117 protein-coding genes and 1 tRNA gene (2 of these 118 cut by a window edge) are annotated in these 115,343 nt (G+C 34.8%); 89 read left to right on the plus strand and 29 right to left on the minus strand.

The genetic code is table 11. From position 1 onward, the window contains the following. From rpsB to rplM, 3 genes are all read right to left on the minus strand, one after another. Nucleotides 1–112 carry the start of a 30S ribosomal protein S2 gene (rpsB, locus tag K5R64_RS00285; RefSeq protein ID WP_220759661.1) on the minus strand. It extends 653 nt beyond the left edge of the window, so only the first 112 of its 765 coding nucleotides appear in the window; the start codon lies at nt 110–112; its stop codon lies beyond the left edge, outside the window. Nucleotides 113–282: 170 nt separating this feature from the next. Next, the gene (rpsI, locus tag K5R64_RS00290) at nt 283–669 is read right to left on the minus strand and encodes a 30S ribosomal protein S9 (RefSeq protein WP_220759663.1); all 387 of its coding nucleotides are present in this window, start codon (nt 667–669) and stop codon (nt 283–285) included. Continuing rightward, nucleotides 669–1,124, minus strand: a complete 456-nt coding sequence (gene rplM / locus K5R64_RS00295) for a 50S ribosomal protein L13 (RefSeq protein WP_220759665.1) — start codon at nt 1,122–1,124, stop codon at nt 669–671. Before rplM ends, rpsI begins: the two co-directional genes overlap by 1 nt. A gap of 341 nt (nt 1,125–1,465) precedes the next feature. On the opposite strand from rplM, the gene K5R64_RS00300 reads away from it, so the two are divergent. Next, the gene (locus K5R64_RS00300) at nt 1,466–2,512 is read left to right on the plus strand and encodes a LacI family DNA-binding transcriptional regulator (RefSeq protein ID WP_220759667.1); all 1,047 of its coding nucleotides are present in this window, start codon (nt 1,466–1,468) and stop codon (nt 2,510–2,512) included. Nucleotides 2,513–2,583: 71 nt separating this feature from the next. Here the strand turns inward: K5R64_RS00300 and polA are convergent, their stop codons facing one another. Both polA and K5R64_RS00310 read right to left on the minus strand, forming a co-directional pair. After that, complete coding sequence (gene polA / locus K5R64_RS00305) at nt 2,584–5,436, minus strand: DNA polymerase I (protein ID WP_220759669.1); 2,853 nt, start codon at nt 5,434–5,436, stop codon at nt 2,584–2,586. Nucleotides 5,437–5,888: 452 nt separating this feature from the next. After that, complete coding sequence (locus K5R64_RS00310) at nt 5,889–6,293, minus strand: hypothetical protein (RefSeq protein WP_220759672.1); 405 nt, start codon at nt 6,291–6,293, stop codon at nt 5,889–5,891. Nucleotides 6,294–6,609: 316 nt separating this feature from the next. On the opposite strand from K5R64_RS00310, the gene K5R64_RS00315 reads away from it, so the two are divergent. Beyond that, nucleotides 6,610–7,842 (plus strand): metallophosphoesterase, encoded by a 1,233-nt coding sequence (locus K5R64_RS00315; protein WP_220759674.1) that lies wholly within the window; start codon nt 6,610–6,612, stop codon nt 7,840–7,842. A 74-nt stretch (nt 7,843–7,916) separates the two neighbouring features. Further along, nucleotides 7,917–8,213: a co-chaperone YbbN gene (locus K5R64_RS00320; protein WP_220759676.1), complete on the plus strand. Its 297-nt coding sequence runs from the start codon at nt 7,917–7,919 to the stop codon at nt 8,211–8,213. A gap of 158 nt (nt 8,214–8,371) precedes the next feature. Here the strand turns inward: K5R64_RS00320 and K5R64_RS00325 are convergent, their stop codons facing one another. Together K5R64_RS00325 and K5R64_RS00330 are read right to left on the minus strand one after the other, a co-directional pair. Next, the gene (locus K5R64_RS00325; protein WP_220759678.1) at nt 8,372–9,013 is read right to left on the minus strand and encodes a polysaccharide deacetylase family protein; all 642 of its coding nucleotides are present in this window, start codon (nt 9,011–9,013) and stop codon (nt 8,372–8,374) included. Between the two features lie 239 nt (nt 9,014–9,252). Next, complete coding sequence (locus K5R64_RS00330) at nt 9,253–12,540, minus strand: DUF2723 domain-containing protein (protein WP_220759681.1); 3,288 nt, start codon at nt 12,538–12,540, stop codon at nt 9,253–9,255. A 240-nt stretch (nt 12,541–12,780) separates the two neighbouring features. On the opposite strand from K5R64_RS00330, the gene K5R64_RS00335 reads away from it, so the two are divergent. After that, a tRNA-Gln gene (locus K5R64_RS00335) sits at nt 12,781–12,851 on the plus strand. A gap of 51 nt (nt 12,852–12,902) precedes the next feature. Here K5R64_RS00335 and K5R64_RS00340 read toward each other — a convergent pair. Further along, nucleotides 12,903–13,727 (minus strand): universal stress protein, encoded by an 825-nt coding sequence (locus K5R64_RS00340; RefSeq protein ID WP_220759683.1) that lies wholly within the window; start codon nt 13,725–13,727, stop codon nt 12,903–12,905. A 174-nt stretch (nt 13,728–13,901) separates the two neighbouring features. Between K5R64_RS00340 and rimP the strand changes: the two genes are divergently transcribed. The 7 genes from rimP (at nt 13,902) to K5R64_RS00375 (ending at nt 22,537) form a co-directional block, all read left to right on the plus strand. Next, nucleotides 13,902–14,366, plus strand: coding sequence for a ribosome assembly cofactor RimP (gene rimP, locus K5R64_RS00345; protein ID WP_220759685.1), 465 nt, complete (start codon nt 13,902–13,904; stop codon nt 14,364–14,366). 13 nt (nt 14,367–14,379) lie between these two features. Next, a complete protein-coding gene (gene nusA / locus K5R64_RS00350; protein WP_220759687.1) occupies nt 14,380–15,633 on the plus strand; it encodes a transcription termination factor NusA in 1,254 nt (417 codons plus the stop codon). Between the two features lie 51 nt (nt 15,634–15,684). Beyond that, nucleotides 15,685–18,528, plus strand: a complete 2,844-nt coding sequence (gene infB, locus K5R64_RS00355; protein ID WP_220759689.1) for a translation initiation factor IF-2 — start codon at nt 15,685–15,687, stop codon at nt 18,526–18,528. 436 nt (nt 18,529–18,964) lie between these two features. Then, the gene (locus tag K5R64_RS00360; protein ID WP_220759691.1) at nt 18,965–19,720 is read left to right on the plus strand and encodes a LuxR C-terminal-related transcriptional regulator; all 756 of its coding nucleotides are present in this window, start codon (nt 18,965–18,967) and stop codon (nt 19,718–19,720) included. A gap of 154 nt (nt 19,721–19,874) precedes the next feature. Beyond that, entirely contained in the window at nt 19,875–21,056 is a 1,182-nt protein-coding gene (locus K5R64_RS00365) for a T9SS type A sorting domain-containing protein (RefSeq protein ID WP_220759694.1), read from the plus strand. 93 nt (nt 21,057–21,149) lie between these two features. Then, nucleotides 21,150–21,827, plus strand: coding sequence for an SDR family oxidoreductase (locus K5R64_RS00370; RefSeq protein ID WP_220759696.1), 678 nt, complete (start codon nt 21,150–21,152; stop codon nt 21,825–21,827). A 110-nt stretch (nt 21,828–21,937) separates the two neighbouring features. Beyond that, on the plus strand, nt 21,938–22,537 hold the full coding sequence (locus K5R64_RS00375) for a SprT-like domain-containing protein (protein ID WP_220759698.1): 600 nt from the start codon (nt 21,938–21,940) through the stop codon (nt 22,535–22,537). 56 nt (nt 22,538–22,593) lie between these two features. On the opposite strand, the gene K5R64_RS00380 is transcribed toward K5R64_RS00375, so the two are convergent. The 6 genes from K5R64_RS00380 to gcvP form a co-directional block, all read right to left on the minus strand. Continuing rightward, entirely contained in the window at nt 22,594–23,355 is a 762-nt protein-coding gene (locus K5R64_RS00380) for an ABC transporter ATP-binding protein (RefSeq protein ID WP_220759700.1), read from the minus strand. After that, on the minus strand, nt 23,352–24,101 hold the full coding sequence (locus K5R64_RS00385) for an ABC transporter permease (protein WP_220759702.1): 750 nt from the start codon (nt 24,099–24,101) through the stop codon (nt 23,352–23,354). The genes K5R64_RS00380 and K5R64_RS00385 overlap by 4 nt, the downstream gene beginning before the upstream one ends. Nucleotides 24,102–24,179: 78 nt before the next feature. Further along, a complete protein-coding gene (locus K5R64_RS00390; RefSeq protein WP_220759704.1) occupies nt 24,180–25,031 on the minus strand; it encodes a glycosyltransferase family 2 protein in 852 nt (283 codons plus the stop codon). A 62-nt stretch (nt 25,032–25,093) separates the two neighbouring features. Beyond that, entirely contained in the window at nt 25,094–25,627 is a 534-nt protein-coding gene (locus tag K5R64_RS00395) for a methyltransferase (RefSeq protein WP_220759706.1), read from the minus strand. Nucleotides 25,628–25,803: 176 nt separating this feature from the next. Beyond that, nucleotides 25,804–26,862: a 3-oxoacyl-ACP synthase III family protein gene (locus K5R64_RS00400; RefSeq protein WP_220759709.1), complete on the minus strand. Its 1,059-nt coding sequence runs from the start codon at nt 26,860–26,862 to the stop codon at nt 25,804–25,806. Nucleotides 26,863–27,147: 285 nt separating this feature from the next. Further along, nucleotides 27,148–29,997, minus strand: coding sequence for an aminomethyl-transferring glycine dehydrogenase (gene gcvP, locus K5R64_RS00405; protein WP_220759711.1), 2,850 nt, complete (start codon nt 29,995–29,997; stop codon nt 27,148–27,150). 227 nt (nt 29,998–30,224) lie between these two features. On the opposite strand from gcvP, the gene K5R64_RS00410 reads away from it, so the two are divergent. Then, on the plus strand, nt 30,225–31,037 hold the full coding sequence (locus K5R64_RS00410) for a hypothetical protein (RefSeq protein ID WP_220759713.1): 813 nt from the start codon (nt 30,225–30,227) through the stop codon (nt 31,035–31,037). A 130-nt stretch (nt 31,038–31,167) separates the two neighbouring features. Here K5R64_RS00410 and K5R64_RS00415 read toward each other — a convergent pair whose 3' ends face one another. From K5R64_RS00415 to K5R64_RS00440, 6 genes are all read right to left on the minus strand, one after another. Then, nucleotides 31,168–33,195: a M3 family metallopeptidase gene (locus K5R64_RS00415; protein WP_220759715.1), complete on the minus strand. Its 2,028-nt coding sequence runs from the start codon at nt 33,193–33,195 to the stop codon at nt 31,168–31,170. Nucleotides 33,196–33,238: 43 nt separating this feature from the next. Beyond that, the gene (gene purE, locus K5R64_RS00420) at nt 33,239–33,721 is read right to left on the minus strand and encodes a 5-(carboxyamino)imidazole ribonucleotide mutase (RefSeq protein WP_220759716.1); all 483 of its coding nucleotides are present in this window, start codon (nt 33,719–33,721) and stop codon (nt 33,239–33,241) included. Between the two features lie 28 nt (nt 33,722–33,749). Beyond that, a complete protein-coding gene (locus tag K5R64_RS00425; RefSeq protein ID WP_220759718.1) occupies nt 33,750–34,091 on the minus strand; it encodes a type II toxin-antitoxin system PemK/MazF family toxin in 342 nt (113 codons plus the stop codon). Next, nucleotides 34,081–34,311, minus strand: a complete 231-nt coding sequence (locus K5R64_RS00430) for a ribbon-helix-helix domain-containing protein (RefSeq protein WP_220759720.1) — start codon at nt 34,309–34,311, stop codon at nt 34,081–34,083. Before K5R64_RS00430 ends, K5R64_RS00425 begins: the two co-directional genes overlap by 11 nt. Nucleotides 34,312–34,398: 87 nt before the next feature. Then, nucleotides 34,399–35,553, minus strand: coding sequence for a 5-(carboxyamino)imidazole ribonucleotide synthase (locus K5R64_RS00435; protein ID WP_220759722.1), 1,155 nt, complete (start codon nt 35,551–35,553; stop codon nt 34,399–34,401). Between the two features lie 109 nt (nt 35,554–35,662). Next, a complete protein-coding gene (locus K5R64_RS00440; RefSeq protein ID WP_220759724.1) occupies nt 35,663–36,205 on the minus strand; it encodes a hypothetical protein in 543 nt (180 codons plus the stop codon). A gap of 277 nt (nt 36,206–36,482) precedes the next feature. Here K5R64_RS00440 and hpt point away from each other — a divergent pair, with 277 nt between their 5' ends. The 4 genes from hpt to obgE all read left to right on the plus strand — a co-directional run bounded on the left by hpt (nt 36,483) and on the right by obgE (nt 40,127). Beyond that, nucleotides 36,483–37,013 carry a hypoxanthine phosphoribosyltransferase gene (gene hpt, locus K5R64_RS00445; RefSeq protein WP_220759726.1) on the plus strand — a complete coding sequence of 177 codons (531 nt, stop codon included), beginning with the start codon at nt 36,483–36,485 and terminating at the stop codon, nt 37,011–37,013. Nucleotides 37,014–37,058: 45 nt separating this feature from the next. Next, the gene (locus K5R64_RS00450) at nt 37,059–37,631 is read left to right on the plus strand and encodes an adenylate kinase (protein WP_220759729.1); all 573 of its coding nucleotides are present in this window, start codon (nt 37,059–37,061) and stop codon (nt 37,629–37,631) included. A 148-nt stretch (nt 37,632–37,779) separates the two neighbouring features. Beyond that, nucleotides 37,780–39,051 carry a hemolysin family protein gene (locus K5R64_RS00455; RefSeq protein WP_220759731.1) on the plus strand — a complete coding sequence of 424 codons (1,272 nt, stop codon included), beginning with the start codon at nt 37,780–37,782 and terminating at the stop codon, nt 39,049–39,051. Nucleotides 39,052–39,125: 74 nt separating this feature from the next. Then, nucleotides 39,126–40,127, plus strand: a complete 1,002-nt coding sequence (gene obgE / locus K5R64_RS00460) for a GTPase ObgE (RefSeq protein WP_220759733.1) — start codon at nt 39,126–39,128, stop codon at nt 40,125–40,127. Between the two features lie 68 nt (nt 40,128–40,195). Here the strand turns inward: obgE and K5R64_RS00465 are convergent, their stop codons facing one another. Further along, entirely contained in the window at nt 40,196–41,185 is a 990-nt protein-coding gene (locus tag K5R64_RS00465) for a glycosyltransferase family protein (RefSeq protein WP_220759735.1), read from the minus strand. 197 nt (nt 41,186–41,382) lie between these two features. On the opposite strand from K5R64_RS00465, the gene K5R64_RS00470 reads away from it, so the two are divergent. From K5R64_RS00470 to K5R64_RS00490, 5 genes are all read left to right on the plus strand, one after another. Beyond that, nucleotides 41,383–42,078 carry a lipopolysaccharide assembly protein LapB gene (locus tag K5R64_RS00470; protein ID WP_220759737.1) on the plus strand — a complete coding sequence of 232 codons (696 nt, stop codon included), beginning with the start codon at nt 41,383–41,385 and terminating at the stop codon, nt 42,076–42,078. A gap of 46 nt (nt 42,079–42,124) precedes the next feature. Further along, nucleotides 42,125–43,480: a UDP-N-acetylmuramate--L-alanine ligase gene (gene murC / locus K5R64_RS00475; RefSeq protein WP_220759739.1), complete on the plus strand. Its 1,356-nt coding sequence runs from the start codon at nt 42,125–42,127 to the stop codon at nt 43,478–43,480. 94 nt (nt 43,481–43,574) lie between these two features. Then, on the plus strand, nt 43,575–44,267 hold the full coding sequence (gene radC, locus K5R64_RS00480) for a DNA repair protein RadC (protein ID WP_220759741.1): 693 nt from the start codon (nt 43,575–43,577) through the stop codon (nt 44,265–44,267). A gap of 55 nt (nt 44,268–44,322) precedes the next feature. Continuing rightward, entirely contained in the window at nt 44,323–45,012 is a 690-nt protein-coding gene (locus K5R64_RS00485; RefSeq protein WP_220759743.1) for a YjjG family noncanonical pyrimidine nucleotidase, read from the plus strand. Nucleotides 45,013–45,071: 59 nt separating this feature from the next. Then, nucleotides 45,072–45,812, plus strand: a complete 741-nt coding sequence (locus K5R64_RS00490) for a hypothetical protein (protein WP_220759745.1) — start codon at nt 45,072–45,074, stop codon at nt 45,810–45,812. Between the two features lie 48 nt (nt 45,813–45,860). Here the strand turns inward: K5R64_RS00490 and K5R64_RS00495 are convergent, their stop codons facing one another. Further along, a complete protein-coding gene (locus K5R64_RS00495) occupies nt 45,861–47,138 on the minus strand; it encodes a replication-associated recombination protein A (protein WP_220759747.1) in 1,278 nt (425 codons plus the stop codon). Between the two features lie 278 nt (nt 47,139–47,416). Here K5R64_RS00495 and K5R64_RS00500 point away from each other — a divergent pair, with 278 nt between their 5' ends. Next, entirely contained in the window at nt 47,417–48,181 is a 765-nt protein-coding gene (locus tag K5R64_RS00500) for a rhomboid family intramembrane serine protease (RefSeq protein WP_220759749.1), read from the plus strand. Nucleotides 48,182–48,215: 34 nt separating this feature from the next. Here the strand turns inward: K5R64_RS00500 and rlmB are convergent, their stop codons facing one another. From rlmB to K5R64_RS00525, 5 genes are all read right to left on the minus strand, one after another. After that, entirely contained in the window at nt 48,216–48,950 is a 735-nt protein-coding gene (gene rlmB / locus K5R64_RS00505) for a 23S rRNA (guanosine(2251)-2'-O)-methyltransferase RlmB (protein WP_220759751.1), read from the minus strand. 64 nt (nt 48,951–49,014) lie between these two features. Beyond that, complete coding sequence (locus tag K5R64_RS00510; protein ID WP_220759753.1) at nt 49,015–49,911, minus strand: hypothetical protein; 897 nt, start codon at nt 49,909–49,911, stop codon at nt 49,015–49,017. Nucleotides 49,912–49,923: 12 nt separating this feature from the next. After that, nucleotides 49,924–51,591, minus strand: a complete 1,668-nt coding sequence (locus tag K5R64_RS00515; protein WP_255580254.1) for a SusD/RagB family nutrient-binding outer membrane lipoprotein — start codon at nt 51,589–51,591, stop codon at nt 49,924–49,926. A 54-nt stretch (nt 51,592–51,645) separates the two neighbouring features. Beyond that, the gene (locus tag K5R64_RS00520; protein ID WP_220759757.1) at nt 51,646–54,798 is read right to left on the minus strand and encodes a SusC/RagA family TonB-linked outer membrane protein; all 3,153 of its coding nucleotides are present in this window, start codon (nt 54,796–54,798) and stop codon (nt 51,646–51,648) included. A 79-nt stretch (nt 54,799–54,877) separates the two neighbouring features. Then, nucleotides 54,878–56,584, minus strand: a complete 1,707-nt coding sequence (locus tag K5R64_RS00525) for a hypothetical protein (protein ID WP_255580255.1) — start codon at nt 56,582–56,584, stop codon at nt 54,878–54,880. A gap of 178 nt (nt 56,585–56,762) precedes the next feature. Between K5R64_RS00525 and rpsL the strand changes: the two genes are divergently transcribed. From rpsL to K5R64_RS00745, 44 genes are all read left to right on the plus strand, one after another. Then, nucleotides 56,763–57,146 (plus strand): 30S ribosomal protein S12, encoded by a 384-nt coding sequence (gene rpsL, locus K5R64_RS00530; RefSeq protein ID WP_007136570.1) that lies wholly within the window; start codon nt 56,763–56,765, stop codon nt 57,144–57,146. 118 nt (nt 57,147–57,264) lie between these two features. Next, entirely contained in the window at nt 57,265–57,741 is a 477-nt protein-coding gene (gene rpsG, locus K5R64_RS00535) for a 30S ribosomal protein S7 (protein WP_220759759.1), read from the plus strand. 11 nt (nt 57,742–57,752) lie between these two features. Beyond that, nucleotides 57,753–59,909, plus strand: a complete 2,157-nt coding sequence (gene fusA / locus K5R64_RS00540; RefSeq protein WP_220759762.1) for an elongation factor G — start codon at nt 57,753–57,755, stop codon at nt 59,907–59,909. 10 nt (nt 59,910–59,919) lie between these two features. Further along, on the plus strand, nt 59,920–60,225 hold the full coding sequence (rpsJ, locus tag K5R64_RS00545) for a 30S ribosomal protein S10 (protein ID WP_007803605.1): 306 nt from the start codon (nt 59,920–59,922) through the stop codon (nt 60,223–60,225). Nucleotides 60,226–60,380: 155 nt separating this feature from the next. After that, the gene (rplC, locus tag K5R64_RS00550) at nt 60,381–60,998 is read left to right on the plus strand and encodes a 50S ribosomal protein L3 (protein WP_220759764.1); all 618 of its coding nucleotides are present in this window, start codon (nt 60,381–60,383) and stop codon (nt 60,996–60,998) included. Beyond that, nucleotides 60,998–61,627, plus strand: a complete 630-nt coding sequence (gene rplD / locus K5R64_RS00555) for a 50S ribosomal protein L4 (protein ID WP_220759766.1) — start codon at nt 60,998–61,000, stop codon at nt 61,625–61,627. Before rplC ends, rplD begins: the two co-directional genes overlap by 1 nt. Before the next feature lie 6 nt (nt 61,628–61,633). Further along, nucleotides 61,634–61,924: a 50S ribosomal protein L23 gene (gene rplW, locus K5R64_RS00560; protein WP_220759768.1), complete on the plus strand. Its 291-nt coding sequence runs from the start codon at nt 61,634–61,636 to the stop codon at nt 61,922–61,924. 6 nt (nt 61,925–61,930) lie between these two features. After that, on the plus strand, nt 61,931–62,755 hold the full coding sequence (gene rplB, locus K5R64_RS00565; protein ID WP_220759770.1) for a 50S ribosomal protein L2: 825 nt from the start codon (nt 61,931–61,933) through the stop codon (nt 62,753–62,755). Between the two features lie 6 nt (nt 62,756–62,761). Then, nucleotides 62,762–63,040 (plus strand): 30S ribosomal protein S19, encoded by a 279-nt coding sequence (rpsS, locus tag K5R64_RS00570; RefSeq protein ID WP_073583326.1) that lies wholly within the window; start codon nt 62,762–62,764, stop codon nt 63,038–63,040. 6 nt (nt 63,041–63,046) lie between these two features. Beyond that, the gene (rplV, locus tag K5R64_RS00575; RefSeq protein ID WP_220759772.1) at nt 63,047–63,457 is read left to right on the plus strand and encodes a 50S ribosomal protein L22; all 411 of its coding nucleotides are present in this window, start codon (nt 63,047–63,049) and stop codon (nt 63,455–63,457) included. Nucleotides 63,458–63,463: 6 nt separating this feature from the next. Continuing rightward, the gene (gene rpsC / locus K5R64_RS00580; RefSeq protein WP_220759774.1) at nt 63,464–64,213 is read left to right on the plus strand and encodes a 30S ribosomal protein S3; all 750 of its coding nucleotides are present in this window, start codon (nt 63,464–63,466) and stop codon (nt 64,211–64,213) included. A gap of 18 nt (nt 64,214–64,231) precedes the next feature. Beyond that, on the plus strand, nt 64,232–64,657 hold the full coding sequence (gene rplP / locus K5R64_RS00585; protein ID WP_220759777.1) for a 50S ribosomal protein L16: 426 nt from the start codon (nt 64,232–64,234) through the stop codon (nt 64,655–64,657). Nucleotides 64,658–64,669: 12 nt separating this feature from the next. Continuing rightward, entirely contained in the window at nt 64,670–64,861 is a 192-nt protein-coding gene (gene rpmC / locus K5R64_RS00590) for a 50S ribosomal protein L29 (protein WP_108740332.1), read from the plus strand. Between the two features lie 17 nt (nt 64,862–64,878). Continuing rightward, entirely contained in the window at nt 64,879–65,139 is a 261-nt protein-coding gene (gene rpsQ, locus K5R64_RS00595) for a 30S ribosomal protein S17 (protein WP_194639906.1), read from the plus strand. A gap of 2 nt (nt 65,140–65,141) precedes the next feature. Next, nucleotides 65,142–65,510, plus strand: coding sequence for a 50S ribosomal protein L14 (rplN, locus tag K5R64_RS00600; protein WP_007803649.1), 369 nt, complete (start codon nt 65,142–65,144; stop codon nt 65,508–65,510). A gap of 11 nt (nt 65,511–65,521) precedes the next feature. Next, nucleotides 65,522–65,836 (plus strand): 50S ribosomal protein L24, encoded by a 315-nt coding sequence (gene rplX / locus K5R64_RS00605; RefSeq protein ID WP_220759779.1) that lies wholly within the window; start codon nt 65,522–65,524, stop codon nt 65,834–65,836. A gap of 2 nt (nt 65,837–65,838) precedes the next feature. Continuing rightward, nucleotides 65,839–66,390 (plus strand): 50S ribosomal protein L5, encoded by a 552-nt coding sequence (gene rplE, locus K5R64_RS00610; protein WP_220759781.1) that lies wholly within the window; start codon nt 65,839–65,841, stop codon nt 66,388–66,390. Between the two features lie 3 nt (nt 66,391–66,393). After that, nucleotides 66,394–66,663: a 30S ribosomal protein S14 gene (gene rpsN, locus K5R64_RS00615; RefSeq protein ID WP_026707007.1), complete on the plus strand. Its 270-nt coding sequence runs from the start codon at nt 66,394–66,396 to the stop codon at nt 66,661–66,663. Between the two features lie 73 nt (nt 66,664–66,736). After that, the gene (rpsH, locus tag K5R64_RS00620) at nt 66,737–67,135 is read left to right on the plus strand and encodes a 30S ribosomal protein S8 (protein WP_220759784.1); all 399 of its coding nucleotides are present in this window, start codon (nt 66,737–66,739) and stop codon (nt 67,133–67,135) included. Between the two features lie 18 nt (nt 67,136–67,153). Next, nucleotides 67,154–67,696, plus strand: coding sequence for a 50S ribosomal protein L6 (gene rplF, locus K5R64_RS00625; protein ID WP_220759786.1), 543 nt, complete (start codon nt 67,154–67,156; stop codon nt 67,694–67,696). 11 nt (nt 67,697–67,707) lie between these two features. Further along, nucleotides 67,708–68,058 (plus strand): 50S ribosomal protein L18, encoded by a 351-nt coding sequence (rplR, locus tag K5R64_RS00630; protein ID WP_220759788.1) that lies wholly within the window; start codon nt 67,708–67,710, stop codon nt 68,056–68,058. Nucleotides 68,059–68,064: 6 nt separating this feature from the next. Further along, nucleotides 68,065–68,589, plus strand: a complete 525-nt coding sequence (rpsE, locus tag K5R64_RS00635) for a 30S ribosomal protein S5 (protein ID WP_220759790.1) — start codon at nt 68,065–68,067, stop codon at nt 68,587–68,589. A 12-nt stretch (nt 68,590–68,601) separates the two neighbouring features. After that, a complete protein-coding gene (rpmD, locus tag K5R64_RS00640; protein WP_017495010.1) occupies nt 68,602–68,784 on the plus strand; it encodes a 50S ribosomal protein L30 in 183 nt (60 codons plus the stop codon). An 11-nt stretch (nt 68,785–68,795) separates the two neighbouring features. Next, a complete protein-coding gene (rplO, locus tag K5R64_RS00645) occupies nt 68,796–69,248 on the plus strand; it encodes a 50S ribosomal protein L15 (protein WP_220759792.1) in 453 nt (150 codons plus the stop codon). A 14-nt stretch (nt 69,249–69,262) separates the two neighbouring features. After that, nucleotides 69,263–70,609 (plus strand): preprotein translocase subunit SecY, encoded by a 1,347-nt coding sequence (gene secY / locus K5R64_RS00650; protein WP_220759794.1) that lies wholly within the window; start codon nt 69,263–69,265, stop codon nt 70,607–70,609. A 4-nt stretch (nt 70,610–70,613) separates the two neighbouring features. Then, nucleotides 70,614–70,829 (plus strand): translation initiation factor IF-1, encoded by a 216-nt coding sequence (infA, locus tag K5R64_RS00655; protein WP_026714631.1) that lies wholly within the window; start codon nt 70,614–70,616, stop codon nt 70,827–70,829. Nucleotides 70,830–70,840: 11 nt separating this feature from the next. Continuing rightward, nucleotides 70,841–70,957, plus strand: a complete 117-nt coding sequence (gene ykgO / locus K5R64_RS00660) for a type B 50S ribosomal protein L36 (RefSeq protein ID WP_002987490.1) — start codon at nt 70,841–70,843, stop codon at nt 70,955–70,957. 2 nt (nt 70,958–70,959) lie between these two features. Continuing rightward, nucleotides 70,960–71,334, plus strand: a complete 375-nt coding sequence (gene rpsM / locus K5R64_RS00665; RefSeq protein WP_220759796.1) for a 30S ribosomal protein S13 — start codon at nt 70,960–70,962, stop codon at nt 71,332–71,334. 8 nt (nt 71,335–71,342) lie between these two features. After that, a complete protein-coding gene (rpsK, locus tag K5R64_RS00670; protein ID WP_007803677.1) occupies nt 71,343–71,726 on the plus strand; it encodes a 30S ribosomal protein S11 in 384 nt (127 codons plus the stop codon). A 90-nt stretch (nt 71,727–71,816) separates the two neighbouring features. Continuing rightward, nucleotides 71,817–72,422 carry a 30S ribosomal protein S4 gene (rpsD, locus tag K5R64_RS00675; protein ID WP_220759798.1) on the plus strand — a complete coding sequence of 202 codons (606 nt, stop codon included), beginning with the start codon at nt 71,817–71,819 and terminating at the stop codon, nt 72,420–72,422. A 21-nt stretch (nt 72,423–72,443) separates the two neighbouring features. Next, nucleotides 72,444–73,436 (plus strand): DNA-directed RNA polymerase subunit alpha, encoded by a 993-nt coding sequence (locus K5R64_RS00680; RefSeq protein WP_220759800.1) that lies wholly within the window; start codon nt 72,444–72,446, stop codon nt 73,434–73,436. A gap of 62 nt (nt 73,437–73,498) precedes the next feature. Then, entirely contained in the window at nt 73,499–73,993 is a 495-nt protein-coding gene (gene rplQ, locus K5R64_RS00685) for a 50S ribosomal protein L17 (RefSeq protein WP_220759802.1), read from the plus strand. A gap of 236 nt (nt 73,994–74,229) precedes the next feature. Then, nucleotides 74,230–75,330: a glutamine-hydrolyzing carbamoyl-phosphate synthase small subunit gene (gene carA, locus K5R64_RS00690; protein WP_220759804.1), complete on the plus strand. Its 1,101-nt coding sequence runs from the start codon at nt 74,230–74,232 to the stop codon at nt 75,328–75,330. Between the two features lie 196 nt (nt 75,331–75,526). Next, nucleotides 75,527–76,819: a phosphopyruvate hydratase gene (gene eno / locus K5R64_RS00695; protein ID WP_220759806.1), complete on the plus strand. Its 1,293-nt coding sequence runs from the start codon at nt 75,527–75,529 to the stop codon at nt 76,817–76,819. 151 nt (nt 76,820–76,970) lie between these two features. Beyond that, nucleotides 76,971–78,239: a citrate synthase gene (locus K5R64_RS00700; RefSeq protein ID WP_220759808.1), complete on the plus strand. Its 1,269-nt coding sequence runs from the start codon at nt 76,971–76,973 to the stop codon at nt 78,237–78,239. A 74-nt stretch (nt 78,240–78,313) separates the two neighbouring features. Further along, nucleotides 78,314–79,228: a dimethylarginine dimethylaminohydrolase family protein gene (locus K5R64_RS00705; RefSeq protein WP_220759810.1), complete on the plus strand. Its 915-nt coding sequence runs from the start codon at nt 78,314–78,316 to the stop codon at nt 79,226–79,228. A gap of 10 nt (nt 79,229–79,238) precedes the next feature. Next, on the plus strand, nt 79,239–80,177 hold the full coding sequence (ctlX, locus tag K5R64_RS00710; protein ID WP_220759812.1) for a citrulline utilization hydrolase CtlX: 939 nt from the start codon (nt 79,239–79,241) through the stop codon (nt 80,175–80,177). A gap of 78 nt (nt 80,178–80,255) precedes the next feature. Then, on the plus strand, nt 80,256–80,621 hold the full coding sequence (locus K5R64_RS00715; protein WP_220759814.1) for a CoA-binding protein: 366 nt from the start codon (nt 80,256–80,258) through the stop codon (nt 80,619–80,621). Nucleotides 80,622–80,671: 50 nt separating this feature from the next. Further along, on the plus strand, nt 80,672–81,292 hold the full coding sequence (recR, locus tag K5R64_RS00720; RefSeq protein ID WP_220759816.1) for a recombination mediator RecR: 621 nt from the start codon (nt 80,672–80,674) through the stop codon (nt 81,290–81,292). Between the two features lie 69 nt (nt 81,293–81,361). Next, a complete protein-coding gene (locus K5R64_RS00725; RefSeq protein ID WP_220759818.1) occupies nt 81,362–82,150 on the plus strand; it encodes a polysaccharide biosynthesis/export family protein in 789 nt (262 codons plus the stop codon). Between the two features lie 15 nt (nt 82,151–82,165). Then, nucleotides 82,166–84,640, plus strand: coding sequence for a polysaccharide biosynthesis tyrosine autokinase (locus K5R64_RS00730; RefSeq protein WP_220759820.1), 2,475 nt, complete (start codon nt 82,166–82,168; stop codon nt 84,638–84,640). 4 nt (nt 84,641–84,644) lie between these two features. Then, on the plus strand, nt 84,645–85,634 hold the full coding sequence (locus K5R64_RS00735; protein WP_220759822.1) for an SDR family oxidoreductase: 990 nt from the start codon (nt 84,645–84,647) through the stop codon (nt 85,632–85,634). A gap of 61 nt (nt 85,635–85,695) precedes the next feature. Continuing rightward, a complete protein-coding gene (locus K5R64_RS00740; RefSeq protein WP_220759824.1) occupies nt 85,696–87,087 on the plus strand; it encodes a UDP-glucose 6-dehydrogenase in 1,392 nt (463 codons plus the stop codon). Between the two features lie 76 nt (nt 87,088–87,163). Continuing rightward, a complete protein-coding gene (locus K5R64_RS00745) occupies nt 87,164–87,631 on the plus strand; it encodes a UpxY family transcription antiterminator (RefSeq protein ID WP_220759826.1) in 468 nt (155 codons plus the stop codon). Between the two features lie 25 nt (nt 87,632–87,656). On the opposite strand, the gene K5R64_RS17300 is transcribed toward K5R64_RS00745, so the two are convergent. Further along, entirely contained in the window at nt 87,657–87,791 is a 135-nt protein-coding gene (locus tag K5R64_RS17300; protein WP_220759827.1) for a pentapeptide repeat-containing protein, read from the minus strand. 93 nt (nt 87,792–87,884) lie between these two features. Between K5R64_RS17300 and rfbB the strand changes: the two genes are divergently transcribed. The 23 genes from rfbB to K5R64_RS00865 all read left to right on the plus strand — a co-directional run bounded on the left by rfbB (nt 87,885) and on the right by K5R64_RS00865 (nt 114,493). Continuing rightward, nucleotides 87,885–88,937, plus strand: a complete 1,053-nt coding sequence (gene rfbB / locus K5R64_RS00755; protein WP_220759829.1) for a dTDP-glucose 4,6-dehydratase — start codon at nt 87,885–87,887, stop codon at nt 88,935–88,937. Nucleotides 88,938–89,126: 189 nt separating this feature from the next. Then, nucleotides 89,127–90,419 (plus strand): nucleotide sugar dehydrogenase, encoded by a 1,293-nt coding sequence (locus K5R64_RS00760; RefSeq protein ID WP_220759831.1) that lies wholly within the window; start codon nt 89,127–89,129, stop codon nt 90,417–90,419. Between the two features lie 11 nt (nt 90,420–90,430). Beyond that, the gene (locus K5R64_RS00765) at nt 90,431–91,441 is read left to right on the plus strand and encodes a mannose-1-phosphate guanylyltransferase (protein ID WP_220759833.1); all 1,011 of its coding nucleotides are present in this window, start codon (nt 90,431–90,433) and stop codon (nt 91,439–91,441) included. Between the two features lie 54 nt (nt 91,442–91,495). Continuing rightward, a complete protein-coding gene (locus K5R64_RS00770; RefSeq protein ID WP_220759834.1) occupies nt 91,496–93,895 on the plus strand; it encodes an SLBB domain-containing protein in 2,400 nt (799 codons plus the stop codon). 23 nt (nt 93,896–93,918) lie between these two features. Then, the gene (locus tag K5R64_RS00775; protein WP_220759836.1) at nt 93,919–94,980 is read left to right on the plus strand and encodes a Wzz/FepE/Etk N-terminal domain-containing protein; all 1,062 of its coding nucleotides are present in this window, start codon (nt 93,919–93,921) and stop codon (nt 94,978–94,980) included. Between the two features lie 53 nt (nt 94,981–95,033). Beyond that, nucleotides 95,034–96,383 carry a lipopolysaccharide biosynthesis protein gene (locus K5R64_RS00780; protein WP_220759839.1) on the plus strand — a complete coding sequence of 450 codons (1,350 nt, stop codon included), beginning with the start codon at nt 95,034–95,036 and terminating at the stop codon, nt 96,381–96,383. Nucleotides 96,384–96,392: 9 nt separating this feature from the next. Next, complete coding sequence (locus K5R64_RS00785; RefSeq protein WP_220759841.1) at nt 96,393–97,505, plus strand: glycosyltransferase family 1 protein; 1,113 nt, start codon at nt 96,393–96,395, stop codon at nt 97,503–97,505. Between the two features lie 27 nt (nt 97,506–97,532). Next, complete coding sequence (locus K5R64_RS00790; protein WP_220759844.1) at nt 97,533–98,501, plus strand: GDP-mannose 4,6-dehydratase; 969 nt, start codon at nt 97,533–97,535, stop codon at nt 98,499–98,501. Between the two features lie 211 nt (nt 98,502–98,712). Then, nucleotides 98,713–99,984 carry an O-antigen polymerase gene (locus K5R64_RS00795; RefSeq protein WP_220759846.1) on the plus strand — a complete coding sequence of 424 codons (1,272 nt, stop codon included), beginning with the start codon at nt 98,713–98,715 and terminating at the stop codon, nt 99,982–99,984. Continuing rightward, entirely contained in the window at nt 99,977–100,684 is a 708-nt protein-coding gene (locus tag K5R64_RS00800; protein ID WP_220759848.1) for a glycosyltransferase family 2 protein, read from the plus strand. The genes K5R64_RS00795 and K5R64_RS00800 overlap by 8 nt, the downstream gene beginning before the upstream one ends. Before the next feature lie 4 nt (nt 100,685–100,688). Next, nucleotides 100,689–101,513 (plus strand): hypothetical protein, encoded by an 825-nt coding sequence (locus K5R64_RS00805; RefSeq protein WP_220759850.1) that lies wholly within the window; start codon nt 100,689–100,691, stop codon nt 101,511–101,513. A gap of 37 nt (nt 101,514–101,550) precedes the next feature. Beyond that, nucleotides 101,551–102,672 carry a glycosyltransferase gene (locus K5R64_RS00810; protein WP_220759852.1) on the plus strand — a complete coding sequence of 374 codons (1,122 nt, stop codon included), beginning with the start codon at nt 101,551–101,553 and terminating at the stop codon, nt 102,670–102,672. 62 nt (nt 102,673–102,734) lie between these two features. Then, entirely contained in the window at nt 102,735–103,556 is an 822-nt protein-coding gene (locus K5R64_RS00815; protein WP_220759854.1) for a glycosyltransferase, read from the plus strand. A gap of 20 nt (nt 103,557–103,576) precedes the next feature. After that, on the plus strand, nt 103,577–104,695 hold the full coding sequence (gmd, locus tag K5R64_RS00820; protein WP_220759857.1) for a GDP-mannose 4,6-dehydratase: 1,119 nt from the start codon (nt 103,577–103,579) through the stop codon (nt 104,693–104,695). 231 nt (nt 104,696–104,926) lie between these two features. Then, nucleotides 104,927–105,865, plus strand: a complete 939-nt coding sequence (locus tag K5R64_RS00825; RefSeq protein WP_220759859.1) for a GDP-L-fucose synthase — start codon at nt 104,927–104,929, stop codon at nt 105,863–105,865. A gap of 16 nt (nt 105,866–105,881) precedes the next feature. Further along, nucleotides 105,882–106,952: an EpsG family protein gene (locus tag K5R64_RS00830; RefSeq protein ID WP_220759861.1), complete on the plus strand. Its 1,071-nt coding sequence runs from the start codon at nt 105,882–105,884 to the stop codon at nt 106,950–106,952. Between the two features lie 124 nt (nt 106,953–107,076). Next, on the plus strand, nt 107,077–108,033 hold the full coding sequence (locus K5R64_RS00835; protein ID WP_220759863.1) for a glycosyltransferase family 4 protein: 957 nt from the start codon (nt 107,077–107,079) through the stop codon (nt 108,031–108,033). 113 nt (nt 108,034–108,146) lie between these two features. Beyond that, nucleotides 108,147–108,572, plus strand: a complete 426-nt coding sequence (locus K5R64_RS00840; protein ID WP_220759865.1) for a WxcM-like domain-containing protein — start codon at nt 108,147–108,149, stop codon at nt 108,570–108,572. Further along, a complete protein-coding gene (locus K5R64_RS00845) occupies nt 108,565–109,704 on the plus strand; it encodes a DegT/DnrJ/EryC1/StrS aminotransferase family protein (RefSeq protein WP_220759867.1) in 1,140 nt (379 codons plus the stop codon). The genes K5R64_RS00840 and K5R64_RS00845 overlap by 8 nt, the downstream gene beginning before the upstream one ends. 11 nt (nt 109,705–109,715) lie before the next feature. After that, nucleotides 109,716–110,264 (plus strand): dTDP-4-dehydrorhamnose 3,5-epimerase, encoded by a 549-nt coding sequence (rfbC, locus tag K5R64_RS00850; RefSeq protein WP_220759869.1) that lies wholly within the window; start codon nt 109,716–109,718, stop codon nt 110,262–110,264. Next, on the plus strand, nt 110,264–111,127 hold the full coding sequence (rfbD, locus tag K5R64_RS00855; RefSeq protein WP_220759871.1) for a dTDP-4-dehydrorhamnose reductase: 864 nt from the start codon (nt 110,264–110,266) through the stop codon (nt 111,125–111,127). The genes rfbC and rfbD overlap by 1 nt, the downstream gene beginning before the upstream one ends. Nucleotides 111,128–111,166: 39 nt before the next feature. Beyond that, nucleotides 111,167–112,036 carry a glucose-1-phosphate thymidylyltransferase RfbA gene (rfbA, locus tag K5R64_RS00860; protein ID WP_220759872.1) on the plus strand — a complete coding sequence of 290 codons (870 nt, stop codon included), beginning with the start codon at nt 111,167–111,169 and terminating at the stop codon, nt 112,034–112,036. A gap of 501 nt (nt 112,037–112,537) precedes the next feature. Next, complete coding sequence (locus K5R64_RS00865; RefSeq protein WP_220759874.1) at nt 112,538–114,493, plus strand: nucleoside-diphosphate sugar epimerase/dehydratase; 1,956 nt, start codon at nt 112,538–112,540, stop codon at nt 114,491–114,493. Nucleotides 114,494–114,640: 147 nt separating this feature from the next. Here the strand turns inward: K5R64_RS00865 and K5R64_RS00870 are convergent, their stop codons facing one another. Further along, nucleotides 114,641–115,343 carry the 3' portion of a tyrosine-protein phosphatase gene (locus tag K5R64_RS00870; protein ID WP_220759876.1) on the minus strand. Its footprint extends 38 nt past the window's final position, so 703 of the gene's 741 nt are visible here — the last part of the coding sequence; the start codon falls outside the window, past its right edge; the stop codon is at nt 114,641–114,643.

The following is a 115,343-nucleotide window of genomic DNA, read 5'->3' on the forward strand; positions in this document are numbered from 1 at the left end:
CATTACGCTCCATATAAATGTAAGGAGCCATGTTTGGATCCCATTTTCTAGTCATGTGTCCAAAATGAACACCTGCTTCTAGTAATTCTTTTACTTCTACTTTGTTTGACATTTTTGTACTAGTTTACGTTCTGTTGATTAGCAATGTTCCTTTGGGCTCTAGGCTTTAGGCTTCATTTAGATGCTAAACTAATCTCCCGCCTCAGCGAGACATCACAACATTGTTTTAAATTCAATAATAAATTCAATATGTCTTGTTTTAATTGAACAAGACAGGTAATATTAACGTTTAGAGAATTGGAATCTCTTACGAGCTTTCTTCTGACCGAATTTCTTACGTTCAACCATTCTAGGGTCTCTTGTTAATAATCCTTCTGGCTTAAGGATACCTCTGTTTTCAGCATTTACTTCGCACATTGCACGAGCGATTGCCATTCTTACAGCTTCTGCTTGACCAGTTGAACCTCCTCCATATACATTTACTTTTACGTCAAAGTTAGATGCATTTTCTGTCATAGACATTGGTTGCAATACTTTGTACTGTAAAGTAGCTGTAGGGAAGTAAGTTGCAAATTCTTTTTTGTTTACAGTGATTACTCCTGTTCCTTCTGAAACATAAACACGTGCAACAGCGGTTTTTCTTCTACCAATTTTGTGAATAACTCCCATTACTTAAGATCGTTTAGGTTAACAGTTTTTGGTTTTTGAGCTGCTTGTTTGTGCTCAGAACCAACAACAACATTTAAATTTCTGAAAAGTTCCGCTCCTAATTTGTTTTTAGGTAACATTCCTTTTACTGCTTTTTCTACTAAGGCTGCAGGGTTTTTAGCTTGCAATACTTTAGCAGTTAAAGTTCTTTGTCCTCCTGGATAACCTGTATGGCGCATGTAGATTTTCTCGTCCATTTTGTTACCTGTAAGGTTGATTTTTTCTGCGTTGATAACAATAACGTTATCTCCACAGTCCACGTGTGGTGTGTAACTTGGCTTGTACTTACCTCTTAAAATCATAGCGACTTTTGAAGCAAGACGTCCTAAGTTATGACCGTCAGCATCCACAACAATCCACTCTTTTGTTGAGTTGGCTTTTGTTGCTGAAATTGTCTTGTAGCTTAATGCGTTCACAATAATATATTTTAATTAAACATTCCATCCCCAATAAAGGGGTTGCAAAAGTACAATTAATTATTTTAAAACCAAATACCTTAAAAGATTATTTTATTTGTGGTTTGGTCTGATTATCAATTGTCTATTTGAGTCTCTGTGAGGAAGCTTAGGTTTTTGACAATTGAGTGGGTGTTAAGAACAAAATGTTAAATTTATAGTGAAGTGTTTTTGCCTTTTTTTATGGTGTTGATTAATTCATTATCTTGCGCTTTGGAATTTTGTTACCATTGTAAAAACAACCACTACTTCATGTGTGTTTTTTTTACAGCAAAGTTTTTAGTTATAATTTATTTTAATCTATGAAAGCAAAAGCAACTCTTAAACAAATTGCAAAAGAATTAAATGTATCAGTTTCTACAGTTTCAAAGGCGCTTAATGATAGTCCAGAAATTAGTGAATTGACGAAGATTAAAATTAAAGAGTATGCAAAGCTTAAAAATTACAAACCCAATATTATTGGTTTGAATTTGAAAAACAGAAAAACCAAAACAATTGGGGTTATTATTCCTAACATCTTGAATTCTTTTTTTGCCAAAGTATTTAGTGGTATCGAAAAAGTAGCCGATGAAAAAGGTTATAACGTTATCACTTGTATTTCTAATGAATCCTTAGTAAAAGAAATAAATACACTAGAAATGTTGAGTAACGGAACCACTGATGGTTTTATATTATCGGTCTCTGAGGAAGCACAAAAACTTCAAGATTACTCTCATTTTAAAGACATCATTAACGAAGGTACGCCTATTGTAATGTTTGACCGTATTGCTGACGAAGTGGAATGCGACAAAGTGATTGTTGATGATTATGAATCAGCGGTAAATGTAACCCAACGTTTGATTGATACAGGATGCAAAAACATCGCCTTGGTTTCTTCAGTTGATAATTTGAGCGTAGGGAAATTAAGAACCGATGGGTATTTGAAGGCCTTAAAAGAAAATGGTATTCCGGTAAATGAAAATATTATTCTTCGTACCAATTCAGAGGAGGAGATGAAAAAGAGAATCGAAAGCATGTTTGAAAACAATACGATTGACGGGGTTTTTGCTTTGGACGAAAGAGATTCAGTAGCTGCTCTGAAAATAGGTATCAAAAAAGGGTATAAAATCCCAAAAGAGTTATCTATTATCGGTTTTGCAGACGGAATTTTAGCCTCTCGCCGATTGACACCAAGCTTGAGTACTGTAAGTCAACATGGAGTTGAAATAGGTGAAGTAGCTGCGAAGTTGTTAATTGATCGCTTAGAAAGCGAATCCGAAATAGAGCCTCCGTATCAAACCGTGGTCATCAAAACAAAACTGAAAGAAAGAGAATCTTCTAAAACCTTAAAAAAATCCTCCCGAAAATAGATTTAGGAGGATTTTTTGTTTGGTGATAGGATAACAATGGAACTGTTCACCAGTGTATTTAAGTGCTAAAATCAATGCGCCTCCAACCAATTTTTTCCCATTCCTAAATCAACCACCAAAGGTACTTCCAATTTAAAAGCATTTTCCATTTCGTGTTTAATCATTGGTTGGATTTTTTCTAGCTCATCATTATGCACATCAAACACAAGCTCATCATGTACTTGCAATAACATTTTTGATTTCCAGTTTTCTGATTTCAGTTTGTTGTGAATGTTAATCATCGCCATTTTGATAATGTCGGCAGCTGAACCTTGGATAGGAGCGTTCACCGCATTTCGTTCAGCGCCTCCACGTACCACGGCATTTTGAGAGTTGATGTCTTTCAAATAACGACGACGACCTAAAATTGTTTGCACGTAGCCGTTGTCACGAGCAAAATCGATTTGCTCATTGATATAAGATTTCAATCGAGGATAGGTTTTGTAATAGGCTTCAATCAAATCCGCACTTTCAGAGCGGGAAAGATTGGTTTGGTTCGATAATCCAAAAGCCGAAACCCCGTAAATAATTCCAAAGTTGACCGTTTTAGCATGGCTACGTTGTTCGCGAGTCACTTCGTCCAAAGGCACGTTGAATACCTTTGAAGCGGTTGATTTATGAATATCTTCGTTGTTTTGGAACGCTTTAATCATGTTTTCTTCGCCACTCAAAGCTGCAATCACACGCAATTCAATTTGAGAGTAATCGGCTGAAACTAAGGTGTGGTTTTCATCACGAGCAATAAACGCTTTACGAATCAGGCGTCCTCTTTCGGTACGAATCGGAATGTTTTGCAAGTTGGGATTGTTTGAACTCAAACGCCCTGTTGCGGCAACGGTTTGCATATAATCCGTATGAACGCGACCCGTTTTAGTGTTAACTTGTGTGGGTAAAGCATCAATATAGGTGCTTTGTAATTTTACCATTTGGCGCCATTCCAGAATGTCACGCACAATTTCGTTGTCATGGGCAAGGTAACTCAAAACTTCCTCTCCAGTAGCGTATTGGCCTGTTTTGGTCTTTTTTTGCTTGGCACCACCAATTTTTAGTTTGTCAAATAAAATATCTCCGAGTTGTTTAGGCGAAGCCAAATTGAATTTTTCACCCGCAGTTTCGTATATTTTTTGTTCCAATGCTTGGCTTTCAGCAGCCATTTCGGTTGACATCGCTTTCAAGAACGGAACATCAAGGTTAATCCCTTCGGTTTCCATCGCTGCTAGAACAGGCACGAGCGGAATCTCGATTTCGTCAAACAATTTTTGAGTCGCTGTTTTTTCGAGTTCTACTGCAAACAATTCTTTCAATTGGTAAGTCACATCAGCATCTTCGGCAGCGTATTCTTTGATGTCTTCAAGCGCTACATCGCGCATTGATTTTTGGTTTTTGCCTTTTTTGCCAATCAAATCTTCAATGGATTTAGGCGAATATTTCAAATAGGTTTCACTTAAAATATCCATATTATGACGCATATCGGGATTAATCAAATAATGCGCAATCATCGTATCAAACAATTTTCCAGCGACACTAATTCCGTAATTAGCCAAAATTTTCAAATCGTATTTTACGTTTTGTCCTATTTTTTCAATGGCTGGATTTTCAAAAAACGGAATAAATTTCTCCGCCAAGGTTTTGGCTTCGTCTTGATTTTCGGGAAACGGCACATAAAATGCTTTTCCTTTTTCATACGAAAACGACATACCGACTAATTCCGCATGCAAAGCATCCAGTCCTGTGGTTTCAGTATCAAAGCTAACCGAAGTTTGTTTTTGTAAATTTTGCAACAGTAATTTAAGTCCTAAATCACCTTGAACAATTTGGTACGAATGTGGAGTGGTTTCCAGCGTTCCATAAAACTGCTGGTGTACTACTTCGCTATCGTGAGTAGGTAAGGTTGCGGAGAACAAGTCAAATTGTTCTTCGTTCTTCGGTTGTGGTTTTTTGTATAATTTAGTGTCAGGTTCTGGAGCTATTTTGACTCCCCCTCCTTCGGAGGGGGCTGGGGGGAGGAAAATTGCATCAAACTGCTCCGCCATTCTTCTAAACTCCAATTCGTTGAACAAAGCATCTGTTTTCTCCACATCAGGAGTCGAAAGCTCATAATCCTTTTCGTTAAAAGTTACAGAGCAGTCTAGTAAAATCGTGGCTAGCTTTTTAGACAATAACCCTAACTCTTTGTTGGCTTCAATTTTTTCTTTCATGGCGCCTTTCAGCTCGTGGGTGTTAGCCAAAAGGTTTTCCATAGAGCCGTATTGTGCTAGGAATTTTTTGGCGGTTTTTTCGCCCACTCCAGGCAAGCCAGGAATGTTGTCGGCGGCATCCCCCATCATGCCTAAAAAGTCAATTACCTGCTCAGGTCTTTCAATTTCAAATTTTTCCAAAACCTCAGGTACTCCCCAAATTTCAATGCCGTTCCCCATACGAGCAGGGCGGTACATAAAAATATTTTCAGACACTAGCTGCGCAAAATCCTTATCAGGAGTCACCATGTACACCTTGTAATTTTGCTTTTCGGCTTGTTTGGCAATCGTCCCTATCAAGTCGTCGGCTTCGCAACCCGCTACTTCAATAATCGGAATATGCATGGCTTTTAATAATTCCTGAATATAAGGAACCGCAATCTTAATCGCCTCAGGAGTTGCATCGCGATTGGCTTTGTATTCAGGGTATAAGGAATTTCGCAAATCACTTCCGCCTTTGTCAAACGCCACCGCCAAATGGTCTGGTTTTTCACGCTTAATCACATCCATCAACGAATTCATAAACCCCATAATCGCCGAGGTATCCATTCCTTTCGAATTAATTCTCGGGTTTTTGATAAAGGCATAATACCCTCTAAAGATTAAAGCATAGGCATCAAGTAGAAAAAGACGTTTTTGAGCAGACATAATGAAAAATTTTGTCGTAAAAATAAACAAACCTTTTTTAAAACTTCACTTTTTTAAAGTTCATTATCCGTCTTTTTTAAGGGTGACGTTATTATTTGGGCGTGCCACCAGCAAGGAAAAGGGGCAAGCGTCATTGTGGTTAATTGCCCCTTTTTCTTGCTGCTGTCGTGCTATCCGTTGCAAGTCCTCAACCCGTTCCGCTATTGCTACACGGGTTTGCGGGCTTTCCACTGCTATCACTCACGCGGGAGTTGGGGGATTATTAGCGTTTAGTGATTTGATTTTAATGTTGCTACTCCGTAAAGTTTGTCATTCCGTAGGAATCTCAAGAATTGTGAATTGTTTGTGTGTGACGCTTTCAGCGGGACAGACAGCAAGCTAAGTTTAATTTTTTTTTAATTTCGATTGAGATGATTTGTAATCCGTTCTCAATTTTATTATCAATTCTAATTTTAGGATGAAATTGTATTTTTTAACTCTTCAATTCTATTATTAATCGCTAGAATTTTAAGTTTTTGCTCTGTTGTTCGTATTTCTGTTTTTTCAAAAATATGTCCGTCAGGCCAGATGAGTTTTGTTTTTATAGCTTCTTCTTTTAAAATGGCGTGAAATTTTTCATCTATTTTTTCAAATGCCCAAATTCTCCATTTTGCAATAAATAAGGACCAAACAAGCCAACCTAGAAGGAATGAGATTACAAAGCCAACCAACATAATTGGTCTGGAAATCAATTCTATCTTGTTTAGGTAATAGAAAATTCCAATAAAACTAAACATGACAATAATTACAGGGAAATTGATGAAAATTTGTCCTTTGTTTAGTACTTTATTTAATTTTATTTCTTCTTCTCTTGTCATATTTTAAATTAGTTTTAATTCATGGATTTTTTGTTTTGAAACATCTGGGTCGTCTAGTTCTCCAAATATATTAATTTTTTCCTACAAAATAAACTATGAAATACATTCGTTAATCATAGCCCTGATCGAAGCGGTATCCTCTTGTTTTGTCCCGAAACTTTGGGGCAAAACAAGAGATAAAGCGTAGAGCAGGAGGAGTGTTTGTTGTGAAAACTGGTTTTTGTGCTCCTAAAAACAATAAACCGAAGTTAAAGTTTATTTAATATCCTCTCTATTGCTACAGATATATTGTTATTTTGTATAAAATTAGATTCAAATGGGAGTGAGGTTGTTGTTTTTTTTCTCTATACTGTTAGTGGTTGAGGTGTATGCTTTTCAGGCATTTAAAACTTTGATTAAGAGCAAGGGGATGGTGGTAGGTTATGCTGTTTTGAGTGCTTGTCTTTTTGTTTATATTTTGTATTCGTTTTTGAGTTTTGACCGTTCGGTTGGGCAAACCAAGCATACCTTGTTTACGATGGGATTGATGCTGTTAATCTATATTCCTAAGATGGTTTTGGCATTGGTTTTACTGGGTGAAGACTTGTATCGATTGGTTTCGGGCATGTTTAGAGCGGCTGTAGGAGAACAACAGGAAGGTTTTTTGGCAGCGAGACGGACTTTTGTAAGTCAGTTGGGGACTAGTCTGGCAGCCATTCCGTTTTTGTCGTTGCTTTACGGAATGACTATTGGGAAATATAATTTTAAGGTAGTTAAACAGCGCATTTATTTTCCTGATTTGCCCGAGGCTTTTGATGGGTTTACAATTGCCCAAATATCCGATGTGCATTCGGGTAGCTTTGATGATGCAGAGAAAATAAGTTATGCGATTGATTTGATTAATGAGCAAAATGCTGACATGATTTTGTTTACAGGAGATATTGTCAATACGCACGCCACAGAAATGCATCCTTGGATTTCGACTTTTAAAAAGATAAGAACACCGCAGTTTGGTAAATATGCCGTACTAGGGAATCATGATTACGGAGAATACATAGATTGGCCTACTCATGAGGCTAAAGAAGCCAATTTTGAAGCCATTAAAAAACTTTATACAGATATTGATTTTGAGTTGTTGTTAAATGAACACCGTTTTATTGAAAAAGACAACCAAAAAATGGCGTTGATAGGGGTTGAAAATTGGGGACGTGGTTTTAAAAAAGCTGGGGATATAAGTAAGGCATCTAAAGATGTGGCTATCGAAGATTTTAAAATCGTGATGACACATGACCCTTCGCACTGGGATTTGGAATTAAAGCAACATCCTAAAAATTTTCATTTAACTTTTTCAGGTCACACACACGGAATGCAGTTTGGTATCGAAATTCCGGGTGTTTTTAAATGGAGTTTGGCGCAGTATATGTATCCGCAATGGGCGGGCTTGTATGAAACGCTAGGGCGTTATGTATATGTGAACCGCGGTTTCGGCTTTCATGCGTATCCTGGAAGGGTAGGAATTATGCCTGAAATCACGGTAATTGAGCTAAAAAGAGGAGAGAAATTAGCATAATTCGTTAAAAATGCTACATTTGTAACTTAATATCTATTTTTTTAGTAGATTTAAAATATTAAATTTTTGGTTTTATGTCAAAATTTGGAGAACTTATAAGTGCACATGTGCCTGTGTTGATTGATTTCTACACAGAATGGAATGAAGCCTCTTTATCGATGCATCCTGTAATTAAGGATGTAGCTGCAGCTCTTGGCGATAAGGCTAAAGTGATTAAAATTGATGTGGATAAAAATCAAGAACTTGCCGAGGCTTTGCGAATCAAGGGACTGCCTACATTAATGATTTATAAAGACGGTCAAATGATTTGGAGACAATCTGGGGAATTAGACGCTAACAGTATTATTGCTATTGTTCAAGAGCAATTGTAGTTTACGAATTAGAGCGAATTTATGTTTTGAAAAACAATTGTAGATGCGTTGTTTTTTTATAAATTTTGAGTGTAAATACACCGCTTCAGCGGCATTGACATTAATTTATATTTTTTTGATTTTTAAAAATCAATTTACAAATTAGCGTTACTTTAAAATTACGGTATGACATCATATTGAAACTTCTTCTCATCAATATAGTCCAATACTTTTGGTAATGTGTATTTCAGGTTTTGAAATGCCTTGACGCTATCGTGAAAGATAATGATACTGCCTGGTTTGATGTTTGAAATAACATTTTTCAAACATTTTTCTTTTGAGATACTCGTGTCAAAGTCAGCACTGAGTACATCCCACATAATAATTTTATACCCTTGTTTTCGCAATGCGTCTAATTGTGCTTTGGTCATCTTACCATAAGGAGGACGAAAGAATTTAGACGTTAAGGCATAATTGTGTTTGGCAATAGTTTTGGCACAGCGTTTTACGTTTTTGAGGTATTCTTTAGTGGCTGTTTTCCAGCCATTCAGGTGATTAAAAGTATGGTTGCCAATGGCGTGTTTGTTTTCGATGATTTTTTCGAATAATTGGGGTTGTTGCTCAATATTTTTCCCCACGCAAAAGAAGGTAGCTTTGGCGTTGTGCTTTTGTAGTTCTTCTAATACCCAATCTGTGATTTCTGGAGTGGGTCCATCATCAAAACTGAGGTATATTTTATTTTCTGTATTGGGAATATCCCAAACGTATTTTGAAAATAACCACTTAATAATCAAGTTTGTTTTTATCCAATAAAAGCTCATTTTGTAGGTGTTTTTAGAGTCTTTAAGTTATAAAAAAGTGCAGCAATTTCCAAATAATTGCTGCACTTTTTTTAGTGGAAAATAAGTCGTTTTTTAAACGGAAAGGCTGGATTGTTTTTTACATTTTAAAAATAATAAAACCAATGTTTGCTTTACGAGTTTTTACTTTTTTTGTCTTAATGAAAAAGCAATCCTTGTTCTCAATTACAAACAGTTAATTGATTTTCATGGCGTGTCAATTACTCTTTGTCTCTGCCAAATTGTTGGAACTTGTCAATATAGGAATTGAATGGTTTTTTATTTTTTTCATAGAAAGCAACATCTCCGTTTTCTTTCATAACCTGTAATAGGCTTCGGTATCGTTCTATATCGGTTACAATATCCATTGCAATTTCTGATTGCTCGTTTAGGCTTAATTTACCATAATAGTCTAAATTTTCACGGTATTTACCAATCAATTTCGTGAGTAATTCTTGTGCTTTGGCTTTTTCATTCGTTTGGTAATACCCTTTGGTAAATGGTTCTAATAAAGAGTAATAGCCAAATTTATCTAACGGCATTTTTGTCATCGCCAAGTCAATTATTTTTTTGGCTTTTTCTATGTTGCCTTCCTCAATCAGTTTGTCCATTAATCGGGCAAGATTTGTTCGGTACGTGATGCTTTCTCTCCTGGTTTCTGGGTCGTGATAGATTTTATCGCTATCGCTATTCCCCCAGTCCCAAGCGGTCACAATAGAATACATTTTATCAGAATCAATTTGTCCCATATCAAGCGGACTGCTGTTTTTTGGGATAGGAGTTCTTAAAGGGACTAGTTTATAAACCATACCGTCCAATTGGAGGTATTCTTTCATCCAAAGATAATCTTCGTCATCATAAGCTCCTCCACTGAAATAGATAGGTCTTTTCCAATGGTTGTTAGCAATAAGATCAAGCATCATCAAACGGTTTTTGTACAGTGCACTTCCTTTGATGTCAATGTCGATATACGGAACGATAGAATCGTTGTATTTTGAAGCCACTATTTTGTTTTGAATGATGGCGTTTTTATCGACAGGAATTCGGATTTTATTAGTTGGGAAAAAATGGATGGTTTGTCCGTTTTGTAAACCAATAGTTGATTTAGGATTTTTGATGAATTCTAATAAATCTTTCAACTCCCAACGACTTTCTGTTTTAGGAATATAGGCTACATAATCTAATTTGTCACCCACATATTGGTCGTGAGTAAACGAAATAGGCAAGGGGTCGGATTCGTAAGTTTTCATCTTCATCTGGTCAATATACCAATCGGTCATAAAAAGACTGGTATTGACAATCTTCACATCGGTTCTGATGCCTTCTATTTCTTGGGCATACCATAGCGGGAAGGTATCATTGTCTCCAATGGTGAATAAAATAGCATTTGGGTCGCATGAGCTTAGGTAGGCTTTTGCCATTGCCAATGCGGTATATTTTTCTGAACGATCATGGTCGTCCCAGTTTTGCGATGCCATCAATACAGGGCCTGCTAAGAGACAAGCTGAGATGATGATAGGGCCCGCGATTTTTGGTGTGATGTAGGTGCGCAAACTTTCGTATAAAGAATACACTCCAAAACCTATCCAAAGTGCAAATACATAAAATGAACCTACAAGGGCATAATCTCTTTCTCTTGGTTCAAATGGTCTTTCGTTAAGGTAGATTTTTAAGGCAATCCCCATAAATAAAAACAACATCAAAAGAACATAAAAACTTTTACGGTCTTTACTTGCGTGGAACATGATTCCAATTAGTCCAAGAATGAATGGAATAAAGTAGTAGGTGTTCCTTCCTTTGTTGTTTAATACATCTGAAGGAAGGTTTTCTTGAGAGCCCAGATGGGTTTCGTCAATAAATTTGATTCCGCTTAACCAATTTCCGTCTAAATGATCGTATCTGCCTTGGTTATCACTTTGTCTTCCTACGAAATTCCACATCAAATACCTCCAATACATGTATCCAAATTGGTATTCGAACATGAAACTGAAATTGTCAGCAGTTGAAGGTTTTTCGATAATTAAATATTCGCCATAGCTTCTTAGGAATTTCACATAGCCCTCATTGTCAATTTGTTTTTGAGCATAGGCTAATCTGAATTCAGAAACTGTTTTTTCAACTTCGTTTTTTAGTTGCGCAATGGCCTTGTTGTAATCTTCTTCACTGATTTTGCTTACGTCAATGCCATATTTAGCTAGGTCTTCTTCGTAAGGGTAATTAGGGTTGATTTTAAACGCAGGTGGGTTGGTAAAATTAATGTAGTTTTCGATATGTTCAGAACTCCACATTCTAGGCAGAAAGGTTTTGTGGTAGTCGTCGCTATTTTGAACGGCATTTTTAAAATTGTTTACAATAACATATTTTCCTGTTTTGTAATCGCGTTCGTAGTTAGGTGCTTTGTCTAGGTACGGAGTTTTAGGGTCTAATCCAGCAAAGGTTTCGGTGTATTGAGGTCCGTAAAACAATGGGTTTACCCCGTACTGTTCCCGGTTGTAATAAGCCAAAACTTCAGCCGCATCCGAAGGCTTGTTTTCGTTTATAACCGTATTCGCATTGGCACGAATAGGTAACATAAGCCAAGTTGAAAACCCAATTAATATAAACAACACACATAGAAGTAAGGTGTTGAGGTGTACTTGTCCTTTGTCTTTGGTGTATTTTAAACCAAAATAAAAGCTTACAGCAACCAGTAAACCTACCAAGATGGTCCCTGAGTCGAAAGGCATCCCGAAATTATTTACTAAGAAAATTTCACTTTTCCCAAAGAAAGCCATCGTAAGAGGTAAGAGCAATTTAAAAATAAAGAGCAAAATAGAAACCACGACAACATTAGCAATAATAAAGTTTTTAGGAGTTACTGTTTTGAAATGTTTAAAATAATACAATAATCCAATGGATGGAATGGCTAATAATGCCATAAAATGAACCCCAAACGACAATCCAATTACTAGTGAAATGATAAGTAACCATTTGTTCCCACGTGGTTTGTCCATGTCTTGTTCCCAACGTAAGCCAAGCCAAAAGAGTAAAGCAATAAATAAGGAGGCCATGGCATACACTTCGGCCTCAACAGCATTATACCAAAAACTATCTGAAAAAGTATAGGCGAGAGCACCTACAAAGGAACTGCCTAGGATAACTATTTTGTTATCGGTTGTTAAATCTTCTTTAGAGGTGCTTCCAATAATCTTAGTAAGAATCATGGTTGAAGACCAAAACATGAATAAGATGGTAAACGCACTAGAGACAACGGAGGTCATATTGACCATCAAAGCAATATGTTGGTTGTCTATGGCAAACATGGCAAAAAAGGCACCAATCATTTGGAATAAAGGAGCGCCAGGAGGGTGCCCTACTTCTAGTTTGGCAGAAGTGGCAATGTATTCACCGCAATCCCAAAAACTCATCGTGGGTTCAACAGTTAAGCCGTAGGTGCACAATGCTATTGCAAATGTGAACCAACCTACAATAGTATTCCATTTATTAAAATTGAATGCTGCTTTACTCATGTGTCAAATTTTAATTGTATTTTTAATGTTGCAAAGAAAATGTTTTTTTGTGGAAACTAGAGGGCATTAACAAAATTTTCTAGGAATCTACTAGCAATTCCTAAGGGATTGATTTTTAGTTTCTTTTGTTATTTTGTGTTTTTGTTTTTTTTAAAAATGAATTTTTTTTGATAAAAAGTTTGAAAAAAGTTTGTAGAAACTAAATATTATTATAAATTTGCACCCGCAATAAAGCACTATTGGTCTATGGTGTAATGGTAACACAACTGTTTTTGGTGCAGTCTTTCTAGGTTCGAGTCCTAGTAGACCAACAGAAAAAGCCTCTCATTTGGGAGGCTTTTTTGTTTTTGAGTATTTTGAAATTAAATTTTGAATGAAATCACTGGTTTGACTGCGTGATTTACTAAGTCTTCGCTAATGCTACCCGTAAAGAAATGGACTAGGCCTGTTCTGCCATGAGTGCATAAAGCGATGATGTCAGCGCCTACTTCTGAAGAAAAATTAAGGATTCCTTTTTCTACATTGGTGTCATTGTATAAATGAGTTGTGTAGTGTTTTAGGTTAAAACTGGTTAAAAAAGTTTCCGTCATCTTTCGTGCCACAATGGTGCTTTTGAAACTATTGGGTGTGCAAATGGTTACTAGGCTGAGCTTGGCGTTAAAAATAGATGCAAAATCAATCATTTTTTGAAAAGGAGTTTTTATTACTTCTGCAAAGTCAGAGGCAAAAACAATGTGAGGTTCCTCAAAATTGATGTCATTATTTTTGACAACTAGTACGGGAACATCGGAATGGCGGACTACCTTTTCCGTATTGGAGCCTATTAGAATCTCTTCAATTCCTGAAATTCCTTTGGAGCCCATGACGATAAGATCAGTGTTGTGGTCTTTTATAAAGGATAAAATGCCTTCAGAGGCTTTTTCGAATTTTACATGTTTGGAGACAAGGATGTCTTGTAGGCAAGGATGTTGGGCAGTTTCTTCAAGGATTTCATTGGCTTTTTTGATAAAATGCATGATTTCAGGTATGCCTGCGGCTCCAGTAATGGCATCGTTCATCTGGCTCGGAATTTCTAACATGTGAAGCAGTTCTATTTCAGCATTTGTTTTTTTGGCGATGGTTGCTGCTGTTTTTAGGGCATTTTCTGCCTGGCTCGAAAAATCAGTTGGGACTAAAATTCGTTTCATAATTTTAAGATTTGTATTATGGGAAAAATCTTTGTTTTTGATTGTACTAAAGATAAGGAATATTTTAACATTAATGTATTTTTTTTGATTTATAAAAAAAACACTATATTTGCATCGTTATTTATTAAAATCTAGATAATGAGGGGGCTAATAGTCCCCTCTTTTTATAAAAATATGGCATTTAAAGAGAAGGTAAATTCGTTGTTGTTAGAAGCATTGTCAGAGCGTCCCTCCTTGTTTTTGGTAGATGTGGTGATTACGGATGCATTTAAAATTATCGTAACCCTTGATGGCGATAACGGAGTTGTTTTACAAGATTGTATCGATATTAGTAGAGCAGTCGAATCTAACCTAGATAGAGAGGAGCAGGATTTTTCGCTAGAAGTGGCTTCTTTTGGAGTGGGTGCTCCATTAAAATTTGTGAGACAATACAAAAAAAACATTGGTAGAACGCTAATTGTGAAGACCGAAAGTGAAAATATAGAAGCAGAATTAGTAGATGCTAATGATGATTTTGTAGTTTTGTCTTGGGAAGCAAGAGAGCCAAAAAAGATAGGAAAAGGGAAAGAGACAGTTCTAAAAAAATTAGAATTGCCTTATGGAGATATAAAAGAAGCAGTTGTTACAGTAACATTTTAATTAAAGAATTCGCATGGAAAATTTAGCATTAATCGATTCATTTTCAGAGTTTAAAGATAATAAACTTATTGATCGTGTAACGCTTATGGCAATTTTAGAAGATGTATTTAGAAATGCATTGAAGAAAAAATACGGTTCAGATGATAATTTTGATATTATTATAAACCCTGATAAAGGGGATATGGAAATTTGGAGAAGGAGAGTTATTGTTGCTGACGAAGATCTAGATTTTGAAAACGAAGAAATTACGCTTACTGAAGCAAGAAAAATTGAAGCGGATTTTGAGATTGGTGAAGAGGTTTCAGAAGAAGTAAAATTGATTGATTTAGGAAGAAGAGCTATTTTGGCTTTACGTCAAAATTTGATTTCTAAAATCCATGAACATGATAATACGAACCTTTACAAACAATTTAAAGATTTAGTAGGGGATATTTATACTGCCGAAGTACACCATGTAAGACCAAGAGTTGTTATTTTAGTAGATGATGAAGGAAACGAAATTGTTTTGCCAAAAGAGAAACAAATTCCTTCTGATTTTTTCCGTAAAGGAGACAATGTTCGTGGAATTATTGAAAGTGTGGAATTAAAAGGAAACAAACCACAAATCATCATGTCTAGAACTTCTGAGAAATTCTTAGAAAAGTTGTTTGAACAAGAGATTCCTGAGGTTTTTGATGGTTTAATTACCGTTAAAAATGTAGTAAGAATTCCAGGCGAAAAAGCAAAAGTGGCTGTAGAGACTTATGATGACCGTATTGATCCAGTAGGAGCATGTGTGGGAATGAAAGGTTCTCGTATCCACGGAATAGTTAGAGAATTAGGTAATGAAAATATTGATGTAATTAATTACACCAATAATATTCAGTTGTATATTACAAGAGCATTAAGCCCTGCAAAAGTTTCTTCCATTAAGATTAATGAAGAGGCTAAAAGAGCGGAGGTGTTCTTGAAATTAGAAGAAGTTTCTAAAGCGATTGGACGTGGAGGACATAACATCCGATTAGCGGGTCTTTTGACAGGATATGAATTAGATGTAATACGTGAAGGTGACATTGCTGGAGCTGTAGCTGATGAAGACGATGTTGAATTAACTGAGTTTTCAGATGAAATTGAAGAATGGGTAATCGAAGAGTTTGCGAAAATTGGTTTGGATACTGCAAAAAGTATTTTAAGACATGAAGTAGAGGACTTGGTTCGAAGAACTGACCTAGAAGAGGAAACTATTCTAGATGTAATGAAGATATTGAAAGAAGAATTTGACAGTTAGTATTGAATACTTCTGACAACACAACGAAAAAGGTAATAATAAAAAGATTTTATGTCTGAAGAAAGAATTATTAGAATAAACAAAGTTTTAAGAGAATTGAATATTTCCTTAGAAAGAGCTGTGGATTATCTTAAAGATAAAGGGATTAATATTGAGTCTAATCCAAACACAAAGATTTCTAATGAAGTGTACAATGTCTTGTGCGGTCAATTTGCGGGTGACAGAGGGAAAAAAGAAGCTTCAAAAGAAGTAGGAGAAGAAAGAAGAAAAGAGAAAGAAGCGTTACGTGTTGAGAGAGAGAATGAATTAGAAGATAAACGTAAGCAGGAAGAAGAGGAACGTTTAAAACAACAAGAAGTAATCAAGGCGAGAGCCATTGTTACAGGTCCTGTTCAAGTAGGTAAGATCGATCTCAATCCTAAGAAAAACACTGCTCCACCAGCTGCCGCTCCTGCTAAAACTCCTGTTGAGCCTGTTGCAGAATCCAAAGAAAAAGGAACAGCTGATAAAAAGGAAACTAAAGAAGTTGCGCCAGAAAAACTTGTTTCAGACAAAAAAGAGCCTAAAATACCTGTTGTAGAGTCTAAAGAAACCAAAAAAGAAGCGGTAAAAGAGGAAACTAAAGCCGCTCCTAAGGCTGAAAATACTCCTGCAGAAGAAACGGAGGCTATTGCAACCCAGTACCAAAAATTATCAGGTGCTAAATTGACGGGACAAACGATTGATTTGTCTCAATTCAATAAGCCTAAAAAGAAAAAGGAGGAACCAAAAATCACTCCTAACAAACCAGGAACCCCAGGTGCGCCAGGGGCTAATAAGAATAAAAGAAAACGTATTCAAACCAAACCAGGAACACCAGGTGCTCCAGGAGCATCAGGGCCTAATAAAATTACACCTAATACAGGTGGAGGTTTTAATGCAAACCGAAATACTCGTCCAGGTTTTGTAAAAGGCAATCGTCCAGCGATTGTTGCCAAAGTTGAGCCTACGGAAGAAGAAGTTAAAAATCAAATTCGTGAAACTTTAGAGAAACTCCAAGGAAAAAAAGGAGGAAAATCTAAAGCGGCGAAATACAGAAGAGATAAAAGAGATACGCACCGTCAAAAATCGGATGAAGAACAAAGAGCTTTAGACGAAGAAAGCAAGACAATCAAAGTTACCGAGTTTGTAACTGTAGGAGAGATTGCCATCATGATGGATGTGCCGATTACTAAAGTAATTGGAACTTGTATGTCTTTAGGTATCATGGTAACCATGAACCAACGTTTGGATGCGGAAACATTAACTATCGTTGCTGATGAGTTTGGTTATGACGTTGAGTTTATAACTGTGGATATCGAAGAAGCAATTGAAGTTGTTGAAGATAAAGAAGAAGATTTAGTATTTAGAGCGCCAATCGTAACCGTAATGGGTCACGTTGACCACGGTAAAACGTCCTTGCTGGATTACATCCGTAAAGAAAATGTAATAGCAGGTGAGTCTGGAGGAATTACACAACATATTGGTGCCTACGGAGTAACTTTGGATAACGGACAAAAAATTGCGTTCTTAGATACACCAGGTCACGAGGCGTTTACTGCGATGCGTGCACGTGGAGCTCAAGTTACCGATATTGCTATTATCGTAATTGCGGCCGATGATGATATCATGCCACAAACTAAAGAAGCAATAAGCCATGCACAAGCAGCTGGAGTACCTATCATTTTTGCTATTAATAAAATTGATAAGCCAAATGCAAATGTGGATAAAATTAAAGAACGTTTGGCAAGTATGAATTTACTTGTTGAAGATTGGGGAGGAAAAATCCAATCTCATGATATCTCTGCAAAAGTAGGAACTGGAGTAAAAGAATTATTAGAAAAAGTATTGTTAGAGGCTGAGATTTTGGATTTAAAATCTAACCCTAATAAAGCAGCACAAGGAACTGTTGTTGAAGCGTATTTGGATAAAGGTAAAGGATATGTATCTACAATCTTGGTACAACACGGTACGTTAAGAATTGGTGACTATATGCTAGCAGGTAAGCATCACGGTAAAATTAAAGCGATGCATGACGAAAGAGGAAATGCCGTTTCTGTTGCTGGTCCTTCGACTCCTGTATCAGTACTAGGTTTGGATGGGGCTGCTACAGCAGGGGATAAGTTCAATATTTTTGAAGACGAAAAAGAAGCCAAACAAATTGCTGCAAAACGTTCTCAATTAATGCGTGAACAATCCGTACGTACGCAACGTCATATTACACTTGATGAAATTGGTCGTCGTATTGCTTTAGGTCAATTTAAAGAATTGAACGTTATCCTTAAAGGTGATGTGGATGGTTCTGTAGAAGCATTGTCTGATTCGTTCTCTAAATTGTCAACCGAAGAAATTCAAATTAATATCATTCATAAAGGTGTTGGAGCAATTACAGAAACTGACGTTATGTTGGCTTCGGCTTCTGATGCGATTATTATCGGATTTAACGTTCGTCCTGCTGGAAATGCTAGGCAATTGGCTGATAAAGAAGAAATTGATATCCGTTATTATTCTATTATCTATGCAGCTATCGATGATTTGAAAGATGCAATGGAAGGAATGTTGGCGCCTGAAATGAAAGAAGAAGTATTAGGAACTGCTGAAATCAGAGAATTGTTTAAAATCTCTAAGGTAGGTACTATTGCTGGTTCGATGGTAGTTGATGGTAAAATCCAACGTAATGCTAAAATCAGAGTTGTTCGTGACGGCGTTGTAGTTCACGAAGGAGAATTAGTTGCCTTGAAACGTTTCAAAGATGATGTGAAAGAAGTAACCAAAGGATATGATTGTGGTATTCAAATTAAAGGATACAATGACATTGAAGAAGGTGATGTGATAGAATGTTACCATGAAGTAGCTATCAAGAAAAAATTGAAATAATTTCAATGCATTGAAACTTTTATAAAATCCCGATTCGTCGGGATTTTTTTATTTTTGGTAGTAGCATTGCGCGTGAATTATTGGCATTGTTGTGTTTTCAAGCGTTTCAAAATGGAAAGAACTCTAGGATGGAGTTGGTAGTACGAATGGGTTTTTACTTAAACCCAAATTCTGCAGAGGGTTTCCTAGGGGAACGAAATTTTTTAATAAATTCGTGGGTTTGCGGAAGTTTTTTGAAGAAAAAATTGTAAACTATTTGCTTCGAAGTTCGTGTAAAGCTCTTGAGTCAATGATTGAAAATTGAGTAATTGCCCGAAATTGAAAAAAAAGTTTTGTAAATTCCAATTGCGTAATTTGGCTTAAATAATATTTTGATTTCTTTCTCTATGTTTTTTCTTAAAAAAATGAACTATATTGTGGGGTAAAAAAATTACAAATGAAATCAGAAATTCAAAACTTGTATGACGTTTGGTCTCCCAATAGGATTGCAAAGAGCGCATTGGCTTGTAAGGTTTCTTTTGATAAGTTAACCAATGCTATAATTAGTACTGGACTCTTTTATTTCTATATCATTGATTTTTATGATATGTCTTTAGAAAATGTAAGTCCAGCGATTAGAGAAATTCATGGATTTGACCCAGAAACCGTAACTTTTGATGCTATTTTGGATGCAATTCATCCTGATGATTTAGAGTTTGTCACTAAGGCAGAAGCTTTTATTATTGATTTTTTCTACAAAAAAATAGGTAGCGAAAAACTATTGAGATATAAAATAAACTATAGTTTTAGATTTCGTTTAGAAAACGGTTCTTATGCCTTGTTTAATCATCAGTCGTTAATGCTTTCTATGGATGATAATGGCGGGCTGGGAAAATCCCTTAATATCCATACTCGAATTGACCATTTAAGCAATCGGAATACGCATACGGTTTCTTTAATTGGTTTGGATGGAGAGCCATCTTATATGAATCTTAGTATTGATAATGAAAATCAGGTGACAAATACATTTTCAGAAAGAGAAATAAACATTATAAAACTCATAAGTGAAGGCTTGAACAATGAGGAAATTGCTGAAAAACTTTGCATTAGTGTCATGACGGTCAAAACACATCGTAAAAATATCTTGGCTAAATCAGACTCGAAAAATACTGCGGAACTGGTTAAAAATTGCATTCTTCAAGGGATTGTCTAATGTGTTAGTGATGAGTAGAATACCCCTTTGTAGGTATTTCTATATCTGTATGGTTGTGTTACTTTTACTATAATAATAGAAACTGTTTTTTTATTTATTAATAAAAAATGAAACTTCATATTGTCGAATTATGTAACCTTTAAAATCAAGCCATATGAAAAAAATTACTTTACTTATTTTAATCGTTTTTACCATAAATGTAAAATCGCAAACTAAATTACTTTCTAGTATTGATCAATATTTGGATGGGAGTAATTGGATTAATAGTTGGGGGCATAATTATGATTATGATGGCAATAACAATTTGGTTGCCGAAACAGACTTGGAATGGATAAATGGAGCTTGGAAGAATCGTTCCAAAACCACTTATGTATATGATGGAAATAACAAAGTAACTGAAAAGTTAGGACAAGACTGGAACGCTACAACAAATATGTTTGAAAATTCGTATAAAGATAATTATACTTACAGCAATGGTAAATTAGTAGGGCAAGAATCTAAAGTTTGGGAAAACTCCAGTTGGGTAAATGAATGGAAAGTGGAATTGACTTATAATGGTAACAATTTGCCTGAATCGGCGTTGTTTTATAATTGGGATGGTACACAATGGGAACTAGATTCAAGAGAGACCTTGGTCTATAATGTGAATAATAAAATGACCGAAAATTTAACTGAAAATTGGGAAAATTCACAATGGGTAAACTCTTATAAAACCCTTATTACTTATAACGGAAGCAATAAAATCATCGCAACCCGTGGTGCCGATTGGGATAAATTCAATAATCTTTGGGTTGAAGTGGATAAAATGGATTATGTGATAGATGTTGCTGGAAACAGAACTTCTGAAATTAATGAGTATTCTGGCTCAAAATCCAAGGAAGAATATGAATATGACACAGCAAGTCTTATGGATAATTTTGCACATCCTTTTAAAGATAAAACAGGGGTGGAATATCTCTTTGAAGATTTTCCTTATGTCAATAAATTACTTCAGTCTTCTTATTATTGGTTTGATAGCGTTTTAAATAATTTCACATTATCGAGTAGAACTATTTATAATTATTCTAGTGCAATAACCCTTTCAACTGAGCAATCTGAAATGCCAACAGTGAGTATCTCTATTTATCCTAATCCAACGACATCAACAATTCAATTAAGTGTTCCTGAGCAAATTTCCGTTGATAGCGTGTCGATAATCGATGGAACAGGAAAAGTAGTCTTAGTTCAAAGTGAAAACACTGCTTCAATCAATGTTGAAAAATTGCCAGTAGGAATTTATTTTGTAGAAATGTTTGCAGGTCAACAAAAGTTTGCCTCTAAATTTGTAAAAGAGTAACTGGAGCGCGTTTTAAATCATTATAATTAATCCAAAAAAATCCATTTAGTCCCAGACTTGATGGATTTTTTTTAATTTAGCAAAAACATTTCAATGAAGAACATCATCATCACAGGAACTAGCCGAGGAATTGGGTATGAATTGGCTTTACAATTTGCAAAATCGGGTCATCAAGTACTAGCACTTTCAAGAAAAACCCCTCGCATACTCATAGAGCATCCTAATATAAGCTGCCTTTCTGTAGATTTATCCACTGAAGATGATTTGATTAAGATTGCTAATTTTGTAGCGACTACGTGGAAAAAAATTGATGGGATTATTCATAATGCAGGTGGTTTGATTTTGAAACCTTTTGCAGAAACTACCCAAAAAGATTTTGAATCTATTTACCGAATTAATGTTTTTGCTGTGGCTAATTTGACACGCATCTGTTTGCCCTATTTACAAAAAGGAAGTCATGTAGTGACGATAAGTTCGATGGGAGGAATTCAAGGGAGTTTGAAATTTGCTGGTCTAGCCGCGTATAGTTCCAGTAAAGGGGCTGTAATTACATTAACCGAATTATTGGCAGAAGAATATAAAGAACGAGGGATAGCATTTAATGTTTTGGCACTTGGGGCTGTACAAACAGAAATGTTAAACGAAGCTTTTCCAGGTTATCAAGCACCATTATCAGCGGCTGAAATGGCTCATTATATTTATGATTTTACTTTGACTGGCAATAAATATTTTAATGGGAAGGTGATTCAAGTATCGTCTTCTAATCCTTAAAAAAAAATAGCACATCTATAGAGTATGAGATTTGATGAAACTATTCAATTTACAATACTCAACAAATGAACCATAACTTTTTATCCAATAACAAAAACGCATAGCTTCTTTTGAACGAAACGTTATCTAAATATATCCCTGAATACGCAGTCAAACCCATTTTTGATTTGATTGTGACGCATGGTGTGCATTTAAAAATTGTCAATGAACGCGCCACACGCCATGGCGATTACCGTAGAGCGTTAAATGGCAAGCACGAAATAACAGTTAATGGGAGTCTGAATAAATACCGCTTTTTGATAACCCTTATTCATGAAATTGCTCATTTAGTAGCGTTTGAAAAATACGGTCGGAACATTAAGCCCCATGGTAACGAGTGGAAATATACTTTTCAACAATTGATGGTGCCCTATCTGAGGCCAGAGATTTTTCCAACTCAATTATTGCCACTTTTAGCTCGTCATTTTAGAAATCCTTCTGCCAGTAGTGATACGGATACTACGTTGTCTTTGGCGCTCAAGCAATACGATAAGCCTACGGATAAAAATTATATTTTTGAACTCCCTTATGGCAGTGTGTTTAGAATAAAAAACGGAAAGGTGTTTAAAAAAATTGCCGTACGGACCAAACGTTTTGAATGTATTGAAATTAATTCCGGCAAAACCTATCTCTTCAATCCGAATGCTGAGGTAGAAATCATCCAAAATTAAATCCCAAATTCCATTTGACTTTAAATTGGAAATTGGGATTTTGTAAATTACAATGTTTATCCTTTCAAATGCGCTTCTCTTACCTTTTTGAATAAATTAGAGGAATAAACAAATGCAGTCACAGCTTCATTGTCTGTATAGAAAATTTCATCTTTATTTCCTTGCCATTCTTTTAGTCCGTTTTTCAGAAAAACAATATTATCTCCTATTTCCATCACCGAGTTCATATCATGTGTGTTGACAACCGTAGTGATATTATATTCTTCCGTGATTTCTTTGATGAGGTTGTCGATTAGTATGGACGTATTTGGATCTAATCCCGAGTTAGGTTCATCACAAAAAAGATATTTAGGATTGTTGACAATAGCACGAGCAATAGCTACACGTTTTTGCATTCCTCCTGAAATCTCCGAAGGTAATTTTTTATGAGCATCTGTTAAATTGACTCTTTCTAATACAAAATCAACTCGCTCTTTGATTTGAGACCTATTATTTCGGGTAAACATTTTTAACGGAAAACCAACGTTTTCGGCAACAGTCATGGAGTCAAATAAAGCACTGCCTTGAAAAACCATTCCGATTTCGGTACGTAATTCTCTTTTTTCTTCATCTTCTAACTCCGAATAAATTCGCCCGTCAAAAATAATTTGACCTGATTCTGGCGTATGGATGCCTAAAAGACTTTTGAGTAAGACAGTTTTTCCAGAACCACTTTGCCCTATAATCAGGTTCGTCTTTCCTGTTTCAAAAACAGTCGAAATTCCTTTTAGAATTTTGTTTTCGCCAAATGATTTTTCTATGTTTTTTACTTCTATCATGAGCCAAGTAATAATTGGGTTAGGATATAGTTAAATAAAATAATACAAACCGAAGTCCATACAAAAGATACTGTGCTCGCTTTTCCTACTTCAAGTGCACCACCCTTCATATAGTAACCATGAAAAGAGGGAATTGTTGCTAGTAAAATGGCAAAAATAAAAGTCTTTATAAAGGCATAAGTGACGTGGAAAGGAATAAAATCCATTTGGGCACCTGCAATAAAATCAGCTGCCGAGGTAAATCCCCCATATACACCAGCAATCCATCCTCCCATAATGCCTAGGAACATACTGATTCCTATCACAAATGGGTATAAAAGCAAAGCAATAATTTTAGGAAATACTAAGTAGTTTAAGGAATTGACTCCCATTACTTCAAGTGCGTCAATTTGTTCCGTAACCCGCATCGTTCCAATACTTGAGGTGATAAACGAACCCATTTTTCCAGCCATAATTACAGAGATGAAAGTAGGGGCAAATTCTAAAATAACCGACTGTCTAGTGGCGAAACCAATTAGGTATTTGGGTATTAAAGGATTGGTCAAGTTTAAAGCAGTTTGTATGGCAACAACTCCTCCTACAAAGAACGAGATGAAAGCTACTATTCCGAGTGAACCAATGATTAAATCGTCAATTTCTTTGAAGATAAGATTACGCATCACAGACCATTTGGTTTGTTTGATGAATATTTCCCTTATCATTAAGAAGTATTTCCCTATTTGAGATATATATCGAATGAGCATCATAATGTATTAAATATTGTCAAAAATAGTTATAAGTTATGAGTTATGGGGTATCAGAGAGAGCTTTTTCCCGCCGATGTTTTATCCAAACAGTTTTTCTTTCATTTTTTTTAAGCGATACTTGCGGATGAATTGAGCTTGATTAGGAGTGACTAACATAGGTTTGTTTTCTTTTTTAGCTTTTAAAAACCCTTGAATGTAATCAACAAAAAGGAATGGTTTTCCTTTGCGCATAGCTAGCTTTAATGAGGCAATTGCAGTAATTATAAAGCCATATCCTAATGTGTAAAAGGCTTCTCCTTGTTTATAACGCGCTGTTTTGTTATAGTTGGCACCTGTGGGTTTTAAGTGTTTTACATGTAATGACTGGTCAGTAACAATTTTCCAGTTGTAAAATTTGCATAAAAGTTCGTCAACTGTGTCCCATCCCATTTGAGGTCTTAGACCACCAATTTGTTCAAAAGTTTTTTTTCTGTAGGCTTTCAAAGCCCCCCGAATATGGTCTTTATCAGTTAAATTTTCTAGAACCCATTCACCATTTTTTTCGATATAGCAAAATCCGCCTACCATCCCGATTGAAGGGTCCGATTGAAAATGTTTTGTAATGGCTTCAAAATAATTACTTGGAAAAATCAAGTCGGCGTCTAATTTTACAATGACATCATAATTTTCATCCAAAGTTTCAAAACCCGTTTGGAATGCCTGAATAACTTTACTTCCAGGTAAATGTATTGCCGATGAAGTTTTGTTGACTAAGCTAATAAATGGATGCTCTTTGGCGTAGGTCAATACAATTTCGGCAGTTTTGTCAGTAGAATTATCATTTACAATTACTATTTTTTTGGGTAAATGTGTTTGTGAAACTAAGGATTCTAAAGTCAGAGCAATAAATTCTTCTTCGTTGTGAGCAGGAATAACAATATAATAGTTCATGTTTCTGGATTATAACTTTCAGCTGAGTTAGGCTTCCGGTTGGAATTTGGAATTTGAATTTTTTAGATGAGCTTTTGAGCTCTTTCAGCACAAACAATATAATACCTCGGGGTAAAATAGCGCAATAAAGGTCTGAAACCAATTTTCTTTACGGGATGGGTAAATTTTTCTCGAGCAGTAATTTTCCAACCTGTTTTTTCTAAGAGCCAGTCTAATTGCCAGTCTTCAAATTCATGATAATGTCTATCCCACATGTCGGTTTTACTGCGATAGGCTGGTGAAAACCACAAACGTAAAGGGATTGAAATTAATATTTTATCACAGGTAACATTTTCTAAAACGGTATAAGGGTTTAATAAATGTTCAAAAATTTCAAAAGCTGTAAATACTGAGTACTGGTTATTTTGTAGAGCAGATTGATCTTTGTCTATATCTTCGCCAGTAGTGTTGATGACTTGATAGCCATTCTCTTGCATGATTTTGGAAAATGGATTGGGGACACCTAAATCCAAAATAGTTTCATCGGTGGAAACGTGTTTTTGTAAAAAAGCTAAGGTGTGTTTGAATCGTTTATTCGGAAATGTTTTTTCGTACATGCTGTAATTGTATAATATCCAAGGCGCAAATGTACAAAGATATCCGTAGTCTTTTTTACCACAAAGACACAAAGATTTCTGTAAGATGCATAAAATTTTTAAAAAGAAAACCGCAGTTCTCAGGTTTTAGACACTAAGGAACTGCGGTTATGCTGTCAATTGTTTGATTATTGGGTTTAATAACGATATACAAATGCATTGATGTTCATTCCTGCTCCTACAGAAGCAAAAATTACGATATCGCCTTTGTTGATTTCGTGGTCTTGAATTTGTCTATTCACTAATAAATCAAACAGGGTAGGGACTGTAGCAACACTACTATTGCCCAATTCATGGATGCACATGGGCATAATTTTTTCGGGAGCGGTTTTTTCGTAGAGTTTGTAAAAACGTTCTACAATCGCTTCATCCATTTTTTCATTAGCTTGATGAATCAGAATTTTTTTGACATCATTAATGCTTACACCACTTTTATCTAAACAACTTTTCATGGCAAGTGGCACATTGGTCAATGCGAATTCATAAATTTTACGACCGTGCATTTTGATGTATCTTGTGTTAGGGTCTAAATCCGTATTGTATGATTTTCCAAAGAATAAATAATTAGCTTCATCAATAGCATAGGTAGCACTTTCGTAGGACAGCAATCCCGTTTCGTCGTTCGAAGCTTCGATAATCGTTGCTCCCGCACCATCTGAATAAATCATCGAATCTCTGTCGTGGTCATCCACAACGCGTGATAACGTTTCAGAACCTATTACAAGGCAACGGTTTGCCATGCCTGATTTGATAAAAGCATTGGCTTGTAGCACGCCTTCAATCCAGCCTGGACATCCAAAAAGCAAATCATAAGCCACACATTTTGGGTTTTTGATTTGGAGTTTGTTCTTGACACGAGTAGCCAAACTAGGTAACATATCGGATTGAACGGTTCCGTGTTTTACATCGCCAAAGTTGTGAGCAAAGATAATGTAGTCAATCGTCTCAGCATCAATTTGGGCTTGAGCAATAGCTTTTTGTGCGGCAAAAAAAGCCAAATCAGAAGAGGTGTATTGCTCCTCAGCATAGCGTCTTTTTTCAATTCCTGTGATGCCCTTGAATTTATGAATAATGACATTGTTAGGATATTTAAAAGAACTTCCGTCTTCGTTTAAAAAGGTGTGTTCAGAAAAATGTGAATTTTGTATTTCTTTTTCAGGGATATAACTTCCTGATCCTGTTATTTTTATGGTCATGGGTGTGTGATAGAATAATTATGACAATGTACTGATAAATCTACGATAAAAAATACTATGCATGCATAATTATTAATTTAAAGTTCTTAAAGCGCTGAATTCTTTTTTTGTTAGGTAATTGTTGGTGAATTCTTTGTTTTAGTAATAAAAAAGGAATGGATTGTCTTATCGATTTTTTGAATAAAGAAATTGAAACCGTCTTTTTTTTAAATTTTTTTCTTTTCGTAGCGAGTGATGAAAAAAAACGTCCCAAATCATCGGGACGTTTTAGGGAATAATTGTCAATTAGCTTTCCATATAAGCTTCAATAGGAGCACAACTGCACACTAAATTACGATCTCCAAAAGCATCATCTGCTCTTCGTACACTTGGCCAGAATTTATTTTCGGCGATGTAAGGTAATGGAAAAGCGGCTGTTTCTCTAGAATAAGGCAAGTCCCAATTTTCAGCGGTTAGCATTGCTAAAGTATGGGGTGCATTTTTTAATACATTGTTTTTATCTTCACTTGAGGCGTTTTCAATTTCTTTACGAATCGAAATCATTGCTTCACAAAAACGGTCTAATTCTTCTAGATTTTCACTTTCTGTTGGCTCAATCATCAAGGTTCCAGCTACTGGGAAAGAAACGGTAGGCGCATGGAAACCGTAGTCCATCAAACGTTTCGCAATATCCGTAACTTCGATTCCTTTTTGTTTGAAAGGACGGCATTCTAATATCATTTCGTGAGCGGCACGACCCATTTCTCCAGAATATAGCGTGTCGTAATGACCGCTTAATTTTTCTTTGATATAATTGGCATTCAAGATAGCATGTTCCGTAGCTGATTTCAAACCTTCAGCACCTAACATTCGGATGTATCCGTAGGAGATTAAACATACTAAAGCAGAACCCCATGGTGCTGCAGAAATTGCAGTGATTGCGTTTTCTCCACCTGTTGGAATCACAGGATTTGTTGGTAAAAATGGTGCTAATTGTGGTGCTACGCAAATAGGTCCTACGCCAGGTCCTCCACCTCCGTGAGGAATAGCAAAGGTTTTGTGCAAGTTTAGGTGGCATACATCAGCGCCAATGGTAGCCGGATTTGTTAATCCTACTTGGGCATTCATATTGGCACCATCCATATAAACCTGTCCGCCATTATCGTGAACAATTTGGGTGATTTCTTTGATAGCACTTTCGTAAACTCCATGAGTAGAAGGATACGTAATCATTACACACGACAAATTGTCTTTGTGTAAAATCGCTTTTTCACGTAAATCTTCTACATCAATATTTCCGTTTTCAAGGGTTTTGGTTACCACCACTTTCATACCCGCCATAGCAGCTGAGGCTGGATTGGTCCCGTGAGCCGATGATGGAATCAAAGCAATGTTTCTATGGTGATCACCTCTTGATTCATGGTAAGCTTGAATAACCATTAATCCTGCATACTCACCTTGTGCTCCAGAATTAGGTTGCAAGGTAGTAGCGGCAAAGCCAGTTATTTCATTTAAGTATTCTTCTAGTTTAGTAAGCATTTCTTGGTACCCTTGCGCTTGGTCTAAAGGAGCAAATGGGTGAATACTATTCCAGCTAGGCGAACTTAAAGGCAACATTTCAGCAGCTGCATTTAATTTCATTGTACAAGAACCTAACGAAATCATCGAGTGATTCAATGCCAAATCTTTTCGCTCTAGCATTTTGATGTAACGCATCAAAGCGGTTTCAGAGTGGTATTTGTTGAATACTTCGTGTTGTAAGAAGCTTGAAGTTCGTATTAAACTTTCAGGAAAATGTATTGTTTCTGATAATTCACTGATAGTGATTGTCGCTAATTCTTTTGCGGCAGCAAAAATAGAAACCACCTTGTTTAAATCCCCAAAACCGATAGTTTCGTTCAACGAAATAGAAACGGTATTTTCGGTAGGATAAAAGAAATTCACCTCATTAGCTTCGGCAATTTCACGTATTTTTTTAGCATCTGCTTTAATAACAATCGTGTCAAAGAAAGCAGTGTTGGTTTGCTCATAACCTAATTTTGCCAAAGTATTTGCTAATGTCACTGCAGACGCATGAACTTTGGTAGCAATATATTTTAAACCTCTTGGTCCGTGATAAACCGCATACATACTCGCCATTACAGATAGTAAAACTTGTGCTGTACAAATGTTGGAAGTAGCTTTATCGCGTTTGATGTGTTGTTCACGAGTTTGCAATGCCATACGCAGGGCGCGATTTCCATTGGTGTCCTGAGTTACCCCAATGATTCTTCCAGGCATTGAACGCTTGTATTCGTCTTTGGTAGCAAAGTACGCTGCATGTGGACCTCCATAACCTAATGGAATCCCAAAACGTTGGGTGGTTCCAAGAACTACTGCAGCGCCCATTTCTCCTGGAGGTTTTAATTTTGCTAAACTCAAAATGTCAGCAGCAACGGCTACTTTAATATCATTTTCGGCAGCTTTTGCAATAAAAGCAGTATAATCGTTTACTTGTCCAAATTTCCCAGGATATTGTAAAATAGCTCCGAAGAAATCCTCTGAAAAATCAAATTCTTCGTGATTTCCCACTACTAATTCTACGCCAATTGGTGTAGAACGGGTTTGTAAAACAGATAGCGTTTGTGGTAAAATTTCTTCAGATACAAAGAATTTACACACATTGGCTTTCTTTTGCTCTCTTGTTCTAACGTCAAGTAACAAGGCCATAGCTTCGGCTGCTGCTGTTCCTTCGTCCAGTAGCGAGGCATTAGCGATTTCCATTCCTGTTAATTCGATAACCGTAGTTTGGAAATTCAAGATAGCTTCAAGGCGGCCTTGCGCAATTTCTGCTTGATATGGGGTGTAAGCCGTGTACCATCCTGGGTTTTCGAATACATTTCGTAAAATAACCGAAGGAATGATGGCTTGATTATAGCCTAAACCGATGTAGGTTTTGAACATTTTGTTTTTGCTTCCTAAGTGCGTAATATGTTTCATGTATTCATATTCCGTCATTTCAGGATCCAAATTTAGAGGTGCTTTTAGGCGAATGTCATCTGGAATAGTCTCATAGATAAGTTGTTCAATTGAGTCAACTCCAATTGTTTCTAACATCTTTGGCAGGTCGGACTCTTCTGGACCTATGTGTCTTAAAGCAAAAGCATCTGTTTTCATTTGTAGATAGTATCTGTTTTTAATCGGAAAATGGAATTAGCATAGCACTTCATTCGTTTCTTTTAGAAACCCAAGATCATGCTCATTTTCTATAAATGTAAAAAGGTTGTTTTTTTTGTGGCGCAAAAATAAACATAATTCCGTTTTAAATCGTTGTTTTTTAGGATTCATTTTATTTGGGTAAAAGGATTTTATAAACATTTTGTTGAAATGATTATTTTTGTTAGATGATTCGTATTCAGGCTCTTTTTGATTTTTACCTCAAATCCAGTATTCACGTGGCTTTATCGGTCTATGCATTGGTACGAATGACCCAATTTATGTTTGGAATTCCGTATGATGTCCCCATTGCTTTATTTTCGTTTTTTGGAACTATTGTGGGGTATAACTTTGTAAAATACGATGCTTTGGCTCGGGAAAAAAAAAGTATGATGCGTGACGAATTGAAATTGATTGCCTTTCTGAGTTTCATTTCGTTTTTGGCGGTGGGTTATTATTTTTTCAAGTTGGAACGGGTTACGCAGTTGGTAGCAATAGGGGTTTTGTTGTTGACGTTGTTGTATACTTTGCCATTTTTTCCAAACCGTAAAAACGCTCGCAACTGGGCTGGGGTAAAGATTTATATAGTAGCCTTATGCTGGGTGGGAGTGACTTTACTATTGCCCTTGGTGAATGCGCATCAAGAATTAGGATTTGATTTTTTCATCAAATGCATACAACGCTTTGTATTGGTTTTCAATCTGATTTTAGTTTTCGAAATTATCGATTTAACCAATGACGACCCGCACCTTAAAACCGTTCCTCAACAAATAGGGGTGAAGCGAACTAAAATCCTAGGTTTGTTATTGTTGCTGCCGTTTTATTTTTTAGAGTTTTTAAAAACTAATTTTATCGAAAAGCAGGTATTTGTCAATTTGATATTGGTTGTTTTACTGGCTTTATTTTTGGTTTTTGCCAATGAAAAACGCTCTAAGTACTATTCGTCCTTTTGGGTCGAAAGCATCCCGATTCTTTGGTGGTTGATGGTAATTTTACTTTAAAAAACACTAATATTGGTGAATACGTTCACTGATTTTAGTATAATATTGGTGAATAGGATTTGTTTCAGGGAGTTTTTGAAACAAATAAACCGAAGCATCACTACTTCGGTTTGTATTCTGTATTTAATTTCTATAAAAGCCCCGCTCTCTTCAATAAAGCATCTGGTTTTGGTTCTTGACCTCTAAAGCGTTTGTATAATTCCATTGGTGGTTCAGTGCCTCCTTTAGAGAGAATGTTTTCTTTGAATTTGGTTGCCACTTCTTTGTTGAAAATCCCTTTTTCTTGGAATAATTCAAAAGCATCAGCATCCAAAACTTCAGCCCATTTGTAACTGTAATATCCGGATGAATACCCTCCTTGAAAGATGTGAGAGAATGCTGTACTCATGGCGTTTTCGACTACATCTGGATATAATTGCGTGTTTTTGAATTGTTCGGTTTCGAATGCTTTTACATCGGTAATCGCTGTTGGGTCTTGTCCGTGCCAACCCATGTCGAGTAATCCAAAACTCAATTGGCGTAACGTGGCTAAACCTTCTTGGAAACTCGCGCTTTCTTTGATTTTTTCAACATATTGTTGCGGAATCACCTCACCTGTTTGGTAATGCGTGGCGAATAACGCCAAAGCCTCAGGCTCGTAACACCAGTTTTCCATCACTTGGCTTGGTAATTCAACAAAATCCCAATATACTGATGTTCCAGATAAACTTGGATAAATAGTGTTAGCCAACATGCCGTGTAAGCCGTGTCCAAATTCATGAAACAAAGTAGTCACTTCGTTAAAAGTCAATAAGGAAGGCTTCGTTTCAGTAGGTTTGGTAAAGTTGCAAACATTCGAAATATGTGGTCTTTCGTTTACACCATCTTTCACATATTGCGATTTGAACGAAGTCATCCAAGCACCGTTTCGCTTTCCTTTTCGAGGGAAAAAGTCGGCGTAGAAAATAGCAATTAGCTTGTTGTTTTCGTCGGTAACTTCATAGGTTGTCACCTCAGGATGGTATTTGTCAATATCAAATACTTCGGTAAAAGTGAGTCCGTATAATTTTTCGGCAATCGTAAAAGCCCCGTTCAAGACTTTTTCTAATTGGAAATAGGGTTTCAATTTTTCGTCATCCAAATTAAACAACTGTTGTTTTAATTTTTCTGAATAATAAGCACCATCCCATTTTTCCAATGTTTCGATTCCGTCTATTTTTTTTGCGAAAGCCGACAGTTCAGCAAACTCTTTTTGGGCTGCTGGTTTGGCTTTGGCTAACATATCATTCAAAAACGAAGTCACTTTTTCTGGGCTTTCGGCCATGCGCTCCTCCAGTACAAAATGAGCATGCGTAGTATAACCTAACAATTGGGCGCGATCAAAACGCAGTTTGGCAATTTTTAAAACAATTTCTTGATTGTCGAATTCGTTTTTTTGAAATCCTCTTGCGCCAAAAGCAATCGCTAATTTTTTGCGTAATTCACGATTATCCGCATAGGTCATAAACGGAATATAACTGGGGTGGTCTAAGGTGAAAATCCAGCCTTCTTTATCTTGGGCTTTCGCCAAAGAACGAGCGGCTTCGATAGTCCCTTCAGGCAAACCAGCCAAATCCTTTTCGTCTGTCAAATGCATTTGGAACGCATTGGTTTCAGCCAAAACATTTTCGCCAAATTGCAAACTCAATTTCGATAATTCTTTGTCGATTTCACGTAGTTTAGTTTTTTTGTCTTCGGGTAAATTAGCTCCGTTGCGCGAAAAGCTTTTGTATTTTTTTTCTAATAAAGTAGTTTGTTCAGGAGTTAGGTCCAATGAATCTTTGGATTCATAAACCGCTTTAACACGAGCAAATAATTTAGGATTTAGGCGAATATCATTACCAAATTCAGATAACAAAGGCGAAATCTCTTGAGCGATTTTTTGCATTTCGTCATTGGTCTCAGCCGAATTCAAATTGAAGAAAATACTCGAAGCTCTATCTAAGATGTCTCCAGAGTAATCCATAGCCTCGATGGTGTTCTCGAAGCTAGGCGCTTCAGGATTGTTTACAATGGCGTCAATTTCGGCTTTTGCCAAAGCAATTCCTTCTTGAATAGCAGGTAAATAATCGCTGATTTTTATTTTTGAAAAAGGGGCTGTATTGTGTTTGGTATCGAAATGTTGAGTAAGTATTTCCATATTTTTGAAGGGACAGGTCGCGACCTGTCCGTACATTGTTTAATTATTTTTTCAATCCTTCCGAAGCCTTGATAACCGCTTCTTTTAGGCTTAATTTATAAGCCACAATTTTGTTTAAAATTTCAGTATTAGCACTTCCTATAATTTGAGCAGCTAAGATTCCAGCGTTTTTAGCACCGTTCAAAGCAACCGTTGCTACAGGAACACCGCCTGGCATTTGCAGAATAGACAAAACCGAATCCCATCCATCAATTGAATTGCTTGATTTTACAGGAACTCCAATAACAGGTAATGGCGACATCGAAGCCACCATTCCAGGCAAGTGTGCAGCGCCACCAGCACCAGCAATAATTACCGAAATACCACGGTGGTGTGCGTTGTTGCTAAAATCAAACAATTTTTCAGGAGTTCTATGTGCGGATACAATATCTACTTCTACTTCAATATCAAATGATTTTAATATATCGATGGCATCTTGCATTACGGGCATATCGGAGATGCTTCCCATGATTACGGCTACTTTCATTTTCTTTTTTTATGCTTTTTGAAATTTATTATTCCAATATTATTTTTAAATTTTCTTTTACTTTTTGAGCTAGTTTGTTCGGTAAAACACCGATTTTCTTTATAAGTCTCGTGTTGTCAATTGCTCTGATTTGATCAATCATAATGTCGCAATCTTTTTCGGTGTTTGCAATTCCTTTGGGGATATGAACACGTAAAATTTCAGCTTTAGGTTGTACAATAGTGGTCAAAGGACAAATAATGGTTGAAGGATGATTAGCTTCATTGAGTAAATTTGTTTGAATAATCAATACAGGTCTTATTTTTCCTGATTCAGTACCATTTCGAGGATTTAAATCGGCAAGCCAAATTTCGTATTGATTAATTTTCATAATCAAAATCTTCAAATTCTTTTAAAACATCCATAGAGTTTTCAGCTACTAATTTGGATTCAAATTTTAATTTTTTAGCTAATAAACTTTTTCTATTCAGTTTATTATAAAACTCGATTGCTTCATTGATGTAGCGATTTCGAGGTTTATTGAGTGATTCCAAAATAGTTTCAGTTTCGCCAAATATTTCGTCATCAATTTTTAAAGATATAGTTTTCATAACGCAATTATTTTCTATAAAGGTATATATAAAAAGTATATACTAACTATAATAATAATATAAAATTGCAAAACCGATATCATTTTACTAACCACTAATTACTCTAATCGTATTTTTCACTTCCTCAGCAATTTTTCGGGCTTCAGACATGTTTTCGTTGACGATGGTTACGTGCCCCATTTTTCTAAAAGGGCGCGTTTGTTTTTTACCATAAATATGAGGAGTTACACCGTTCCATCCTAAAATAGTTTCGATGTTTTCATAAACTACATTTCCAGAAAAACCTTCGGCTCCCACTAAGTTTACCATGATTCCAGCGACTTTACTGTCTGTATTTCCTAATGGTAAGTCTAATATGGCACGCAAATGATTCTCAAATTGTGAAGTATAACTCGCTTCAATAGAATAATGACCGGAGTTGTGTGGGCGAGGAGCGACTTCGTTTACGATTACTTGGTCGTCTTCGGTTTGGAACATTTCAACGGCCAATAGTCCCACATGGTTGAATTTTTCTGACACATTCAAGGCAATGGCTCTGGCTTTTTCGGCTACGGCATCATCAATTCGTGCTGGGCAAATTACATATTCCACTTGGTTGGCTTCAGGGTGAAATTCCATTTCGACCACAGGATAGGTTTTGATTTCGCCAGACGGATTGCGACACACGATAACGGCCAATTCATTCTTGAACGGAACCATTTCCTCTGCGATACATTCTACATTAGGCATGTTTTCAAAATCCGAAGTAGCACGAATAATTTTCACACCGTTTCCGTCATAACCAAATTCGGTGCATTTCCATACAAACGGAATCAAGACTTCTTCTCTCTCTACTGCTTTTTGCAAGGCTTTCAAATCAGGAAAACGCTTATAAGCTGCAGTTGGGATATTATTTGCAGTATAGAAATCTTTTTGAACGCCTTTATTTTGAATCAAACGAAGGGTTTTTGGCGAAGGATAAACCGGTAATCCTTCGGCTTCTAATTTTTCTAAGGCTTCTAAATTGACCAATTCAATTTCGAAAGTCAATACATCGACTTTTTTACCAAAATTGTAAACGGTTTCAAAATCCATCAAATCTCCTTGGAAGAATTGATTGCAAGCTACTTTACTTGGTGCGTCTTCACTAGGGTCTAAAACATAGGTTTGAATGTCAAACTTACGTGTGTCAAATAACAACATTTTACCTAGTTGTCCACCACCTAGAATTCCCAATTTAAAATCAGAAGAAAAATAATTCATTTTTTTTACTTATTGTATGTTAACGGTCTAATGCAGTCGCTACGCTCGTGTCATTGTAATATCGTTTCTTGCGCGCAAAGATACTTTATAATGATTGAATAGTAAAATGCTATTTTAATTTCTTCAAGAGCTGTTTTGAAACGGCTTTATACGCCGCTGTGTGTGTGCTGAAATCTTTGGTGATAATGGTTTTTAGCTCTGGATGAATCCAAGGGTATTGTGTGCCTAAGAGAAACAAACAACGCATAGCATGGGCTTTTGCAGCCACCTTAGAGTCGTTTATCAACCAATCAAAATTAGTTTCAATCAAATATTGAAGCTGTTTTTCTGTTAGCTGTATGGAGTTTTTTCGGTAATGTGCTTCGAGAATTAAATAAAGAATTTTGGACAAAGGACGTATGGCACTTTCATTGGTTAATGTTTGGCTTTTAGAACAAATCAAATCTAAATAGGGTTGAAACCATTCTAATTTTTCATACGAAATCAGTTCCAATGCCCAACAAGCTTTGTAATGATTGGGATTATCAATTTCGAAACAATAAAAAAGAAATTGCTCCAATAACTCAGGACGAGCTAGGATGAAGTTGGCGGTATTTTGTCGACTGTTTTTGTAGCCAGTAGTTTGTTCGATAAGTAATTCTAATTCAGTCATTTGGCGTGAAAGTTTAGTTCAAAACCGTTTTCAAAACAAAGATTCAAATTTTTCATTGAAAATCAAATACTGATTTAGCTGTTTCACCAAGATTCACAAAGAACCACAGAGTTGCACAGAATAGTATTCTTTTTGATTTAAAAAAAACTTTGTGAATCTTAGTGTTTGCTTTGTGCTTCTTTGTGAAATAGCTTTTACCGCTCCAAAACGGAACAAAGGAAAACCTTTTTTTAGTAAACACAATTCTGTATCTTTGGCGATTATTCAAAACCAAACAATGATTCAATTACACGACAAACAATTTGTACCTTTTATTTCGGCTCAAGAAATAGAGTTTGCTATACAACAAATTGTTCAAATGGTTGAAAATGATTTTGTCGGCGAAACGCCTGTTTTTATTGGTGTGCTCAATGGTTCGTTTATGGTGGTTTCTGATTTTATGAAGCATTATAAAGGCACTTGCGAACTTAGTTTTGTCAAAATGGCTTCGTACGAAGGAACACAATCAACTGAAACTGTCACAGAGCTTATTGGTTTAAACCAAAGTTTAGAAGGCAAAAGTGTAGTCATTATTGAGGATATCATTGACACAGGAAACACGCTAGTTGCGTTAAAAGCATTGATAAAAGAACACAATCCAAAACATTTTAAGATTGCCACGCTTTTTTTAAAACCAGAAGCCTATCAGCAAGAGATTAAAATTGATTACGTGGGAATCCGAATTCCAAATAAATTCATCGTTGGGTATGGTTTGGATTACAATGAATTAGGACGCAATTTGCCCGAGGTTTATCAAGTAGTAGAATAGATAATATAAGACTAAAATTTACAATTATAAAATTTAAAAAAGAATATGATTAACATTGTTTTATTTGGGAAACCAGGAGCAGGAAAAGGAACACAAGCTGAATTTTTGAAAGAAAAATACAATTTGACACATCTTTCAACAGGAGATATTTTTCGTTTCAATATGAAAAATGATACTGATTTAGGAAAATTGGCAAAATCATATATCAATCAAGGAGAGTTGGTTCCTGATGAAGTAACGATCAAAATGCTAGAAGATGAGGTAAATAAAAATCCTGATTCTAACGGTTTTTTGTTTGATGGTTTTCCAAGAACGATTGCTCAAGCAGATGCATTGGATGCTTTTTTACAATCTAAAGGTTGGGGAATTACTGGAACAGTAGCACTTGAGGCAGATGACGATATCCTTGTGGAGCGTTTGCTAGAAAGAGGGAAAACTTCTGGAAGAGCTGATGACCAAGACGAAGAAAAGATCCGTAATCGTTACGACGAATACAACGAAAAAACAGCGCCGCTTATTGGTTATTACCAAAAACAAAACAAGTTTCACTCCGTAAACGGAATTGGGACTATTGAAGAAATTACACAAAGATTAACACAAGTTATTGATAATTTGTAGCAATTTCCAGCTGTACGTTTCAAGTCCTCATTCTTAGCCTTTATTTTTCTAAGCCATAAAAGGAGCTTCCTCTGGTCGCTCTTTTATAGCAAGAAAAATAAGGCTCAGAACTCCGGGCTTTTCACTGCCATCTGGGCTAAATATAAAAATGGAACTACTCATCATCTTTTTTCTGATATTGCTCAATGGACTTTTCTCCATGTCCGAAATCGCCTTGATTTCAGCCAGAAAAACCAGATTAGAAACATCCGCAAAAAAAGGAAATAAAAGTGCTAAAATTGCACTGAAACTGGCCAATTCTCCCAATGAATTTTTATCAACAGTACAAATAGGAATTACGCTTATCGGGATTCTTACGGGGATTTACTCAGGTGATAAAATCACGACTGATGTAAAAGTGTTTGTGAGTTCGTTTGAAATTTTAAAACCCTATGCTTCCTCAATTGCTGTTGGGATTGTAGTGGTGATTTTGACATTTTTCTCATTGGTATTAGGTGAGTTATTCCCTAAACGAATTGGATTGAATTATCCTGAAAAGATTGCTAAGACTGTGGCAATGCCTATGAAAGTAATTTCAATTGTTACGGCTCCTTTTATTTGGTTGTTAACTAATTCAACAGAGTTTTTGTTGAATGTTTTGCAAATAAAACCCACTGCTGATGGTCGAGTAACCGAAGAGGAAATCAAAGCCATCATTAAAGAAGGAACTGAAGGAGGAGAAGTTCAGGAAATAGAACAAGATATCGTAGAGCGCGTTTTTCATATTGGCGACAGAAAAATTAACTCATTGATGACACATCGTAAAGCAGTTGTGTTGTTGCCGTTAAATGCTGATAAAGCACAAGTTAGAGCGAGTGTTTTAGAGGAGCTGCATTCTGTTTATCCAGTGTATGGAGAGAGTTATGATGACATTGTTGGGGTGGTCGATTTGAAAAGTATATTTGCAAGTATTGAAGATGTGGACTTTAGTTTGCAAAAAATCATGACCGAGGCACCTTTCATGATGGAATATACAACGGCTTACAAAGCCTTAGAAGAATTTAAAAAATCGAATATTAGATACGCTTTAGTTACAGACGAATATGGTGTGTTTCAAGGAATGTTGACCTTGAATGATATTTTAGAAGCCTTAGTTGGAGATGCTTCTGATTTTCATAAGGAAGAATTCAAGTTAATAGAAAATCAAGACGGTTCTTGGTTGGTGGACGGACATTATTCGTTGCACGATTTTTTAACGTATTTTGAGTTAGATGAATTAATCAATGATTATGAAGTGACCACACTCAGCGGATTAATCATGACCGAATTGACGCATATACCCAAAGAAGGCGAAATCCTAATTTGGCAAAAAATGGAGTTGACTGTCATCGATATGGATGGCGCAAAGATTGATAAAGTAATGGTGAAAACCATACAATAATAGTGTTCAGTATTTAGTTTGCAGTTAATAAACTGATTACTAAAAAAAATACTGACCACTGAATACTAAAAATTATGACAGAAGGGAATTTTGTAGATTACGTAAAAATATATGTTTCATCGGGTAAGGGTGGAAAAGGATCTACGCATTTACATAGAGAAAAATTTATTGAAAAAGGAGGACCAGATGGAGGTGATGGAGGTCGTGGTGGTCACGTAATTCTAGTGGGGAATAAAGGTCTTTGGACTTTGTTTCATCTAAAATTTGCTCGTCATATCAAAGCGGGTCACGGAGGTGATGGTGGAGGAGATCGTAGTACTGGTGCAGATGGAGAAGATAAATACATCGAAGTGCCTTTAGGAACTGTGGTTAAAGACAAGGAAACAGGTGAGATTTTGTTTGAAATCACTGAACATGGTGAAAAGAAAATTTTGGCCAAAGGAGGAAAAGGTGGTTTAGGAAACTGGCATTTTAGAAGTTCAACTAATCAAACTCCTCGTTATGCACAGCCAGGTTTGCTAGGGGTAGAAATGGACGTAATTTTAGAATTAAAAGTCTTGGCCGATGTAGGCTTAGTTGGATTTCCTAATGCAGGAAAATCAACACTGCTTTCTGTTTTGACTTCTGCAAAACCAAAAATTGCTGACTATCCTTTTACGACCTTAAAACCTAATTTAGGAATTGTTGCGTACCGAGATTTTCAATCCTTTGTGATTGCTGATATTCCAGGTATTATTGAAGGTGCTGCCGAAGGAAAAGGATTAGGGCATTATTTTTTGCGCCATATTGAGCGTAATTCTACATTGTTGTTTATGGTGCCTGTAGATACACCCAATATCAAAGAAGAATACGATATTTTAGTCAATGAATTGACCAAGTACAATCCAGAAATGCTTGACAAAGAACGTTTGTTGATTATTACCAAATGTGATATGCTGGATGATGAATTGAAGGCGGAGTTAAAAGTTGAACTTGACAAAGATTTCAAAGATATACCTTATCTATTTATTTCGTCAGTAGCACAACAAGGATTGTCTGAGCTGAAAGATAAGTTGTGGCAAATGTTAAACGCTTAAATAAACTTTTTATAAAGCTTTAAAACCACTAAAGAATGGCTCTTTAGTGGTTTTTTAATTTTAATATTTTACTTTTTATACGTGTCGAACAAATATTGTAACGTTTCAGGAATGTTGTTGGCTTGCATGGATGGATAAACAATATCCATATTCAGCCAGTTTTCGATAATTTGATCAAAATCATTACCTACTTCGTATAAAACAGGTACGCCGAGTTTTTTGAGAGCAGCGGCGTTGCATTCTTGTTCATAATGGTCTTTGATAGGGATGGATAAGATTTTTTTACCTAAGTATAAAGCCTCGGCGGGTGTTTCAAATCCACCGCCAGTGATAATTCCTTCGCAGTTAATCAAACTGGTGTTAAATTTTTTTTGATTGACAGGGTAATAAGTGATATTGCCTACGGTATGAACTTTTTCGACTGTGTCCAAAAACCAATGGAATGGAACTGATGGGACAGCTCTGAATGCTTTTTCCAAGCAATCTTTGTCAAATGACGGAAGGTACACAGTGATATGTCCTAAGTTTTTAGGTTCAGCCTGTACAATTTCATCTTTGATGATGGGAGGACGGATAAAAGAGTCGTAGTTCTCAAAATGCAAGCCTATATTTTGGGGTGCGGGTGCATAGTTTTTAAAAATAAATTCTCCCATGGCGCTTCTTTTTTCAGGTCGTGGAGTATGAGCAGAGATGAAGCTAGCTTGATGACCAAATTGTACCGAATGCACTTTTTGCATTTTACAAGCCAAAGCCGTTACAGAATCAAAATCATTAATGATAACATCATATTCCTTTAGTGGAAGGCTATCGGCATCTTTATATATTTGTCGAGGCTTAATGTTTTTAACAATATTCCAATAATGCAATCCGCCACATTTGCTGTAGTATAAACTGCAGCCTTTGCTCTTAAATTTTACAGGTAAATCAATATCCAAACTCGCATTATTGCCACTGAGAAAGAAATCAACTTCACCAAATTTTTTTAGATAAGGGTAGAGTTGCGTGGCTCTACTAATGTGTCCGTTGCCTGTGGCTTGGATAGCATAAAATATTTTCATTTAGTTGTGATAATAGAATAGAGTAAGTGTTTTATTAAGGCACTAACTGCTTCTCATTTGAAGCAACTAAAGTAGAGGCTTATTGTTAGGCTAAGGTTTTTTTAAGTTTTTTTTACTGTTATGATTTCCAGATTAATTTTGTGATTGGAGAAGGTTAAAAATAGCAATACCTACTTTTTTTTCTTTATTTTTGGAAAATGAAATGGATTTTAGTTTTGTTATTTCCGGTTGTATTGTATTCTCAAACAAATTATGAGAAGGCAAAAAGTGCGTATGATAAGGAGTTGAATGAAAAGACAAGAGCCAAAAATGAATTGGTTCTAAAGTCAGATCCTCATAATTTAAAAGCCTTAGAGGAATTAGGTGATGTAGCTGGATTAAATAAAGACTGGGACAAAGCATTGTTCTATTATGGGAAGCTTACACGTTTAAAGCCAAAAGAAGCCAATTACCATTATAAATACGGTGGGACATTAGGAATGAAGGCGCTTGAAGTAAATAAATTTAAGGCATTGGGAATGATTGGTGATATTAAGCGTTCTTTTGAGAAAGCTATTGAATTAGATCCAAAACATATTGATGCACATTGGGCTTTGATTGAATTGTATCTTAAGTTACCCGCAGTAATTGGCGGAAGTGAAAGCAAAGCGATTGGCTATTCTAATAAATTGATGGCCCTTTCTTCTGTAGATGGTTATCTTTCTCGAGGTCATATTGAAGAATACTACGAACGTTATAAATCGGCTGAATATTATTATAAAAAAGCAGTAGAATTAGGCGGTTCCAAACATACGTACCAAACGTTAGCTAATTTTTATAAAAATAAAATGGATGCTCCTGAAAAGGCAAAAATAATTTTAGAAGAGTATAAGCAAAAAAACACAGCGAATTGATTAGTCTATCATTTCAAAAAAATCAACGAATAAGCAAACTAAAATAATGAAAACACATTTTATTGCCATCGGTGGAAGCGCAATGCATAATCTGGCTTTGGCTCTACATAATAAAGGATATCAAGTTACAGGAAGTGATGATGCTATTTTTGAGCCATCTAAATCACGTTTGGAAAAAAAAGGTATTTTGCCTGCTGAATTAGGTTGGTTCCCTGAAAAAATTACTTCAGATATTGAAGCGGTTATTCTAGGAATGCACGCTAAGGCTGATAATCCAGAATTACTAAAAGCCCAAGAATTAGGCCTTACAATTTACTCATATCCTGAATTTTTATACGAACAATCCAAAAATAAAACACGTGTCGTTATTGGAGGGTCTCACGGAAAAACCACGATTACGTCGATGATTTTGCATGTAATGCATTACCATAATATAGCGGTTGATTATATGGTGGGTGCTCAATTAGAAGGTTTTGATACCATGGTACATCTAACAGAAGAAAATGATTTTATGGTGTTAGAAGGAGATGAGTATCTTTCATCTCCTATTGATAGACGACCTAAGTTTCATTTGTACCAACCTAATATTGCTTTGATTTCAGGGATTGCTTGGGACCATATCAATGTGTTTCCTACGTATGAAAATTATGTAGAACAGTTTGAAATCTTTATTAATAAAATAACCAATGGCGGTATTTTAGTTTACAATGAAAACGATACTGAGGTAAAACGTGTTGCTGAAGCTGCAACTAATCCTATTCGTAAGTTGCCTTATACTACTCCTAATTACAAAGTAGAAAACGGGACAACACTCTTAGAAACGCCAGAAGGCGATATGCCTATCGAAGTTTTTGGAGCGCATAATTTGAATAATTTGGCTGGAGCTAAATGGATTTGTCAAAACATGGGGGTAGATGAAGCTGATTTTTATGAAGCGATTGCCAGTTTTAAAGGTGCTTCTAAACGTTTGGAAAAAATAGCTGAAGGGAAGAATAAAGTTGCTTACAAAGATTTTGCGCACTCACCAAGTAAGGTGGCAGCAACCACCAAAGCGGTAAAAGAACAATATCCGAATCGAACATTGATAGCTTGTTTGGAATTGCATACTTATAGTAGCTTGAATGCCGAATTTTTGAAAGAATACGAGGGCGCCTTAAATAATGCCGATGTTCCAGTAGTGTTCTACTCCCCTGATGCGGTTAAAATCAAGCAACTAGAAGAAGTAACCTATGAGCAAATTGCCAAAGCATTTAATCGAGAGGATTTGATTATTTTTACCAATCCAGCGGAGTTTAAAGACTATTTGTTTGGATTGGATTTTGATAATTCGGCTTTGTTGTTGATGAGTTCTGGTAATTATGGAGGACTGAATTTTGATGAGGTGAAAAATTTGATGGTTTAGTTTGTAGGAATTTCTAAATAAATAGAATTTGTATTTTAAAAATCAGTAGTTTTATGTGAGATAATTCTTTTTATAACGAACTGATTTTTACTTTATGGAAAACAATCATTTTTCAATCAAACAATGGGCAGAGGACGATAAACCTCGGGAGAAATTAATACTCAAAGGTAAAAATGCACTTAGCGATGCTGAATTGATAGCTATTTTAATAGGTTCAGGAAGTAGGAGCGAAACTGCGGTTGAGTTGAGTAAACGCATTTTACAATCCGTTGGTGGGAATCTAAATGCTTTAGGTAAATTATCATTGAATCAATTGATGCAGTTCAAAGGAATCGGTGAAGCCAAAGCGATTAGTATTATTGCGGCTTTGGAGTTAGGAAGACGCCGGAGGGCAGAGGATGCGCTTGAATTGATTAAAGTGACTTCGAGTAAATTGGTTTTTGAAATCATGCAACCCATAATTGGAGAATTATCACACGAGGAATTTTGGATTTTGTACCTAAATAATTCGAATAAAATTTTAGCCAAAAGACAATTGAGTATCGGTGGAATTACGGGAACAATGGTTGATGTGCGCTTGGTATTTAAAAATGCACTTGAATTAGGGGCAGTAGCCATCATTCTATGTCACAATCATCCATCAGGAGCGCTGTCGCCAAGTGAAGCCGACAAACAAATTACCAAAAAATTAAAAATTGCGGGAGACCATTTGGAAATAAAAGTTTTGGATCATTTAATTGTAACCGAAAATAATTATTTTAGTTTTGCTGATGAAGGCATCTTTTAAATGGAATGTTTCTTAAAAAAATGTTTAGAGTCCTTTGTGTTTAAAAAAAGAAGTGATGAAAGTGAATGCAATAAAAGATGTTTTTTTCGACTTAGACCATACCCTTTGGGATTTTGATAAAAACTCTGCTTTGGCTTTTGAAGTCATATTGAAAGAAAGACATCCCTTAGTAAATAGAGCGGCTTTCATCGAGGCTTACATTCCCATCAACCAATCTTGTTGGAAGTTATTTCAATATAATAAAATAACACATGAGGAATTGCGTTATAATCGTTTGAAGTATTCTTTTGATGCTTTGGGTTATCCTGTAACAGATCAAGAAATTGACTGTATTTCTGCACAATACATCGAATTATTGCCAGAGAACAATCATCTTTTTGATGGTGCGGTAGAAATATTAGATTATTTAAAATCCAAATACCGATTGCATATTATTACCAATGGTTTTGCGGCGGTGCAATACAAAAAAATGCATAAAGCCCAGTTGATATCTTACTTTACAACCATTACTAATTCAGAAATGGCGGGTGTTAAGAAACCAAATCCTGTGATTTTTGAATATGCTTTGCAATTGGCGAAAGCCAAAAAAGAGAGCAGTATTATGATTGGAGATTCATTAGATGCTGATGTACAGGGAGCTTTAGATAGTGGTCTCGATGCCATTTATTTCAATGAGGCAATTGCCACTTTTCCGACAAATATTAAACAAATAACTCATTTATTACAGTTAAAAAATTACTTGTAACCTATAACCGTTTTGTTTTTTTAATCAATTAAATTGGACGGTTATTAAATATTAAAACTATGAAAACTAAAATTCTTTTTGCCTTTTTTTTGATCACGAATGCGATAATGGCACAATCTATAAACGATTATGCGGCAGTTGTTGTGCCAATAAAATTGAGTTTTCAAAACGAAGAAAATCAGTACCGTCTCTCAACAATTACCAAGTACAATCTTGAAAAAGCTGGTTTTGTTGCCGTATATGCTACCACTAATTTTTCTAATGAATATCCAGACAGATGTAGTTTGTTGAATGTAGATGTTATCAAAGATTCGGGTTTTTTAACAACCAAACTCTATATTGAGTTTAAAGATTGTTATGGAAAGGTCATTTATACCTCTGAAGTAGGGAAAAGTAAAGAGAAAGATTTTGGCGAAGCTTATAAAGAAGCACTAAATAATGCTTTTGAGTCTGTTTATAAACTGGGTTACAAGTACAATGGCAAAATGCCTGCTACTAAAACTTCAGAAGTAGTGAACAATGTCGAGACAGTAAAAGTACCAACCTCTGTTCCTACGTCATCAGTGGTTGCCGATGCAAATGTTGAAATGCTTTATGCACAGCCTACTGAAACAGGTTATCAATTAATTGATAAAACCCCAAAAGTGGTGATGAAATTAATGAAAACCGCTATTCCAAATTCTTTTATAGCCATTAAAGGTAATGTGCAAGGGGTTTTATCACTTAAAGATAGTCAATGGATTTTTGATTATTACCAAAATGATGCTTTGGTGTCAGAGGTGATACTTGTAAAATTTTAGTTTATCAAGGCATACAAATCTAGCGTTGAGAGTTTGGATAATAAGGTGTTAGTAACCATATTTATCCTTCCATCTGTTTTTTAAAAATTCGCGCGTGGTATTTTCACGTGAGTTTTGGCCAGGATTGTATAAAGTTGTCCCCGATAGCTCTATAGGGAGGTATTCTTGTGCTTCGAAATTATTAGCATAATCATGAGAATATTTATAATCATCCCCATAACCCAATTCTTTCATTAATTTAGTTGGTGCATTGCGAAGATGAATCGGAACCGATAAATCACCTGTTTGTTTGACTACTTGTTGAGCGTGATTGATGGCCATATAACTCGCATTGCTTTTGGGTGAAGTGGCCAGATAAATAGCGCATTGACTTAAAAGAATGCGGCTTTCAGGATAGCCAATCGTGGTTACGGCTTGAAAAGTATTATTGGCCATAATTAGTGCGGTAGGGTTGGCATTTCCAATATCTTCGCTGGCGGCAATCAACATTCTGCGGGCAATAAATTTTACATCTTCACCACCTTCAATCATTCGGGCAAGCCAATAAACCGCTCCATTGGGGTCGCTACCTCTAATAGATTTGATAAATGCTGAAATGATGTCATAATGTTGTTCACCAGTTTTGTCATACAAGACCGTATTTTGTTGCACTAATTCTAATACACGATCATTTGTTATTTTAATTTCATCGTCTAAAGAGGCGTTTACGACCAATTCAAAAATGTTTAATAGTTTTCGTCCATCACCACCAGAGAGACGCATAAGGGCTTCTGTTTGGGATAGTTCTATTTTTTTTGTTTGTAAATAAACGTCGGTTTTTATGGCTCGGACTAATAAAGCGTGTAAGTCCTCTTTTGTAAAGGAATTAAGAATATAAACTTGACAACGAGAAAGGAGTGCGGGAATGACTTCAAAACTGGGATTTTCAGTTGTAGCACCTATTAAGGTAATCCAGCCTTTTTCGACCGCTGCTAGTAGTGAATCTTGTTGTGATTTACTGAAACGATGAATCTCATCAATGAATAGAATAGGATTTTTTACAGTGAATAAGCCTCCACTTTGTTTGGCTTTTTCAATGACTTCTCTAATGTCTTTCACGCCTGAATTAATGGCGCTCAATTCGTAAAAAGGGCGTTTGGATTCCTGTGCTATGATTTGAGCCAAAGTTGTTTTTCCAGTTCCAGGAGGTCCCCATAACAGTAATGAAGGAATAACACCTCGTGCGATTTGCTGGGTCAAGGAGCCATTGGGACCCACAAGATGAGCTTGACTGATGTATTCTTCTAAGGTTTGTGGGCGTATGCGTTCCGCTAATGGTGTTTCCATTGGTTTACTTTTAGATAAAATCCAATCCTTTCAAAATTGGAATGGGTAAAATTAAGGATTCTATTTTAAATTAGGGAACTTTGTTGAAATGTCACTATTGTTGTTTTTTTTTAATGGGGTTTTTAAAGTTACTCAAGTGAAAATGGAATAAGAATGACATTTTTACATTAAATTGCTTTTGGATTCATTATTGCTTTAATTGTATAAAAATATAAAGAGTTCATGGGATTTAAATCCTATTTTTTAATGGTTAATTGGGTAATAGGACTAAGGGAATTATGGATACAGATTTTAAATACAGCAATAAAGTATTGGCTTTGCCGCTTTTTTTTGTATTGTCTCTTTGGGCAGTATATTGGGTGCAAATTCGGTTTGATTATGATTTTGTCGAAAATGGAATCCTGCCCCGAACAATATCTGGTTTACAAGGCGTTGTATTTAGTCCCTTTATTCATTCGGACTTAGCGCATTTGTATAATAATTCATTGCCTTTGTTAGTGATGCTAGCGGCTTTACAATATTTTTATGCAAAAGAAACTTTTTCTGTTATTGTACTTGGAATTATATGTTCAGGTTTAGGAACTTGGTTAATCGGGCGAACCAGTTACCACATTGGAGCCAGTGGATTAATTTATGTCTTGTTCAGTTTTATTTTTTTTAAAGGGATACGTACTAAATATTATCGTTTAGTTGCCTTGTCCCTCACCGTGATTTTAATATATGGGGGGATGGTGTGGTATGTGTTTCCCAAAGTAGATGAAATGGTTTCTTGGGAAGGACATTTAGCAGGATTTGTTAGTGGATTGTTTTTGGCTTTTGCCCATACATCGCCTCAATACCAAAAAAGTTTTAAGTATGAATGGGAACATCCAGAATATGATGCTTCACAAGATAAGTTTATGCAACGATTTGATGAGAATGGCAATTTTGTGAATCTTCCCAAACCAGAACTTGAACCAGATGAAAATTATTTTTATTCAAATTGGGACGTTATGTATGAAATTGTAGGGGATAAAAAAAACGAATCAGAAGCGGAATCCTAATTCGTTTGGTATAAATTTTAATTTATTTTAGAATTTAATTTCGTTGTCGTACCGCTTCGTATAAAAAAGCGCCACAAGCCACAGAGACATTTAAAGATCCGATAGTCCCGAACATAGGGAGTTTTGCTTTTTCATCAACGATTTTTAAAACAGACGGATTCACTCCACGATCTTCAGAACCCATAATGATGGCAACACCTTCTTTTAAGGAAATGTCAAAAATATTTTGGTCAGTTTTCTCCGTTGCAGCCACCGTTTTAATCCCGCTGGCTTGTAAAAGAAAAATAGCATCTTTGATATGCTCAACCTTGCAAATTGGAATATTGAATACTGCCCCAGCTGATGTTTTTACAGTATCTCCATTCACAGGGGCTGAACCGGATTTTTGGATAATAATCCCATTGACACCTGTGCATTCAGCCGTACGGATGATAGCACCAAAATTTCGTGCATCTGATACTTGGTCCAATATTAGGAATAAAGGTGTTTTTCCATTTTCAATGACAGTGTCAATCAGTGTTTCTAAATCAAAAAAGGATATAGGGGAAATGCTTGCTACTGCGCCTTGGTGATTATTAGGTGTTAAACGATTCAGTTTTTCGACAGGAACATAAGAAAAATTAATGTTTCCACGTTTCATAACTTTCATTAAATCTTTCATTAATTCGCCAGAAGCTTCCTTTTGAATATACACTTTATCAATAGTAGCACCCGCCTGAATGGCTTCAATGATGGCTCTAATTCCAAATATTTGATGTTCTTTTTCCATGGCGCAAATATATAAAAAAAAGAGGCTATGCGTAGCCTCTTTTGTTTGTTTTGGGTCATATTTATTAGGGACGTTTAGTATAAACGGCATTCGCATAATCATCATATTCATTTATCCAATGTATAGACAAAGTGCCGTCAGAGTTAACAGTTCCTGTTAGGGTTACTTGAGTGCCAAATGGTTCTTCAAATTTTCCTGAAAGTGTACCACATACATCTGTAAATTTACCTTCGTAGGGCGTTGTAATACCATAGATGTCGTACCAATAAAGATACAAGCCGCCAAAGGCATCTGACATCGTATAATTACCACCACCAGTATCAGTAATCGTAACAGTATAAGGAAAATTTGTTGCCGAAACTTTACTTGGCGCTACGAATGGGTCAGTGGTTTCACCTGTGCTTACAACATCGTAGATACCTGCTAAATCAGATGGACAAGAAACAAGATAGGTTTGTCCTACACTGTACTGATTAGCATTGGCTACATCTTGGCTAAAATTCGGCTCGCCATTATCGTCGTAAATTTTATAAATTCTTCCATCTTTTAATTTTACATTAGCCGAAATGATAAGTTTATCGCCTATTTTGAAATCGTCTCTACTACTGAGATTAGGAAAGGCATTAATAAGATCTTCAGCAGTCAAACTTAAGGTGAATGGAAATGTCGTTTGGTCTGTTTTTAAGATGGCTTTATAAGTAGTAGTGGCATCTGTATAGAATCCAACGATATCCATTGCTTCAATTGCCCCAAGTGCAATGTCAATATTTAACTCCAATTTAATGGTTTGGTCATTGTTTAATTCAACTAAATTTATAAAACTGTCTGATGTCTGTGTTTTTTGGATATTAGGAACAGCGCCAGTATCAAATGCTAGTTTGGAGTCACCACCATCATTTTCGCAAGCTATGAGTAGCATCGAAAGTAAGATGAATTTAAATAGGGCTTTTATGTTTTTCATGATTTTTAGTGTTTAGTCAATGTCCCAAAAGATTTTATAGGTTGTAGGGTTTTTTTGTTGAGGAGCATTTCTGTTTACGTTAAGTTCACTTTCTGGCCAAAAGAAGGATACTTGGTAAGGGCTATTCAAGACGGTTTGAGAGTCAATTAGCGGAAAATTGTCTTCATTGTTTAATTGGTATTCTGGTGTCGTTGAATTTGGATTAGCAAGTATAGGGAAACCAGTTCTTCTATAATCATTGTATTGATCAAGAGGATCGCCATAAGTAGCTACCCATTTTTGGGTCATGATTATCTCTAGTTTTTTTGAAAGAGAAGCAGCATTGTATTCGTTCATAATTTTAGTGATAAAATTAGTTACAGCCGTTGACCCTACCAATTGGGGAATAACTTGAGTCGATTTATTGTTTTTGACTACCTGATCTACTTTGGCAAAACTAGCATTCATAGCTTGCTCTAATTTTGTTCCTGCATTTCCAGTAAGTTTAGAGGCATGAATTAATTCTGCTTGAATGTATAAGAATTCATCGTAAGTTAAGATGCGGTGAGGCGCTATTCCTGTAGCTGTAGTAGCACTCATGATGCCACCTTGCCCATCATCGTATCTCCCGCCAGCTGGAAATATTCCTGGATAGGTATAGGAGTTTTCTGCGCTATTATCTTTGTAAGGCCCCACACTACCAAAACGGATACTGAAAAAGCCAGTTTTACTATCCCAATAATCAGCTTTAGGATTATTCGTATTGGCATCTCCGTGGTCAGGAGGTAAAACCCCTGCTTTTAATTGGTTAAAGAAATAATATGCAATACGTGGATCCGGATTATCTTTATGAATTTCTGGGTTCATTCCTTTCAAGATTTCATAAAACCATGGACTTTGGTAGGCTTCAAATTGTGTGCTGTTGTAAGATTGATAGAAATATCTGTTTCTTTCATCACTTGGTACAACATTCGCAGTGTGATTGAACTGAAAATCATCTTCTATAGAAGTAAAAAAATTGTTTTCAGCTATCAAAGCGTTAAAACCCACTTGATCAAAATCACTGGTCAGACGCGTTTGATTGTAAAGTTTAAGTTTGAAAGTATTGGCAAACTTAATCCATTTTGTAGTGTCGCCACCGTAAAATAAATCATCTTTTTTAGGTTTTTTAGCACCGGCATTGCTTGCCAAATTTGTTTTAGCCGTTTCAATTAATTTAAAAACATCTTTGTAGATTTCTTTCTGATTGTCAAATTTAGGGCTTACAACACTAGTTTTTAATTGAGTGGCTTCGCTGTAAGGAACATCTCCCCATAAATCAACTGCACAAGCCATCAAATAAGCTTTTTGCATTTGTGCAATTCCTAGGTAAACTAAGTTTTCACTAGCCTGGGATTGTTCTATCAAAGATTCAATATTAGTTAACGTTAGGTAAATGGTTCCCCAGTCATTTGATAAAAAGATATTATCAGGCTTATTGTTGTATTGGTCAAAATCTTCTCTAGTGGTCATTTGGTGTGTATATACTTCAAGTACACTACCTGAATAAATATCAAAATCACCTACTTTGCTCAAATTCACTTGAGTGCTGGTTAGTAAAAGGTCGAGTGGTGCTGTTTTAGGATTGTCGGTATCGTTGTTGACATCCAAATAATCACTACAGCTAACGGTCAATAGTGTTGTTCCTAAAAACACTATCATTTTATAGAATAGATTCTTTTTATGTAATAAAAGTTTCATGATATTGTTTGTGTATTAGAAAGTTAAGTTAAGTTTGAAGCCATATCTCTTGGCAGTTGGAGCAGATGCTACTTCGATTCCTTGTAAATTTGATGAACCATAGCTGGTGATTTCTGGGTCAAAATTAGTGTACTTAGGTACATTTGGCGCAAAATACCACAAGTTGCTTCCTATTGCGCTTAACGAAATCTGTCCAAACGGTGTTTTCTTCAAGTATTTAGCTGGTATAGCATAGGTAAGACTTAGCTCTCTAAGTCTGAATACCGTTCCGTCATAAATAGATGCTTCGTCAACACTGTTGATACCAAATGTATTAGAGCCAGAAGGAGAAAAATACATTTCGTTCAAACTTATTTGTGTAGTATTAGGGATTTTATTGTTAGAAGAATCCAAGGTAAGATTTCCTTCGTTATCACCATAATAACCAGGAATGATATAAGTGCCTTCTCTGTTTTCAGTGTCTTTAGTAACACCTCGTCCTAATAAGTCAGTGATAGTGGTAGATTTGATGTCACCTCCTTGTTTCCAATCAAATTGTGATTTTAAGGTAAAGCCTTTATAGCTGAAAGTGTTAATAAAGCTCATTTTAAAATCGGCATTTGGGTCGCCGATGATTCCATTTTGCTGTGATTGGACTATACCACCAGTTGATTTGTTGATGATGAAATTACCTTCATTGTCTCGGGCAAATTTCGTTCCATAAAAAACACCAAAGGCTTGTCCTGGAATTACGTATGCGACTTCGTCAATGTCTAATGGAAAACGATCTAAGCCTTCAATTAATTCAATAACCTTATTTTTGTTCTTAGTGAAAGTACTGTATAACGACCATTTGAATTGCTCGGTTTGAACAGGAACTAATGTTAGACCAATTTCAATACCCTTATTTTCCATTTCTCCTAAGTTGGTATTGAATTTTTGATAACCACTCGATTCGGGAACGGTAATAGGAGTTATAAGATTGGTTGTGTTTTTTTTGTACAAACTAACATCCAAAGCGATTCTTCTGTTGAAGAATTCTAAGTCAGTACCAATTTCAAATTCAGTAGTAAACTCAGGCTTGATGTTTTGGTCAGAAAGCGATGCTGAATTGCCTATTGTAGGGAAACTGTTGTAAGCATCTTCTAAGATAAATGAAGTGTTTAAGAATTCAGATTCTGCATCTCGTGCTGTTTTAGCATAACCCCCTCTTATTTTAGCAAAAGTCAATACGTTACTGTCCATATTTAATGCGTCAGTAATAATAAAAGAAGCACTTATTGAAGGGTAAAAGTAAGAGTTATTGCTTTTAGGTAAAGTCGAACTCCAGTCGTTTCTGCCTGTTGTATTTATAAATAGATAGTCTTTGTAAGAGAACGTCAAATCCGCAAAAACACCAATATTTCTTTTTTGATAAGAATCATCGATAAGATTAGAAATTGCTAAAACGTTACTAAAGTTAAAGACATCTGGTACTTTAAATTGTTTACCGTAGTTGGATAATCTTGAATTATTGTTTTGTAAAACATTGTGTCCAAGAATTGTTTTTAGACCAATGTCTTCGGTTAATTGGTAGTCTAAGTTAAGCAAAAATGTACTTTCAATATCTTCGTTGTTGAATTCATCTGATTTCAGTGAGCCTAATTGACTGTCAGCTCTGGAATTAAGATCTCTAATCTCCATTCGGTTCAAATTGTACCTGTTGATACCCGCTCTATAGGAAGCCGAGATGTTTTTGTTGAATTCGTACTGGATATTGATTCCGGCTACTGTTCTGCTCGTGTTAGTGATGATTTGGTCGTGTTTCAAAGACCATAATGGATGGTCAAAAGAAGTCGCGTTAGGTGTTATAGAAGCACCCGTTGCCGGATTTTCGTATGGCAGATTCAAATCCCAGTTACGCGCTAGTATTAATGAACGAGCAAAAGAGGAGGAGTTGCCATCAAATTGTTGGTTTCCTGTAAAACCACCTATTTGATCTGTTGTAGAATAGCTCATATTACCTCCAAATGTTAATTTTTGAGATAACTTAAAGTTTCCTCCTACTGAAACCGAAGTTCGGTCAAAACTGTTATAAGGAATATAACCATCTTGTCGTAAATCGGATATGGTAGTAGAAAAATTACCATCAGTGCCAGAGTAGTTGAATCCTACGGTGTTTTCAATTACTTTTCCTGTTCTAAATAGGTCTTTTACATTGTTTGGTTTGGCTACATAAGGAACTGTAGGGCCGTACTCAGGAAAGGCTTCTAAAAGAGATGGCCAAGTAGGAATGGTTTCTAACGAATCGAATCGAGGTCCCCAAGATCCATTTACGTTTTCATATGAAAATCGTGTTCCTGCTCCATATGTATTTTGGTAATCAGGCAAGTTTGCAATCTCTTCAAAATAGGTAGAAGAGCCAAAATTAATTTTGAATTTTTCAGCTTTCGAACTTGTAGAACCTGTTTTGGTTGTGATGACAATCACACCATTTACAGCTCTAGAACCATATAAAGCCGAAGCAGTAGTACTTTTAAGAACGTTCACTGAGGCAATGTTGTTTGGGTCTAAGCTGGACAAAGCCGACTCGTATGCACCACCACCACCGCCAGTTACTTTTTCGGAGGTGTTGATTTGTGAATTGTCATAAGCAATTCCGTCAACAATAATCAACGGTTGTGTGTTGCCTGTGAAAGTTGAAATTCCACGGATTGTGATTTGGTTTGCCGCTCCAGCTGTTCCGTTAGAGAAGTTAACGTTAACCCCTGCAACTTTACCTGAAAGAGACCGAATTAAATCGGGTTCCGAATTTTCGGTAATTTCATCTGATTTGATGGCGCTTACAGAATACCCTAGGTTTTTTGGGTTTCGTTTAATTCCAAATGCAGTAACTACTACACCTTCTAATTCTGTTGAGGAGGATTTTAGTTTTACTGTTAAAGTGGAGGATGAGGCTTTAACTTCAATGGTTTCCATTCCAATGTAGGTAAAAATGAGGGTTTGTTTCGCGGAAGCCTTAATGGCAAATTTTCCGTCAAAATCTGATTGTGTCCCGGCTTTTGTCTCTTTTACTAAGATGCTGGCACCTGGCAAAGGCATGCCTGTATCATCCAAAACAATTCCAGTAACGGTTCTTTCTTGTGCCATTGCGATTTGGGTAATCAATGCAAGTAAAAGAACCAAGATTCCATTGAATTTTAGTTTCATTATAAAAAAATTTGAATTAGTACCTCAAAAATCTTAAAAAATTGTTAACTATCCTAATGAAGGTCGGTTTTTTTACAATTTAAAAGTGAATATTATAGTTTAGGCTGATAATAGTGTTGTAAAAATCGGTTTTTTGTGCTTTTTCGATACCATTAGCCAAGGCTATCTTTAATAGTCCGTTTTTGGTTTGAAGTCCAATTCCAAATCCTACTCCAGTTAGTGGTTCTAATTTTTTGTCGCCAGAAAGTGGATCTTTATAGAGAGCGTAATCTACAATAGAATGAAGGTATAAATTGGGAGAAACAATATAACGATATTCAGTTTGTATGGCGCTATAAAAATGAGCTTGAAAACGATTTTCAGTAAAACCTCGAATAGAGGAGGTTCCTCCGAAACGATAAAGTTCATTTATGAGATAATTATTGCTTTTTAAATAGAAATTCTGTTGGTTGACATATATGAAATTTCTTTTGTTGCACTCAAAAGTATAAGATGCTTTGGTGTTAATGTAGTGTTGTTGGTTGGTTTGAGTTGTATCGAATGCATTGATGTTGCTTCTTTTTCCAATGCCAAAAAGAATGGAAAGGGTTGTTTTTTCTGGGAAAAATGGTCTTTCGTAGTCTAGGTTGTGGTATTCAAAATCACTTGTCCAGTAGGAGTTGTTGTAATCTTGTATAGTGGTTGTGTTGGTGATTTGTGTATTGCTTGATTCTGTGGATTGACGACCTATATAAAGTCGGGTATTGTAATTGATAAGGTAACCAAAATTAAGAGTGGTTTTGGTATTTTGAAAGATACTGTCTTGTTTGAAGATATGAAGTTGTGATTTGAAAATAAAATTGCTATTAAACAAATAGGGAATTTCTAAGTTGGCTCGAAAAGTTTTTTGGTTGTTACCATCACTCTTCCAGTATATCGAAAAAGTTTCTCCTGTTTTGATTGTGTTTTCTAATGTTAAATCGAGATAGCCATTTAAAGTTAATTTGCTGTTGTCGTCAGTGTTGAAGCCAATATAACCATCAAAAGTATTGGATTGTCTTTTTTCTAGATAAACATAAATTTTTGTGGTATCTTTTAGGAGTAGGGTTTCAGGGTATTTGGTTTGGGTCAAAAATCTAAATTTTTCAAAGTCACGGTATATTTTTTCTATACTGCTTTTGTTGAAAATTTGATTTTTATACTTCTTGTTAAGTTGTTTGATATGGCCTTTTGGGAGAGGGTCTTTTAACTTGTTAGGATTGTAATAGTTAGCGACAATTTGATTAATGGTTCTTGGTTTTTCGGACTTGAAATTGATTTCGGCGTATAAGATTCCATTTTTGTGTTTAATGTTGTCAAGTTTTAATTCGGTCAAAGCAAGTCCTTTTTGTTCGGCTTTTTGAAGAGTTTGGTCTAAAAAAGTTTGAATTTTAGAGAAAGGGATAAAGAGGCTGTCTTCGAGTTGATTGGGTGTTGTTATTTTTTTTAGAGTTTCATTTGTGCCTAAAAATAAATGAAGGTATTTGGTTTGTTTGCCAATGCTGATTAAGCTCGCGTAGGTAGAGTCGTTTTGTTTGTTAAAGTCACTGACGTTGTTTTCGAGATAGCCTAATTGAGAGAGTTTAGTGGAAACTTCTTTAGCTTGGGTGTAAGCGCTTTTAGTGTCTTTGTGTTTGGAAACATATCCAATGGAATCGATTAATCGGCTTTCATGAGGGGTTGTTCCTTTTAATAAAAGGTGAATATTTTGGGCTGATAAGGTCAATCCCAAAATAAAAAATAGGCCAAGTAGAAAAAATCGTTTCAAAAAAAAATATTTTTATAAAAGTAATATAAAATGGCAATGCTTTGTTAATAAATTTGAAAGCTTAAATAATCTTATTGAAAATTAATGAATTAACATTTGTAGAGTTAAAAATAATTTCTACATTTGCAACCCCGTAAAAAGCGGGAATTTAATATCATAATAATTTTTAGTATTAATTATGCCAACAATTCAACAATTAGTAAGAACAGGAAGAACTCAGATAACTAAGAAGAGTAAATCGGTTGCTTTAGATTCTTGTCCTCAAAGAAGAGGGGTTTGTACGCGTGTTTACACTACTACACCAAAAAAACCAAACTCTGCAATGCGTAAAGTGGCGCGTGTACGTTTGACAAATGGTAATGAAGTGAATGCTTACATCCCTGGAGAAGGACACAATTTACAAGAGCACTCGATAGTATTAGTTAGAGGTGGAAGGGTAAAAGATTTGCCAGGTGTTAGATATCACATTGTTCGTGGTGCTCTAGATACGTCAGGAGTAGCAGGTAGAACACAAAGAAGATCTAAGTACGGAGCAAAACGCCCAAAAGAAGCAAAAAAGTAATCTAAAAACGTTAAGAGTTAGAGGTTAAGAGTTAAGGGCTTTAAATTACAACCTAAGTTGGAATTAGAAGTGTATAACATTTAGCAAATAGCTTGTAACTTTTTTTAAAAAAAAAGAAATGAGAAAAAGAGCGGCAAAGAAAAGACCACTTTTACCAGATCCAAGGTTTAATGACCAATTGGTAACACGTTTTGTAAACAACTTGATGTGGGACGGTAAGAAATCAACAGCTTTTAAAGTTTTTTATGATGCAATTGACATTATAGAATCAAAAAAGCAAGATGCAGAAAAATCATCATTAGAAATTTGGAAAGATGCTTTAACTAATGTTATGCCTCACGTAGAAGTACGTAGTCGTAGAGTTGGTGGTGCTACATTTCAAATCCCAATGCAAATTAGACCAGATAGAAAAATTTCTATGGCTATGAAATGGTTGATTTTGTATGCAAGAAGAAGAAACGAAAAGTCAATGGCTCAAAAGTTAGCTGCAGAGTGTTTAGCTGCTGCAAAAGAAGAAGGGGCTGCTGTTAAGAAAAGAATGGATACTCACAAAATGGCAGAGGCTAACAAGGCATTCTCTCACTTTAGATTTTAATTCAATATATAATGGCTAGAGACTTAAAATACACAAGAAATATAGGAATTGCGGCTCATATTGATGCTGGTAAAACAACAACAACAGAGCGTATTCTATTTTATACTGGAAAATCACACAAAATCGGTGAGGTTCATGATGGTGCTGCTACCATGGACTGGATGGCACAAGAGCAAGAAAGAGGTATTACTATTACTTCTGCTGCTACTACTTGTGAGTGGAATTTCCCAACTGAGCAAGGTAGAGTTTTACCTGAATCAAAACCATATCACTTTAATATTATTGATACTCCTGGGCACGTTGACTTTACTGTAGAGGTAAACCGTTCTTTGCGTGTATTGGATGGATTAGTTTTCTTGTTTTCTGCAGTTGATGGTGTTGAGCCACAATCAGAAACCAACTGGAGATTAGCCGATCAATATAAAGTGCCTCGTATGGGGTTTGTTAATAAGATGGACCGTCAAGGAGCTAACTTTTTAGCAGTTTGTCAACAAGTTAAAGATATGTTGAAATCAAACGCTGTTGCGATTACGTTGCCTATTGGTGATGAAGCTGATTTCAAAGGGGTAGTTGACTTGGTTAAAAATCAAGCTATTGTATGGCATGATGCGACTCAAGGAGCTACTTTTGATATTGTTGATATTCCTGCTGACATGGTAGATGATGTAAAACATTATCGTTCAATTCTTATTGAAGAAATCGCGACTTATGACGAAAATCTTTTGGATAAGTACATGGAAGATGAAAACTCAATCACAGAAGAAGAGATTAACACTGCGTTAAGAGCTGCTGTGATGGATATGGCTATCATTCCTATGATTGCTGGTTCTTCTTTCAAAAACAAAGGAGTTCAATTCATGTTAGATGCAGTATGTAAATATTTGCCATCTCCATTAGATAAAGAAGGAATTTCAGGTATTCACCCTGATGATGCTGAATTGTTAGAAGAGGATCAAACTAAAATCTTGCGTAAGCCAGATGTAAAAGAGCCTTTTGCTGCTTTAGCGTTTAAAATTGCTACTGATCCATTCGTAGGTCGTTTGGCTTTCTTCCGTGCTTATTCAGGACGTTTGGATGCTGGTTCTTATGTTTTAAATACACGTTCAGGAAACAAAGAAAGAATTTCTCGTATCTACCAAATGCATGCTAACAAACAAAATCCAATTGAGTACATCGAAGCTGGAGATATTGGAGCTGCTGTAGGATTTAAAGATATTAAAACTGGAGATACATTGTGTGATGAAAAACACCCAATTATTCTTGAGTCTATGAAATTCCCTGCACCAGTAATTGGTATTGCTATTGAGCCTAAAACTAAAGCTGACGTTGATAAAATGGGTATGGCTTTGGCTAAATTAGCTGAAGAAGATCCTACATTTACTGTAAGAACTGATGAGGCTTCAGGACAAACGATTATTTCAGGAATGGGTGAGTTGCACTTAGATATCTTGGTTGATCGTATGAAGCGTGAGTTCAAAGTTGAAGTAAATCAAGGTGAGCCACAAGTAGAGTATAAAGAAGCGTTTACTAAAGCTGCTCAACACAGAGAAACTTATAAAAAACAATCTGGAGGTCGTGGTAAATTTGGGGACATCGTTTTCCGTGTTGAACCAGCTGACGAAGTTGATGGTAAAGTTCCTGTAGGATTGCAGTTTGTGAATGAAGTAAAAGGAGGTAACGTTCCTAAGGAATATATTCCTGCTGTAGAAAAAGGTTTCCGTGAAGCTATGAAAACAGGTCCGTTGGCAGGTTATCAAGTGGATAGTTTGAAAGTTACTTTGTTAGACGGATCTTTCCACCCTGTGGATTCTGATGCGCTTTCTTTTGAATTAGCGGCAAGAATGGGTTACAAAGAAGTAGCTAAAGCTGCTGGTGCTGTAATCTTAGAGCCAATTATGAAAATGGAAGTAATTACTCCTGAGGAGAACATGGGAGATATCGTCGGTGATATCAACCGTCGTAGAGGTCAGGTGAATGACATGGGTGACAGAAATGGTGCTAAAACCATTAAAGCTAACGTGCCACTTTCTGAAATGTTTGGGTATGTTACTACTTTGAGAACGTTGTCTTCTGGTAGAGCAACTTCAACAATGGAATTTTCACACTACGAACAAACACCTTCTAATATTTCAGAAGAGGTAATCAAAAAAGCAAAAGGAAACGCTTAATTTTAAGAAAATGAGTCAAAAAATCAGAATAAAACTAAAATCTTACGATCACATGTTGGTGGATAAATCTGCTGAAAAGATTGTAAAAACAGTTAAAACTACAGGTGCAGTTGTTACAGGTCCAATTCCATTGCCAACGCACAAAAAACTTTTCACTGTACTACGTTCTCCGCACGTTAACAAAAAAGCAAGAGAGCAATTCGAAGTAATGTCATATAAGAGATTAATTGATATTTACTCTTCTTCATCAAAAACAATTGATGCTTTGATGAAATTAGAATTGCCTAGTGGAGTTGAAGTAGAAATCAAAGTTTAGGTTTCTTACTAAGAGAAATTAAGGGCACTTTGTTTAAGTGAAAACTTTTTTTGGATTGTGTGTAAATAAGTTATACTTTTGCACCACTTTTAAAAATAGGGTTCACTTAAATGATGTGTTCTATTTTTATATTTAATAATTAATAATTAATATTTATGTCTGGGTTAATTGGTAGAAAAATCGGCATGACTAGTCTTTTTGATGAGAACGGGAAAAATATTCCTTGTACTGTAATTGAGGCTGGGCCATGTGTTGTTACCCAAGTCAGAACCAAAGGTGTTGACGGGTATGAAGCGTTGCAACTTGGTTTCGATGACAAAAACGAGAAACATTCCACAAAAGCGGCTTTAGGTCACTTTAAAAAAGCGGGAACTGTAGCTAAGAAAAAAGTCGTTGAATTCAAGGATTTTGCAACAGAACAAAAATTAGGAGATCTTATTGATGTTTCTATTTTTGAAGAAGGAGAGTTTGTAGATGTGCAAGGTGTGTCTAAAGGTAAAGGTTTTCAAGGGGTTGTAAAACGTCACGGTTTTGGTGGTGTTGGACAGGCAACTCATGGTCAACATAACCGTTTAAGAGCGCCTGGATCTGTGGGAGCTTCTTCTTATCCATCTAGAGTATTCAAAGGAATGCGTATGGCTGGAAGAATGGGGAGTGATAATGTGAAAGTTCAAAACCTTAGAGTTTTAAAAGTAGTTGCTGAAAAGAATCTACTTGTTGTTAAAGGATGTGTTCCTGGGCATACTAACTCTTATGTAATCATCGAGAAGTAATGGAAGTAAAAGTATTAGATTTCAACGGAAAAGATACTGGAAGAAAAGTACAACTTTCTGATTCAGTATTCGCAATTGAACCAAATAATCACGCTGTATATCTTGATGTTAAGCAATATTTAGCGAATCAAAGACAAGGTACGCACAAGGCTAAGGAAAGAGCTGAGGTTGCAGGAAGTACACGTAAGATTAAAAAACAAAAAGGAACTGGTACGGCTCGTGCGGGAAGTGCTAAGAATCCATTGTTTAAAGGTGGGGGTACGGTTTTTGGACCAAGACCAAGAAGTTATTCTTTCAAGTTAAATAAAAACTTGAAACGTTTGGCAAGAAAATCTGCTTTCTCTATTAAGGCAAAAGAATCAAATATAATCGTTCTTGAAGACTTTAATTTTGAAAAGCCAAACACTAAAAATTTCATTAACGTTTTGAAAGCTTTAGAGTTAGAAAATAAAAAATCACTATTTGTGTTGGGTGAGTCGAATAAAAATGTATATTTGTCGTCACGCAATTTAAAAGCGTCAAGCGTTGTAAGTAGCTCGGAATTAAGCACTTATGCTATATTAAACGCGAATAATTTAGTGCTTTTGGAGAGTTCTTTGGAAGTAATTGAAGAAAATTTAAGTAAATAATAGGATATGAGTATCATAATTAAACCTATAGTAACGGAAAAAGTAACCAAAGAAAGTGAAGTTTTAAACCGTTTTGGATTCGTGGTTAACAAAAAAGCAAACAAAGTTGAGATTAAGAAAGCTGTTGAAGCTACTTATGGTGTAACTGTTTTGAGTGTTAATACAATGAATGTAAGACCAGATAGAACTACAAAATACACTAAAAGTGGTTTAATCAGTGGAAAGACAAACGCAATTAAAAAAGCAATTGTTCAAGTACAAGAAGGAGAAACAATTGATTTTTACAACAATATCTAAGATAAAATGTCAGTAAGAAAATTAAAACCTATTACCGCAGGTCAGCGATTTAGAGTTGTGAATGGTTATGACGCCATTACAACTGATAAGCCGGAACGCTCTTTGATAGCGCCGATAAAAAACTCTGGAGGTAGAAATAGTCAAGGAAAGATGACCATGCGTTATACGGGTGGTGGTCACAAGCAGAGATATCGTATTATTGATTTCAAAAGAACTAAAGACGGAATTCCGGCTACAGTGAAATCAATCGAGTACGATCCAAATCGTACTGCATTTATTGCTTTGTTAGCTTATGCTGATGGAGAGAAAACGTATGTAATTGCTCAAAACGGATTGAAAGTGGGTCAGAAATTAGTTTCTGGACCAGATTCTCAACCTGAAATTGGGAACACTTTACCTTTAAGCAGAATTCCTTTGGGAACTGTGATTTCTTGTATTGAGTTAAGACCAGGTCAAGGAGCTGTTATTGCTCGTTCAGCTGGAACATTTGCTCAATTAATGGCAAGAGATGGAAAATTTGCTACAATTAAAATGCCTTCAGGGGAGACAAGATTGATCTTGTTGACTTGTTCAGCAACAATTGGAGCAGTTTCTAATTCTGACCACCAATTAGTTGTATCTGGAAAAGCAGGTAGAACTAGATGGTTAGGTAGAAGACCTAGAACAAGACCTGTAGCGATGAACCCTGTTGATCACCCAATGGGTGGTGGAGAAGGACGTTCTTCTGGTGGACATCCACGTTCAAGAAATGGATTACCAGCAAAAGGTTATAGAACACGTTCTAAGAAAAACCCGAGTAACAAGTATATCGTAGAACGTAGAAAGAAATAATAAGATATGGCACGTTCATTAAAAAAAGGACCTTTCGTTCATTATAAATTAGAAAAGAAAGTTCAAGAAAACATAGCAGGTGGTAATAAAGGAGTAGTAAAGACTTGGTCTAGAGCTTCTATGATTACTCCTGACTTCGTTGGACAGACTATCGCAGTTCATAACGGTCGTCAATTTGTACCAGTTTACGTAACAGAGAACATGGTAGGTCACAAATTAGGAGAATTTTCACCAACTAGATCTTTTAGAGGTCATGCTGGAGCAAAAAATAAAGGTAAAAAATAAGAAGCAATGGGAGTTCGTAAAAGAGAAACAGCAGATGCGAGAAAAGAGGCTAATAAGTCTATTGCTTTCGCGAAATTGAATAACTGCCCTACTTCACCTAGAAAAATGCGCTTAGTAGCGGACTTGGTAAGAGGTCAGAAGGTAGAAAGAGCACTTAACATTTTAAGATTTAGTTCAAAAGAAGCTTCAAGAAAATTAGAGAAGTTAGTTTTATCTGCTATCAACAATTGGGAGCAAAAAAACGCTGATGCTAGTATTGAAGAAGCAGGTTTATTTGTTAAGGAGATCAGAGTAGATGGAGGAATGATGTTAAAAAGACTTCGTCCAGCTCCACAAGGTCGTGCACACAGAATTAGAAAACGTTCTAATCACGTAACAATCGTGCTTGGATCTATTAATAACACACAAGCAAATTAATACAAGATGGGACAAAAGACAAATCCAATTGGAAATAGACTTGGTATCATCAGAGGATGGGACTCAAACTGGTACGGTGGAAATGATTATGGTGATAAAATCGCTGAAGATCACAAAATCAGAAAGTATATCCATGCTCGTTTATCAAAAGCTAGTGTATCTAAAGTAATTATTGAAAGAACTTTAAAACTTGTAACCGTTACTATCACTACTGCTAGACCTGGTATTATTATCGGTAAAGGCGGACAAGAGGTAGACAAGTTAAAAGAAGAACTTAAGAAAATTACTGACAAAGAGGTTCAAATCAACATCTTTGAAATTAAAAGACCTGAATTAGATGCTTATTTAGTTGCAACAAGCATCTGTCGTCAAATCGAGAGTCGTATTTCTTACAGACGTGCAATTAAAATGGCTATTGCTGCTTCAATGCGTATGAACGCAGAAGGTATCAAGGTTTTAATTTCTGGTCGTTTGAATGGTGCTGAGATGGCGCGTTCAGAAGGTTTCAAAGAAGGAAGAATTCCTCTATCAACTTTCAGAGCCGATATTGATTACGCATTGGCTGAGGCACATACTACTTATGGTAGAATGGGAATCAAAGTGTGGATCATGAAAGGTGAAGTTTACGGAAAGAGAGATCTTTCTCCACTTGCTGGAATGGATAAAAAACAAGCTGGCGGAAAAGGTGGAGATGCTCCACGCGGGAAATCTAACTTCGGTAAGGGAGGTAAATCAGACGCTCGTAAAAGAAAGTAATTTTTAAATTAAAGAAAAATGTTACAGCCTAAAAGAACTAAATACCGTAAGGTACAAAAAGGTAGAATGAAAGGGAACTCTGGAAGAGGACATGAACTTTCTAATGGAATGTTTGGTATTAAATCTGTTCATGAAGATGGTATGTTTCTTACTTCACGTCAAATCGAGGCAGCACGTATTGCGGCTACTCGTTACATGAAAAGAGAGGGACAATTATGGATTAAAATATTTCCAGACAAACCAATTACTAAGAAACCTCTTGAGGTACGTATGGGTAAAGGTAAAGGAGCAGTTGAGTATTGGGCTGCTGTTGTTAAACCCGGAAGAATTATGTTTGAAGTTGGTGGAGTTCCATTGTCAGTTGCAAAAGAAGCTTTGCGTCTAGCAGCTCAAAAACTTCCAGTAAAAACTAAATTCGTTGTTGCTAGAGATTTCGAAGCATAATCTATTATTATTATGAAACAATCAGAAATAAAAGATCTTTCTGCAGCACAGTTGCAAGAAAATCTTAGCCAAGCTAAGAAAACGTATGCTGACCTAAAAATGGCTCATGCTATCTCTCCAATTGAGAATCCACTTCAAATTAGAAGTTTGAGAAGAACAGTTGCAAGATTAGCTACTGAGTTAACTAAAAGAGAATTGCAATAATTGTAATCTGCTGAAAGATGGAAGAAAAAAGAAATTTAAGAAAAGAAAGAATTGGTGTTGTAACGTCAAACAAAATGGATAAATCTATTGTTGTTGCACAAGTTACTAAAGTAAAACACCCATTATACGGTAAGTTCGTGTTGAAAACAAAGAAATTTGTAGCGCATGACGAAACAAACGACTGTAACATTGGAGATACTGTAAGAATTAGCGAAACGCGTCCTTTAAGTAAAACAAAATGTTGGAGATTAGTTGAAATCCTAGAAAGAGCTAAATAATTATGGTACAACAAGAATCAAGACTAAAAGTAGCAGATAACACAGGAGCTAAAGAAGTTTTAACTATCCGTGTTTTAGGAGGTACCAAAAGAAGGTATGCTTCTGTTGGTGATAAGATTGTAGTTTCTATCAAAGATGCAACTCCAAACGGGAACGTAAAAAAAGGAGCTGTTTCAACTGCAGTTGTAGTACGTACCAAAAAAGAGGTAAGAAGAGCCGATGGTTCTTATATCCGTTTCGATGACAATGCATGTGTTCTTTTGAATGCAGCAGGAGAAATGAGAGGAACTCGTGTTTTTGGTCCGGTAGCAAGAGAACTTCGTGAAAAACAATTCATGAAAATTGTATCATTAGCACCAGAAGTGCTTTAATTCGTTTTAAGATGATAAAGCTAAAAATAAAAACAGGTGACATCGTAAGAGTAATTGCTGGAGATCACAAAGGTGAAGAAGGTAAAGTATTGCGCGTGGACCGTGAGAAAAACAAAGCTATCGTAGAGGGTGTTAACATGGTTTCTAGACATACGAAACCAAGTGCTAAAAATCCTCAAGGTGGTATTGTAAAAAAAGAAGCTTCAATTCAAATTTCTAACATTTCTCTTATAGATCCTAAAACTAAGGAAACTACAAGAGTAGGAATTAGAGTAGAAGGAGATAAGAAAGTAAGATTTTCAAAAAAATCTAATCAAGTACTATAGTGATGGCATATATACCTAGACTAAAAGAAGAATATAAGAGTAGAGTTATCTCTGCTCTTACAGAGGAGTACGGATATGTAAACGTAATGCAAGTTCCTAAATTGGAAAAAATCGTTTTAAGCCGTGGAGTTGGAGCAGCAGTTTCTGACAAAAAACTTATTGACTATGCGGTTGATGAGTTGACAAAGATAACTGGACAAAAAGCAGTTTCTACGATTTCTAAAAAAGACGTTGCGTCTTTCAAATTGAGAAAGGGAATGCCAATTGGTGCTAAAGTTACTTTGCGTGGAGAAAGAATGTATGAGTTTTTAGATAGACTTATTACTTCTGCTTTACCACGTGTTAGAGATTTCAACGGAATTAAGGCTACTGGTTTTGACGGAAGAGGAAATTACAACCTTGGAGTTTTAGAGCAAATCATTTTCCCTGAAATTGATATTGATAAAGTAAACAAAATATCTGGTATGGATATTACTTTTGTTACAACTGCTAAAACAGATAAGGAAGCAAAATCGTTATTGGCTGAATTAGGATTACCTTTTAAAAAGAATTAAGATATGGCTAAAGAATCAATGAAAGCCCGTGAGGTTAAGAGAGAAAAAACGGTAGCAAAGTATGCTGAGAAAAGAAAAGCTTTGTTAGAAGCTGGAGATTTCGTAGGTTTGCAAAAATTACCGAAAAATGCTTCACCTGTTCGTTTACATAACAGATGTAAATTAACGGGTAGACCAAGAGGGTATATGCGTCAATTCGGTATTTCACGTGTAACATTCCGTGAAATGGCTAATAATGGATTGATACCAGGTGTTAAAAAAGCCAGTTGGTAAAAAATTGAATTTTAATTGGTTAAAGGTTCGATGAGAGAGACTCGGAGAAAACCATAACCGCAAATATGTACATATGTATACAGATCCTATTGCAGATTATTTGACTAGAGTGCGTAACGCTGTTGCTGCAAAGCATAAAGTTGTTGAGATTCCAGCATCTAATCTTAAAAAAGAAATAACTAAGATCTTATTTGATCAAGGTTATATCTTAAGTTACAAATTTGAACAGAATACCGTTCAGGGTTCTATCAAAATTGCTTTAAAGTATGATAAAGATACTAAAGAGCCAGTAATTAAAGATATCCAAAGAATTAGTAAACCAGGTTTACGTAAGTATTCAAGTTCAGCTTCTATTCCTAGAATTCTTAATGGATTAGGAATTGCTATCGTTTCTACATCAAAAGGATTGATGACAGGAAAGAAAGCCAAACAACTTAATGTTGGTGGAGAAGTAATTTGTTACGTATACTAATATAAAGACTATAAGAAGATGTCAAGAATAGGTAAAAGTCCAATTGTAATCCCTGCTGGAGTAACTGTAGAAGTTAAAGACGGTATTATTACAGTAAAAGGAAAAAACGGTCAACTTACACAGGAGTTTTCGGACGTAACTGTAACGGTTGAAGGTGATCAAGTTCAAGTAGAAAGATCATCTGATCATAAAGACCACAGAGCAAAACACGGATTGTATAGATCTTTAATCAATAACATGATTGTTGGTGTAACAGAAGGTTTTACAAAATCTTTAGAATTGGTAGGAGTAGGTTATAGAGCTTCAAACCAAGGACAAAAATTAGATTTAGCTCTTGGATTTTCTCACAATATTATTTTAGAAGTTGCTCCTGAGGTTTCTGTTGAAACAATTTCTGAAAAAGGTAAGAACCCAATTGTGAAATTAACATCATTAGATAAACAACTTTTAGGTCAAGTTGCGGCAAAAATTAGAGGTTTCCGTAAGCCAGAACCATACAAAGGTAAAGGTGTTAAATTTGTAGGTGAAGTATTAAGAAGAAAAGCAGGTAAATCAGCTTAAAAAATAAGATTATGTCATTAACAAAATCGGAAAGAAGACAGAGAATTAGATTCAGAATTAGAAAGACAATTAGCGGTACTGCTGCTAAGCCTAGACTATCTGTTTTTAGAAGTAACAACGAAATTTACGCGCAACTTATAGATGACGTAAATGGAGTTACTTTATTAGCTGCTTCATCAAGAGAAAAAGAAATAGGAAAAGGTACGAACGTTGAAGTTGCAGCAGCTGTAGGTAAGTTAGTTGCAGAGAAAGCGTTAAAAGCTGGAATAGAAAATGTTACTTTCGATAGAGGAGGTTATTTATATCACGGTCGTATTAAATCATTAGCTGAAGGCGCAAGAGCGGCAGGGCTTAAATTCTAATATAGTATGTCTAATAAGTACAAAAGTATAGAGATAGTAAAACCAGGAGGTCTTGAATTAAAAGATCGTTTGGTGAGTGTAAATCGTGTTACTAAAGTTACAAAAGGTGGTAGAGCATTTGGTTTTTCTGCTATCGTTGTAGTAGGTGATGAAAATGGTGTTGTAGGACATGGATTAGGGAAATCTAAAGACGTTTCTGAAGCAATCGCAAAAGCGGTAGAAGATGCAAAGAAAAATTTAGTAAAAATTCCTTTGAATGGTCAATCAGTACCTCACGAACAAAAAGGTAAATTTGGTGGTGCACGTGTGTTCTTGATTCCAGCTTCTCACGGTACGGGAGTTATTGCTGGTGGAGCAGTTCGTTCAGTTCTTGAGTCTGTAGGTATTCATGATGTATTATCTAAATCTCAAGGATCATCAAATCCTCACAACGTAGTTAAAGCAACTTTTGATGCTTTATTACAAATGAGAAGTGCTCATACAGTTGCAAAACAAAGAGGGCTTTCATTAGAAAAAGTTTTTAAAGGTTAATTCAAGGAAATTATGGCTAAATTATTAGTAAAACAAGTTAGAAGTAAAATCAACTGTCCTCTTTCTCAAAAGAGAGGATTGGAAGCTTTAGGTCTACGTAAAATGGGTCAGGTTGTAGAACATGATTCCAACCCTGCAATCCTTGGGATGATAAACAAAGTTAAACACTTAGTTTCTGTTGAAGAAGCTAAATAACAAATACTGTTATGAATTTAAGTAACTTACAACCAGCTGAAGGGTCAACGCACAATCAAAATAAAAGATTAGGTAGAGGAGAAGGTTCTGGAAAAGGTGGTACTGCTGCACGTGGTCACAAAGGAGCAAAATCTCGTTCTGGTTATTCTAAAAAGATTGGTTTTGAAGGAGGGCAAATGCCACTTCAAAGACGTGTGCCTAAGTTTGGTTTCAAAAACATCAATCGTAAAGAGTACGAAGGTGTTAATTTAGATACGCTTCAATTATTAGTTGATAATGGTATAGTTACAGATGCTGTCGATATGACAACTTTTGTGGCAAACCGTTTGGCTACTAAGAATGAAATCGTTAAGATTTTAGGAAGAGGAGAATTGAAAGCAAAATTAAAAGTAACTGCTCACAAATTTACTGCTACTGCAAAAGCGGCTATTGAAGCTGCGGGTGGAGAAGCTGTAACAATATAATTTTTCAATTAAGTATGAAGAAATTTATTGAATCAATTAGTAATGTTTGGAAAATCGAAGAACTAAAAAACCGAATCCTAATTACTTTAGGTTTGCTTTTAGTTTATCGTTTTGGAGCTCAAGTAACACTTCCTGGAATCGATGCGACTCAATTAGCTAATTTAGCGGGTCAAACTAAGGAAGGGATTGGTTCAATTCTTGACATGTTTACTGGAGGTGCATTTTCACAAGCATCAGTTTTTGCTTTAGGAATTATGCCTTACATCTCAGCCTCTATTGTAGTGCAGCTTATGGGAATTGCGATTCCTTACTTGCAAAAATTACAAAGTGATGGTGAGAGCGGTAGAAAAAAGATTAATCAGATTACACGTTGGTTGACTATTGTAATTACTTTAGTACAAGGACCAACTTACATCTACAATCTTTATAGAACCTTACCAGGTAGTGCATTTTTATTAGGGTTTAATTCTTTTGAATTCTTATTTTCTTCAGTTGTTATTTTAGTTACAGGTACAATTTTTGCCATGTGGTTAGGAGAAAAAATAACTGATAAAGGAATTGGAAATGGTATTTCACTATTAATTATGGTGGGTATTCTTGCAAGATTTCCTCAGGCATTTATTCAAGAATTTACAACGAGAGTTACTAATAACAACGGTGGACCAATGTTATTGGTTATCGAAATAATTATTTGGTTATTAGTTATTATTGCTTGTGTTTTATTAACAATGGCAATACGAAAAATACCAGTTCAGTACGCTCGTCGTACTGCTTCAGGAGATTTTGAGCAAGATATGTTGGGTGGTAATAGACAATGGATTCCTTTGAAGCTTAATGCTTCGGGGGTAATGCCAATCATCTTTGCTCAAGCAATCATGTTTGTTCCTGCAGCTGTTGCTGGACTGTCTAAATCAGATACCTCTCAATCAATTGTTGGTGCTTTTAGTAATATGTTTGGATTTTGGTATAATTTAGTATTTGCAACTTTAATTGTTGTATTTACATTCTTTTATACTGCCATTACCGTACCTACTAATAAGATGTCTGATGATTTGAAACGAAGCGGTGGTTTTATCCCAGGTGTAAGACCTGGAGTAGAAACTTCTGAATTTTTAGACAAAGTGATGTCTTTAATTACTTTTCCAGGATCTTTATTTCTTGCTCTGATCGCTGTGTTCCCAGCAATTGTTGTAAGTCTTATGGATGTTCAACAATCTTGGGCAATGTTTTTTGGGGGTACCTCATTAATAATTATGGTTGGTGTTGCGATTGATACAATCCAGCAAATCAATTCATATTTGTTAAATAAACATTATGATGGTTTAATGAAAACTGGTAAAAACAGAAAAGCAGTAGCTTAATTTTATGGCAAAACAATCAGCAATCGAACAAGACGGTAGCATCATCGAAGCATTATCCAATGCGATGTTCCGTGTAGAATTAGAGAACGGACATGTTGTAATTGCTCATATTTCTGGAAAAATGCGTATGCATTATATCAAATTATTACCTGGTGATAAGGTGAAACTAGAAATGAGTCCTTACGATTTGTCTAAAGCAAGAATTACTTATAGATATTAAAAGAATTCACAATGAAAGTAAGAGCATCAGTAAAGAAGAGAAGTGCCGAGTGCATTATCGTACGTAGAAAAGGAAGATTATACGTAATAAACAAAAAGAATCCTAGATTTAAACAAAGACAAGGATAATTATGGCAAGAATAGCAGGGGTAGATATCCCAAAAAACAAGAGAGGTGTTATTGCACTTACCTATATCTTCGGATTAGGAAAAAGTAGAGCTATTGAGATTTTAGAAAAAGCTCAAGTAAGCCAAGATAAAAAAGTTCAAGATTGGAATGACGACGAAATCGGAGCAATTCGTGAAGCTGTTGGAGCATACAAAATTGAAGGAGAATTACGTTCTGAGGTTTCTTTAAACATCAAACGTTTAATGGATATTGGTTGTTATAGAGGTATTCGTCATAGATCTGGTCTTCCATTAAGAGGACAAAGAACTAAGAACAACTCTAGAACTAGAAAAGGTAAAAGAAAAACTGTTGCTAACAAGAAAAAAGCAACTAAATAATAAGTAATATGGCTAAAGCAACTGCAAAAAAACGTAAAGTTATCGTTGAATCAACGGGAGAAGCTCATATTTCTGCTACCTTCAATAACATCATCATTTCTTTGACTAACAAAAAAGGTGAAGTTATTTCTTGGTCTTCAGCTGGTAAAATGGGTTTTAGAGGTTCTAAAAAGAATACTCCATACGCAGCTCAAATGGCAGCAGAAGATTGTAGTAAAGTAGCTCTTGAGGCTGGACTTAAAAAAGTGAAAGTTTATGTTAAAGGACCAGGAAACGGACGTGAGTCTGCTATCCGTTCTATTCATAACGGTGGAATCGAAGTAACTGAAATTATCGATGTTACTCCAATGCCTCACAACGGATGTCGTCCTCCAAAAAGACGTAGAGTTTAATAATTTAATTTAAGTATAACTAGGTAGAATACACGATTATCGAAGGATTTGACCTGAATTCATAATCTCTACCTTAATTAATTCATAGAAATGGCAAGATATACTGGTCCAAAAACTAGAATTGCTCGTAAATTTGGCGAAGCAATTTTCGGAGATGATAAAGCTTTCGAAAAAAGAAATTACCCTCCTGGGCAACACGGGATGGCTAAAAAAAGAGGTAAAAAATCTGAATATGCTGTCCAATTGATGGAAAAGCAAAAAGCTAAATATTCTTATGGAATTTTAGAAAAACAATTCAGAGGTTTGTTTAAAAAAGCATCTGCTACTAAAGGAGTAACAGGTGAAGTGCTTTTACAATTGTGTGAGGCTAGATTGGATAATGTAGTTTTTAGAATGGGTATTGCTCCTTCTAGAAGAGGTGCTAGACAATTAGTTTCTCACAGACACATCACTGTTAATGGTGAAGTTGTAAATATTCCATCTTACCACTTAAAGCCTGGTGATAAAGTTGCAGTTCGTGAAAAATCTAAATCTTTAGAGGCTATCGAACGTTCTTTATCTAATTCAAGTCATGTTTATGAATGGATTACTTGGAACAATGATGTTAAAGAAGGTACTTTTGTTTCTGTACCTGCAAGACTTCAAATTCCAGAAAACATTAAAGAACAATTAATCGTAGAGTTGTACAACAAATAATAATTGACTTAGTCGAAATTTATGGCAATATTTAATTTTCAGAAGCCCGATAAAGTTATCATGATCGATTCAACCGATTTTGAAGGCAAATTTGAATTTAGACCTTTAGAACCTGGTTATGGATTGACTGTTGGTAATGCACTTAGAAGAGTTTTGCTTTCAGCATTGGAAGGATATGCAATTACATCTGTTCGCATAGAGGGTGTAGATCATGAGTTTTCTACTATCTCAGGAGTTGTTGAAGATGTTACCGAAATCATTCTTAATTTGAAACAAGTTCGTTTCAAACGTCAAATTGAAGATATAGATAATGAATCAGTTTCTATTTCAGTTACTGGTAAAGATCAATTGACAGCGGGTGATTTTCAGAAATTTATTTCAGGTTTCCAAGTTTTGAATCCAGAATTGGTTATCTGTAATTTAGATAGTAAAATCAAACTTACCTTAGATTTAACAATCGAAAAAGGTAGAGGATACGTTCCTGCTGAGGAGAACAAAAAACAAAATGCTGCAATAGGTACTATTTTTACAGATTCTATTTTTACTCCTGTGAAAAATGTAAAGTATGCTATTGAAAACTTCCGTGTGGAGCAAAAAACAGATTACGAAAAATTAGTTTTTGAAATTAAAACTGATGGTTCTATTAATCCTAAAGATGCTCTTACTGAAGCTGCAAAGGTTTTAATTCACCATTTCATGTTGTTTTCTGACGAAAGAATTACACTCGAGGCTGATGAAATCGCACAAACAGAATCTTATGATGAGGAATCATTACATATGAGACAATTGCTTAAAACTAAGCTTGTTGATATGGATTTATCTGTTAGAGCATTAAATTGCTTGAAAGCGGCTGAAGTTGATACACTTGGTGATTTAGTATCGTTCAATAAAAATGACCTAATGAAATTCCGTAATTTTGGTAAAAAATCTTTAACAGAACTAGATGAACTAGTGGCTGTTAAGAATTTAACTTTCGGAATGGATTTAGCAAAATACAAACTAGATAAAGAATAATTTACTTCATATTTTGCTCTCCATAGTGGATTGTAGCAAGATGAAGTTAAAATAAATTGGTCATGAGACACGGAAAAAAATTCAATCACTTAAGCAGACAGACTGCACATAGAAAATCTATGTTGGCTAATATGGCTTGTTCTCTTATTGAGCACAAACGTATTAACACTACTGTTGCTAAAGCAAAAGCGCTTAAACAATTTGTTGAGCCTTTAATAACAAAATCTAAAAATGACACGACTCATAACCGTCGTATTGTTTTTGCTAGCTTGCGTAGTAAGTATGCTGTAACTGATTTGTTCAGAGACGTTGCTGCTAAAGTTGGTGACCGTCCAGGTGGATACACACGTATCATTAAAGTTGGTAATCGTTTAGGAGATAATGCTGATATGGCAATGATCGAATTAGTTGATTTTAACGAACTTTACAACGGAGGTAAAAAAGAAGTTAAAAAAGCAAAAAGCCGTCGTGGTGGTAAATCTAAAAAAGCAGAAGAAGCTACTGAGACTCCTGCTGCTGAAGACGATGCTCAAACTACAACAGAGGCAACTGAATAATTATGATGATAATCATTCAATAAAAAATAAGGATAAGCTATTTATAGTTTATCCTTTTTTTTTGCCTAATGCTACAGGATACTTATTTAATACGCTATCCCCGTTTTAGTTATTTTTTACATTAGCTTTTAAAAATTTGTTTCCATTGTATTTATGGATTAAATTTGCACAATATTTATCTACAAATTAGTATAGCTGTGAGAATTTCACCAAGCTATTATAATATAAATCAAAGAATGAAATATACAACAAGACAGAGCGCCATACTTTTATTAAGTGATGGTACAATTTTTCACGGAAAATCAATTGGTATTAGTGGGACGACCTTTGGTGAAGTTTGTTTTAATACAGGTATGACTGGATATCAAGAAATCTTTACAGATCCTTCTTATTTTGGTCAGATTATGGTTGCTACAAACCCTCACATTGGTAATTATGGTGTGAATGATAAAGAAGTAGAATCTGCGGGTATAAAAATTGCTGGTTTAGTATGTAAAAATTTCAGTTTTAATTATTCTCGTGAAGATGCTTCGGGTAGCTTAGAAGATTATTTTGTTAAACAAAATCTTATCTGTATTTCTGATGTGGATACCAGAGCTTTGGTAAGTTATATCAGAGAACATGGTGCGATGAATGCTGTAATTTGTACTGATGGTACTCCTGTTGCAGAATTGAAGGAAGCTTTGTCAAAAGTTCCAGATATGAAAGGGTTGGAATTGGCATCTAAAGTTTCTACTAAAGAGCCATATTTTTTTGGAGATGAAAATGCTAAATATAAAGTATCAGCTTTAGATTTGGGTATCAAAACCAATATTCTTCGTAATTTGGCTAACAGAGATTGCTATATTAAGGTTTTTCCTTATGATGCTTCTTATGCAGATCTGGCTTCTTTTAATCCGGACGGTTACTTTTTGTCAAACGGACCTGGAGATCCAGAACCTTTGTCTGGTGCGATTGCAGTTGCTCAAGAAATTTTGAAGAACAACAAGCCTTTATTTGGTATTTGTTTAGGTCACCAAGTTATTGGTTTAGCAAATGGAATTTCAACTTATAAAATGTTTAACGGTCATAGAGGAATCAACCATCCAGTTAAAAATGTAATCACGGGTAAAGGGGAGATTACTTCTCAAAACCACGGTTTTGCAGTAAATAAGGAAGAGTTGGAAGCGAATCTGGATTTAGAAATCACACACATCCATTTGAATGACGGAACAGTAGCTGGAATGCGATTGAAGAATAAAAATTGTTTTTCAGTACAATACCATCCAGAGGCTAGTCCAGGGCCACATGATTCATCTTATTTATTTGATCAATTTGTGGCTAACTTAAAAGGATAGTAAAAGGAGTAATATTCTTTAAAATTTATTTTATTGAACTATTGGGGTGTTGATTTTCTTGTTTTTATAAAATATTGTGATGGATTTGTTGGATATAACAGAATACATCGTTTTCGTTAATAAGATTAGATTTTTTTTGCATTACCATTACGATAGATACAATATATTTGCATTTTAAAATTAAAAAATAGAAAGTATGAGCATTATTATTAAAATTCACGCAAGACAAATTTTCGATTCAAGAGGTAATCCTACTATTGAAGTAGATGTAATCACTGATAGTGGTGTTTTAGGAAGAGCTGCAGTTCCATCTGGAGCATCGACTGGAGAACATGAGGCAGTAGAATTACGTGATGGTGGAAAAGCTTATTTAGGAAAAGGAGTTTTGAATGCCGTGAAAAATGTGAATACACTAATTGCGGAGGAACTTGTAGGAACATCTGTTTTTGAACAAAATGTTATTGATCAAATGATGATCGATTTAGATGGTACTCCAAATAAATCTAAATTAGGAGCTAATGCTATCTTAGGGGTTTCTCTTGCCGTGGCAAAAGCAGCAGCTAATGAATTAGGATTGCCATTATACAGATATGTAGGTGGGGTTTCCGCTAATACATTGCCTGTTCCAATGATGAATATCATCAACGGAGGTTCACATTCTGATGCTCCTATTGCATTTCAAGAGTTTATGATTTTTCCAGTAAAAGCAACTTCTTTTACACATGCTATGCAAATGGGATCTGAAATTTTTCACTCTTTGAAAAAAGTATTACACGATAGAAATTTGAGTACAGCTGTAGGTGATGAGGGAGGTTTTGCGCCTAATTTAGCTGGTGGTACTGAAGATGCTTTAGATACAATCAAAAAAGCAGTTGAAAATGCTGGATATACTTTTGGTGACGAAATCATGATTGCTTTAGACTGTGCTTCGGCTGAGTTTTACAAAGATGGAAAATACGATTATTCTAAATTTGAAGGACCAACGGGGAAAATCAGAACTTCTGCTGAGCAAGCGGAGTACTTGGCTGAGTTGACTTCTAAATATCCAATTATTTCTATCGAAGACGGGATGGATGAAAACGACTGGGATGGTTGGAAATTGTTGACGGAGAAAATCGGTGATAAAGTTCAATTAGTAGGTGATGATTTGTTTGTAACTAATGTTGAACGTTTGTCAACAGGTATCGAGAAAGGTATTGCAAACTCAATCCTTGTAAAAGTAAACCAAATTGGTACTTTGACTGAAACAATTGCAGCGGTAAATATGGCTAAAAATGCAGGATATACTTCAGTAATGTCACACCGTTCTGGGGAAACTGAAGATAATACTATCGCTGATTTAGCTGTTGCTTTGAACTGTGGTCAAATTAAAACAGGTTCTGCTTCTCGTTCTGATCGTATGGCTAAATACAATCAATTAATTCGTATCGAAGAAGAACTTGGAGATACGGCTTATTTCCCTGGGAAGAAAGCATTCAAACAGAAATAATTGATTTTGAAATTATTTTAAAGCCATTTACAAAAAGTAAATGGCTTTTTTTTTGAGTTTTAACAATTTCGTTAGATTATTCATTTTTTAATTAGTTCGAAATTCCTTAGATTTGGGCATTATTAAAAATAAGATTTATTTCCAAAGTATTATGTCAAAAACAGCTATATTAGAAATCGATGGCAAAAAGTATGAGTTTCCTATTTTTAAAGGGAGTGAAAACGAAGAAGCTATTGATATTAAGAAATTAAGAGATTTAACAGGATTGGTTACTCTAGATCCAGGGTATAAAAATTCAGGTTCATGTACCAGTGAAATTACGTTCTTAGATGGAGAACTAGGTATTTTGCGTTACAGAGGGTATGCAATTGAAGATTTGGCTGAAAATGCTACCTTTCTAGAAGTTTCTTATTTGCTGATTTTTGGTAGAAAACCAACGGCTGCTGAATTAGAAAAATTTGAAAACGATATTCGCAAATATACCCTTGTAAACGAGGAAATGAAGAGTATTTTGGATGGTTTCCCTAAAACGGCACATCCAATGGGTATATTGGCTGCCTTGACTAGTGCCTTGACTTCTTTTAACCCTAAATCAGTAGATGTAGAGAATGAAAAAGATGTGTACTGTGCTGTATGTAAAACAATGGGGAAATTCTTAGTTATTGCAACTTGGACTTTTAGAAAAAATATGGGTTATCCTTTGAATTATTATGATAATACAAAAGGATATGTTGAAAACTTCATGCGATTGATGTTTGAAATCCCAACGGAACCTTACAAAGTTAGCCAAACAGTAATTGATGCTTTAGATAAATTATTTATACTTCATGCTGATCACGAACAAAACTGCTCTACTTCAACAGTAAGAATGGTGGGTTCTTCTCATGCAGGTTTGTTTGCTTCGATTTCTGCAGGTGTTTCTGCGCTTTGGGGGCCTTTACATGGAGGTGCTAATCAAGCTGTACTTGAAATGCTAGAGGAAATCCACAACAACGGTGGTGATACTGAAAAATATTTAGCCAAAGCAAAAGACAAAGCTGATCCTTTCAGATTGATGGGCTTTGGACATAGAGTTTATAAAAACTTTGATCCACGTGCTAAAATCATCAAAAAAGCAGCTAATGAAGTATTGGCTACTTTAGGTGTAGAAGATCCAATCTTAGATATTGCAAGAAAATTAGAAGCAGCTGCTTTAGAAGACGAGTATTTCAAAGCGAGAAACTTGTATCCTAATGTAGATTTTTACTCTGGAATTATCTACAGAGCTTTAGGAATTCCAACAGATATGTTTACGGTAATGTTTGCTATCGGAAGATTGCCAGGTTGGATTGCGCAATGGAAAGAAATGCGTGAGAACAAAGAGCCAATTGGAAGACCAAGACAAATTTATACAGGTTCTCCTTTAAGAGAATTTAAATAAGATATACTAGTTCCTAATAAAGCTTCACTGTAAGGTGAGGCTTTTTTTTTACCTTTGTTTAAAGCATGTAATAGATGATACAATTAAATGTAAATAATGAAACGTCTCGTTTGAGAGCGGTGATTTTAGGTATAGCCTATAGCAATGGGTCTACCCCAACAGCTGAGGAAGCGTATGATCCAAAATCATTAGAACACATCTTAAAAGGAACTTATCCTGTAGAAAGAGATATGGTTTTTGAGATGGAGGCGTTTGAAAAAGTGCTTCTCAAATATGATGTAAAAGTATATAGACCACAACTGATTGAAAACTACAATCAGATTTTTACCCGTGATATAGGATTTGTTATTGATGATGTTTTTATTAAATCAAATATTTTACCTGAAAGAGAGCATGAGTTGGATGCTATTCAGTATATTATAGAGCAGTTTGATCCTCAAAAAGTTGTTCGTCCTCCAGTTGAAGTGCATATTGAAGGGGGAGATGTAATGTTGTGGGGTGATTATATTTTTATTGGAACCTATAAAGGGAGTGATTATGAAAATTATATCACGGCCCGCACTAATAAGCAAGGAGTTGAATACATCAAGAATTTGTTTCCACACAAGATTGTAAAGGAATTTGATTTGATTAAATCCAAGATTGAAGCGCGTGATAATGCTTTGCATCTGGACTGCTGTTTTCAGCCAGTGGGAAAGGACAAAGGAATTATTTATAAAAGAGGCTTTAGAGAAGAAGCAGACTATATGTATTTGGTAGCCTTATTTGGAAAAGAGAATTTGTTTCATTTGAAACGAAATGAAATGTATGAGATGAATTCAAATGTTTTTTCGATAGATACCAATGTAGTTGTTTCTGAAAAGAAATTTAAAAGATTGAATAAATGGTTGAGAGGACATGGTTTTATTGTAGAAGAAGTACCGTATGCCGAAATTGCAAAACAAGAAGGATTGTTGCGTTGTTCGACTTTGCCTTTAATTAGAGATTAAAATAAAGAGGATGAAACAAATAACTAATACCGTATTGATGATTCGTCCGGTGGCATTCCGAATGAACGAACAAACAGCGGTTAATAATTATTATCAAAAAGTGATTGAAGGATTGTTGCCTGCAACCGTAAATGCCAAAGCGCAGCAAGAATTTGATGCATTGGTGACCAAGCTTAGAGGTGTGGGGGTCAATGTAATTGTAGTAGAGGATACTGAAACGCCCAATACGCCGGATAGTATTTTTCCAAACAATTGGATTTCTTTTCATCATAATGGTGACGTGGTGTTTTATCCCATGTTTGCCGAAAATAGAAGATTAGAGCGTAGAGAGGATATTTTGGATATCATAGAAGCTGAAGGATTTGTTATCGAAAATTGTGTGGATTATTCTTCGGCTGAGGAAGACAATTTGTTTTTAGAAGGTACTGGGAGCCTTGTTTTGGATAGAGACAATGAAAAAGCCTATTGTGCCCTTTCTCCAAGAGCCAGTGAAGAGTTGTTAATAGAGTTTTGTGAGGATTTTGATTGTGCGCCTGTCATTTTTGAAGCCTTTCAAACCGTGGGACAGGAGAGAAAATTGATTTATCATACGAATGTGATGCTGTCAATAGGAAGTACTTTTGCAGTGCTATGCTCGGAAGCTATTGATGATAAACAAGAACGCAAAATGGTGGTTGAAAATCTCAAAGCAGATGACAAAGAAATAATATATATAACGGAAAAACAATTGAATAGTTTTGCGGGAAATATGTTAGAGGTACTGGGTGCTGGAAACAAAAAATATTTGGTTATGAGTACGGCAGCTTTTGAGTCTTTAACAGCCAAGCAAAAAGAACAACTCGAAAAACATGCGACAATCTTGCATTCGAACTTAGATACGATTGAAGCTTGTGGAGGAGGAAGTGCACGATGCATGCTGGCGGAAGTGTTCTTAGAAAAAAGACCATAAATAAGCGTTTGCATTTAGAGAATGTGTTTCCAAATTTCAAGCCTGAAAAGCTTTACTTTTGTAAAACAGAAAAAAAACATGAAAAATAAAAAAACAGTAATATTAGGCGCGTCAACCAAAGTCGAAAGAGCATCATATAAGGCCATTCATAATTTAGTGAACAAAGGTCATTCGGTATTAGCTATTGGGCAAAATGCGGGTGAGGTAGCGGGAGTAAAGATTCAAACCAAAGCGATACCCTTAAAAAATGTGGATACTATTAGCTTGTATTTGAATGCATTGCGTCAGCGAGAGTATTACAATTATATCATTGAAGCCAATCCCAAACGCGTGATTTTTAATCCAGGTGCCGAAAATCCAGAATTGTCACAACTTTTGGAGTTAAATAATATTAAGTCTGAACGAGCGTGTACTTTGGTATTATTAGCTACAAATCAATACTAATCCTTATTTTTGCAAACACTCCATTGGGTTTCTAGTGGTCTATCTTTCTTATGGAATTTTCATCAAAATTAATAGAAAAAGCTGTCAATGAAATTGCACAATTGCCAGGAATTGGCAGGCGTTCTGCTTTGCGATTGGCATTGCATTTGTTGAAACAGCCCAAGGAACAAACCGAGTTTTTGTCTCAAGCTTTGGTAAAGATGCGAACGGAAATCAAATATTGTCAAAGCTGTCATAATATTTCGGATAGTGAAATTTGTGAAATTTGCGACAATCCCAAAAGGAATAAAGGGTTGATTTGTGTGGTTGAAGATATTCGCGATGTGATGGCTATCGAAGGAACGGGGCAATATAAAGGAGTTTATCATGTTTTAGGAGGGAAGATTTCACCCATCGAAGGAGTGGGGCCTAGCCAATTGAAGATTAGTTCGCTGGTAGAAAAAGTGCAATCGGGGAAAGTAGATGAAATTATTTTTGCATTGAGTTCTACGATGGAAGGGGATACGACAAATTTTTATATTTACAAACAAATTGCCGATTCAGGAGTGGAAATGTCCACCATTGCCCGAGGTATTGCGGTAGGCGATGAATTAGAATATGCCGATGAAGTCACCCTTGGGAGAAGCATCGTGCATAGAATTCCATTTGAGAAATCCTTTAAGAGTAATTAATTGGATTTTAAGAAAATCAAATTTAATATAGTAAATGAAAAAGCTATATTTGTTGTCTAAAATGAAAAAATGAAGAAGTATATTTTCTTTTTATTCTTGACACTATCGGTGTTGCTTACCTCATGTATTTCTACACATGATTTAATTTATTTGCAAAATAAAGAAGGAGACAAGGCAGCATCCACAATTGCAGCCGTTGCAGCCAAGCCTTACAGAGTGCAAGTCAATGATGTAATGAGTATCAGTATTAAAACTATTGACCCAAAATTAGTTGCTATTTTTAGTACTGTAAATGAAGGAGAAGTGGGAAAGTCACCTACTGGTTTGTATTTTGATGGCTATACCGTGGATGACCATGGGAATATTAGAATTCCTATCTTGGGTGAAGTTAATGTTATTGGTTTTACATTGGATGAAATTCGCCAAAAAATAGAAAAACAATTACTAGCAGATTATTTTAAAAAAGAAGCCAATGTATTTGTTACGGTAAAATTGGCAGGATTCAAATACACTATCAATGGGGAAGTGGGTAGTACAGGAACCAAGACTTTATTTCAGGATACAGTGACCATTATGGAAGCTATTGCAAACTCCGGAGACATAACAGTAACAGGTGACAGAAAAGCCGTAACCATTATCAGGCAGACTCCTACTGGTACTCAAATGCACGATATCGATTTGACCAATAGAAATGTCATGCAATCACCGTATTACCATTTGCAACCCAATGATTATATTTATGTGAAACCATTGAAGCAAAAGACCTGGGGGACAGGAAAAACAGGGTTAGAATCGCTAAGTACCTTCATCACTTTGTTGTCATTGGCAACGACGACATTTTTTCTGTTAACCAAATAAAAGCGCGTTAGACGAATGTTAGATATAAAAGATTTTTCCATATTTGAAAACCAAGTCAGTTTTGACTTCAAAGGGTTTTTAATTAAAATAGGAAGCTATTGGAAATGGTTTTTGATCAGTTTGATTATCACTTTTACCATTGCCTATCAAGTCAACATTCGAAAGGAAAAAATTTACGGCATGGAAACGCTTATTTCGGTTAAGGAAGAAAGCAATCCCTTGTTTACCTCTAATACCAGTTTGGTTTTTAATTGGGGTGGAATTTCAGACCAAGTAAGTACAATTTCTACCATATTCCAATCCCGTTCTCACAATGAATTGGTGGTCGAAAAATTACAATTTTATATCGATTATTTGGTACAAGGCAAATACAATTTGACAGACGCCTACGGTGCGGTGCCTTTTTATGTAACCATTGATAAAACCAAAGGACAAGTTGTTAATACTCTTATTGGAATTAAATTTATAAGTGAAACGGAATATGAAATTAGGATTCCATTTACTTCCAATTCTGTAAGTATCGTGTCCTATGCGGATAATTTTTATAGTAGTACTGCTGTGGTACCCGGAGAGTTTGTCAAGAGATATAAAGTGGGTACGCCTGTTAACTTACCCTTTTTAAATTGGAAATTACACATCAAAGACAAGCCTGGTTTTTACAAAGGGAATGAATATTTTGTAAAATTTAATGATTTTGATGGTACCGTTTCGAGGTACAAAGGGGTCAATGTAAGAGTGGATGATAGAGCAGGTTCTATCATCACATTGAGTATGCAAGGTCCCAATAAGGCGCGAATGGTGGATTACTTGAATGCTACGGTAAAAGTATTAATCAAAAGACAATTGGACGAAAAAAATCAATTTGCTACCAATACCATTAGTTTTATAGATAGTACGTTAGTGGCAATGGAAGCGCAATTGAGAGAGACAGGAGACGAATTAAAGTCATTCCGAAAAAGTAAAAATATCTACGACATTGAAGCTGGTGGCGAAAAATTTACGGATAAAATCTTTGAGTTTGATGTGCAGAAAGATGAAATCGCTCGAAAATTAGCCTATTACAATTCCTTAAAAACATACTTAAAAAACAGTGTTGATTATTCTAAGCTTCCAGCTCCTTCGGTTGCAGGGATTGATGACCCCAATATTGTGAGTAATATTTCTAAATTAATAGCGCTCTCTACACAACGCTCTGAAATGGCGTATGCTGTGAAAAGTGATAAGATTTTCAAAGATTTTGATATACAAATGGATGCCATTAAAAATGTCATTTTAGAGAATATTGCAACCGCTAAAACCGCTTTACAATACGATTTGTCACTGATAAATAATAAAATAAATCAGGCTGAGAACACGATTAAAAAACTTCCTGAAGACCAACAAGAACTCATAAAAATCAAGCGTAAGTACGATTTAAGTGACAATATATACAGTACGTTTTTGCAAAAAAGGAGTGAGGCAGATATTGTTAAAGCGGCAAACTTATCCGACATCCATTTTATTGACCCAGCCAAAGATATCGGCGGAGGATTGATAGGACCGAGAACATCAGTGAATTATGTTTTGGCCTTATTTTTAGGGATTTTATTTCCATTGATTTTTGTCTTCACAATTTTCTTCATAAACAATGCGATACAAAATACAGACGACATTAGTACTTTGACACAAATACCATTGATTGGAGTAGTCGGGCTTAATAAAGCTGCTTCTGATTTGGCTGTTTTTGAAAAGCCAAAATCGGCCTTATCTGAATCTTTTAGAGCCATTCGGTCTTCTTTACAATTTTTATATAAACAGCAAAATGTAGATGGAGCGAAAACCTTGATGATTACTTCTTCGGTCAGTGGTGAAGGGAAAACGTTTTGCTCAGTAAATATTGCCACCGTTTTTGCCTTGAGCGAAAAGAAAACCGTGATTGTAGGTCTCGATTTGCGGAAACCCAAATTGTCTGATGAATTTCAATTGGTTAATGAAGTGGGTGTTGTCAATTATTTAATTAACCAAAAAGGAGTGGATGAAATTATTAATAAGACACACATTCCCTATTTGGATGTTATTTTATCAGGTCCTATTCCGCCAAATCCTTCTGAATTGATTTTGAGCGATCAAATGGGGGAATTAATGAAAGAGTTAAAAGGAAAATACGACTACATTATACTTGATACACCTCCAGTAGGACTGGTTTCAGATGCTTTGGAATTGTCTGAATTTGTTGATGTTACGTTGTATATTGTACGTCAAAATTTCACCAAAAAAGAAATGATAACGTTGTTAAACAATAGAGTTAAGCGTAAAGAATTATCTAATACTAGTATCATTTTTAATGGTTTTGAAAACAAAGCGAAATATGGTTCAGCCTATGGCTACGGTTATGGCTATGGTTACGGCTATGGTTATGGTACCTATGCCAATGGGTATCATGAAGAGGAAGGAGCTAAAGGTTGGTTTCAAAAAATAATACGTCCTTTTAGAAAAAGCAAAAAAAGTTAAGACAATGAGTGCAGAAGTTGTGGGTGTAAAAACCATATTGGTAACAGGTGGGGCAGGCTTTATTGGGTCTAATTTATGTGAGTACTTTTTGGGAAAAGGGTACAAGGTGGTTTGTTTGGATAATTTTTCTACGGGACATTACCACAACTTGGCTGCTTTTGAAAAAGAAGATAATTTTCGATTAATAGAAGGAGATATTAGAAATAGTGAAGATTGCCAACAAGCCGTTGCAGGTGTCGATTATGTGTTGCATCAAGCGGCCTTGGGGTCAGTGCCTCGTTCTATTAAAGATCCTGTTACGACTAACGAGGTGAATGTAACAGGATTTATCAATATGCTTGTAGCAGCACGCGATGCCAAGGTTAAACGATTTATTTATGCGGCTAGTTCCTCCACCTATGGGGACTCTAAGGGATTGCCAAAAGTAGAGGAGGTCATTGGGAAACCGCTTTCTCCTTATGCGATTACGAAATATGTAAACGAACTCTATGCTGAGATTTTTGGCAAGACATACGGAATGGAAACCATTGGTTTGCGATATTTTAATGTATTTGGAAGAAAACAAGATCCTAACGGGGCTTATGCGGCGGTCATTCCCAAGTTTGTGATGCAATTGATGCAGTTAAACTCACCAGTTATTAACGGAGATGGAGCGTATTCCCGTGATTTTACCTATATCGATAATGTAATTCAAATGAATGAATTGGCCTTGTTAACCACTCATCCTTTGGCATTGAACACTGTTTTTAATACCGCTTATGGAGACCGAAACACCTTGAATGATTTAGTACATTATTTGAAAAAATATTTAGCCAAGTACAATCCTGAAATTGCTAAGGTACCTATTGAATATGGCCCTAATCGTATGGGTGATATTCCGCATTCGTTGGCCAGTATTGATAAAGCTAAAGAAATATTAGGATATCGGCCGCGTTATTCGTTGCAAGAAGGTTTGGAAGAGGCGGTGGCTTGGTATTGGAAAAATTTGCAATAATGGTGTTTCCAATAGCGTTAGAAAAACAATATAAAATTGAAAATTAATTTAGAAAATATAAATGAAGGTTACTAAAATTTGTTGTATTGGTGCAGGATATGTAGGAGGGCCTACGATGGCAATTATTGCCCAAAAATGTCCACACATACAAGTGACAGTGGTGGATTTAAACGAGAACAGAATTGCGGCTTGGAATGATAAGGATGTTACTAATATTCCCATTTATGAGCCAGGACTTTCTGAGATAGTAGCCGAGGCAAGAGGAAAAAATTTATTTTTTTCAACGAATGTGGATCAAGCCATCGATGAAGCCGAATTGATTTTTATCTCGGTGAATACACCCACAAAAACGTTTGGTAAAGGGAAAGGGATGGCCGCTGATTTGAAATACATCGAATTGTGTGCAAGACAAATTGCGCGTGTGGCTAAAGACAATAAAATAGTAGTGGAAAAATCTACTTTGCCTGTAAGAACGGCAGAGGCTATCAAAAGTATTTTGGATAATACAGGGAATGGAGTTCAATTTCAGATTTTGTCTAATCCTGAGTTTTTGGCTGAGGGTACTGCAGTAACTGATTTGCTATATCCGGACCGAATTTTGATAGGGGGCGATACAACACCCGAAGGGCAAGAAGCCATTCAGTCTTTGGTGGATGTGTATGCCAATTGGGTGGATAAAGATAAAATTTTGACCACTAATGTATGGTCATCTGAATTGTCAAAACTAACAGCAAATGCCTTTTTAGCACAACGTATTTCGTCGATTAATGCCATGTCAGAATTGTGTGAAAAGACAGGGGCAGATGTAAATGAAGTCGCCAAAGCTATTGGTATGGATAGTAGAATTGGGCCTAAATTTTTGAAGGCATCGGTAGGATTTGGTGGTTCTTGTTTTCAAAAGGACATTCTCAATTTGGTCTATATTGCCAAAACCTACGGTTTGAATGAAGTAGCCGATTATTGGGAACAGGTCATTATTATGAATGATCATCAAAAAAGACGTTTTTCGAGTAAAATTGTGCAAACGCTTTACAATACCGTGGCAGACAAAAAAATTGCTTTTTTAGGATGGGCATTCAAAAAAGATACTAATGACACTCGAGAATCGGCGGCGATATATGTGGCAGATGATTTAATTAATGAGCAAGCTCAGATTGCGGTATTTGATCCGAAAGTGGGAGCCGATAAAATTATAGCCGATTTAGACTATTTGGAAACGCGTTCTTCGAAAGAAAATAACGAAAAAGTGAGCGTTGAAGAGGATGCTTATGCAGCTTGTCATCAAGCACATGCCATTGCGGTACTCACAGAATGGGATGAATTTACGACCTATGATTGGCATAAAATATACGAAGGGATGCAAAAACCTGCTTTTGTTTTTGATGGACGCAATGTGCTTAACCGAACTGAAATGGAACGTATTGGGTTTGTGTATCAATCGGTGGGTTCATGATTAGCGACAGCGCACTAGGTAACCGTTGGATGTTCAGGGCAGTATGAGATAAATTAATTTTCAAGGTACAAAAGAGATGAATTGGTATGTAGTATATACAAAACCGAAATGGGAGAAGAAAGTAAGTGAACAATTAATGAAATTGCAGTTGGAGTGTTATTGTCCTTTGGTCATCAAGGAAAGACAATGGTCTGACCGAAAAAAAAAGATTGAAGTTCCGTTGTTTAATTCCTATGTTTTTGTTCGTTTAAACGAGGAGGAACGGAATTTAGTTTTTCAGTCTTCAGGTGTTGTTCGTTATTTATTTTGGTTAGGGAAACCTGCCATTGTTAGAGACGAAGAAATCAATACGATTAAAAAATGGTTAGAGAAATCGGATGCCATTGAGGTGATGCCGTATCAAGTGGGTGATAAAATTAAACTAAAGTCGGGGCCATTTTTGAATCAAGAAGCTGTTGTTCAAAAAGTAAACAAAACCCATTGTGTTCTTGTTTTGGAATCAATGGGCTGTGTATTAAAGATGAGTTTGAATACAAAAAACTGATGTGCTGGAGGAATGGAATATACAATCACATTAAGCTTGTCACATTGAGCTTGTCGAAATGAGCTTGTTCGAAATGGGCTTGTTCGAAATGAGCTTGTTCGAAATGGGCTTGTTCGAAATGGATTTTTATAAAAAAAAGAGTTTGCTCAGATTTACTCAAAGTAGCAACTTAAGGTTGTGGAAGCATTTGAAATGATTTGACCTCAAGAAACAATTGGGTGTATATAGTACAAAAAAATAAAAAACATAAAAAATGAAAAAAATTCTAATAACAGGAGGTGCGGGTTTTATAGGTTCACACGTGGTACGCTTGTTTGTTACCAAGTATGAAAATTATCAAATTTATAATTTGGATGCGTTGACGTATGCGGGGAACTTGGAGAATTTAACGGATATAGAAAAGTCACCTAATTATACTTTTGTAAAAGGAGATATCGCTGATGAGGCGTTTATTATGGAGTTATTTGAATTGCATCAATTTGATGGAGTGATTCATTTAGCCGCTGAGTCGCATGTGGATCGTTCTATTGAAGATCCTATGGCATTTGTGAGAACCAATGTGATAGGAACCGTAACTTTATTAAATGCCGCACGAAAAATTTGGAAGGGAAATTGGGAAGGCAAGCGTTTTTATCATATTAGTACGGATGAAGTGTATGGTACCTTAGGAGCCGAAGGCTTGTTTACGGAAACTACTCCTTATGACCCTAATTCGCCTTATTCGGCTTCCAAAGCCAGTTCAGATCATTTCGTTAGAGCCTATGGAGAAACCTACGGTCTGCCGTATGTATTGACCAATTGTTCTAATAATTATGGGCCTAACCATTTTCCAGAAAAGTTAATTCCGTTGTTTATCAATAATATTATCCATAATAAGCCGTTGCCTGTATATGGTGACGGAAATTATACCCGCGATTGGTTGTTTGTAATTGACCATGCTCGTGCCATTGATGTGGTTTTTCATCAAGGGAAAAATCATGAAACATACAATATTGGAGGTTTTAACGAGTGGAAGAATATTGACTTAGTTCGGTTGTTGTGTGGGATTATGGATGACAAGTTAGGCAGAGCCAAAGGAACATCAGCACAATTAATAACATTTGTGAAAGATAGACCAGGGCACGACTTGCGTTATGCGATTGATGCCACCAAAATCAAAGAACAATTGGGTTGGGAGCCTTCGGTTACTTTTGAGCAAGGGTTGGAAATTACCGTGAATTGGTATTTAGAAAATGGTGATTGGTTAAATAATGTGACCTCAGGAGCTTATGTTTCCTATTATGAAAATCAATATTTGATTAATTAAGTGGTTATCAAGCATTATTGTGGTTATTTTTGGGTGTAAGAATTTAGTAATAAAAAAGTTGGAATTTCCTTCTGGTTTTAACTTTATAACCGTTATAATTTCTTATATTTGCCGCTTTTTGGAAGGGAGGTTCTGCTTACTGTTATGTGGGTTAGAATCGCGAAGCGTTGGATAAAACTATAGTTTTTAATGAGTTTAGGTATTAAAATTGGTATTATTGGTTTGGGTTATGTAGGCTTGCCTTTGGCTCGTTTATTTGCTACAAAGTATCCTGTAGTAGGTTATGATATCAATGTAGCTCGAATAACTGATCTAAAAAAAGGGTTGGATGCTACTCTCGAAGTTTCTGAGGAGTTATTGAAAGAAGTTTTAATTTCTGATTTAGGTGATTTTACTTCTACAAATGGACTTTTAGTGACTAATGAAAAAGAAAAGCTCTCGGACTGCAATTATTATATTGTTACAGTACCAACACCTGTAGACAAAAATAATAAGCCCAATTTAAATCCCTTGTATCGGTCATCGGAAACTGTGGCTTACTATTTGAAAAAAGGGGATATTGTTATTTATGAATCTACTGTTTATCCGGGATTAACTGAAGAAGAATGTGTGCCAATATTGGAACGTTACTCTAATTTAAGATTTAATACTGATTTTTTTGTGGGGTATTCGCCCGAGCGAATTAATCCTGGAGATAAATTACATACCGTAGATAAGATTTTGAAAATTACATCAGGTTCCACTCCAGAAGCAGCACAAAGGGTGAATGCTCTATATGAGTCTGTAATTACAGCAGGTACTTATTTAGCACCTAGCATAAAAGTTGCTGAGGCCGCTAAAGTAATAGAAAATTCACAACGGGACATCAATATTGCTTTTGTCAACGAGCTGGCTAAAATTTTCAGTCTAATGAAAATAGATACTCAAGAGGTGTTGGCTGCAGCAGCAACCAAATGGAATTTTTTGCCTTTTAAGCCTGGTTTAGTAGGAGGACATTGCATAGGGGTTGACCCATATTATTTGGCGCAAAAGGCACAAGAATTAGGGTATCACCCTGAGATTATTTTAGCCGGACGTCGTTTAAATGATAGTATGGGGGATTATATTGCGTCTCAAGTTGTTAAATTAATGATAAAAAAGGGAATTATTATTAATCAAGCCAGTTTGTTGATGTTGGGAATTACGTTTAAAGAAAATTGTCCCGATGTAAGAAATACAAAAATTGTAGATTTGATTCACGCTTTGTCTGATTATGGTATTAAAATCACAATTTATGATCCTTTGGTTGCAACAGAAGAAGTGTATCGGGAATATCAATTGGAATCCGTTCAAGAACTCCCCGATGACAAGTATGATGCGATTATTTTAGGCGTTGCACACGATGAGTTTCTAGATTTCAACATTGAAAAATATAAAACATCAAAAAGTATTGTTTATGATGTAAAGGGAATTTTAAGAAATCGAGCTGATGGCAGGTTATAAATACAAATATTATGGAAGTAGTAAAGAATAAAGTAACACATGTTGTTTTAACAGGAGGTATAGGTAGTCGATTATGGCCTTTATCTCGAAAGAGTAAACCAAAGCAATATTTGGAAATTTTTGAAGGCAAATCATTGTTTGAACTTACAGTTGAGCGTAATCAAGCCATAGCTCAAAATACTATAGTTGTTGGTAATATCGACAATTGTCATTTGAGTAAAAAAGCAATGGATAAAAACACTATTGATTATTTTGAAATTATTGAAGCTACTCCACGAAATACCGCTGCAGCAATTGCATTTGCGGCATTCGCTTCATTACCAGATGATATTTTGTTAATAACCCCCTCAGATCATATTATTGATGGTGAACAGGAGTATAAAAAGGCAATCGATGAAGCCATTTTAAAAGCATCAGAAGGCAATATAGTGACTTTTGGTATTGTGCCCAATAAACCTGAAACGGGTTACGGCTATATTGAACAAAAAGGAGATGCAGTGCTTTCATTTAGAGAAAAACCTAATTATGAGACTGCAGTTGACTTTATAAATAAAGGCGTTTTTTTGTGGAACAGTGGAATGTTCTGTTTTAAAGCTAGTGTTTATTTGGAGGAATTAAAAAAATACCAACCAGAGGTATATGAGAAATCCAAAGTTGTTTGGGAAAATAATAACGATGGAAAATTAGATTATGAACTTTCTATGGAAATACCTTCTATAAGTGTTGATTATGCAGTAATGGAACGCTCCAAGAAAATAAAAGTCGTTTCGGCAAAATTCAAATGGTCCGATTTAGGTTCTTTTGAGTCTGTATATGATTATCTACTAAGTAAAGGATATCCGTCCGATAAAAATGGTAACATAACGATAGGAGATTCGAAGCACACTACTTTTGTTGGTTTAAGAGATATCATTTTTGTTTGTACCGAAGATGCTAATTTAATTTTAAAAAAGAAACATTCACAAGAAGTCAAAGAGGTTTATGATAGCTTAAACCGACAAAAATCTCCTCTGTTAGATTAAGTCTTTGCCTTACTACATCAAGTTGTTTGTTATTTTGAAAATCGATTTATTATTATGAAAAAAAGAATCCTTATTATTGTCCTTTTCCTTATATGTTCTGTTGGATACACACAGGATTTTCTTAAATCACGTGATTTAAGTACTTTCAAAGCTGAGTCTCTTACTCAGTCTGATATTGAAAAAATGGATTCGCAATTAAAGGTACAAGGAACTTCAATTGAACAAGTCAGGGCTTTAGCACTTTCTAGAGGGATGAATGAAAATGAGTTTGAAAAATTAAAAACCAGACTGAACAGGTTTAGTAATTCAATTAAAAAAGAAAGACTCAATGAAGGGAATGCCATACTAATTACTGATAAGGCCGTTACTACTAAAGTCAAAGACACTCTTAATCGTTTAATTTTTGGCTCAGAACTTTTTGATAATCCTACGCTGAATTTTGAACCTAATTTGCAATTGGCAACCCCTGTTAATTACATACTAGGTCCAGGAGATGATTTGCAAATTAGTGTTTATGGAGTCCAAGAGTTTGACACTTCTGTTAAAGTTTCAAATGAAGGAAAAATTGATATTCAATACGTAGGACAAATTAGTGTATCAGGCATGACCATCGAAGCCGCTACTAGTAAGATTAAAAATGCTATTGCAAGAATTTATAGTACCGTTTCTTCTGGTCAATCTCAGGTTTCTGTCAATTTAGGTAGTATCCGTACTATTCGGATTACTGTTATTGGAGGCAAACAACCAGGGAATTATTCGTTGTCGTCTTTGTCATCGGTCTATCATGCGCTCCATGTAGCGGGAGGACCAGGTGTAAATGGAAGTTACCGTAACATTCAATTGATTAGAAATAATAGTATCATTCGTTATATTGATATTTATCGTTTTTTAATAAATGGTGATCAGTCAGACAATGTTGGTTTAAAAGATAATGATGTAATACGCATCCCTACGTATGATAATAGAGTTACTATTGAAGGTGAAGTTAAAAGACCAGGTATATTTGAATTAAAAAAAGGAGAAACCTTCCAAGATTTAATTTATTATGCTTCCGGTTTTAATGATTTGTCTTATTCTTCATCTGTGCAGGTTACCCAAAAAACAGCTAAAGAATTTAAGGTTCTTGACCTTCAAAAGACAGATTTTAATACCTATAAGCCACAGTCAGGGGATGTGTTTAAAGTTGGTAAAATATTAAATCGTTTTGAAAATAAAATCAAAATTAGCGGTGCTGTTTTCAGACCCGATACGTATTCTTTTTATGAAGGAATGCGCATTACGGATTTAATTAAAAAAGCCGAAGGCTTGAAAGAGGATGCTTATCTACAAAGAGCTCGTATCCTTCGATTAAAATCGAATCTCACTACTGAAATTGTTGATGTCAATATTGAAAAAGCATTTTCAGGGGACAATAGTTTGAATTTAGCATTGAAAAAAAATGATGAAGTGACTATTTATTCCATTTTAGATTTTAAAGAAGATTTTAAAATAATTATTAATGGTGAAGTTAAAATTCCAGGGGAGTATGCGTATCATGACAATTTAAGTTTGAATGATGTTTTGATTCAAGCTGGTGGTTTAAAAGAATCGGCTTCTTCCAAAGTAGAAATTGCGAGAATGATTAACACGGATGTTGTAGAGGCTAAAAATACGCCTAGAGTTGAACTTTTTACCATTACAATTAATCCAAAGTCCAATGAGCAAGCAGAGAATTTTATTTTGAAGCCTTTTGATGTTATTAATGTACGTAAATTGGCTGTGTATAATGTGCCTGAACAAGTGAAAGTTTCAGGAGCTATCGTACATGAAGGGAATTATGTACTGACCAGTAAATACGATAAAATCTTGACCATTATAAAACGAGCAGGGGGATTAACGCCTTTAGCAGATTTGGATGGAATAAAGATTAAAAGACCTGTACAAACACAAGAATTAGAGGATATTAAAACTATCGATTTGAATTTAGGTAAAAATGATTCAGTTCATAATAAGGTTATTAAAAAAGCAGTCTTAGATAATAAATTTTCTGTTATTCCGATTGATTGGAGAAAAATAATGAAAGACGCTAATAGCTATGATAATGTGACATTACAGTCGGGTGATGAGATTGTGATTAATGCTCAATCAGAAAGTGTAAAAGTAAGTGGCAATGTCTTGTTGAATTCCGAGATTTCTTTTATTCCTGGTAAGAATATTAAATATTATATAAATTCGGCAGGAGGTATTGATAATAAAGGATGGATGAAAAATGCGTATGTGATTTACCCGAATGGTAAAGCAGCAGTGACAAAATCGTTCTTAGGTATTCGCAATACGCCGAAAGTTTTACCTGGGTCACAAGTTATTGTACCTGAAAAGCCAGAAGGTAGAAAATTAAGCACAACGGAACTACTAACTGTGACGAGTGTATTTACAAGTTTAGCAGGAATTATCTTAGGTATTATTAGGCTTTGATTTTATAAAATAATTTTGACTTTATGACCGATCCAATGCAAAATGATGAAATTTCATTAAAAGAATTAATCTTAAAGATTAAAGAATGGTATAATTATCTTTTGTCAAACAGAAAGATGATTTTTTTAGCTGGATTTTTAGGTGCTTTAATGGGATTGGGTTATTCTCTATTAAAAAAACCGAATTATACAGCAAGTTTAACTTTCGCTTTGGAAGAACAAGGGAGTCGCAGTGGTGGTGTTCTTAGTTTGGCTAGTCAATTTGGATTTGATTTTGGAACCAGTGGTGGAGGTGCATTTACAGGGGCTAATCTAATTGAACTATTCAAATCAAGGAGTATGATTGAAAAAACCTTATTATCTCCTGTGACTTATAACCAAAAAGATATTTCATTGGCTGAAATGTATATTGAAGTAAATGAATTAAGAAAAGGATGGGATAAAAAGCCTCAATTAAAAGGGATTCATTTTTTACCACAAAATGATAAACAAAAATTTACTAGAATACAGGATAGTATTTTGGGTAAAATCTATTCTAATATATTGAAAAGTCAATTGCAAGTTGTTCAAAAAGATAAAAAGATAGACATTATTTCTATTGAAGTGGTGAGTAATCATGAATTATTTTCTAAATTATTTTGTGAAGCATTAGCCAAAGAAGTGTCAACATTTTATGTGCAAACTAAGAATAAAAAGGCTCGCGAGAATTTAAAGATTTTACAGCATCAAACAGATTCTGTTCGAACTGCTTTAAATAGTGCGATTACTGGAGTCGCTATTGCCACGGATAATACGTTTAATTTGAATCCAGCACTTAACATTCGCCGAACACCTTCGGCTAAAAGACAGGTGGATGTTCAAGCAAATACCGCTATTTTAACTGAGATTGTGAAACAACTGGAATTAGCAAAAGTGACTTTTAGGAAAGAAACACCTTTAATTCAGATAATAGACAGACCGATATTGCCTTTAGAAAAAAAAAGTTTTGGAAAATTGAAGGGTATTATTATTGGAGGGATGTTATTTAGTTTGTCAATGGTTTTTTATTTAATAATTAAACGTAGTTTAAAGCAAATAATGGAGTAATGCTATGTTTTTATTAGTGAATTAATTTTATTATAAGGTTTGATTCGATTTAAATGATTAAGAAATATTTTATAGATGTTAATTCAACGAGAACACAAAAGGCTAATATTAATATAGTTTTATCTTTATTCTTTAGAGGAGGTAGTATATTATTGCAATTTGCTATGATACCCTTGACAATAAATTATTTAAAACCTGATGTATATGGAGTTTGGATAACTTTGTCATCTTTAGTTGGTTGGCTTGCAATGTTTGATATAGGAATTGCAAATGGTTTAAGAAATAAACTTTCTGAGAGTTTAGCATTAGAAGATTTTCAAAAAGGTAAAGTTTTTGTTAGTACTACATATGTTTTGATTAGTATTATAACTCTAATATTATTGTTTGTTTTGCTAATTGGTTTTCATTGGGTTAACTGGCAATCGGTATTCAATACTAATTTTATAAGTGAGTCAGAACTTGAAAAAGTTGTGATTATAGTTTCAATTTTCTTCCTTTTAAAATTTATTTCTGATATTATTAATGTTGTAGCCGCTTCTTTTCAAATGGTTTCAATAAGTTCTATATTGTTATTCATAAGTAATTTGGGTTTGACAATGTCATTATGGGTCTTAAATAAATCAACAACTTCTGATCTTGTTTTATTATCAATATTATTGACGATTATACCTTTTTTAATTTCACTAGGAGCTAATTTTTTTTTCTTTAGAAACAGATTTAAAATAGTCAAACCTTCATTAAAGTATGTTGATTTTAATCACTCTAAAAGTATAATTAGTTTAGGGTCTCAGTTTTTTATTTTACAGATAATTGGACTGATAATTTTTCAAACAGACAATATTTTAATTGCTCAATTTTTTAATCCAACTGAGGTCACAAATTTTAATATTGCTTACAAATATTATAGTATAATTACAATTTTATTTACTATATTATTGACACCATTTTGGACTGCTTTCACAGAGGCTTATTATAAGAAAGATTTTAACTGGATTAAAGACAGTATGAGAAAACTATACCATTACTGGTTATTAAGTGTTGTTGTTTTGATTGTAATGTTTTTTTTATCTAGTTGGGTAATTAAATTGTGGATAGGTGATAATGTGAAAGTATCTTTTTCATTGTCATTATCAATTTGTGCTTATATTGCTGTAAGTAATTGGAATTCTATTTTTGCAAGTTTTTCAAATGGTGTTGGTAAGTTAAGGGTGCAAATTTTTTATGCAATAATAATGGGGATTATTAATATTCCACTCTGTTTTGTTTTTGTTAAATTTTTAGATTTTGGAACATTTGCTATGCCACTTTCCAATTTCTTTTGTTTGATAATTGGAGCTGTAATAAGTTATATTCAATATTATAAAATTGTTAATAATACTGCTACGGGTATTTGGAATAAATAATTAAAAATAATGAAAATACAATATGATCATCAAATATTTACCCAGCAGCAGTATGGTGGGATTTCTAGATATTTTTATGAAATAATTAAAAGATTTGACCAAAGTGATGAAAGCTGTGATGTCGCTACATTATTTTCGAATAATGCCTATTATAATCATAAAGAAAATGCAGCTTTAAGATCTTTTTTCTCTCACAAGCATTTTAAAGGGAAAGATAGAATACTTAAAACAATTAATCAACAAATAAGTAGTAGTGCGATTAAGAAAGGTGATTTTGATGTTTTTCATCCCACGTATTATGATACATATTTTTTAAATAAAGTTAAAAACAAACCTTTTGTAGTTACTTTTTATGATATGATTCATGAGAAATTTGGGAATCAATTTGAAGAATTAAGATTAGACACGAAGATGTTTGATAATAAAAAACGTCTTTTAGACAAGGCAAGTAGAGTAATTGCAATTTCTGAAACAACAAAAAATGATCTAATTGATATATTTGATGTCGATAGTTCTAAAATCGATATTGTTTATTTGGGTAATTCGTTGGAGAATGTTGATAGAAATTCCATTAGGTTGATTAATAAGGATTACATTTTATTTGTGGGTAATAGAGGGATTTATAAAAATTTTAATTTTTTTATTAAATCAATTGCCCCCCTAATACTAGATAATGATTTAACGGTTATTTGTGCGGGAGGAGGTGCATTTACTATTGAAGAACTCTTATTGATTAAAGATTTAGGAGTTGAAAAGCAGGTGTTATTTAGACCTATATTAAGTGACGATGTTTTAAGTAATTATTATTCACATGCCTTATTTTTTTGTTTTCCCAGTTTATATGAAGGGTTTGGTATACCCGTTTTAGAAAGTTTTGCATGTGAATGTCCAGCCTTATTAAGTAATGGTGGATCATTGTCTGAAGTAGGAGGTGATGCAGGTGTTTATTTTGATCCAATAAATGAAGACTCTTTATTTGAAGCCGCAAAACAGTTGTTTGAAAATGAATCTTTACGATTGTCATTAAAAGTTAAGGGCTATAATAGATTAAATTATTTTTCATGGGATAAAACATTTCATGAACATTTGAATGTTTATAAAAATGTTTTTAAAGATAAATGACTTTTAAGACACAATATTGATTAATATATGGCAGGAACTAAAACAGCTCTAATTACTGGAATTACTGGTCAGGACGGTGCTTATCTTTCTAAACTATTATGCGAGAAAGGGTATAAAATTATTGGAATTACCAGAAGTCATCATGTGGATAATTTAGAAAAGTTAAAAAAACTCCAAATTGCTGATGAGGTAATTATCGAAGAATGTGATTTAATTGATTTGTCGAGTATTATTAAATTAATTGATAAATATAAGCCAGATGAGATTTACAATTTAGCAGCGCAAAGCTCAGTTGGAGTATCTTTTAAACAACCTATTGGAACTATTAATTTCAATATTATTTCAGTTTTGAATTTATTAGAAGCCATTAGAATGATCAAACCAACTATTCGTTTTTATCAAGCTTCGAGTAGTGAAATGTATGGTAAAGTGACTAATCTTCCCGTTACAATAAACACTCCCATGCATCCATTAAGTCCCTATGCAATATCTAAGGCGTCTGCACATTGGATTGTAGTGAATTATAGAGAATCGTACGGATTGCATGCTTGTAATGGTGTACTTTTTAATCATGAATCTGTTTTAAGAGATAATACTTTTTTTGTAAAAAAAGTTATTCATGAAACAGTAAATAACCATCATGATCCAAATTGGGTTTTAAAAGTAGGGAATATTGATATCAAAAGAGATTTTGGATATTCACCAAATTATGTGGAGGCGATGTGGTTAATGTTGCAAACGGATAATCCAGATGATTTTATAATTTGTTCAGGGAAGAGCATCTCATTACGTTCTATAATTGAATATACTTTTGCTAAACTTAATGTTTCTTTAGAGCGATTAATAATTGATAGTAACTTTATGAGGCCTACTGATATTGAAGATATCTATGGTGATAATACCCCAGCAAAAACAAAATTAAACTGGGAATATGAACTTAATTTTTTCGATGTTTTAGATACTTTAATAGATGAAGAGATGAAGAGTTTACTGTAAAAAAAATTATATTTATACTTAACATATAATACTTTAATTAAGAATATTAAAAAGGAAAAGAAAATTTATTATTTAATTCTTCAGAATTAATCATTGTTTTTTATATAAAAAAACATGATGTATGTTGAATGTAGATAAGTATAAATAAAAACTTTTTGGAATTATAACTTTATGATGAGGTTGAAAGTAGTTCTTTTAGATTGTTAAAAAGATGGAGGAAACAGTATTAAAATACGGTGGTTATTATTTATTATTTTCAGTAATTCTTTTCTTTTTATTTAGAAAATTCTTACTTTCTGTGTTTGATCCTTTTCTTTTTGTTGTATTAATGATGTCTTCTAGCTTATGTTTAAGTGTGGATTCTTCTATATTTCATTATGTAGCTATTTCTATTTTTAGTTTTTATTTAGGATTCAAATGTATAGGTGTGCCTAAAAGGAGTAAATTGAAAATTGATTATTTTGTTGATTTGAGACTTCTAGAAATATTTACTTTATTATTTTTTAGTCTATTTTTTTTTGTAAGCATTTTTATTTTTAAAACCGCTGGTATTCCTTTACTTTCTGAAAATCCCTCAGAAGCTAAGACCTCTTCGTTTGTTGAAGGAACTGGATGGATTAGGAGGATTATTTTTTTAAGTGGATTTTTGCCTGTCTGTCTTAGTATATTGTTGATTGCGTCAAAGAAAAAGTTGTTTTATGGCTTTATTTTTTTCTTATATGCATTGGTAGCTATTTTGCAAGGTTCAAAAAGTGGTTTGATTTTGTCAATTTCAATTTTTTGGTATTTCTATCAGCAAAATAACATTTGGAAAGACAGTAGTTTACGTCTAAAAAGGATAATACGATCCAAAATTAAATATTTTTTATTAATTACAGCTTTTGTTTTTATTTCTATAGTTTTAAAAGAATCGGTTATTGAAAATCAGGATCCTATTTTCTCAGTTGCTTTTAGATTAATGGAATTTGGAGATGTTATGTTGTATTATAAAATGCCAGATGTTCGCTTGTTTTTTTCCAATCTTAATTTTTTTGACTTTTTTTTGTATGAGTTTAATGGAATATTAGGGATGTTGAGAATAATGGATTATTATGAACCTTTAGGATATCAAATGGTAAAGGCTTTTTGGAATACTTCATCATTATTTGATGATGTGGTTTTAGGCCCTAATACCGTTTTTTTTGTAAGAGGTCATATTTTCTTCGGATATATTGGGGGCGTCTTTTATAGTTATTTAATGGGTTTGTCTGCGGCTTATCTAAGAAAGATCATAATAGAATGGGAGGTTAAAAATGTATTTGTATATGCACTATTAGTGTATGTTTTTTTTCAAATACCAACTTTTTTAAAAGAGTCTAGTCAAGGGGTGTCCTCTTTGTTTGATTTCCTTTTTTATTTAGGACCTATTTTTTTGATTTCCTTATTTATAAATGAAAGTTTGAAAGTGTTTACTAATTCTAGGAAGATAAATTTATATGAGTAATAAATTGATAACTATTATTACTGTAGTTTATAATGCAGTTGATATGATTGAAGAGACTATTGATAGTATTATACAACATGATTCAAGTTTTTTTGAGTATATAATTATTGATGGCGGTTCAAATGATGGTACTGTTGAAATAATAAAAAGATATTTAGATAAAATTTCAATTTTTGTCAGTGAACCAGATAAAGGAATTTATGATGCTATGAATAAAGGAATAAAATACAGTTCTGGTAATTTTATAGCCTTTATAAATTGTGGTGATAAGTTATTACATTTGCCTGTTCAACAGTTGATACAGCATCCTACTCCTATAATCAATTGTTTTCCCGTAAAACTATCAACTGGTTTTATTTTAAATCCTTTCAATAATTGGACTTTAAAAATTAGAAATACATTGCCACATCAAGGTTGTTTTTATAAAAGAACAGATGGATTGAAGTATGACATCAGTTATAAAGTTTTTGCTGATTTTGATTTAAACCAAAACATTTATAAGAATAAGAGTTTAATTAATGTTTTTAACGGACCTTTAGTGGCTTTTCATGACACAACAGGAATTTCAAATGATAAAAAGTATAGTCAAGAAATTTTTAAGGTAGTAAAGCAGAATTTCGGATTATTTTATCAACTAATATCATGGCTTTACTTTAAAAAACAAGGGGTGTTAAAAAGATTAAAAAACCTTATTAGTTAATTAAATGATTGATATTACCATATTAGTTTGTTTGTATAAAAAAAGTATCGAAGAATCGGATACTATTCAAAGCTTGCTTAAAGCCAATATAGGAACTATTAATTCAACAATTTATATTTGGGATAATAGTCCTGAGTCTTTGAATGAAGAAAGTTTAGTGTATTTGAGTAGTAATTTTAGAAATTTTATTTATAATCATACACCAGAAAATGTTCCGCTTTCTAAGATATACAATAATGTCATTTCCTCACTCACTTGTGAAAATTGTTTTTTAATGTTATGTGATGATGATTCAAATATTCCTGTTAATTTTTTTGGAATATTAGAAAATCAAATAAGATTACATCCTTCAATTAATTTATTTTTGCCACAAATATATTCGGATACAGTTTTAGTAAGTCCAGCTAAAGATTATTTTGTTTTTACAAAATATATTAAAAATCTAAATTCAGGTCTTTTAAAATCCAAATATACTACAGCGATTAACAGTGGTATGGTAATTTCAAATCGTGTTTTTAAGGCGGGATTTAAATATAATGAAAGCTTAAAGTTTTATGGGACAGATAATTATTTTATGTTAGAGTATGCCCGTCTCTACCCACAATTGAATGTCCTTGATGTAAATATTATACACAATTTGAGTTATAATACATCAGATGATGTTGAAAATAAAATAAGAATATTTAAAGAAATTAGGAAAGCAAACAAAATTATCTATAAAAAGTATAAGTTAACCCGTGCTATTGTCATGTTAAACAATTTGTTGGTTTCTTTGAAATTGTCGTTAAAATATAAAACAATCTTCTTTTTTTTTGACAAGGATAAATAATTTATCTGTCTATTGATCTTTAAAAATAAAAAACAATATGTACTCCAGTAAAAAAAAAGTTGTGATTTCAGCTATTAATCTTTTTGAAGGTGGAACTCTTTCTGTTCTTAAAGATTGTCTTCATACAATAGAACATAGTATGTTACCTAATGATTATGATTTTATAGCATTAGTACACAAAAAAGATTTATTTGTAGATGATGGTTTTAATAAAATTCAATTCTTTGAATTCCCAAAATCCAGAAAATCATATTTGTATAGATTGTATTATGAATATTATTATTTTAAACCATTTACAAAAAAACATGAAGTAGATTTTTGGTTTTCATTGCATGACATTAGTCCGAATATAGGTTCAATACCACAAGCTGTCTATTGTCATAATCCTTCGCCGTTTAATAAAGTAGATTTAAAAAATTTATTTGTACAACCTACGGTTTTTTTATTTTCATTGTTTTATAGGTACTTGTATAAAATAAATATTAAAAAAAATAAATATGTTGTGGTACAGCAATTGTGGATTAAGAATGAATTTGCCAGAATCTTCAAATTAAATCCTAATAAAATTGTTGTCGCAAAGCCACAAGAACCGCTATTGGCTATTGGCGGGAAAAATAATGTTAGGTTATCAGATGATACAATCTTTATCTTTCCTACATTTCCACGCACTTTCAAAAATATTGAAATTATTGGTGAGGCTGTAAAGATTTTAAATGAAGAAGGTATTAATAATTTTTCAGTAATTGTGACTATCGATGGTAGCGAAAATTCATATTCAAAACAAATTTTTAATAAATATAGAACATTAAATTCCATGAAATTTATTGGATTACAAACTAGAGCGAAGATAGTGGAATTGTATGAAAAATCAGATTGTTTGATTTTTCCTTCAAAACTTGAAACGTGGGGACTACCTATAAGTGAATACAAGCAATTTTTGAAGCCAATGTTAGTTGCAAATATGTCTTATGCAAAAGAAACTGTAGGGAACTATGACAAAGTGAAATTTTTTGATCCTGAAAAACCTAATATGTTATCTAAATATATGAAACAATTGATTCTTAAAGGTACATTAAATTTTGATGAGACAAAAATAATTAATTATCCTAAACCGTATGCTCAAAATTGGGATGAGTTATTTGAGTTATTGTTGAAATAAGCAAGGGATTAGTGTTAAATATTCGAAAATGATGTGAAATTTTAAAATATTGTAAAATATAAATGTACGATATAGTTTGTAGCCTAGTGATATATAAGAATGATAGAAAGCAACTCTTAGATGCTATTAATAGTTTTTTAAATACAGATTTAAAAGTTAAATTAATATTGATTGATAATTCACCTTCTGATGAATTAAAAGATATTAAAATTGAAGCAAGAGTCGAATATATCCATAACCCACAAAACCCAGGTTATGGTACTTCTCATAATATAGGGATTCGAAAATTTTCAGAAGTTTCAAAATATCATCTTATTTTAAATCCTGATATTTATTATTCTTCAGGAGTTCTAGAGGATATCATAGCTTATATGGATAATAATGAAGATGTAGGTTTGTTGATGCCCAAAATTCTTTACCCTAATGATTCGATTCAATATTTAGCTAAGTTGATTCCCTCTCCTTTTGATTTCTTTGTTAGAAGATTTTTACCGTTTAAAATTTTTAAAAACAGGATTTTAGATAGATTTGAGTTGAGGTTTAGTGGGTATGATAAAATCATGGAAGTGCCATATCTTTCAGGCTGTTTTATGGTTTTTAGGAGTAATGTGTTAAAGAAAATTAAAGGATTTGACGAAAATATTTTTATGCATATGGAGGACTTGGACATTACTAGACGGTGTCAAGGAGCAGGGTTTAAAACAATTTTTTATCCTAATCAAGTTGTTTATCATGATCATATTTACAAATCATTTATGACGGTTGCTAATTTGAAAATGTATTTTGTCTCAGCTTTTTATTATTTTAATAAATGGGGATGGATTTTTGATGATTTAAGACGAGATATTAATAACGAAACAATAAGAAAAATTAATAATAGATAATAACGTAATATTTTAAAATAATGAAAGTCGCACTTATAACAGGAATTACAGGACAGGATGGTTCGTACTTGGCCGAATTATTATTAGAAAAGGGATATATGGTTCACGGTATTAAAAGGCGTGCTTCATCCTTTAATACCCAAAGAATTGATCATATATATCAAGATTTGCACGAGGATCATGTGAATTTTAAATTGCATTATGGTGATTTAACGGATTCGACTAATATTATTCGAATCATACAGGAAGTACAGCCTGATGAAATTTATAATTTAGGAGCAATGAGTCATGTGAAAGTATCTTTTGATTCTCCCGAATATGTGGCTAATGTTGATGGGTTAGGGACGCTCCGTATTTTGGAAGCTGTTCGTATTTTAGGTTTGGAGAAAAAAACACGTATTTATCAGGCTTCAACCTCAGAATTGTATGGCGGTTTAGCTGAAAATAAAAATGACAAAGGCTTGTATGATGAGCAATCACCTTTTTATCCTCGCTCCCCGTATGGTGCTGCTAAAATTTATGGTTTTTGGATTACTAAAAACTATAGAGAGGCTTACAATATGTTTGCTTGTAATGGCATTTTGTTCAATCACGAATCTCCTCGCCGTGGAGAAACGTTTGTAACTCGTAAAATTACAATGGCTACTGCCGCTATTGCCTTAGGACAACAGGATTGTTTGTATTTAGGTAATTTAGATGCTCAACGTGATTGGGGGCATGCTAAGGATTATGTAGAAGCGATGTGGCGAATTTTACAACAAGACACTCCAGAAGATTATGTAATTGCAATGGGGGAAACTACCTATGTACGTGATTTTGTGAAAATGGCATTTGCCGAAGTAGGTATCGCAATTGAATTTAGAGGAAAAGGGGTAGAGGAAAAAGGATATGTGGTTTCATGTAGTCATCCAGATTATCAAGTTGAAGTTGGTAAACAAGTAATCGCAGTGGATCCTCAATATTTCCGTCCAACAGAAGTAGATTTATTAATAGGTGACCCTACTAAATCAAAAACTAAATTAGGATGGGTGCCACAATACAATTTACAAGGATTAGTAGAGGAAATGATAGCGTCTGATCTTGTTTATGTTCAACGAGAAAAGATGTTAAGAGAGGCTCGTTTAACATTTAAAAATTAATAATTCTATTAGGTAGTTCATCAAAACGGATTATAAAAGCGATTTTAATTTGAATAAAAGTAAAATTGAATTCCTGATGTCAGTCTACGCTTGTCGATGTAACTAAAAGTCGATATTTCGACAAGCACGATCTGTCAATTGGTAAAATATTTAATGATAATAATAATATTCACAAAGAGGATAATAAATTAGCTTATTAAAGCTGATATATCTTTGAAATGAGATTACTATATGGATAAAAATGATAAAATATACATTGCGGGACATCGAGGAATGGTGGGATCAGCAATTGTAAGAGCTTTAAAAGCAAAGGGATTTACAAATTTGCTTTTGCGTACTTCATCTGAACTGGATTTAAAAAATCAACAGGCAGTTGCCGATTTTTTTACAAATGAAAAACCCGATTATGTTTTTTTGGCTGCTGCCAAAGTAGGTGGAATTGTCGCCAATAATACATACAAGGCAGATTTTATTTATGAAAACTTGATGATACAAAACAATGTAATTCATCAATCGTTTGTAAATGGTGTAAAAAAATTAATGTTTTTGGGGTCTTCTTGTATTTATCCTAAATTAGCTCCACAACCTCTTAAAGAAGAGTATTTATTGACGGGTTTATTAGAACCGACCAATGAGCCTTATGCAATTGCTAAAATTGCAGGAATAAAAATGTGTGATGGGTATCGTTCTCAATATGGGTGTAATTTTATTTCCGTAATGCCAACTAATTTGTATGGACCAAATGATAACTATGACTTGACGAATTCACATGTTTTGCCAGCGATGTTACGAAAGTTCATAACTGCAAAACGAAATGGAGACACGACAGTTACTATTTGGGGATCGGGTAGTCCTAGAAGAGAATTTTTACATGCTGATGATTTAGCCGATGCTTGCTTGTATTTAATGAATACTTATAATGAAGCGGGATTGGTTAATATTGGGGTGGGAGACGATATTTCTATTTTAGACTTAGCTCATCTAGTAAAAAAGATAGTTGGCTTTGAAGGAGAGATCCTTACCGATATCACTAAGCCTGATGGAACACCAAGAAAGTTGATGGATGTTTCTAAATTAACTAGTTTAGGTTGGAATGCTACTATTTCTTTAGAAGATGGAATAAAAAAAGTTTTTGAAGAAATACAATTTGATATCTGGGAAGAAAATTAATTTTAACTTATAAATATTGGGTTTTTATATTTTATTTTTATTGCTGATGACTGTTTTAGTAGGTATAAGCTATTTTTATCCTACTAAACAAAAAACAATAGAAATTGTTATTTTGGTTGTACTAGTTTTTTTTTCAGGCTTTCGCAAAAGAATAGGTACAGACTATGATTCGTATGTTGCATGGTATCTTAAAGGGACTAGAGATTCTGATTTTGAATGTGGATTTTTGTTTATTATGAAAGTATTTAGGTACTTTAATCTTAACCCTGCTTTCCTTTTTTTCTTTTTTTCTTTTTTGACTTGTTGTTTAGTTTATTTAGGGATTAAAAATTATACTTCAAATTCTAATATTGCATTATTATTTTTTGTAATGATTCCAAGTTTATATTTGACTTCGTTTACTCTTGTTAGACAATCGTTTTCAATGGCTATTGCTTTTTATGCTTTTTATTATCTAATCAATAAAAAATATTTAATTTATTTAGGTTTGATGTTGATTGGTATTTCTTTTCATAAGAGTCTTATAGTTCCTTTTATTTTGTTTATTGTTGTTTTCCAATATGTGAATCGTATCAATGAATATTTTATATGTGTGATGCTTGTTCTGTCATATTTACTATCGAAATTTGGGTTTGTTTATGTTTTTGATATATTATTTAAAAATTCGAGATACTCCTATTATTTTTCAGCCCAAAATATAGAAATGAATCCATTAAAATTGATTCTTTTAAATCTAGAGTGCATTTTAATATTGTATTATTTTAAAAGACTTAAAAAGAACTATTCTTATCACCATTATCTAATAATTTTATATTCACTTTCAATTATTTTTGTTAATCTTCTTTCTGAGATGTACGAAATGTCACGAATTGCTAATTATTTTAGAATTTTTGGAATTATTGTAATTGCAGATCTTATACTCTTGGAAGTTAATAGGAAAAGATTAGTGCTTTTTTCATTTTTTTACATATTATATTTTGGGGCATTTATCAACGGGCTTTTAACAGATATTAAAATAAATAATAATAAAGCTCCCACTTTTATCCCTTATAAAAGTTTGATTATCTCAATACGTTCAAATCCATAATGATTATTTTGTCATTAAAGTTTATTAAATATATAGGCTTAAAAAAATAAAACAACAGAGAGTTAACCTATCCAACATAATAATAAATATTTGTTGTGGTGTTCTAAAAAATTAATTTATTAAAATGATTTACATAACCGTTTTTGTTCTTTTATTACTAATGGAACTCGTGTTTTTTAAAATAGCCGATAAATACAATATCATCGACAAACCCAATCACCGCAGTGCCCATACCGAAATTACTTTGCGAGGAGGTGGTATTATTTTTTGGTTTGCGGCACTTTTATATTTCGCTCAACACTTTCAGGACAATTATTTGTTTTTTATAGGTATTACCATCGTTAGTGTGGTTAGTTTTTGGGATGATATTCAAAGTTTGTCCAGCAAGTTTCGTTTTTTTACCCATGTGCTTGCGATTTCCGTTTTGTTTGTGGATTTAGATATTTATACCCTTTTTCCTTGGTATGGTGTTTTGTTTGCCTATTTCTTTTTTGTGGGTACCATCAATGCCTATAATTTTATGGATGGGATCAATGGGATTACAGGGTTATATACCTTAGCCGTTTTTGGTTCGTTATGGTATGCCAATGAAAATATTCAATCCTTTACCGATTCCGATTTTATTATTTATCCTATGATAGCCTCTGTTGTTTTTTTACTGTTCAATTATCGTAAAAAAGCGAAATGTTTTGCGGGGGATATTGGAAGTATTGCAGTAGCCTTTTGGATGGTGTACCTACTGTTACAATTGTTTTTGGTTACACAATCGATAGTTTGGGTGTTGTTTTTGGTCGTGTATGGCGTGGATACCAGTTGTACCATTTTACACCGAATCCAATTGAAAGAAAAATTGTCCGAAGCGCACCGTTGGCATTTTTACCAAATTTTATGTAACGAATACAAAATAGACCACCGTATAGTTGCTATGGTTTATGCTTTGGTACAACTAGCTGTCGCAGCTTTTGTGTTTTGGGGGTATTTACGAATTCCTGATTTGGCATTAATTATAATGGTTTTGATTCCGCTATTTGCGTTGTATACTGTTAAATTTTATTTGTTAAAAAGACTTAAACAAGCTTAATGAGTTGGGATAAGTTATTATTTGGTTTTGGGGCTTCGACCCTTCGATACACTCAGGAGAGGCTTAGCTTAGCCTAACAATGAGGGGTATTATCAAAATAATATAAAGAAAGTATGGAAGTTCAGTTAATTGAAGGAGCACGATTCGAAGACCATCGCGGTTCGGTGGCTTTTGTTAATGATTTTAAATTTGAGGGGATTGAGCGTTTTTATATGATTTCCAATTCCGAAGCCAATCCAATAAGGGCTTGGCAAGGTCATAAATTGGATTGTAAAAATTTTTACTGTGTGTCGGGTTCATTCAAAATTGGATATGTAAAAATTGACAATTGGGAAACCCCTTCATTAGACTTAGAAGTGCATACGGTTGTTTTAACTGCTGCCGAATCTAAGGTGTTGCATATTCCTGCGGGCTATGCCAATGCTATCGTTTCATTAGAAAAAGAGTCAAAATTAATGTCTTTTTCTACTTTGCCATTGAGTAGGGTACAAGAAGATGATGTGCGATTTGCCCCCACTACCTGGACTATTCATGAGTAAAACACCAATCCTTTTATCGTCAGCCCATCAGTGTGGACTTGAATTGGGTGCTATTCAGGAAGCATTTGCTAAAAATGCCATTACTTCTGGCGGTATGCAAGTCACCGCTTTTGAAGAAGATATAGAACGCTATTTAGGAGAGGATTGCCATGTGGCAGGATTGAATTCGGGTACCGCTGCCATCCATTTGGGATTAAAATTATTAGGGGTACAAGCAGGAGATGAAGTCCTTTGTCAAAGTATGACTTTTTCAGCCTCGGCCAATCCTATCTTATACCTAGGGGCGCTACCTGTATTTATTGATAGTGAAGAGAAAACGTGGAACCTCTGTCCAATAGCTCTAGAACAAGCGATTGTGGACCGCCTGGCTAAAGGAAAAAAGCCCAAAGCGATTATTGCAGTTCATCTATATGGGATTCCGTATCAAGTGGAAGCCATTCATAGCCTAGCTCAAAAGTACCAAATTCCCGTTTTAGAAGATGCAGCCGAAGCCTTAGGAAGTACTTACAAGGGACAAAAGTGTGGCGCTTTTGGAGATATTGGCATATTTTCCTTTAATGGAAATAAAATTATTACCACTTCTGGAGGAGGAGCTTTGATAACCAAAGACGAAAACACAAAAAACAAAGCCATTTTTTATGCCACCCAGTCTAAGGAAAATGCTCCCCATTACCAGCATAGCGAGTTAGGGTACAATTACCGCATGTCTTCCGTAAGCGCGGCTATTGGGCGAGCACAAATACAGGTTTTAGATTCGTATGTTCACTTGCGAAGAGCGGTACATGCCTTTTATGTGTCCTTATTTAGTACTATTCCTGAGGTTACCGTTTTTTCAATCCAGGACTCAGCCTATTTTGCTAATTACTGGTTGACCGCCATTTTAGTTACTCCAAACGCGAAAAAAAGCATCAGTCAGGAACAGTTGCGATTGGCTTTTGAGCAAGACCATATAGAAGCCCGCCCTTTGTGGAAACCCATGCATGTACAACCTGTATTTGAGAACTGCCCTTATTATGGTAATAACGTAGCCCAAGGCCTTTTTGAAAAAGGATTGTGTTTGCCCTCAGGCTCTAATCTTACCGATGAAGAGAAAGACCGCATAACCACCGTTGTACAACGATTTTTTAATTAAGAATTGAATATATGAATTTAGAAACCACATTTATAAAAGATTTAGTCGTATTGACTCCCACTGTTTTTGAAGACGAACGCGGGTATTTTATGGAGTCCTATAATGCCAATAAATTGAAAGATTTGGGAGTGAATATTGATTTTGTTCAAGACAATCAGTCTTTTTCTAAAAAGGGAACATTAAGAGGATTGCATTACCAAAATCCTCCTTATGCACAAACCAAATTGGTAAGGGTGTTGGAAGGCGAAATTATCGATGTAGCGGTGGATTTGCGCAAAGATTCGCCCACGTTTGGAAAGCATTTTGGGATAAAATTAACCGCTGAAAATAAAAAACAATTGCTCGTACCGCAAGGATTTGCTCATGGTTTTTCGGTTATAAGTGAAACCGCTGTGGTTTTATATAAATGCGATCAGTTTTATAATAAAGAGAGCGAAGGCGGTATTCGTTATGATGACCCTGAGTTGAATATCGATTGGGGAATGGATTTAAAAGAAGCTATTGTTTCTGAAAAGGATGCTGTTTTGCCTGATTTAACAAACTGTAATAGTCAATTCTAATGGAAAAAATTTTAATAACAGGAGGAAACGGACAATTAGGATCCGAGTTAAATGTATTGTCAAAAATGTATTCGCAATACAAATGGATTTTTACAGATTGGCAAGAATTAGATTTGTGTGATTTAGATCGTTTAGAAGAGAATATAACGGCAATTAATCCGCAAATTATTATCAATTGTGCCGCTCATACTGCTGTTGATAAAGCAGAATCAGAAATGGAATTGTCAGATGTATTGAATCATCAAGCAGTTGCTATTATGGCAAAATGGAGTTTTGAACATCATTGCAAACTAATTCATGTGTCCACCGACTATGTGTTTGACGGAAACTCCTCCATTCCATTGGATGAAGAAGCTGTGACTAATCCAATCAATGTGTATGGAGTTACTAAATTAGCGGGAGAAAAGGCCTGTTTGAAAAATAATCCAGACGCCATTATTATTAGAACTTCATGGGTATATTCTAGTTTTGGGAATAATTTTGTAAAAACCATGTCTCGATTAATGCAAGAAAGAGATCAATTAAACGTTGTCAAAGATCAAGTAGGAAGTCCAACATATGCAGCAGATTTGGCACAAGCTATTATATCAATTATTACTGGGGATAAATGGGAACCAGGAATTTTTAATTTTTCAAATGAAGGAGCGATCAGTTGGTATGAATTTGCATTGGCAATACAAGAAATAGGAAGATTTGATTGTGAAATTAATGGTATATCCTCCTCTGAGTATCCAACACCAGCGCGAAGACCTAATTTCTCTTTGTTAGATAAAACTAAGATAAAGAGGGCTTTTGGTGTAACGGTACCAGAATACAAAGAGAGTTTGAAAAAATGCATGCAACTGTTAAGGACTGTTCAATAAATAAAAATCGTTTTAATTTTAGTTTAAAAGCAAAAAAACATGAAAGGAATTATTTTAGCAGGAGGTTCAGGAACACGCTTGCATCCGTTGACACTGGCCATGAGTAAACAAATGATGCCCGTGTATGATAAACCAATGATTTACTATCCTTTGTCAACGCTAATGTCGGCGGGAATTAATGAGATATTGATTATTTCGACCCCACACGATTTGCCTAATTTTAAAAAGTTATTAGGAGATGGGTCGGCTATAGGCTGTCAATTTAGTTACGCTGAACAGCCTATACCTAATGGATTAGCGCAAGCTTTTGTGATTGGAGAGGATTTTATAGGGGAGGATAGTGTGGCTTTGGTATTAGGAGATAATATTTTCTTTGGATCAAATATGGACGAATTGTTACAATCCAATACCAATCCTGATGGAGGAGTGGTTTTTGCGTATCATGTTTCGGATCCAGAACGTTATGGGGTGGTAGAATTTGATCACGATTTAACTGCTGTTTCTATTGAAGAAAAACCAGTGAAACCAAAGTCCAACTTTGCTGTGCCGGGACTTTATTTTTACGACAATTCGGTGGTGGCTATTGCTAAAAGCATTCAGCCTTCCGCTCGTGGGGAATATGAAATTACCGATGTCAATAAAGCTTACTTGGAACAAGGTAAATTGAAAGTGGGAATTTTGAGTAGAGGTACTGCTTGGTTGGATACTGGAACCTTTAACAGCTTGATGCAGGCAGGTCAATTTGTACAGGTTATTGAAGAACGTCAGGGACTCAAAGTGGGTTGTATCGAAGAAATCGCTTGGCGACAAGGATTTATAACAGATGAAGAATTAAAAGCTTTGGCGACTCCTTTACTTAAGTCAGGCTATGGCGAATATTTGATTGGATTGTTGCAACAAAAACATTAATTAAAAAATGGTAATGCATTATCTGAATGCTACTCTCTAATTGATTATCATCAGAATTAATTAAGGACAGGATTTCCGAAGTATCGAACCAAGTTGTCCAGTGTAGAAGATTTCCTTGACTTCAAGTGATTTTTAATGGAAATCCGATAGTTATATTATTAAAAATTGTCTTTCAGCTGACAGGTAGGCATTGAGAAGTTTTGTTTAAACTAGAATTCTCGATCCTAAGAAAAAATTTTTTGTCGCAAATTTTTTCTCAACTCGACTGCTACGCTAACAATCAACTTAAATCCGTTAAAACTCCACTGTAGCTTATTGCTAAGCCTTTGGTTTCATTGTAAAAGACAATGCGCTATGGGTTAATTAAAAAGTAATTTTTTTTGTACAATGTAAAATTTAGGTTGTTAGTTATCGGATTATTGCCACCGTTCGTATAATATCTCAACTTAATTTGTATTTTTGGGGCTGTATGCCAATAAACTCTTATAACACATTTTGAAGATGAAAAAGAAATCGAGTTTAGAGCACTATTTTTCTAAACTGTGTCAAAGATTGCGTTTTAATAATCTCAGTTATCTGCCTCGGTGGATAATTGTAATTATAGACTTTGCCGTTTTAGCAGGTGCTATTTTGGCGACCTATCTATTGTTTAAAGGGATGGGGCTTCAGTACATCAAGATGCATTCTGAAATGCTTTTTGTTATTTCTTTCCTATTTATTAATCTGTTTTTCTTTTGGTTGTTTAGAACCTATTCAGGTATTATACGGCACTCTTCCTATATTGATGCTGTTAAACTGTTGTTCTCCCAATGCTCTGTTCTGGTTGTTTTTCTTTGTTTTAACCACACCCACGAGTTTATTTATGGAGAAAAAGCGTTTTTAAATACAGCATTATTTATCAATGTCGTCTTGTCTTTTTGTGGGTTGTTTTTGTATCGTGTGGTAGTGAAGCAAACTTTTGAATTGTATTTTTCTCAAAAAGACGAAAAAGGATTGACTAAAGCCCTCATTTATGGTGTGGATGCTAATGCGATATCGGTAGCCAATGCCTTGAAATTTGAATCGCCCTCTCGTTTTAAAATTGTTGGGTTCATTGATAAAAACAGACAAAACGGAACCAAACGAATTTTGGATTTGCCTATTTTGACCCAAAAGAAACAAGTTCCTACTATCATGCGAAGTCAGGGGGCACAAGGCTTAATTATTGCCGATAAAAGTTTGTCTAAACAAGAACAACTTATTATTGTGGATCAATGTTTGGAGTACAATTATAAGGTGTACACCGTTCCTGTAATATCCGATTGGGAAAACCAAAAAGAAATTTCTCAAAAAGTCAAAAAAATCCAAATTGAAGACTTATTAAATCGTAATCCGATTGTCTTGGATACCAAATTAATTTCAAGTCAGTTAAAGGATAAAAGGATATTAATTACAGGTGCTGCAGGTTCTATAGGAAGTGAAATTGCCCGTCAAGTGTTAGGGTTTGATCCAAAAAAACTCATATTACTCGACCAAGCGGAAACTCCTTTGCATAATTTGAATTTGGAAATTGAATGTATCAAAACCAAATCTAAGTTAAAGTGCATCATTGCAGATATCAGAAGTAAAGAGACGTTAAGGCGGTTTTTTGAAAAATACCAACCAGAAGTGGTGTTCCATGCAGCAGCCTACAAGCATGTTCCTTTGATGGAAAAAAATCCTTCTCAAGCGATACAGACTAATGTGGAGGGGACTAAAAATATTGCTGATTTATCCTGTGAATTTAATGTTGAGAAATTTGTAATGATTTCGACAGATAAAGCAGTTAATCCTAGTAATGTAATGGGAGCAAGCAAACGTATTGCAGAGAAATACGTGCAGTCATTGTCTCTTAAAAATGCGCAGTCAGGTAGTAAATCAACTAAGTTTATCACCACTCGTTTTGGAAATGTATTGGGGTCTAATGGTTCTGTGGTGCCTTTATTTACCAAACAAATTGCAGAAGGAGGTCCGATTACGATTACCCATAGGGATATCATTCGTTATTTTATGACCATCCCCGAAGCCTGTCAATTGGTACTAGAAGCAGGAGCGATGGGGAATGGAGGTGAAATTTATATTTTTGATATGGGTAAGCCTGTCAAGATTATCGATTTGGCTCATAAAATGATTAAACTTGCAGGTTTTATTCCAGATAAGGACATCGAAATTAAAGAAATCGGATTGCGTCCAGGTGAAAAACTATATGAAGAACTACTGAATGATACTTCCAAAACATTGCCTACCTATCATGAGAAAATCATGATTGCTCAAGAAATTCAAGAAGAATATCAGGTATTGCATCACCAAATCAATGAACTAATTCAATTATCAAAAACGTTTAACAAAGAAGAGATTGTTTTTAAAATGAAGCAAATAGTGCCTGAATTTAAGAGTATGAATTCCAACTATGAACAGTTGGATAAAATTAGCTGTTGATAATTTGTTTGGGTTCTAATTTCAAATATGCTTTAATTCATTTGATATGCGATATGGAAATATACAATTGAGAATAGCTGTGAAAAAGGTTTGTAATAGTATTACAAACCTTTTTTTGTTTCTCCAATTTTTTATTGAAAAGGAATTTTAGTATTGCTTAAAAAATTGATTATTCGCTATTATTTCTTGTAAGGGAATAAGGTCTTTTATTTTTACTTTTTGCTCCATTGCAGCGATATGTTTTAGGTGATGGGCATCAGTACCTACAAAATCGTATTGCCCATTTTTTAATAAGGTTTCGGCAACTGCAGCGACCTCTTTACCATAATATCCTGTGACAGCTAAGAGATTCAATTGAAATTTGCACCCCGCTTTTTTAAGTTTTTTAAATTCTTCAGGGTTTTTGTGGTAAAACAAATAACGTTCAGGGTGTGCCAATACAGGAATATAACCCGCAACTTGTAAATCAAAGAGGATTGAATACAACTGAATGGGCGCATTGATATACGACATCTCTACCAATACATAATTGTCTTTCAGCGTCAGTAAATCATGTGATTCAAAAAGTTTGACAAATTGATCGTCCATCAAATATTCTGCTGCCGCTTTAAAAGGAAGTTGTATTTGCTGTTGCTCGAGATCACGTACTGTTTGGTCTCGATTGGTTTGAATTTGTTCGTGGGTGTTTTCCCAGACATGTTGAATGATGTGTGGTGTGGTGATAAAATCAGTAATCCCTAGTTTTTGTAGTGCTTTTATCATCAATACAGTTTCTTCAAAATTACGCGCCCCATCATCGATACCGGGCAATAAATGAGAATGGATGTCAATATGATTGTCTGGAATTAAA

Origin of the sequence: Flavobacterium sp. UMI-01, from assembly GCF_019656315.1 — a bacterium.
In the GTDB taxonomy this organism is placed as follows: Bacteria; Bacteroidota; Bacteroidia; order Flavobacteriales; family Flavobacteriaceae; genus Flavobacterium.

Excerpts from the sequence above, each read along its gene's own strand:
- rpsI (WP_220759663.1), bottom strand. The coding sequence starts at position 669 with ATGGGAGTTATTCACAAAATTGGTAGAAGAAAAACCGCTGTTGCACGT.
- K5R64_RS00300 (WP_220759667.1), top strand. The coding sequence starts at position 1,466 with ATGAAAGCAAAAGCAACTCTTAAACAAATTGCAAAAGAATTAAATGTA.
- polA (WP_220759669.1), bottom strand. The coding sequence starts at position 5,436 with ATGTCTGCTCAAAAACGTCTTTTTCTACTTGATGCCTATGCTTTAATC.
- K5R64_RS00310 (WP_220759672.1), bottom strand. The coding sequence starts at position 6,293 with ATGACAAGAGAAGAAGAAATAAAATTAAATAAAGTACTAAACAAAGGA.
- K5R64_RS00315 (WP_220759674.1), top strand. The coding sequence starts at position 6,610 with ATGGGAGTGAGGTTGTTGTTTTTTTTCTCTATACTGTTAGTGGTTGAG.
- K5R64_RS00320 (WP_220759676.1), top strand. The coding sequence starts at position 7,917 with ATGTCAAAATTTGGAGAACTTATAAGTGCACATGTGCCTGTGTTGATT.
- K5R64_RS00325 (WP_220759678.1), bottom strand. The coding sequence starts at position 9,013 with ATGAGCTTTTATTGGATAAAAACAAACTTGATTATTAAGTGGTTATTT.
- K5R64_RS00330 (WP_220759681.1), bottom strand. The coding sequence starts at position 12,540 with ATGAGTAAAGCAGCATTCAATTTTAATAAATGGAATACTATTGTAGGT.
- K5R64_RS00340 (WP_220759683.1), bottom strand. The coding sequence starts at position 13,727 with ATGAAACGAATTTTAGTCCCAACTGATTTTTCGAGCCAGGCAGAAAAT.
- rimP (WP_220759685.1), top strand. The coding sequence starts at position 13,902 with ATGGCATTTAAAGAGAAGGTAAATTCGTTGTTGTTAGAAGCATTGTCA.
- nusA (WP_220759687.1), top strand. The coding sequence starts at position 14,380 with ATGGAAAATTTAGCATTAATCGATTCATTTTCAGAGTTTAAAGATAAT.
- infB (WP_220759689.1), top strand. The coding sequence starts at position 15,685 with ATGTCTGAAGAAAGAATTATTAGAATAAACAAAGTTTTAAGAGAATTG.
- K5R64_RS00360 (WP_220759691.1), top strand. The coding sequence starts at position 18,965 with ATGAAATCAGAAATTCAAAACTTGTATGACGTTTGGTCTCCCAATAGG.
- K5R64_RS00365 (WP_220759694.1), top strand. The coding sequence starts at position 19,875 with ATGAAAAAAATTACTTTACTTATTTTAATCGTTTTTACCATAAATGTA.
- K5R64_RS00370 (WP_220759696.1), top strand. The coding sequence starts at position 21,150 with ATGAAGAACATCATCATCACAGGAACTAGCCGAGGAATTGGGTATGAA.
- K5R64_RS00380 (WP_220759700.1), bottom strand. The coding sequence starts at position 23,355 with ATGATAGAAGTAAAAAACATAGAAAAATCATTTGGCGAAAACAAAATT.
- K5R64_RS00385 (WP_220759702.1), bottom strand. The coding sequence starts at position 24,101 with ATGATGCTCATTCGATATATATCTCAAATAGGGAAATACTTCTTAATG.
- K5R64_RS00390 (WP_220759704.1), bottom strand. The coding sequence starts at position 25,031 with ATGAACTATTATATTGTTATTCCTGCTCACAACGAAGAAGAATTTATT.
- K5R64_RS00395 (WP_220759706.1), bottom strand. The coding sequence starts at position 25,627 with ATGTACGAAAAAACATTTCCGAATAAACGATTCAAACACACCTTAGCT.
- K5R64_RS00400 (WP_220759709.1), bottom strand. The coding sequence starts at position 26,862 with ATGACCATAAAAATAACAGGATCAGGAAGTTATATCCCTGAAAAAGAA.
- gcvP (WP_220759711.1), bottom strand. The coding sequence starts at position 29,997 with ATGAAAACAGATGCTTTTGCTTTAAGACACATAGGTCCAGAAGAGTCC.
- K5R64_RS00410 (WP_220759713.1), top strand. The coding sequence starts at position 30,225 with ATGATTCGTATTCAGGCTCTTTTTGATTTTTACCTCAAATCCAGTATT.
- K5R64_RS00415 (WP_220759715.1), bottom strand. The coding sequence starts at position 33,195 with ATGGAAATACTTACTCAACATTTCGATACCAAACACAATACAGCCCCT.
- purE (WP_220759716.1), bottom strand. The coding sequence starts at position 33,721 with ATGAAAGTAGCCGTAATCATGGGAAGCATCTCCGATATGCCCGTAATG.
- K5R64_RS00425 (WP_220759718.1), bottom strand. The coding sequence starts at position 34,091 with ATGAAAATTAATCAATACGAAATTTGGCTTGCCGATTTAAATCCTCGA.
- K5R64_RS00430 (WP_220759720.1), bottom strand. The coding sequence starts at position 34,311 with ATGAAAACTATATCTTTAAAAATTGATGACGAAATATTTGGCGAAACT.
- K5R64_RS00435 (WP_220759722.1), bottom strand. The coding sequence starts at position 35,553 with ATGAATTATTTTTCTTCTGATTTTAAATTGGGAATTCTAGGTGGTGGA.
- K5R64_RS00440 (WP_220759724.1), bottom strand. The coding sequence starts at position 36,205 with ATGACTGAATTAGAATTACTTATCGAACAAACTACTGGCTACAAAAAC.
- hpt (WP_220759726.1), top strand. The coding sequence starts at position 36,483 with ATGATTCAATTACACGACAAACAATTTGTACCTTTTATTTCGGCTCAA.
- K5R64_RS00450 (WP_220759729.1), top strand. The coding sequence starts at position 37,059 with ATGATTAACATTGTTTTATTTGGGAAACCAGGAGCAGGAAAAGGAACA.
- K5R64_RS00455 (WP_220759731.1), top strand. The coding sequence starts at position 37,780 with ATGGAACTACTCATCATCTTTTTTCTGATATTGCTCAATGGACTTTTC.
- obgE (WP_220759733.1), top strand. The coding sequence starts at position 39,126 with ATGACAGAAGGGAATTTTGTAGATTACGTAAAAATATATGTTTCATCG.
- K5R64_RS00465 (WP_220759735.1), bottom strand. The coding sequence starts at position 41,185 with ATGAAAATATTTTATGCTATCCAAGCCACAGGCAACGGACACATTAGT.
- K5R64_RS00470 (WP_220759737.1), top strand. The coding sequence starts at position 41,383 with ATGAAATGGATTTTAGTTTTGTTATTTCCGGTTGTATTGTATTCTCAA.
- murC (WP_220759739.1), top strand. The coding sequence starts at position 42,125 with ATGAAAACACATTTTATTGCCATCGGTGGAAGCGCAATGCATAATCTG.
- radC (WP_220759741.1), top strand. The coding sequence starts at position 43,575 with ATGGAAAACAATCATTTTTCAATCAAACAATGGGCAGAGGACGATAAA.
- K5R64_RS00485 (WP_220759743.1), top strand. The coding sequence starts at position 44,323 with ATGAAAGTGAATGCAATAAAAGATGTTTTTTTCGACTTAGACCATACC.
- K5R64_RS00490 (WP_220759745.1), top strand. The coding sequence starts at position 45,072 with ATGAAAACTAAAATTCTTTTTGCCTTTTTTTTGATCACGAATGCGATA.
- K5R64_RS00495 (WP_220759747.1), bottom strand. The coding sequence starts at position 47,138 with ATGGAAACACCATTAGCGGAACGCATACGCCCACAAACCTTAGAAGAA.
- K5R64_RS00500 (WP_220759749.1), top strand. The coding sequence starts at position 47,417 with ATGGATACAGATTTTAAATACAGCAATAAAGTATTGGCTTTGCCGCTT.
- rlmB (WP_220759751.1), bottom strand. The coding sequence starts at position 48,950 with ATGGAAAAAGAACATCAAATATTTGGAATTAGAGCCATCATTGAAGCC.
- K5R64_RS00510 (WP_220759753.1), bottom strand. The coding sequence starts at position 49,911 with ATGAAAAACATAAAAGCCCTATTTAAATTCATCTTACTTTCGATGCTA.
- K5R64_RS00515 (WP_255580254.1), bottom strand. The coding sequence starts at position 51,591 with ATGATAGTGTTTTTAGGAACAACACTATTGACCGTTAGCTGTAGTGAT.
- K5R64_RS00520 (WP_220759757.1), bottom strand. The coding sequence starts at position 54,798 with ATGAAACTAAAATTCAATGGAATCTTGGTTCTTTTACTTGCATTGATT.
- rpsL (WP_007136570.1), top strand. The coding sequence starts at position 56,763 with ATGCCAACAATTCAACAATTAGTAAGAACAGGAAGAACTCAGATAACT.
- rpsG (WP_220759759.1), top strand. The coding sequence starts at position 57,265 with ATGAGAAAAAGAGCGGCAAAGAAAAGACCACTTTTACCAGATCCAAGG.
- fusA (WP_220759762.1), top strand. The coding sequence starts at position 57,753 with ATGGCTAGAGACTTAAAATACACAAGAAATATAGGAATTGCGGCTCAT.
- rpsJ (WP_007803605.1), top strand. The coding sequence starts at position 59,920 with ATGAGTCAAAAAATCAGAATAAAACTAAAATCTTACGATCACATGTTG.
- rplC (WP_220759764.1), top strand. The coding sequence starts at position 60,381 with ATGTCTGGGTTAATTGGTAGAAAAATCGGCATGACTAGTCTTTTTGAT.
- rplD (WP_220759766.1), top strand. The coding sequence starts at position 60,998 with ATGGAAGTAAAAGTATTAGATTTCAACGGAAAAGATACTGGAAGAAAA.
- rplW (WP_220759768.1), top strand. The coding sequence starts at position 61,634 with ATGAGTATCATAATTAAACCTATAGTAACGGAAAAAGTAACCAAAGAA.
- rplB (WP_220759770.1), top strand. The coding sequence starts at position 61,931 with ATGTCAGTAAGAAAATTAAAACCTATTACCGCAGGTCAGCGATTTAGA.
- rpsS (WP_073583326.1), top strand. The coding sequence starts at position 62,762 with ATGGCACGTTCATTAAAAAAAGGACCTTTCGTTCATTATAAATTAGAA.
- rplV (WP_220759772.1), top strand. The coding sequence starts at position 63,047 with ATGGGAGTTCGTAAAAGAGAAACAGCAGATGCGAGAAAAGAGGCTAAT.
- rpsC (WP_220759774.1), top strand. The coding sequence starts at position 63,464 with ATGGGACAAAAGACAAATCCAATTGGAAATAGACTTGGTATCATCAGA.
- rplP (WP_220759777.1), top strand. The coding sequence starts at position 64,232 with ATGTTACAGCCTAAAAGAACTAAATACCGTAAGGTACAAAAAGGTAGA.
- rpmC (WP_108740332.1), top strand. The coding sequence starts at position 64,670 with ATGAAACAATCAGAAATAAAAGATCTTTCTGCAGCACAGTTGCAAGAA.
- rpsQ (WP_194639906.1), top strand. The coding sequence starts at position 64,879 with ATGGAAGAAAAAAGAAATTTAAGAAAAGAAAGAATTGGTGTTGTAACG.
- rplN (WP_007803649.1), top strand. The coding sequence starts at position 65,142 with ATGGTACAACAAGAATCAAGACTAAAAGTAGCAGATAACACAGGAGCT.
- rplX (WP_220759779.1), top strand. The coding sequence starts at position 65,522 with ATGATAAAGCTAAAAATAAAAACAGGTGACATCGTAAGAGTAATTGCT.
- rplE (WP_220759781.1), top strand. The coding sequence starts at position 65,839 with ATGGCATATATACCTAGACTAAAAGAAGAATATAAGAGTAGAGTTATC.
- rpsN (WP_026707007.1), top strand. The coding sequence starts at position 66,394 with ATGGCTAAAGAATCAATGAAAGCCCGTGAGGTTAAGAGAGAAAAAACG.
- rpsH (WP_220759784.1), top strand. The coding sequence starts at position 66,737 with ATGTATACAGATCCTATTGCAGATTATTTGACTAGAGTGCGTAACGCT.
- rplF (WP_220759786.1), top strand. The coding sequence starts at position 67,154 with ATGTCAAGAATAGGTAAAAGTCCAATTGTAATCCCTGCTGGAGTAACT.
- rplR (WP_220759788.1), top strand. The coding sequence starts at position 67,708 with ATGTCATTAACAAAATCGGAAAGAAGACAGAGAATTAGATTCAGAATT.
- rpsE (WP_220759790.1), top strand. The coding sequence starts at position 68,065 with ATGTCTAATAAGTACAAAAGTATAGAGATAGTAAAACCAGGAGGTCTT.
- rpmD (WP_017495010.1), top strand. The coding sequence starts at position 68,602 with ATGGCTAAATTATTAGTAAAACAAGTTAGAAGTAAAATCAACTGTCCT.
- rplO (WP_220759792.1), top strand. The coding sequence starts at position 68,796 with ATGAATTTAAGTAACTTACAACCAGCTGAAGGGTCAACGCACAATCAA.
- secY (WP_220759794.1), top strand. The coding sequence starts at position 69,263 with ATGAAGAAATTTATTGAATCAATTAGTAATGTTTGGAAAATCGAAGAA.
- infA (WP_026714631.1), top strand. The coding sequence starts at position 70,614 with ATGGCAAAACAATCAGCAATCGAACAAGACGGTAGCATCATCGAAGCA.
- ykgO (WP_002987490.1), top strand. The coding sequence starts at position 70,841 with ATGAAAGTAAGAGCATCAGTAAAGAAGAGAAGTGCCGAGTGCATTATC.
- rpsM (WP_220759796.1), top strand. The coding sequence starts at position 70,960 with ATGGCAAGAATAGCAGGGGTAGATATCCCAAAAAACAAGAGAGGTGTT.
- rpsK (WP_007803677.1), top strand. The coding sequence starts at position 71,343 with ATGGCTAAAGCAACTGCAAAAAAACGTAAAGTTATCGTTGAATCAACG.
- rpsD (WP_220759798.1), top strand. The coding sequence starts at position 71,817 with ATGGCAAGATATACTGGTCCAAAAACTAGAATTGCTCGTAAATTTGGC.
- K5R64_RS00680 (WP_220759800.1), top strand. The coding sequence starts at position 72,444 with ATGGCAATATTTAATTTTCAGAAGCCCGATAAAGTTATCATGATCGAT.
- rplQ (WP_220759802.1), top strand. The coding sequence starts at position 73,499 with ATGAGACACGGAAAAAAATTCAATCACTTAAGCAGACAGACTGCACAT.
- carA (WP_220759804.1), top strand. The coding sequence starts at position 74,230 with ATGAAATATACAACAAGACAGAGCGCCATACTTTTATTAAGTGATGGT.
- eno (WP_220759806.1), top strand. The coding sequence starts at position 75,527 with ATGAGCATTATTATTAAAATTCACGCAAGACAAATTTTCGATTCAAGA.
- K5R64_RS00700 (WP_220759808.1), top strand. The coding sequence starts at position 76,971 with ATGTCAAAAACAGCTATATTAGAAATCGATGGCAAAAAGTATGAGTTT.
- K5R64_RS00705 (WP_220759810.1), top strand. The coding sequence starts at position 78,314 with ATGATACAATTAAATGTAAATAATGAAACGTCTCGTTTGAGAGCGGTG.
- ctlX (WP_220759812.1), top strand. The coding sequence starts at position 79,239 with ATGAAACAAATAACTAATACCGTATTGATGATTCGTCCGGTGGCATTC.
- K5R64_RS00715 (WP_220759814.1), top strand. The coding sequence starts at position 80,256 with ATGAAAAATAAAAAAACAGTAATATTAGGCGCGTCAACCAAAGTCGAA.
- recR (WP_220759816.1), top strand. The coding sequence starts at position 80,672 with ATGGAATTTTCATCAAAATTAATAGAAAAAGCTGTCAATGAAATTGCA.
- K5R64_RS00725 (WP_220759818.1), top strand. The coding sequence starts at position 81,362 with ATGAAGAAGTATATTTTCTTTTTATTCTTGACACTATCGGTGTTGCTT.
- K5R64_RS00730 (WP_220759820.1), top strand. The coding sequence starts at position 82,166 with ATGTTAGATATAAAAGATTTTTCCATATTTGAAAACCAAGTCAGTTTT.
- K5R64_RS00735 (WP_220759822.1), top strand. The coding sequence starts at position 84,645 with ATGAGTGCAGAAGTTGTGGGTGTAAAAACCATATTGGTAACAGGTGGG.
- K5R64_RS00740 (WP_220759824.1), top strand. The coding sequence starts at position 85,696 with ATGAAGGTTACTAAAATTTGTTGTATTGGTGCAGGATATGTAGGAGGG.
- K5R64_RS00745 (WP_220759826.1), top strand. The coding sequence starts at position 87,164 with ATGAATTGGTATGTAGTATATACAAAACCGAAATGGGAGAAGAAAGTA.
- rfbB (WP_220759829.1), top strand. The coding sequence starts at position 87,885 with ATGAAAAAAATTCTAATAACAGGAGGTGCGGGTTTTATAGGTTCACAC.
- K5R64_RS00760 (WP_220759831.1), top strand. The coding sequence starts at position 89,127 with ATGAGTTTAGGTATTAAAATTGGTATTATTGGTTTGGGTTATGTAGGC.
- K5R64_RS00765 (WP_220759833.1), top strand. The coding sequence starts at position 90,431 with ATGGAAGTAGTAAAGAATAAAGTAACACATGTTGTTTTAACAGGAGGT.
- K5R64_RS00770 (WP_220759834.1), top strand. The coding sequence starts at position 91,496 with ATGAAAAAAAGAATCCTTATTATTGTCCTTTTCCTTATATGTTCTGTT.
- K5R64_RS00775 (WP_220759836.1), top strand. The coding sequence starts at position 93,919 with ATGACCGATCCAATGCAAAATGATGAAATTTCATTAAAAGAATTAATC.
- K5R64_RS00780 (WP_220759839.1), top strand. The coding sequence starts at position 95,034 with ATGATTAAGAAATATTTTATAGATGTTAATTCAACGAGAACACAAAAG.
- K5R64_RS00785 (WP_220759841.1), top strand. The coding sequence starts at position 96,393 with ATGAAAATACAATATGATCATCAAATATTTACCCAGCAGCAGTATGGT.
- K5R64_RS00790 (WP_220759844.1), top strand. The coding sequence starts at position 97,533 with ATGGCAGGAACTAAAACAGCTCTAATTACTGGAATTACTGGTCAGGAC.
- K5R64_RS00795 (WP_220759846.1), top strand. The coding sequence starts at position 98,713 with ATGGAGGAAACAGTATTAAAATACGGTGGTTATTATTTATTATTTTCA.
- K5R64_RS00800 (WP_220759848.1), top strand. The coding sequence starts at position 99,977 with ATGAGTAATAAATTGATAACTATTATTACTGTAGTTTATAATGCAGTT.
- K5R64_RS00805 (WP_220759850.1), top strand. The coding sequence starts at position 100,689 with ATGATTGATATTACCATATTAGTTTGTTTGTATAAAAAAAGTATCGAA.
- K5R64_RS00810 (WP_220759852.1), top strand. The coding sequence starts at position 101,551 with ATGTACTCCAGTAAAAAAAAAGTTGTGATTTCAGCTATTAATCTTTTT.
- K5R64_RS00815 (WP_220759854.1), top strand. The coding sequence starts at position 102,735 with ATGTACGATATAGTTTGTAGCCTAGTGATATATAAGAATGATAGAAAG.
- gmd (WP_220759857.1), top strand. The coding sequence starts at position 103,577 with ATGAAAGTCGCACTTATAACAGGAATTACAGGACAGGATGGTTCGTAC.
- K5R64_RS00825 (WP_220759859.1), top strand. The coding sequence starts at position 104,927 with ATGGATAAAAATGATAAAATATACATTGCGGGACATCGAGGAATGGTG.
- K5R64_RS00835 (WP_220759863.1), top strand. The coding sequence starts at position 107,077 with ATGATTTACATAACCGTTTTTGTTCTTTTATTACTAATGGAACTCGTG.
- K5R64_RS00840 (WP_220759865.1), top strand. The coding sequence starts at position 108,147 with ATGGAAGTTCAGTTAATTGAAGGAGCACGATTCGAAGACCATCGCGGT.
- K5R64_RS00845 (WP_220759867.1), top strand. The coding sequence starts at position 108,565 with ATGAGTAAAACACCAATCCTTTTATCGTCAGCCCATCAGTGTGGACTT.
- rfbC (WP_220759869.1), top strand. The coding sequence starts at position 109,716 with ATGAATTTAGAAACCACATTTATAAAAGATTTAGTCGTATTGACTCCC.
- rfbD (WP_220759871.1), top strand. The coding sequence starts at position 110,264 with ATGGAAAAAATTTTAATAACAGGAGGAAACGGACAATTAGGATCCGAG.
- rfbA (WP_220759872.1), top strand. The coding sequence starts at position 111,167 with ATGAAAGGAATTATTTTAGCAGGAGGTTCAGGAACACGCTTGCATCCG.
- K5R64_RS00865 (WP_220759874.1), top strand. The coding sequence starts at position 112,538 with ATGAAAAAGAAATCGAGTTTAGAGCACTATTTTTCTAAACTGTGTCAA.